Annotated in this window: 102 protein-coding genes, 4 tRNA genes and 1 pseudogene (1 of these 107 running past the window's edge); 27 read left to right on the top strand and 80 right to left on the bottom strand. The window is 60.6% G+C overall.

Annotated features, from left to right (window positions below; translation table 11 throughout):
- Positions 1-96, bottom strand: partial view of a GntR family transcriptional regulator gene (locus ACVW0Y_RS07980; protein ID WP_457437368.1) — the start only. The gene continues 564 nt to the left of window position 1, outside the view; only the first 96 of its 660 coding nucleotides appear in the window; the start codon lies at positions 94-96; the stop codon falls past the left edge of the window.
- 202 nt (positions 97-298) lie between these two features.
- Between ACVW0Y_RS07980 and ACVW0Y_RS07975 the strand changes: the two genes are divergently transcribed.
- On the top strand, positions 299-1,432 hold the full coding sequence (locus ACVW0Y_RS07975; protein WP_457437366.1) for an alkane 1-monooxygenase: 1,134 nt from the start codon (positions 299-301) through the stop codon (positions 1,430-1,432).
- 131 nt (positions 1,433-1,563) lie between these two features.
- On the opposite strand, the gene ACVW0Y_RS07970 is transcribed toward ACVW0Y_RS07975, so the two are convergent.
- Positions 1,564-3,171: a phosphoethanolamine transferase gene (locus ACVW0Y_RS07970; RefSeq protein WP_457437584.1), complete on the bottom strand. Its 1,608-nt coding sequence runs from the start codon at positions 3,169-3,171 to the stop codon at positions 1,564-1,566.
- A gap of 292 nt (positions 3,172-3,463) precedes the next feature.
- Here ACVW0Y_RS07970 and xdhA point away from each other — a divergent pair, with 292 nt between their 5' ends.
- From xdhA to guaD, 4 genes are all read left to right on the top strand, one after another.
- Entirely contained in the window at positions 3,464-4,915 is a 1,452-nt protein-coding gene (gene xdhA, locus ACVW0Y_RS07965) for a xanthine dehydrogenase small subunit (protein ID WP_457437364.1), read from the top strand.
- On the top strand, positions 4,908-7,301 hold the full coding sequence (xdhB, locus tag ACVW0Y_RS07960; protein WP_457437362.1) for a xanthine dehydrogenase molybdopterin binding subunit: 2,394 nt from the start codon (positions 4,908-4,910) through the stop codon (positions 7,299-7,301). The genes xdhA and xdhB overlap by 8 nt, the downstream gene beginning before the upstream one ends.
- Positions 7,302-7,581: 280 nt before the next feature.
- Positions 7,582-8,415, top strand: a complete 834-nt coding sequence (xdhC, locus tag ACVW0Y_RS07955) for a xanthine dehydrogenase accessory protein XdhC (protein WP_457437360.1) — start codon at positions 7,582-7,584, stop codon at positions 8,413-8,415.
- A gap of 77 nt (positions 8,416-8,492) precedes the next feature.
- Positions 8,493-9,794 carry a guanine deaminase gene (gene guaD, locus ACVW0Y_RS07950; protein ID WP_457437358.1) on the top strand — a complete coding sequence of 434 codons (1,302 nt, stop codon included), beginning with the start codon at positions 8,493-8,495 and terminating at the stop codon, positions 9,792-9,794.
- Between the two features lie 127 nt (positions 9,795-9,921).
- Here the strand turns inward: guaD and ACVW0Y_RS07945 are convergent, their stop codons facing one another.
- Positions 9,922-10,689, bottom strand: a complete 768-nt coding sequence (locus ACVW0Y_RS07945) for a GntR family transcriptional regulator (RefSeq protein WP_457437356.1) — start codon at positions 10,687-10,689, stop codon at positions 9,922-9,924.
- A 608-nt stretch (positions 10,690-11,297) separates the two neighbouring features.
- On the opposite strand from ACVW0Y_RS07945, the gene ACVW0Y_RS07940 reads away from it, so the two are divergent.
- Together ACVW0Y_RS07940 and ACVW0Y_RS07935 are read left to right on the top strand one after the other, a co-directional pair.
- The gene (locus ACVW0Y_RS07940; protein WP_457437354.1) at positions 11,298-12,641 is read left to right on the top strand and encodes an NCS2 family permease; all 1,344 of its coding nucleotides are present in this window, start codon (positions 11,298-11,300) and stop codon (positions 12,639-12,641) included.
- A 79-nt stretch (positions 12,642-12,720) separates the two neighbouring features.
- Positions 12,721-13,350, top strand: a complete 630-nt coding sequence (locus ACVW0Y_RS07935; protein ID WP_457437352.1) for a LysE family translocator — start codon at positions 12,721-12,723, stop codon at positions 13,348-13,350.
- A gap of 99 nt (positions 13,351-13,449) precedes the next feature.
- On the opposite strand, the gene uraH is transcribed toward ACVW0Y_RS07935, so the two are convergent.
- On the bottom strand, positions 13,450-13,803 hold the full coding sequence (gene uraH / locus ACVW0Y_RS07930; RefSeq protein WP_457437350.1) for a hydroxyisourate hydrolase: 354 nt from the start codon (positions 13,801-13,803) through the stop codon (positions 13,450-13,452).
- A 407-nt stretch (positions 13,804-14,210) separates the two neighbouring features.
- Here uraH and puuE point away from each other — a divergent pair, with 407 nt between their 5' ends.
- The 5 genes from puuE to ACVW0Y_RS07905 all read left to right on the top strand — a co-directional run bounded on the left by puuE (position 14,211) and on the right by ACVW0Y_RS07905 (position 18,717).
- A complete protein-coding gene (puuE, locus tag ACVW0Y_RS07925; RefSeq protein WP_457437348.1) occupies positions 14,211-15,140 on the top strand; it encodes an allantoinase PuuE in 930 nt (309 codons plus the stop codon).
- Positions 15,137-15,652, top strand: coding sequence for a 2-oxo-4-hydroxy-4-carboxy-5-ureidoimidazoline decarboxylase (gene uraD, locus ACVW0Y_RS07920; protein ID WP_457437346.1), 516 nt, complete (start codon positions 15,137-15,139; stop codon positions 15,650-15,652). Before puuE ends, uraD begins: the two co-directional genes overlap by 4 nt.
- Before the next feature lie 65 nt (positions 15,653-15,717).
- On the top strand, positions 15,718-16,713 hold the full coding sequence (gene alc / locus ACVW0Y_RS07915) for an allantoicase (protein WP_457437344.1): 996 nt from the start codon (positions 15,718-15,720) through the stop codon (positions 16,711-16,713).
- A 123-nt stretch (positions 16,714-16,836) separates the two neighbouring features.
- The gene (locus tag ACVW0Y_RS07910; RefSeq protein ID WP_457437342.1) at positions 16,837-17,340 is read left to right on the top strand and encodes an ureidoglycolate lyase; all 504 of its coding nucleotides are present in this window, start codon (positions 16,837-16,839) and stop codon (positions 17,338-17,340) included.
- A gap of 48 nt (positions 17,341-17,388) precedes the next feature.
- Entirely contained in the window at positions 17,389-18,717 is a 1,329-nt protein-coding gene (locus ACVW0Y_RS07905; RefSeq protein WP_457437340.1) for a urate hydroxylase PuuD, read from the top strand.
- A 150-nt stretch (positions 18,718-18,867) separates the two neighbouring features.
- Here ACVW0Y_RS07905 and murB read toward each other — a convergent pair whose 3' ends face one another.
- The 8 genes from murB to ACVW0Y_RS07865 all read right to left on the bottom strand — a co-directional run bounded on the left by murB (position 18,868) and on the right by ACVW0Y_RS07865 (position 25,763).
- A complete protein-coding gene (gene murB, locus ACVW0Y_RS07900) occupies positions 18,868-19,878 on the bottom strand; it encodes a UDP-N-acetylmuramate dehydrogenase (RefSeq protein WP_457437338.1) in 1,011 nt (336 codons plus the stop codon).
- Positions 19,875-20,339 (bottom strand): low molecular weight protein-tyrosine-phosphatase, encoded by a 465-nt coding sequence (locus tag ACVW0Y_RS07895; protein WP_457437336.1) that lies wholly within the window; start codon positions 20,337-20,339, stop codon positions 19,875-19,877. Before ACVW0Y_RS07895 ends, murB begins: the two co-directional genes overlap by 4 nt.
- Complete coding sequence (gene kdsB, locus ACVW0Y_RS07890) at positions 20,339-21,103, bottom strand: 3-deoxy-manno-octulosonate cytidylyltransferase (RefSeq protein ID WP_457437334.1); 765 nt, start codon at positions 21,101-21,103, stop codon at positions 20,339-20,341. The genes ACVW0Y_RS07895 and kdsB overlap by 1 nt, the downstream gene beginning before the upstream one ends.
- The gene (locus ACVW0Y_RS07885; RefSeq protein WP_108097092.1) at positions 21,104-21,289 is read right to left on the bottom strand and encodes a Trm112 family protein; all 186 of its coding nucleotides are present in this window, start codon (positions 21,287-21,289) and stop codon (positions 21,104-21,106) included.
- Between the two features lie 37 nt (positions 21,290-21,326).
- The gene (gene lpxK / locus ACVW0Y_RS07880; RefSeq protein ID WP_457437332.1) at positions 21,327-22,328 is read right to left on the bottom strand and encodes a tetraacyldisaccharide 4'-kinase; all 1,002 of its coding nucleotides are present in this window, start codon (positions 22,326-22,328) and stop codon (positions 21,327-21,329) included.
- A gap of 13 nt (positions 22,329-22,341) precedes the next feature.
- Positions 22,342-22,782, bottom strand: a complete 441-nt coding sequence (locus tag ACVW0Y_RS07875; protein WP_457437330.1) for an ExbD/TolR family protein — start codon at positions 22,780-22,782, stop codon at positions 22,342-22,344.
- Complete coding sequence (locus tag ACVW0Y_RS07870; RefSeq protein ID WP_457437328.1) at positions 22,779-23,414, bottom strand: MotA/TolQ/ExbB proton channel family protein; 636 nt, start codon at positions 23,412-23,414, stop codon at positions 22,779-22,781. Before ACVW0Y_RS07870 ends, ACVW0Y_RS07875 begins: the two co-directional genes overlap by 4 nt.
- A 99-nt stretch (positions 23,415-23,513) precedes the next feature.
- Complete coding sequence (locus ACVW0Y_RS07865) at positions 23,514-25,763, bottom strand: DNA internalization-related competence protein ComEC/Rec2 (protein ID WP_457437326.1); 2,250 nt, start codon at positions 25,761-25,763, stop codon at positions 23,514-23,516.
- A 126-nt stretch (positions 25,764-25,889) separates the two neighbouring features.
- On the opposite strand from ACVW0Y_RS07865, the gene ACVW0Y_RS07860 reads away from it, so the two are divergent.
- Entirely contained in the window at positions 25,890-26,453 is a 564-nt protein-coding gene (locus ACVW0Y_RS07860) for a DUF2062 domain-containing protein (RefSeq protein ID WP_457437324.1), read from the top strand.
- A gap of 140 nt (positions 26,454-26,593) precedes the next feature.
- Here the strand turns inward: ACVW0Y_RS07860 and ACVW0Y_RS07855 are convergent, their stop codons facing one another.
- From ACVW0Y_RS07855 to ACVW0Y_RS07845, 3 genes are read right to left on the bottom strand one after another with little or no spacing between them, the layout of a single operon-like run.
- The gene (locus tag ACVW0Y_RS07855; RefSeq protein WP_457437322.1) at positions 26,594-27,838 is read right to left on the bottom strand and encodes a lipoprotein-releasing ABC transporter permease subunit; all 1,245 of its coding nucleotides are present in this window, start codon (positions 27,836-27,838) and stop codon (positions 26,594-26,596) included.
- Positions 27,838-28,530, bottom strand: a complete 693-nt coding sequence (lolD, locus tag ACVW0Y_RS07850; protein ID WP_457437320.1) for a lipoprotein-releasing ABC transporter ATP-binding protein LolD — start codon at positions 28,528-28,530, stop codon at positions 27,838-27,840. Before lolD ends, ACVW0Y_RS07855 begins: the two co-directional genes overlap by 1 nt.
- 7 nt (positions 28,531-28,537) lie before the next feature.
- A complete protein-coding gene (locus ACVW0Y_RS07845; protein WP_457437318.1) occupies positions 28,538-29,788 on the bottom strand; it encodes a lipoprotein-releasing ABC transporter permease subunit in 1,251 nt (416 codons plus the stop codon).
- 141 nt (positions 29,789-29,929) lie between these two features.
- Between ACVW0Y_RS07845 and ACVW0Y_RS07840 the strand changes: the two genes are divergently transcribed.
- From ACVW0Y_RS07840 to ACVW0Y_RS07830, 3 genes are read left to right on the top strand one after another with little or no spacing between them, the layout of a single operon-like run.
- The gene (locus ACVW0Y_RS07840) at positions 29,930-30,508 is read left to right on the top strand and encodes a PilZ domain-containing protein (protein WP_457437316.1); all 579 of its coding nucleotides are present in this window, start codon (positions 29,930-29,932) and stop codon (positions 30,506-30,508) included.
- A 46-nt stretch (positions 30,509-30,554) separates the two neighbouring features.
- Positions 30,555-30,872: a phosphodiesterase gene (locus ACVW0Y_RS07835; protein WP_457437314.1), complete on the top strand. Its 318-nt coding sequence runs from the start codon at positions 30,555-30,557 to the stop codon at positions 30,870-30,872.
- 24 nt (positions 30,873-30,896) lie between these two features.
- Positions 30,897-31,619, top strand: a complete 723-nt coding sequence (locus ACVW0Y_RS07830; protein WP_457437312.1) for a glycerophosphodiester phosphodiesterase — start codon at positions 30,897-30,899, stop codon at positions 31,617-31,619.
- A gap of 51 nt (positions 31,620-31,670) precedes the next feature.
- Here the strand turns inward: ACVW0Y_RS07830 and sthA are convergent, their stop codons facing one another.
- The gene (gene sthA, locus ACVW0Y_RS07825; protein WP_457437310.1) at positions 31,671-33,065 is read right to left on the bottom strand and encodes a Si-specific NAD(P)(+) transhydrogenase; all 1,395 of its coding nucleotides are present in this window, start codon (positions 33,063-33,065) and stop codon (positions 31,671-31,673) included.
- Between the two features lie 64 nt (positions 33,066-33,129).
- Positions 33,130-34,110, bottom strand: coding sequence for an FAD:protein FMN transferase (locus ACVW0Y_RS07820; protein WP_457437583.1), 981 nt, complete (start codon positions 34,108-34,110; stop codon positions 33,130-33,132).
- A 255-nt stretch (positions 34,111-34,365) separates the two neighbouring features.
- Here ACVW0Y_RS07820 and ACVW0Y_RS07815 point away from each other — a divergent pair, with 255 nt between their 5' ends.
- Positions 34,366-34,908, top strand: a complete 543-nt coding sequence (locus tag ACVW0Y_RS07815; RefSeq protein WP_457437308.1) for a chalcone isomerase family protein — start codon at positions 34,366-34,368, stop codon at positions 34,906-34,908.
- A gap of 156 nt (positions 34,909-35,064) precedes the next feature.
- Here ACVW0Y_RS07815 and ACVW0Y_RS07810 read toward each other — a convergent pair whose 3' ends face one another.
- Positions 35,065-36,513: a glyceraldehyde-3-phosphate dehydrogenase gene (locus ACVW0Y_RS07810; protein WP_457437306.1), complete on the bottom strand. Its 1,449-nt coding sequence runs from the start codon at positions 36,511-36,513 to the stop codon at positions 35,065-35,067.
- 159 nt (positions 36,514-36,672) lie between these two features.
- Between ACVW0Y_RS07810 and mfd the strand changes: the two genes are divergently transcribed.
- The gene (mfd, locus tag ACVW0Y_RS07805; protein ID WP_457437304.1) at positions 36,673-40,122 is read left to right on the top strand and encodes a transcription-repair coupling factor; all 3,450 of its coding nucleotides are present in this window, start codon (positions 36,673-36,675) and stop codon (positions 40,120-40,122) included.
- An 18-nt stretch (positions 40,123-40,140) separates the two neighbouring features.
- Positions 40,141-40,665, top strand: a complete 525-nt coding sequence (locus tag ACVW0Y_RS07800) for a peptidoglycan binding protein CsiV (RefSeq protein WP_457437302.1) — start codon at positions 40,141-40,143, stop codon at positions 40,663-40,665.
- Positions 40,666-40,799: 134 nt separating this feature from the next.
- On the opposite strand, the gene ACVW0Y_RS07795 is transcribed toward ACVW0Y_RS07800, so the two are convergent.
- From ACVW0Y_RS07795 to flgB, 32 genes are all read right to left on the bottom strand, one after another.
- Positions 40,800-42,209 (bottom strand): sigma-54-dependent transcriptional regulator, encoded by a 1,410-nt coding sequence (locus ACVW0Y_RS07795; protein WP_457437301.1) that lies wholly within the window; start codon positions 42,207-42,209, stop codon positions 40,800-40,802.
- Positions 42,210-42,215: 6 nt separating this feature from the next.
- Entirely contained in the window at positions 42,216-43,421 is a 1,206-nt protein-coding gene (locus ACVW0Y_RS07790; RefSeq protein ID WP_457437299.1) for a sensor histidine kinase, read from the bottom strand.
- A gap of 121 nt (positions 43,422-43,542) precedes the next feature.
- On the bottom strand, positions 43,543-45,015 hold the full coding sequence (locus ACVW0Y_RS07785; protein WP_457437297.1) for a sigma-54-dependent transcriptional regulator: 1,473 nt from the start codon (positions 45,013-45,015) through the stop codon (positions 43,543-43,545).
- A gap of 221 nt (positions 45,016-45,236) precedes the next feature.
- Positions 45,237-45,551, bottom strand: coding sequence for a flagellar protein FliT (locus ACVW0Y_RS07780; protein ID WP_457437295.1), 315 nt, complete (start codon positions 45,549-45,551; stop codon positions 45,237-45,239).
- 36 nt (positions 45,552-45,587) lie between these two features.
- Positions 45,588-45,968 carry a flagellar export chaperone FliS gene (gene fliS / locus ACVW0Y_RS07775; protein WP_457437293.1) on the bottom strand — a complete coding sequence of 127 codons (381 nt, stop codon included), beginning with the start codon at positions 45,966-45,968 and terminating at the stop codon, positions 45,588-45,590.
- A gap of 206 nt (positions 45,969-46,174) precedes the next feature.
- Complete coding sequence (gene fliD / locus ACVW0Y_RS07770) at positions 46,175-47,629, bottom strand: flagellar filament capping protein FliD (protein WP_457437291.1); 1,455 nt, start codon at positions 47,627-47,629, stop codon at positions 46,175-46,177.
- Between the two features lie 79 nt (positions 47,630-47,708).
- On the bottom strand, positions 47,709-48,071 hold the full coding sequence (locus tag ACVW0Y_RS07765) for a flagellar protein FlaG (protein ID WP_457437289.1): 363 nt from the start codon (positions 48,069-48,071) through the stop codon (positions 47,709-47,711).
- Positions 48,072-48,148: 77 nt separating this feature from the next.
- The gene (locus ACVW0Y_RS07760; protein ID WP_457437287.1) at positions 48,149-49,630 is read right to left on the bottom strand and encodes a flagellin; all 1,482 of its coding nucleotides are present in this window, start codon (positions 49,628-49,630) and stop codon (positions 48,149-48,151) included.
- A gap of 435 nt (positions 49,631-50,065) precedes the next feature.
- On the bottom strand, positions 50,066-54,019 hold the full coding sequence (locus ACVW0Y_RS07755) for a glycosyltransferase (protein ID WP_457437285.1): 3,954 nt from the start codon (positions 54,017-54,019) through the stop codon (positions 50,066-50,068).
- Positions 54,016-55,089, bottom strand: coding sequence for a hypothetical protein (locus tag ACVW0Y_RS07750; protein WP_457437283.1), 1,074 nt, complete (start codon positions 55,087-55,089; stop codon positions 54,016-54,018). The genes ACVW0Y_RS07755 and ACVW0Y_RS07750 overlap by 4 nt, the downstream gene beginning before the upstream one ends.
- Positions 55,090-55,129: 40 nt before the next feature.
- Complete coding sequence (locus ACVW0Y_RS07745; protein WP_457437281.1) at positions 55,130-55,813, bottom strand: PIG-L deacetylase family protein; 684 nt, start codon at positions 55,811-55,813, stop codon at positions 55,130-55,132.
- A complete protein-coding gene (locus tag ACVW0Y_RS07740; RefSeq protein ID WP_457437279.1) occupies positions 55,810-57,159 on the bottom strand; it encodes a protoporphyrinogen/coproporphyrinogen oxidase in 1,350 nt (449 codons plus the stop codon). Before ACVW0Y_RS07740 ends, ACVW0Y_RS07745 begins: the two co-directional genes overlap by 4 nt.
- Positions 57,160-57,162: 3 nt before the next feature.
- Positions 57,163-57,834: a class I SAM-dependent methyltransferase gene (locus tag ACVW0Y_RS07735; RefSeq protein WP_457437277.1), complete on the bottom strand. Its 672-nt coding sequence runs from the start codon at positions 57,832-57,834 to the stop codon at positions 57,163-57,165.
- Entirely contained in the window at positions 57,831-58,526 is a 696-nt protein-coding gene (locus ACVW0Y_RS07730; RefSeq protein WP_457437275.1) for a WbqC family protein, read from the bottom strand. The genes ACVW0Y_RS07735 and ACVW0Y_RS07730 overlap by 4 nt, the downstream gene beginning before the upstream one ends.
- Positions 58,519-59,070 (bottom strand): UDP-4-amino-4,6-dideoxy-N-acetyl-beta-L-altrosamine N-acetyltransferase, encoded by a 552-nt coding sequence (gene pseH, locus ACVW0Y_RS07725; RefSeq protein WP_457437273.1) that lies wholly within the window; start codon positions 59,068-59,070, stop codon positions 58,519-58,521. The genes ACVW0Y_RS07730 and pseH overlap by 8 nt, the downstream gene beginning before the upstream one ends.
- Complete coding sequence (locus ACVW0Y_RS07720) at positions 59,067-60,140, bottom strand: N-acetylneuraminate synthase family protein (protein ID WP_457437271.1); 1,074 nt, start codon at positions 60,138-60,140, stop codon at positions 59,067-59,069. The genes pseH and ACVW0Y_RS07720 overlap by 4 nt, the downstream gene beginning before the upstream one ends.
- A complete protein-coding gene (pseG, locus tag ACVW0Y_RS07715; RefSeq protein WP_457437269.1) occupies positions 60,140-61,228 on the bottom strand; it encodes a UDP-2,4-diacetamido-2,4,6-trideoxy-beta-L-altropyranose hydrolase in 1,089 nt (362 codons plus the stop codon). Before pseG ends, ACVW0Y_RS07720 begins: the two co-directional genes overlap by 1 nt.
- Position 61,229: 1 nt before the next feature.
- A complete protein-coding gene (gene pseF, locus ACVW0Y_RS07710; RefSeq protein WP_457437267.1) occupies positions 61,230-61,934 on the bottom strand; it encodes a pseudaminic acid cytidylyltransferase in 705 nt (234 codons plus the stop codon).
- Positions 61,931-62,551: a pseudaminic acid biosynthesis-associated methylase gene (locus ACVW0Y_RS07705; protein ID WP_457437265.1), complete on the bottom strand. Its 621-nt coding sequence runs from the start codon at positions 62,549-62,551 to the stop codon at positions 61,931-61,933. Before ACVW0Y_RS07705 ends, pseF begins: the two co-directional genes overlap by 4 nt.
- 19 nt (positions 62,552-62,570) lie before the next feature.
- Positions 62,571-63,728, bottom strand: a complete 1,158-nt coding sequence (gene pseC, locus ACVW0Y_RS07700) for a UDP-4-amino-4,6-dideoxy-N-acetyl-beta-L-altrosamine transaminase (protein WP_457437263.1) — start codon at positions 63,726-63,728, stop codon at positions 62,571-62,573.
- Positions 63,729-63,732: 4 nt separating this feature from the next.
- Positions 63,733-64,728: a UDP-N-acetylglucosamine 4,6-dehydratase (inverting) gene (gene pseB / locus ACVW0Y_RS07695; protein WP_457437261.1), complete on the bottom strand. Its 996-nt coding sequence runs from the start codon at positions 64,726-64,728 to the stop codon at positions 63,733-63,735.
- A gap of 179 nt (positions 64,729-64,907) precedes the next feature.
- On the bottom strand, positions 64,908-66,227 hold the full coding sequence (flgL, locus tag ACVW0Y_RS07690) for a flagellar hook-associated protein FlgL (protein WP_457437259.1): 1,320 nt from the start codon (positions 66,225-66,227) through the stop codon (positions 64,908-64,910).
- Between the two features lie 12 nt (positions 66,228-66,239).
- Entirely contained in the window at positions 66,240-68,270 is a 2,031-nt protein-coding gene (flgK, locus tag ACVW0Y_RS07685) for a flagellar hook-associated protein FlgK (protein WP_457437257.1), read from the bottom strand.
- Between the two features lie 35 nt (positions 68,271-68,305).
- The gene (gene flgJ, locus ACVW0Y_RS07680) at positions 68,306-69,568 is read right to left on the bottom strand and encodes a flagellar assembly peptidoglycan hydrolase FlgJ (protein WP_457437255.1); all 1,263 of its coding nucleotides are present in this window, start codon (positions 69,566-69,568) and stop codon (positions 68,306-68,308) included.
- A gap of 10 nt (positions 69,569-69,578) precedes the next feature.
- A complete protein-coding gene (locus ACVW0Y_RS07675) occupies positions 69,579-70,679 on the bottom strand; it encodes a flagellar basal body P-ring protein FlgI (protein WP_457437253.1) in 1,101 nt (366 codons plus the stop codon).
- 9 nt (positions 70,680-70,688) lie between these two features.
- Entirely contained in the window at positions 70,689-71,399 is a 711-nt protein-coding gene (flgH, locus tag ACVW0Y_RS07670) for a flagellar basal body L-ring protein FlgH (protein ID WP_457437251.1), read from the bottom strand.
- Between the two features lie 115 nt (positions 71,400-71,514).
- Positions 71,515-72,300 carry a flagellar basal-body rod protein FlgG gene (gene flgG, locus ACVW0Y_RS07665; RefSeq protein ID WP_457437249.1) on the bottom strand — a complete coding sequence of 262 codons (786 nt, stop codon included), beginning with the start codon at positions 72,298-72,300 and terminating at the stop codon, positions 71,515-71,517.
- A gap of 46 nt (positions 72,301-72,346) precedes the next feature.
- Positions 72,347-73,087, bottom strand: coding sequence for a flagellar basal body rod protein FlgF (locus tag ACVW0Y_RS07660; protein ID WP_457437247.1), 741 nt, complete (start codon positions 73,085-73,087; stop codon positions 72,347-72,349).
- 207 nt (positions 73,088-73,294) lie between these two features.
- Positions 73,295-74,626 carry a flagellar hook protein FlgE gene (gene flgE / locus ACVW0Y_RS07655; RefSeq protein WP_457437245.1) on the bottom strand — a complete coding sequence of 444 codons (1,332 nt, stop codon included), beginning with the start codon at positions 74,624-74,626 and terminating at the stop codon, positions 73,295-73,297.
- A 31-nt stretch (positions 74,627-74,657) separates the two neighbouring features.
- Positions 74,658-75,335: a flagellar hook assembly protein FlgD gene (locus tag ACVW0Y_RS07650; protein ID WP_457437243.1), complete on the bottom strand. Its 678-nt coding sequence runs from the start codon at positions 75,333-75,335 to the stop codon at positions 74,658-74,660.
- A gap of 20 nt (positions 75,336-75,355) precedes the next feature.
- Positions 75,356-75,808: a flagellar basal body rod protein FlgC gene (flgC, locus tag ACVW0Y_RS07645; protein ID WP_457437241.1), complete on the bottom strand. Its 453-nt coding sequence runs from the start codon at positions 75,806-75,808 to the stop codon at positions 75,356-75,358.
- A 14-nt stretch (positions 75,809-75,822) separates the two neighbouring features.
- Entirely contained in the window at positions 75,823-76,230 is a 408-nt protein-coding gene (gene flgB / locus ACVW0Y_RS07640) for a flagellar basal body rod protein FlgB (RefSeq protein ID WP_457437239.1), read from the bottom strand.
- Between the two features lie 368 nt (positions 76,231-76,598).
- On the opposite strand from flgB, the gene ACVW0Y_RS07635 reads away from it, so the two are divergent.
- A complete protein-coding gene (locus ACVW0Y_RS07635) occupies positions 76,599-77,951 on the top strand; it encodes a trypsin-like serine protease (protein ID WP_457437237.1) in 1,353 nt (450 codons plus the stop codon).
- A 59-nt stretch (positions 77,952-78,010) separates the two neighbouring features.
- Here ACVW0Y_RS07635 and cheR read toward each other — a convergent pair whose 3' ends face one another.
- Both cheR and ACVW0Y_RS07625 read right to left on the bottom strand, forming a co-directional pair.
- Positions 78,011-78,838 carry a protein-glutamate O-methyltransferase CheR gene (cheR, locus tag ACVW0Y_RS07630; RefSeq protein ID WP_457437235.1) on the bottom strand — a complete coding sequence of 276 codons (828 nt, stop codon included), beginning with the start codon at positions 78,836-78,838 and terminating at the stop codon, positions 78,011-78,013.
- A 55-nt stretch (positions 78,839-78,893) separates the two neighbouring features.
- Positions 78,894-79,820: a chemotaxis protein CheV gene (locus ACVW0Y_RS07625; RefSeq protein ID WP_457437233.1), complete on the bottom strand. Its 927-nt coding sequence runs from the start codon at positions 79,818-79,820 to the stop codon at positions 78,894-78,896.
- Between the two features lie 80 nt (positions 79,821-79,900).
- Between ACVW0Y_RS07625 and flgA the strand changes: the two genes are divergently transcribed.
- From flgA to ACVW0Y_RS07605, 4 genes are all read left to right on the top strand, one after another.
- A complete protein-coding gene (gene flgA, locus ACVW0Y_RS07620; RefSeq protein WP_457437231.1) occupies positions 79,901-80,659 on the top strand; it encodes a flagellar basal body P-ring formation chaperone FlgA in 759 nt (252 codons plus the stop codon).
- Positions 80,660-80,809: 150 nt separating this feature from the next.
- Positions 80,810-81,148, top strand: a complete 339-nt coding sequence (gene flgM, locus ACVW0Y_RS07615) for a flagellar biosynthesis anti-sigma factor FlgM (protein ID WP_457437229.1) — start codon at positions 80,810-80,812, stop codon at positions 81,146-81,148.
- 55 nt (positions 81,149-81,203) lie between these two features.
- Positions 81,204-81,674: a flagella synthesis protein FlgN gene (locus ACVW0Y_RS07610; protein ID WP_457437227.1), complete on the top strand. Its 471-nt coding sequence runs from the start codon at positions 81,204-81,206 to the stop codon at positions 81,672-81,674.
- 103 nt (positions 81,675-81,777) lie between these two features.
- On the top strand, positions 81,778-82,521 hold the full coding sequence (locus tag ACVW0Y_RS07605) for a flagellar brake protein (protein WP_457437225.1): 744 nt from the start codon (positions 81,778-81,780) through the stop codon (positions 82,519-82,521).
- A 67-nt stretch (positions 82,522-82,588) separates the two neighbouring features.
- Here the strand turns inward: ACVW0Y_RS07605 and ACVW0Y_RS07600 are convergent, their stop codons facing one another.
- The 4 genes from ACVW0Y_RS07600 to ACVW0Y_RS07585 all read right to left on the bottom strand — a co-directional run bounded on the left by ACVW0Y_RS07600 (position 82,589) and on the right by ACVW0Y_RS07585 (position 89,143).
- Complete coding sequence (locus ACVW0Y_RS07600) at positions 82,589-83,896, bottom strand: MFS transporter (RefSeq protein ID WP_457437223.1); 1,308 nt, start codon at positions 83,894-83,896, stop codon at positions 82,589-82,591.
- A 58-nt stretch (positions 83,897-83,954) separates the two neighbouring features.
- Positions 83,955-85,196: a glutamine synthetase family protein gene (locus ACVW0Y_RS07595; protein WP_457437582.1), complete on the bottom strand. Its 1,242-nt coding sequence runs from the start codon at positions 85,194-85,196 to the stop codon at positions 83,955-83,957.
- A gap of 253 nt (positions 85,197-85,449) precedes the next feature.
- Positions 85,450-85,524, bottom strand: a tRNA-Arg gene (locus ACVW0Y_RS07590).
- A gap of 133 nt (positions 85,525-85,657) precedes the next feature.
- Positions 85,658-89,143, bottom strand: coding sequence for an indolepyruvate ferredoxin oxidoreductase family protein (locus ACVW0Y_RS07585; protein ID WP_457437221.1), 3,486 nt, complete (start codon positions 89,141-89,143; stop codon positions 85,658-85,660).
- A gap of 200 nt (positions 89,144-89,343) precedes the next feature.
- On the opposite strand from ACVW0Y_RS07585, the gene ACVW0Y_RS07580 reads away from it, so the two are divergent.
- Positions 89,344-89,817: an Lrp/AsnC family transcriptional regulator gene (locus tag ACVW0Y_RS07580; RefSeq protein ID WP_457437219.1), complete on the top strand. Its 474-nt coding sequence runs from the start codon at positions 89,344-89,346 to the stop codon at positions 89,815-89,817.
- Between the two features lie 11 nt (positions 89,818-89,828).
- Here the strand turns inward: ACVW0Y_RS07580 and phnN are convergent, their stop codons facing one another.
- Positions 89,829-90,389, bottom strand: coding sequence for a phosphonate metabolism protein/1,5-bisphosphokinase (PRPP-forming) PhnN (phnN, locus tag ACVW0Y_RS07575; protein ID WP_457437217.1), 561 nt, complete (start codon positions 90,387-90,389; stop codon positions 89,829-89,831).
- 410 nt (positions 90,390-90,799) lie between these two features.
- Between phnN and ACVW0Y_RS07570 the strand changes: the two genes are divergently transcribed.
- Positions 90,800-91,126 carry an Arc family DNA-binding protein gene (locus ACVW0Y_RS07570; protein ID WP_108097150.1) on the top strand — a complete coding sequence of 109 codons (327 nt, stop codon included), beginning with the start codon at positions 90,800-90,802 and terminating at the stop codon, positions 91,124-91,126.
- Between the two features lie 99 nt (positions 91,127-91,225).
- On the opposite strand, the gene mgtE is transcribed toward ACVW0Y_RS07570, so the two are convergent.
- Positions 91,226-92,668, bottom strand: a complete 1,443-nt coding sequence (gene mgtE / locus ACVW0Y_RS07565) for a magnesium transporter (protein WP_457437214.1) — start codon at positions 92,666-92,668, stop codon at positions 91,226-91,228.
- Between the two features lie 317 nt (positions 92,669-92,985).
- Here mgtE and ACVW0Y_RS07560 point away from each other — a divergent pair, with 317 nt between their 5' ends.
- Positions 92,986-93,486 carry a DUF4124 domain-containing protein gene (locus tag ACVW0Y_RS07560; RefSeq protein ID WP_457437212.1) on the top strand — a complete coding sequence of 167 codons (501 nt, stop codon included), beginning with the start codon at positions 92,986-92,988 and terminating at the stop codon, positions 93,484-93,486.
- Between the two features lie 41 nt (positions 93,487-93,527).
- On the opposite strand, the gene ACVW0Y_RS07555 is transcribed toward ACVW0Y_RS07560, so the two are convergent.
- The 22 genes and pseudogenes from ACVW0Y_RS07555 to ACVW0Y_RS07450 all read right to left on the bottom strand — a co-directional run.
- Positions 93,528-93,604: transfer RNA gene (locus ACVW0Y_RS07555), tRNA-Arg, on the bottom strand.
- Positions 93,605-93,699: 95 nt separating this feature from the next.
- Positions 93,700-93,776: transfer RNA gene (locus ACVW0Y_RS07550), tRNA-Arg, on the bottom strand.
- Positions 93,777-93,882: 106 nt separating this feature from the next.
- Positions 93,883-93,973, bottom strand: a tRNA-Ser gene (locus ACVW0Y_RS07545).
- A 61-nt stretch (positions 93,974-94,034) separates the two neighbouring features.
- A complete protein-coding gene (gene csrA, locus ACVW0Y_RS07540; RefSeq protein WP_003283978.1) occupies positions 94,035-94,220 on the bottom strand; it encodes a carbon storage regulator CsrA in 186 nt (61 codons plus the stop codon).
- 196 nt (positions 94,221-94,416) lie between these two features.
- Positions 94,417-95,652: an aspartate kinase gene (locus tag ACVW0Y_RS07535; RefSeq protein ID WP_108097153.1), complete on the bottom strand. Its 1,236-nt coding sequence runs from the start codon at positions 95,650-95,652 to the stop codon at positions 94,417-94,419.
- Positions 95,653-95,739: 87 nt separating this feature from the next.
- Positions 95,740-98,364 (bottom strand): alanine--tRNA ligase, encoded by a 2,625-nt coding sequence (gene alaS, locus ACVW0Y_RS07530; protein WP_457437207.1) that lies wholly within the window; start codon positions 98,362-98,364, stop codon positions 95,740-95,742.
- A 146-nt stretch (positions 98,365-98,510) separates the two neighbouring features.
- A complete protein-coding gene (gene ltaE / locus ACVW0Y_RS07525) occupies positions 98,511-99,533 on the bottom strand; it encodes a low-specificity L-threonine aldolase (RefSeq protein ID WP_457437204.1) in 1,023 nt (340 codons plus the stop codon).
- A gap of 81 nt (positions 99,534-99,614) precedes the next feature.
- Positions 99,615-100,634 (bottom strand): succinylglutamate desuccinylase, encoded by a 1,020-nt coding sequence (gene astE / locus ACVW0Y_RS07520; protein WP_457437202.1) that lies wholly within the window; start codon positions 100,632-100,634, stop codon positions 99,615-99,617.
- A 27-nt stretch (positions 100,635-100,661) separates the two neighbouring features.
- Positions 100,662-100,952, bottom strand: coding sequence for a topoisomerase II (locus tag ACVW0Y_RS07515; protein WP_457437199.1), 291 nt, complete (start codon positions 100,950-100,952; stop codon positions 100,662-100,664).
- 13 nt (positions 100,953-100,965) lie between these two features.
- Entirely contained in the window at positions 100,966-102,327 is a 1,362-nt protein-coding gene (gene astB / locus ACVW0Y_RS07510; RefSeq protein WP_457437197.1) for an N-succinylarginine dihydrolase, read from the bottom strand.
- Positions 102,324-103,787, bottom strand: a complete 1,464-nt coding sequence (gene astD / locus ACVW0Y_RS07505; RefSeq protein ID WP_457437195.1) for a succinylglutamate-semialdehyde dehydrogenase — start codon at positions 103,785-103,787, stop codon at positions 102,324-102,326. The genes astB and astD overlap by 4 nt, the downstream gene beginning before the upstream one ends.
- Positions 103,784-104,815: an arginine N-succinyltransferase gene (astA, locus tag ACVW0Y_RS07500; RefSeq protein ID WP_457437193.1), complete on the bottom strand. Its 1,032-nt coding sequence runs from the start codon at positions 104,813-104,815 to the stop codon at positions 103,784-103,786. Before astA ends, astD begins: the two co-directional genes overlap by 4 nt.
- Positions 104,816-104,826: 11 nt before the next feature.
- Positions 104,827-105,840 carry an arginine/ornithine succinyltransferase subunit alpha gene (gene aruF / locus ACVW0Y_RS07495; protein ID WP_108097160.1) on the bottom strand — a complete coding sequence of 338 codons (1,014 nt, stop codon included), beginning with the start codon at positions 105,838-105,840 and terminating at the stop codon, positions 104,827-104,829.
- Positions 105,841-105,999: 159 nt separating this feature from the next.
- The gene (locus ACVW0Y_RS07490) at positions 106,000-107,220 is read right to left on the bottom strand and encodes an aspartate aminotransferase family protein (protein ID WP_457437191.1); all 1,221 of its coding nucleotides are present in this window, start codon (positions 107,218-107,220) and stop codon (positions 106,000-106,002) included.
- 429 nt (positions 107,221-107,649) lie between these two features.
- Positions 107,650-108,630, bottom strand: coding sequence for a transcriptional regulator ArgR (gene argR, locus ACVW0Y_RS07485; RefSeq protein WP_457437189.1), 981 nt, complete (start codon positions 108,628-108,630; stop codon positions 107,650-107,652).
- 85 nt (positions 108,631-108,715) lie between these two features.
- Entirely contained in the window at positions 108,716-109,480 is a 765-nt protein-coding gene (aotP, locus tag ACVW0Y_RS07480) for an arginine/ornithine transport ATP-binding protein AotP (RefSeq protein ID WP_457437187.1), read from the bottom strand.
- 61 nt (positions 109,481-109,541) lie between these two features.
- Entirely contained in the window at positions 109,542-110,240 is a 699-nt protein-coding gene (locus ACVW0Y_RS07475) for an ABC transporter permease (protein WP_457437185.1), read from the bottom strand.
- A complete protein-coding gene (locus tag ACVW0Y_RS07470) occupies positions 110,237-110,926 on the bottom strand; it encodes an ABC transporter permease (protein WP_457437183.1) in 690 nt (229 codons plus the stop codon). The genes ACVW0Y_RS07475 and ACVW0Y_RS07470 overlap by 4 nt, the downstream gene beginning before the upstream one ends.
- 177 nt (positions 110,927-111,103) lie before the next feature.
- Positions 111,104-111,883, bottom strand: a complete 780-nt coding sequence (locus tag ACVW0Y_RS07465) for an ABC transporter substrate-binding protein (protein WP_457437181.1) — start codon at positions 111,881-111,883, stop codon at positions 111,104-111,106.
- Between the two features lie 634 nt (positions 111,884-112,517).
- Complete coding sequence (acs, locus tag ACVW0Y_RS07460) at positions 112,518-114,479, bottom strand: acetate--CoA ligase (protein WP_457437179.1); 1,962 nt, start codon at positions 114,477-114,479, stop codon at positions 112,518-112,520.
- A 438-nt stretch (positions 114,480-114,917) separates the two neighbouring features.
- Positions 114,918-115,058: pseudogene (locus ACVW0Y_RS07455) on the bottom strand (TyrR/PhhR family helix-turn-helix DNA-binding protein); the annotation flags it as partial.
- Positions 115,059-115,169: 111 nt separating this feature from the next.
- Positions 115,170-115,343: TyrR/PhhR family helix-turn-helix DNA-binding protein (locus ACVW0Y_RS07450; RefSeq protein WP_457437581.1), on the bottom strand; the 174-nt coding region annotated here is incomplete at its 5' end.

Below are 115,343 nucleotides of genomic sequence, written 5' to 3'. Positions count from 1 at the left end.
AATCCGCTCACGCTCTTTCAATTCCCCACGAATGATGCGCTCGGCCAGATGATGGGCGATCTGCTCAGCGAGACTGTCGGGTGCCTTGAACGTCATGGTTTTCCTTCGAAAATGGGTCTATCGAGCAGGCTCAATCGGGGTGCGAGTGTAACACAGCGTGTTACCTCTTTTAGCAGGGGCAACGGTTACAGCCAAGCGGCTTGCCGTCCAAAAGGTTGGTCGGGCAACGGCCTTTCGGCAAGGAGATTGTCCTACAATTTCAACGGTCGACTCCCCTTCAAAAACAATGGAGCTCACCATGTTTGCCTACCTGCCCTCCTCCTGGATGATCGCCCTGAAAAAAGCTGGTTACTGGATCTGGTTGATTCCGGTGCTGGGCGTGCCGATGAGTTTTTACTGGTCGGTCGGCAGCGCCCACGCCGATGCCTGGGCCTATCTGGTGGTCACCATTGTGTTCGGGGTGATCCCGATTCTGGATGCCATTGTCGGCCGCGACCCGGCCAACCCCGATGAGGCGACCGATGTGACGAAAATGGATCGCCAGGGTTACTACCGCCTGCTCAGCCTGGCCACGGTGCCGTTTTTGCTGGGTATGCTGGTCTGGGCCGGCTGGGCCTTTGTTCACTACGAGGCGTGGAGCTGGGTCGGACGCCTGGGCTGGATTCTTTCAGTCGGCACGGTGACTGGTGCCATCGGCATTACCGTGGCCCATGAGTTCATCCATAAAGACCCCCAGCTGGAACAGAATGCCGGCGGTCTGCTGCTGGCGGCCGTGTGCTATGCCGGCTTCAAGGTCGAGCATGTGCGCGGTCACCATGTGCATGTGTCCACCCCGGAAGATGCTTCCTCGTCGCGCTATGGGCAAAGCCTGTATGCCTTTCTGCCCCATGCCTATAAACACAACTTCCTGAATGCCTGGGCGCTGGAAAAAGAGCGCTTGCAACGCCGTGGTTTGCCGGCCCTGCATTGGCGCAATGAGTTGGTCTGGTGGTATGCAATCAGCGCTGGCTTCCTGCTCGGTTTCAGCCTGGCGTTCGGCTGGCTGGGCGCGCTGTTTTTCCTGGGCCAGTCGTTCGTGGCGCTGACCCTGCTGGAGATCGTCAATTACGTCGAACACTACGGCCTGCATCGGCGCAAGCAGGACAACGGCCGCTACGAACGCACCAACCCCAGCCATTCATGGAACAGCAATTTCCTGCTGACCAACCTGTTCCTGTTCCACCTGCAACGCCACTCCGACCACCACGCCTACGCGAAGCGCCGCTACCAGGTGCTGCGCCATTTCGACGACAGCCCGCAGTTGCCCAACGGCTATGCCGGGATGATTGTATTGGCGCTGTTTCCGCCACTATGGCGCAAGGTGATGGACCCGCGGGTGCGGGCGTATTACGCCGGGGAAGAGCATCAGTTGAGTGAATCGCAACTCGCCTGAGACCTTGGAATCACCACCGTCGTCCCAGCGCAGGCTGGGACCCAGACTCTTGGAACGCAAACCGTCACCTGCATAATTCTGGATTCCCAGCCTGCGTTGGGATGACGGTGCCTGCTGACGCCCCAGGGGCTTTACTTCCGGCACCCGGCAAACATATCCAGCCCCTTGTCGTACACCTTGGTGTTCACCTGCAACAACCCCAGCATCGAGCTGAACAGGTTGTCCTGGCTGACCGGCTGTTCACGCTGGGCGCGCAGGCAGTCGGCATCCACCTGGAATTCCTGCTGATAGCTGTCGGAGAACCAGGCCACCATGCCTACATGCTTCTGCTGTTCGGGTGCCATCATATAAGGCGTGCCGTGCAGGAAGACGTTGTATTCCCCCAGCGACTCACCATGGTCGGACATATACAGCATGGCGCTGTCGACCTTGCCCTGATTGGCGCGCAGCACGTCGATCAGGCTGGATAGCACAGCGTCGGTATACAGGATGGTGTTGTCGTAGCCGTTGATGATGCTTTGCCGCGAGCATTCGTTGAGGGCGTTGCTGGTGCACACCGGGGTGAACTGCTCGTAGGCTTTCGGGTAGCGCTTGTAGTAGTCCGGACCATGGCTGCCCATCTGATGCAGCACCAGTACGGTGTCTTCCTTGAGGTTGTCGATATAGCTCTGCAGACCTTGCAGCAGAATTTCGTCATGGCATTCGCTATCGGCGCACAGGGCCGGGTCTTTCAGGTCGCTGACGTCTTCGAAATTCACCCGGTCGCAGGTGCCTTTGCAGCCGGACTGGTTGTCCCGCCAGTGCACTTTCAAACCCGCTCGCTGCAGTACATCCAGCAAGCCTTCCTGGGAATAGGCTTGGCTCGCGCTGTAGTTGCTACGCCCGAGGTTGGAGAACATGCAGGGCACCGACACCGCGGTTTCGGTGCCGCAGGAATGGGCATCGGGGTAGGCGATCACGCCGTCCTGGGCTTTGAGTTTCGGCGTGGTGTCACGCTCGTAGCCGAGAATGCCGAAGTTGTCGGCCCGCGCGCTCTCGCCCACCACCAGCACGGTCAGCGACTTGTGCCGATGGCTTAGCCAGGCCGGCGCCTTTACGGCGTCTTCGCCAAGGGTGCGAAACGGCTCCTTACCGGTGTTGATCTGCTCGCGCAGCAAGCTGAACGAAGCCCCCACGTAGTTGCTTGGCACCACCATCAAACGCAGCTCGTGGTGATTGCGAAACAACGAGGCCAGTCCCTGATAGTTGGCCATCGCCACGCCGCCGAGGACCACCACGCAGCCCAGGATCACCAACAGTTTGTTGAGCAGCGCACGGCGCCAGCGTCGGTAGGTGATGGGCGTAGACCACAGCAGCAGCGCCGGCAAAATGCCCAAAAACAGCACATAAAGCGCCAGCTTGAGCGACAACAGGTCACGCACTTCGGTGGGATTGGTCTGCGCGGCATTGCGCAGCATGCCCAGATCGATCACCACGCCGTACTGACTCATAAAGTAGGTGACGCCCGCGCTGATCAGCAGCAACAGGGTGAGTACCGGCTTCAGCACCCAGCGAAATGCCAGCAGGGTCAGCACCAGATTGAACAACGCGAAGACGATAAGACCGAAGGCCACACGGATACCAACACTCGGGGTGATGCTGAACAGATGCCCCCAAAGCACCGGGTTGCAGGCCAGAAGAAGGAAGCCGCTGCCGATCAGAGTCAGCAGTTCAGGCGGGATGGCCTTTACTTTCACTATTGAGTTCACGTCACGCTACCGCACACGGGTTGATGGGTGCGGATGCTAGAAACGTTGGGATCAAAAATTCGTTAAAAAAACCTGAACAATTGGTTAGCCGCCAAATATAGGAAACACGGGGCCTACAGCGGCTCTAACGATTAAGGAAGGAGGCACGAAGCTGGGCACGCGGATTGCTTGACTAAAGAGTCAAATATTTTATTGACCCAAAAGTCAGAATTCTCTAAATTCAGCGCCATTGCGTGCCATACAAACAAGCCAGAAAAAATAAGAATGTGCCTGGAGGTCGTCCTTGATCCAGTTTTTGCTTAACCGTGAGCTGCGTACCGAGCAGCGTCTCGACCCGAATGTCACCGTGCTCAATTACCTGCGTGAGCACCTGGCCAAGCCCGGCACCAAGGAAGGCTGCGCCTCCGGTGACTGCGGTGCCTGCACAGTAGTGGTCGGCGAACTGGACAACTCGTCCGGTACCCCGCGCATCCGCTACCGCACCCTCAACTCCTGCCTGACCTTTGTCTCGTCGTTGCACGGCAAACAGCTGATCAGCGTCGAAGACTTGAAGCACCAAGGCCAACTGCACAGCGTTCAGCAAGCCATGGTCGACTGCCACGGCTCGCAGTGCGGCTTCTGCACTCCTGGTTTTGTCATGTCGTTATTTGCCCTGCAGAAGAACAGCAACGGCTTCGACAAGGGCCAGACCATGGAAGCCCTGGCCGGCAACCTGTGCCGCTGCACCGGCTACCGCCCGATCATCGATGCCGCCGAACAGGCCTGCTGCCAGAAGCAGCCGGACCAGTTCGACGCCGCCGAAGCCGAAACCATCGCCAAGCTGCAAGCCATCGCCCCGCAGGAAACCGCCGAGCTCAATAGCGGCGACAAGCGCTGCCTGCTGCCGCTGACCATCAGCGACCTGGCCGACCTCTACACCGCCAACCCGCAGGCGCGCCTGCTGGCCGGTGGTACCGACCTGGCCCTGGAAGTGACCCAGTTCCATCGCGAACTGCCGGTGATGATCTATGTCGGCCACGTTGAAGCGATGAAACGCGTCGAGCTCACCGATGAGACCATCGAGATCGGCGCTGCTACCCCACTGTCCGACTGCTATGGCGCGCTGGCCAAGGAATACCCGGATTTCGGCGAGCTGCTGCACCGCTTCGCCTCGTTGCAGATCCGCAACCAGGGCACCCTGGGCGGCAATATCGGCAACGCCTCGCCGATTGGCGACGCCCCGCCCCTGCTGATCGCCCTCGGTGCCCAGGTAGTGCTGCGCAAAGGCAACCAGACCCGCAGCCTGCCCATCGAAGAGTACTTCCTCGATTACAAGGTCACCGCCCGTCAGGAAGCCGAGTTTATTGAAAAGGTCGTGGTGCCGCGCCGGCAGAGCAATCAGGCGTTCCGCGCCTATAAAGTGTCCAAGCGTCTGGACGACGATATCTCCGCCGTCTGCGCCGCGTTCAACCTTGTGGTCGCCGATGGTGTAGTGCAAAGCGCCCGCGTGGCCTTTGGTGGCATGGCCGCCATCCCGAAACGCGCCGCCGCCTGTGAAGCAGTGTTGCAAGGCGCTAGCTGGAACATGGACCTGATCGAACTCGCCTGCGAGGCCCTGGCCAAGGATTTCAGCCCCCTCAGCGACTTCCGCGCCAGCAAGGAATACCGCCTGCTCACCGCACAGAACCTGCTGCGTAAATTCTTCCTCGAGTTGCAAACTCCAGACGTCGAAACACGGGTGACCGCTTATGTCTAACCACCACGCCCCGAAAAGCCAGGACGAGCTGGCCGAACTGTTCCGTGCCGGCATCACCACTGGCGTAGGCAAGAGTGTTAAACACGATAGCGCCGACAAGCATGTGTCCGGCGAAGCGGTGTATGTCGACGACCGCCTGGAATTCCCCAATCAGTTGCACGTGTATGCCCGTCTGAGCGACCGCGCCCATGCCCGCGTGACCAGAATCGACGTCTCGCCCTGCTACAGCATTCCGGGCGTGGCGATTGCCATCACCCATAACGATGTGCCCGGCCTGCTGGATATCGGTGCCGTCGCCCCCGGTGACCCGCTGCTGGCCGATGGCCTGGTGCAGTACGTTGGCCAGGTGGTGATTGCGGTAGCGGCCGACAGCCATGAAAACGCCCGCAAAGGTGCCATGGCGGCGATCATCGAATATGAAGAGCTGGAGCCGGTGCTCGACGTGGTCGAAGCGTTGCGCAAAAAACACTTCGTGCTCGACAGCCACCAACACAAGATCGGCGACTCGGTGAGCAAGCTCGCCACGGCCCCGCGCCGTCTGCAAGGCTCGCTGCATATCGGTGGCCAGGAACACTTCTACCTGGAAACCCAGATTTCCTCGGTGATGCCCACCGAAGACGGCGGCATGATCGTCTACACCTCCACACAAAACGCCACCGAAGTGCAAAAGCTGGTGGCCGAAGTGCTGGGCGTACCGATGCACAAGATCGTTATCGATATGCGCCGCATGGGCGGTGGCTTTGGCGGCAAGGAAACCCAGGCGGCCAGCCCGGCCTGCCTGTGTGCGGTGATTGCCCACCTGACCAAACGCCCGACCAAGATGCGCCTGCCGCGCGTTGAAGACATGCAGATGACCGGCAAGCGTCACCCCTTCTATGTCGAGTACGACGTAGGCTTTGACGACGACGGTTTGCTGCACGGCATCGAAATCGAGTTGGCCGGCAACTGCGGCTACTCGCCGGACCTGTCGAACTCCATCGTCGACCGCGCCATGTTCCACTCCGACAACGCCTACTTCCTCGGCAACGCCACGGTGAATGGCCATCGCTGCAAGACCAACACCGCATCGAACACCGCCTACCGCGGCTTCGGTGGCCCGCAGGGCATGGTGGCCATCGAAGAAGTCATGGACCACATCGCCCGCCACCTCGGCAAAGACCCGCTGGAGGTGCGCAAGCTCAACTACTACGGCAAAACCGAGCGCAACGTTACCCACTACCACCAGACCGTCGAGCACAACGTTATCCACGAGATGACCGCCGAGCTGGAAGCCAGCAGTGACTACGCCAAACGCCGTGAAGAGATTGCCGCGTTCAACAAGAAAAGCCCGGTGCTGAAAAAGGGCCTGGCGCTGACCCCGGTCAAGTTCGGTATCAGCTTTACCGCCAGCTTCCTCAACCAGGCCGGCGCGCTGATTCATATCTACACCGACGGCAGCATCCACTTGAACCACGGCGGCACCGAGATGGGTCAGGGCCTGAACACCAAGGTGGCGCAAATTGTCGCCCAGGTGCTGCAGGTGGATATCAGCCGTATCCAGATCACCGCAACCAACACCGACAAGGTACCGAACACCTCGCCGACCGCGGCTTCCAGCGGTGCCGACCTGAACGGCATGGCAGCCAAGAACGCTGCCGAAACCATCAAGGCGCGGCTGGTGGACTTCCTCACCCGCGAATACAAAGTGACGCCGGAAGACGTGGAGTTCAGCAACGGCCAAGTGCGTGTACGCGACCACTTCCTGTCGTTTGAAGAGATGATCCAGAAGGCCTACTTCGGCCAGGTGTCGCTCTCCTCCACCGGTTTCTACCGCACGCCAAAAATCTTCTACGACCGCAGCAAAGCCGCCGGCCGGCCGTTCTACTACTTCGCCTATGGCGCAGCCTGCATCGAGGTGATCGTCGATACCCTGACCGGCGAATACAAATTCCTGCGTGGCGACATCCTGCATGACGTGGGCGACTCGCTGAACCCGGCCATCGACATTGGCCAGGTGGAAGGCGCGTTCGTGCAAGGCATGGGCTGGCTGACCATGGAAGAGCTGGTGTGGAACGCCAAGGGCAAGCTGATGACCAATGGCCCGGCCAGCTACAAGATTCCCGCCATCGCCGATATGCCGCTGGACTTGCGCGTGAAGCTGGTGGAAAACCGCAAGAACCCGGAAGACACGGTGTTCCACTCCAAAGCCGTCGGCGAGCCACCCTTCATGCTCGGCATCGCCGCCTGGTGCGCGATCAAGGACGCCGTCGCCAGCCTGGCTGACTACCGCGTGCAACCCTCGATCGACGCCCCGGCTACTCCGGAGCGTGTGCTTTGGGGTGTGGAGCAGATGAGAAAAGTGCTGAAGGCGCAGAAGGCCGAAGTCACCACCACAGAGCCTGCCTAACACAGATCCCGTAGGAGCGGCTTCAGCCGCGATGCTTGTGATCTTAAAAGAGCATCGCGGCTGAAGCCGCTCCTACGAGAGCAACGATTGACCCAAGAAAACGGTGAACAACAATGACAACACACACCGCACAGACAACCACTCCAGCCGCGCCACAGAGCAGTGACGCTCTGCCGCGCCTGGTCCTACTGGAACAGCCCGCTGACGTGCCATCGAAAGCCGATGACGACTGGCGTCTGTCCCGTTCCGCCAAACCGCTTCGCACCTGGAGGCTGAGCAAATGAGTTGGATCAGCGCCCTCGCCGAATTGCAGCAACAGGGTCAGCCATGCGTGCTGGTGACCATCATCGAAGAGCTTGGCTCTACGCCGCGTAACGCCGGTTCGAAAATGGTCGTGACCGCTGACCGTATCTACGAAACCGTAGGTGGCGGCCATCTGGAATTCAAAGCGATGGAGCTGGCCCGCGAGATGCTCGCCACTCGCACCCAGGACACCCGCCTGGAGCGCTTCAGCCTCGGTGCCAGCCTGGGCCAGTGCTGCGGCGGTGCCACGGTGCTGCTCTTCGAACCGATGGGCCAGCCGCAGGCGCATATCGCCGTGTTCGGTGCCGGCCATGTCGGCCGCGCCCTGGTGCCATTGCTGGCCAGCCTGCCGTGCAAAGTGCGCTGGATCGATTCGCGGGAAAACGAATTCCCCGCGCAGATTCCCCACGGGGCCACCAAGGTGGTGAACGAAGAGGTGGTCGACGAAGTGGAGAATATGCCGCCGGGCAGTTACTACATCGTCATGACCCACAACCACCAGCTCGACCTGGAGCTGACCGCCGCCATCCTCAAGCGCAACGATTTCGCCTACTACGGCCTGATCGGCTCGCAGACCAAGCGGGTCAAGTTCGAACACCGTCTGCGGGATCGCGGCTTCAGTGCCGAGGTGATGCAGAAAATGCGCTGCCCGATGGGCATCGCCGAAGTCAAAGGCAAGCTGCCGGTGGAGATCGCCATTTCCATTGCCGGTGAAGTGATCGCCACCTACAACGCCAATTTTGGCCAGGGCGAAAAGAGCGGCGAAAGCGTCGCCAAGCTCATACCCGCCTCGCGCCGCGCCAAGGCATAAATCGCCATGTTGGGCTTCGCCTGCGGCTCAACCCAACACAGCTCGAACACCAATAAATACGCACCACGAGACTGCCCATGACTAGCCACGTTAAAGCCTACCGCGCCGCCATCCTGCACAGCATTGCCGACCCCGCCCTGGTGGGCGATGCGCAGTCCTATGAGTATTTCGAAGATGGCGTGCTGGTGGTCGACAGTGGCCAGGTGGCCAACATCGGCCACGCCAAGGATCTGCTGCCGACCCTCAAGGGCGTGGACGTTATCGAATACCGCGATGCGCTGATCACTCCGGGCTTTATCGACACCCATATCCACTACCCGCAAACCGGCATGATCGCCGCCTATGGCGAGCAGTTGCTGGACTGGCTGAACACCTACACCTTCCCCACCGAAAAGCAGTTCGCCGACCCGGCCCATGCTGCCGATGTGGCGCAGATTTTCCTCAAGGAACTGCTGCGTAACGGCACCACCACCGCGCTGGTATTTGCCAGCGTGCACAAGCAGTCGGTGGACGCCTTCTTCGAGGCCAGCCAGGCCCTGAACCTGCGGATGATCGCTGGCAAGGTGATGATGGACCGCAACGCGCCGGACTACCTCACCGACACCGCCGAGTCGAGCTACGCCGACAGCAAAGAGCTGATCGAACGCTGGCACGGCAAGGCGCGCTTGCACTACGCCGTGACCCCGCGCTTCGCCCCCACCAGCACCCCGGAGCAACTCACGGCCGCCGGCAAATTGCTGCAGGAATACCAGGGCCTGTATATGCACACCCACCTCTCGGAGAACGTCGACGAGATCGCCTGGGTGAAGTCGCTGTTCCCTGAGCAGAAGGGCTATCTGGATGTGTATGACCACTTCCAGCTGCTCACCGAACGCTCGATGTTCGCCCACGGCGTGCACCTGTGCGACGAGGAGTGCCAGCGCCTGGCCGAGACCGGTTCGGCGGTCTCGCACTGCCCTACTTCCAACCTGTTCCTCGGCAGCGGGCTGTTCAACCTCAAGCAGGCGGAGCAGTTCAAGGTCAACGTCGGCCTGGGTACCGACGTCGGCGCGGGCACCAGTTTCTCCATGCTGCAAACGCTGAACGAGGCGTACAAAGTGCAGCAGCTGCAGCGCAACAAGCTGAGCCCGTTCAAGTCACTGTTCCTGGCGACCCTGGGTGGCGCGCAGGCGCTGCGCCTGGACGACAAGATCGGCAGCTTCGCCCAGGGCAACGACGCGGACTTTATCGTCCTCGACTACCACGCTACACCATTGCTGTCGTACCGCTTGCAGCAGGCCAAGAACCTGGAAGAGAAGTTGTTTGTGCTGATGACCATTGGTGACGATCGGGCGGTGCAAGAGACCTTTGCGGCGGGTCAGAGCGTGCATAAGCGCTAAAAGCCATCGCGGCTAAAGCCGCTCCTGCGGACCGCACCATTCGTAGGAGCGGCTTCAGCCGCGAAGCTTTTGATCTAGCCATAAAAAAACCGCCCTATCGAGGGCGGTTTTTTTATGGCCGAAGAAACTAGCGTGGCGCAGCGCTACGCGGCGCTTTTTTCTTGGTTTGCAGCAAGTGCGAAAACACCGCATGCAAATCATCCGAGGCGCTGTCTTCGTCGAGGTTGAGCTTGCTGTCGATGTGATCCATGTGATGCATCATCAGGCTGACTGCTTTCACCGCATCGCGCGCCTCAATGGCATCGATCAGCTGGTTGTGTTCATCGTAGGAGCAGTGCGAGCGGCTGCCGCTTTCGTACTGCGCGATGATCAGCGACGTCTGCGACACCAGGCTGCGCTGGAAGCTGATCAGTGGAGCATTTTTCGCCGCTTCAGCCAGCTTGAGGTGGAATTCGCCGGAAAGACGGATGCCGGCACCACGGTCACCGCGGGAGAAGCTGGACTGCTCGTCCGCCACCATCTGCCGCAGCTCGGCCAATTGTTCGGCGCTGGCATGTTCCACTGCCAGTTCGGTGATGGCGCGCTCGACCATGCGCCGTGCATAGAAAATCTGCCGGGCATCTTCGACGCTGGGGCTGGCCACCACTGCGCCACGGTTGGGGCGCAACAGCACCACGCTTTCGTGGGCCAGACGCGACAAGGCGCGACGAATAATGGTGCGACTGACGCCGAAGATCTCACCCAGCGCTTCCTCGCTCAGCTTGGTGCCGGGCGCCAGGCGTTGTTCGAGGATGGCATCGAAGATATGCGCATAAACCACGTCATCCTGGGTGCCACTGTGGCTGGCTTTTCCAGCTCGGGGTTGCTTCTTGAGGGGCTGCAATTGTTCGTTCATTCGGGCTCGCGTCAGAAGTTCTGCGGTCATGCGCGACTCTACTGCGTTCCCCCCCAGTGCTGGCAAGCCTTTGGCGGGAAAATAGAGGGTAAAAATACCGGCGCATTGTACACAATCGAAACGGCAGCTCCTAACCCGCAGCATTTGCCCACGGCACCTCGGCGATTCGCCAAGCCCCACCTCCTTACTGATTTTTTAGTTTTTTCCGGCGTAACAGGACAAAAACACCGACGTTTTTGCATCCATGGCGTCCTTTTAACCGACAAAAACCAGCCGATGCGATGCCTCTGCGCTGCTGGAGCAAATTTCATCTATCGCCTATCTATCTGTTTTATAACGATTTACTAAAAATATCGAAATAAAACTGTCGCATACAATCGGCTTATCAAGCACCGGACAATCGATAAGAGCAATTCGCGCAACAGTGAAAACATTAATTGCTTTTTTTGTATACAAACGCATAATCGCGCTCGTGTGACTTCCTGACCATAGAGTCAACAAAACACCAGCAAGCGCACCACGTAAGCCACCTACCTCAGAGCACCACCACCTTCTTATCGGCGCGTGGTACTCGGTGACCAAAATAAGAGAATGAGGAGTACCCCGCTGTGGAAAGCACTAAACAAGAACAACTCTATGCTGCGACGCCTGCGCGCACCGGCCTGCTGGAAAGGCTGTTCAAGCTCTCCCTGCACGGCACCACCGTCAAGACCGAACTCGCCGCCGGCCTGACCACCTTTATCACCATGGCGTACATCATCTTCGTTAACCCCAACATCATGGCCGACGCCGGCATCGATCACGGTGCAGCCTTTGTCGCCACCTGTATCGCCGCGGCATTCGGCTGCTTTCTGATGGGTCTGTATGCCAACTGGCCGGTTGGCCTGGCACCGGGTATGGGGCTGAATGCGTTCTTCACCTACACCGTGGTCGGCACCATGGGCTACAGCTGGCAGATCGCGTTGGGGGCGGTATTCCTCTCCGGCATTCTGTTTATGATTCTGACCTTCTCGCGCATCCGCGAATGGCTGCTCAACAGCATCCCGGCCAGCCTGCGCTTCGCCATGGGTGCCGGGGTCGGCTTGTTCCTCGGTCTGATCGGCCTGAAAACCGCCGGTATCGTGGTTGCCAGCCCGGCCACCCTGATCAAGATGGGTGACCTCACCAGCGCCGGCCCGCTGCTGGCCGCCGTGTGCTTTCTGATGATTGCGGTACTGGAATATCACCGTGTGTTCGGCGGCATTCTGATCAGCATCCTTACCGTCACCCTGATTGGCTGGGGCATTGGCGAAGTGCAGTTCGGCGGCATCTTCTCCATGCCGCCAAGCCTGGCCCCGACCTGGCTGGCGATGGATATTTCCGGGGCCATGAATGTCGGCATGATCAGCGTGGTTCTGGCCTTCCTCTTCGTGCATATGTTCGACACCGCCGGCACGCTGATGGGCGTTGCCCAGCGCGCAGGCCTGGTGGATGACAACGGCCATATCGAAAACCTCAGCAAGGCGATGAAAGCCGACAGCACCTCCAGCGCCTTCGGTGCCCTGGTCGGCTGCCCGCCGGTAACCAGCTATGTGGAAAGCGCCGCTGGCGTGGCCTCCGGTGGCCGTACCGGGCTGACCGCAGTTACCGTTGGCGTGCTGTTTATTGCCGCGATGTTCTTCGCCCCGCTGGCCGGCATGATCCCCGCCTACGCCACCGCCGGTGCGCTGATCTACGTGGCGATGCTGATGATGAGCGGCATGGCCCATATCGATTGGGAAGACCACACCAACACCATCCCGGCGATCATTACCGTGGTGATGATGCCGCTGACCTTCTCGGTCACCGATGGTCTGGCCATGGGCTTTATTACCTTTGTGGTGCTGAAACTGGCGACCGGCAAACACAAGGAAATCACCCCGAGCCTGTATGTGCTGTCGATTATCTGCGCGGCGAAATTTGCCTTCTTGTAATCTTTACGCCGAGCGAAACCGTTGAACCAGGCCCCGACGCCATTGCGCCGGGGCTTTTCTGCATTTGAACGAGGACCGTATGAGTTTTGAAACCTGGCTGCTGTTTAGCAGCGCCGCGCTGATCGTGATCATTATTCCCGGCCCTCTGTCCCTGCTGATGGTCAGCAACAGCTTGAACTACGGCCTGCGCCGCTCGGCACCGGCCTTTCTGGGCGGCGTCAGCGCATCGATCTGTTTGTTAAGCGCATCGGCCCTGGGCTTGGGCGCGCTGCTCCTGGCCTCGACCACCCTGTTCAGCGTGTTGAAAATTGTCGGCGCGCTGTACCTGTTTTACCTCGCCTACCAGAGCTGGCAGGAATCCCGTCAGGCAGCCAAACCGATGCGCACCGAAGAGCAAGCGCCGACGCCGCCGAGCTGGCGCAGCATGTTTCTCAAGGCTTTTGGCCTAGGTGCCAGCAATCCCAAGGACATCCTGTTTTTCGCCGCGTTTCTGCCGCAATTCATCAGCGCCGAGCAGCCGATTCTCAAGCAGTTGATGGTGATGATTGCCACCTGGGCGATTCTGGACTTGGGTTGCAAACTGTTTTACGGCCTGGGCGCGCGTGGCGCGGCGCGGTTTCTGCGCTCGGGCAAGGGCCAGGTATGGTTCAACCGCATCAGCGCTGCGCTGTTTGCCGGTGCCGGCACGGCGTCGCTGTTGAGTCGGTAAGAGAAGGGACGTCGCAAGACCCGTAGGAGCGGCTTCAGCCGCGATGCCTTGAATCCAGAGCATCGCGGCTAAAGCCGCTCCTACGGAGAGGTACGCGGCCTAGCTACCTCGGTAGGTCGAGTAGCTGTAAGGCGAGATCAGCAACGGCACATGGTAGTGATCCTGGCCGGCATCGATGCCAAAGCGCAGTACCACCACGTCCAGAAAGGCCGGTTCCGGCAGCTGTACACCACGGGCGCGGTAGTAGTCGCCGGCGTGGAAGTGCAGTTGGTACACGCCTGAGGCGTAGTCTTCACCTTGCAGCACCGGCGCGTCGCAACGGCCGTCATCATTGGTGTGCAGGGTGTTGAGCAAGACCACCGAAGAGCCTTCTACGCGGTACAACTCAACCTTGATATTGCTACCTGGGCAGCCATGCGCGGCGTCCAGTACGTGGGTGGTTAAACGTCCCATCGGTTTCGGGCAACTGCGCTGAACGCAGACGCCACGCCTCCTCTATGCAGTTGAATTCGGAGCGCCAGGCCGGCAGCTTCGCCGGGGCGCGGTCGGAGCATAGCATGCGAGCTTTTGTTTTCGAGACATTCCACAGAAAAATTGTACACAATCACCCACAACAATTTCCCTGGCACTTTCCTGCCCAGTCACGGCGCGACTTTCCCCGCCGTGCACCAGAATAGCCCGCCACACGGCCAAGGGCGGGCGTTGAGCTAAGCTGAATAACGGCGCCGAAACGGAAAAAACAGTGAAATTTTCCATTTACAAAACACCTATCACTTTGTATACAATCACCCATCACGGTCGCCCACCGCCCTACCCTGGCAAAGACAGCGACCGCACCATTCATAAGAAGGAAAACTGCAGTGAGCGCTGACTACCCTCGCGACCTGATCGGTTACGGCAACGACATCCCCCATCCGCACTGGCCGGGCAATGCCCGCATCGCTATCTCCTTTGTGCTCAATTACGAGGAAGGTGGCGAGCGCAATGTGCTGCACGGCGACAAAGAGTCGGAGGCCTTCCTTTCGGAAATGGTCGCCGCTCAACCGCTGCAGGGCGCGCGCAATATGAGCATGGAGTCGCTGTACGAATACGGTAGCCGCGCCGGGGTCTGGCGCATTCTCAAGCTGTTCGAGAAAACCGGCATTCCGCTCACCGTATTCGCCGTAGCCATGGCCGCGCAGCGCCACCCGGAATTGATTCGCGCCATGGCCGCCGCCGGCCATGAAATCTGCAGTCACGGCTACCGCTGGATCGACTACCAGTACATGGACGAAGCGCAAGAGCGCGAGCATATGCTCGAAGCCATCCGCATCCTCACCGAAATCACCGGCGAGCGCCCGGTTGGCTGGTACACCGGCCGCACCGGCCCGAACACCCGGCGGCTGGTGATGGAGGAAGGAGGCTTCCTCTACGACTCCGACACTTACGACGACGACCTGCCCTACTGGGAAGCGAACAACCCCACCGGCAAGCCGCATCTGGTGATCCCCTATACCCTGGACACCAACGATATGCGCTTCACCCAGGTACAGGGTTTCAACAGCGGCGATGACTTCTTCAACTACCTGAAAGACGCCTTCGACGTGCTCTATGCCGAAGGTGGCGAGGCACCGAAGATGTTGTCCATCGGTCTGCACTGCCGCCTGATCGGCCGCCCGGCGCGCCTGGCTTCGTTGCAACGCTTTATTGAATACGTGCAGGGCTTCGAGCAGGTGTGGTTCGCCCGCCGCGTCGACATCGCCAAGCACTGGCACGCGACCCACCCCTTCAAAGTAGAGAGCGCGAAATGAGCCGCTTCCAGACCCTGACCCCGTCCACCCTGAGCCGCGACGCGTTCGTTGCCGTCTTCGCCGATATCTACGAGCACTCCCCCTGGGTCGCCGAAAAGGCCTTTGACCTGGGCCTGGACAGTAGCGTCGACGATATCCAAGGCCTGCACAGTCGCATGGCTGACATCCTTTTGAGCGCTGATCACGCCGCCCAACTGGCGCTGATCAATGCTCACCCGGACCTCGCCGGCAAGGCCGCGGTCCGTGGCGAACTGACTGAAGCCAGCACCTCGGAGCAATCCGGTGCTGGCATCCACGAATGCACGGCTGAAGAGTTCCAACGCTTCACCGAGCTGAACGACGCCTACAAAGCGAAGTTCGCGTTTCCCTTCATCATGGCGGTCAAGGGCAGCAATCGGCACCAGATTCTCGCGGCTTTCGAGGAGCGCATTCATAACTCCAAGGACGCCGAGTTCGCTCGCGCTCTGGCCGAAATCAACAAGATCGCGCTGTTCCGTTTGCAGACCTTATAAGGCCTGCAATTCCTGACACCGCCACCTCTCCCCGCCCTCTAAAGGCACTGAAAAGGCAGATTTTCATGAAAGCTTACGCCGTACCCTTCGAGAAATACGTCAACCTCGCCGACGCCCGCCTGGGCACCAAAGCCATCTCGGTTACCGATGACTGGTTCGCCGACGTCAACCGCCTGTTCCAGCCCACCCCAGCGGTGTGGAAAGAAGGCGTGTTCGATGACAACGGCAAGTGGATGGATGGTTGGGAGTCGCGCCGCAAGCGCTTCGAAGGTTACGACAGTGCAGTGATCAAACTGGGCGTACCCGGTTCGATCAAAGGCGTGGATATCGACACCAGCTTCTTCACCGGTAACTTCCCGCCGTCGGCGTCCCTGGAAGGCTGTTTTGTAGCCGAAGGTGAGCCGAGCGACAGCACCGAGTGGACCGAAGTACTGGCCGCCGTGGAACTGCAAGGCAATAGCCACCACTACCACGAAATCGCCAACAGCCAGGCCTTCACCCACCTGCGCTTCAATATCTACCCGGACGGCGGCGTGGCCCGTCTGCGCGTGTATGGCGTGCCGTTCCGCGACTGGTCCAACACCGGCGACAACGAAGAAGTCGACCTGGCCAGCGCCCTGAATGGCGGCCGCGCTCTGGCCTGCTCCGATGAGCACTTCGGCCGTATGAGCAACATCCTCAACCCCGGCCGTGGCGTGAACATGGGCGATGGCTGGGAAACTGCCCGCCGCCGCACCCCAGGCAACGACTGGGTGATCGTCGCCCTCGGCCATCCGGGCGAGATCGAACGCATCGTGGTCGACACCCTGCACTTCAAAGGCAACTACCCGGACAGCTGCTCGATCCAGGGTGCCTTTGTTAAAGGCGGCACCGACAGCCAGATCGAAACCCAGAGCCTGTTCTGGCGCGAACTGCTGCCCAGCCAGAAACTGCAGATGCACGCCGAGCACGAGTTCGCCGAGCAGATCAAAGCCCTCGGCCCGATCACCCACATCCGCCTGAACGTGTTCCCGGATGGTGGTGTCAGCCGTCTGCGGTTGTTTGGCAAAGTGGCGAAATAAAGAGCAACGCACGACCTGTGGGAGGGGCTTCAGCCGCGAGCTTTTCAAAATAAAAGCATCGCGGCTAAAGCCCCTCCCACAAAAAGCAAAAAACCAAAAGCAATCAAAGAACAGAAGACCAACATGCGCACACTGATCATCGAACCGCTGAGCAAAGAAGCCTTCGCCCCTTTCGGCGATGTGATTGAAACCGAAGGCAGCGAGTACTTCATGATCAACAACGGTTCCACCCGCCGCTATCACAAGCTGGCCACGGTGGAGACCGCGCAGCCGGATGACAAGGCGATCATCAGTATTTTCAGCGCTGAAAGCCTGGAAATGCCGCTGACCATCCGCATGTTGGAGCGCCATCCGCAGGGCAGCCAGGCGTTTATACCGCTGCTCGGCAACCCTTTTCTGATCGTGGTCGCGCCCGTTGGCGATGCACCTGTATCAGGTTTGGTCCGTGCCTTTGTCAGCAATGGCAGGCAGGGAATTAATTACCATCGCGGCGTCTGGCACCACCCGGTGCTGACGATCGAAAAGCGGGATGACTTCCTGGTGGTTGATCGCAGTGGTTCAGGCAACAACTGCGATGAGCATTTTTTTACCGAGGATGAACAGGTTCTCCTCAACCCCCACCAATAAGAGAAGCTCGGCAACCGGCCAGCCGGTTGCGGGAAAGAGGTAAAGACTGTGGAAGCACATTTGATTGAATGGGCGAACCTGGCGGTGCGCTGGGTTCATATGATCGTCGGCATCGCCTGGATTGGTGCCTCGTTCTACTTCGTCTGGTTGGAAAACAACCTCAACCGGGTCAACCCCAAAGAAGGCTTGGCCGGCGACCTCTGGGCCATCCACGGTGGCGGTATCTACCACCTGGAAAAATACAAACTGGCTCCGCCAAAAATGCCGGACAACCTGCACTGGTTCAAATGGGAAGCCTATTGGACCTGGATGTCGGGCGTCACCCTGCTGCTGATCGTCTACTACCTCAACCCTTCGCTGTACCTGATCATGCCCGGCAGTGACCTGAGCCCGGCAGCGGCCATCGCCATCGGCGTCGGCTCGCTGGTCAGCGGCTGGTTTATCTACAACTTCCTCTGCGACTCGGCCCTGGGCAAACAACCGGCCCTGCTCGGTCTGGTGCTGTTCGCCTTGCTGGTTGGCGCAGCGTTCGGCCTGAGCCAGGTGTTCAGCGGGCGCGGTGCGTATATCCATGTCGGTGCCATTATCGGCACCATCATGGTTGGTAACGTGTTCAACACCATCATGCCCGCCCAGCGCGCGCTGGTGAAAGCCATCGAAGAAAACCGCACGCCAGACCCGGCCCTGCCGGCCAAAGGCCTGCTGCGTTCGCGCCACAACAACTACTTCACCTTGCCGGTGCTGTTCATCATGATCAGCAACCACTTCCCGAGCACCTACGGCAGCCACTACAACTGGCTGATCCTCTCGGGTATCGCGGTGCTGGCGGTGATCGTGCGTCACTACTTCAACACCCGCCACCACAGCAACAGCTTTACCTGGGCGCTGCCGGCTGGCGCACTGGGCATGATCTGCCTGGCGTTTGTCACTGGGCCGAGCCTGTCCACCGTTACCGGCGGCAACGACGTGCAAGCGGCGAAAACCGTTGAGTACCAGCCGCTGCCAGCCACCGCCATTGGAGGCAAGACCGCCAAGGAAGCAGCTGAAGAAGCGGCCAGGCAGCCGGCACCGGCTGAGCAGCCAGTTGCCCAGGCCACTGCGCCGGCTGCGGGTGCTCCGGGGTTCGACAAGGTGCATGAAGTGATTCAAGTGCGTTGCGCGGTGTGCCATTCGGCCAAGCCCACCAACAGCATGTTCAGCGCCGCGCCGGCCGGGGTGATGTTTGATACCCCGGCACAGATCCAGCAAATGGCCCCACGCATTCAAGCGCAGGCGGTCGCCACCCAGGCCATGCCGCTGGGTAACCTGACCCAGATGACCCCGCAGGAGCGTGAGCTGATCGGTGCCTGGATTGCCAAGGGTGCGCAGGTGAATTAAGCGAGCCCATCCGCTTCTCGTAGGAGCGGCTTCAGCCGCGATGCTCTTGAAGGTAAAACGCATCGCGGCTAAAGCTGCTCCTACGGGGGACGAGTCAGCCCAACAAAAAACCGCGCCTCGGCGCGGTTTTTTGTTGGGCTCAACCAGGCGTTAAAGCACGTTCGGTTCAATCTCCAACTCGACCCCAAACCGCGCCAACACATCCGTTTGAATCCGCTTGGCCAACGCGAGCAGTTCGCTACCCGTGGCCCCGCCGTAATTCACCAACACCAACGCCTGCAGCTTATGCACGCCGGCGTCGCCAGCGCGAAAGCCCTTCCACCCTGCCCGTTCGATCAGCCAGCCAGCGGCCAATTTCACCTGGCCATCGGCCTGGGGATAGGCAACCAGATCCCCATGGCCCGCACGTACCTGGGCGGCCAATTCGGCACTCACCAGGGGGTTCTTGAAGAAGCTGCCGGCATTACCGAGCACCGCCGGGTCGGGCAGTTTCTCGGCGCGAATCGAGCAAATGGCGCGACTGACATCGCTGGCCGTCGGTGCCTCGATGCCCTGCTCGCTAAGGCGCTGACGTACCGGGCCATATTCCAGGTGCAAGGTCTGCTGGCGGCTCAATACAAAGCGTACGCGCAGGATCAACCAACGCCCGGCCTGCTGTTTGAACAGGCTGTCGCGGTAAGCGAAGTTGCAATCGGCCAGGCTGAAGTCGCGCAGCTCGCCGCTGTGGCGGTCCAGCGCGGTCAGGCTGTGGAACACATCTTTAATCTCGACGCCATAGGCACCGATATTCTGCATTGGCGCAGCGCCCACCGTGCCAGGAATCAGGCTGAGGTTTTCCAGGCCGGTAAGCCCCTGGGCCAAGGTCCATTGCACAAAGGGATGCCAGGGTTCGCCGGCCTCCGCTTCGATCAGCACCTGCTCGCCATCTTCCACAATACGAATGCCACGACTGGCCATACGCAGCACCAGCGCCTGAACATCACCGGTGAGCAGCAGGTTGCTGCCACCACCGATCACCAACAGCGGCAGTTGCCGTTCTTCGGCCAGTTGCAGGGCGGCGCGCACGTCGGCGTCGTTGTGGGCTTCGGCAAACAGCGCCGCATTCACATCAACGCCAAAGCTGTTGAAGGGCTTGAGCGAAACCTGTTCGGTCACGTTCATAGCCGGCCTCGCACTTCGTTGAGCAACTGCGCGCCGGCGTTTTCCAAGAGGTCGAGCACATGCTCGAAACCATCGGCACCGCCGTAGTACGGGTCGGGCACTTCGTCTTCATCCAGCTGATAGCGGCGCAGGTACAGGTCCAGCTCGGCGCGGCTGTTGGCCGGCTGCGAGGCCTTGAGGTCGGCGAAGTTGCTGTGGTCCATGGCCAGGATCAGATCGAAGCGCTCGAAGTCGGCCTTGCTGACCTGACGGCCACGCAGGGCCGAGAGGTCATAACCGCGTTGCAGCGCCGCAGCGCTGGCGCGGCTGTCTGCCGGTTTGCCCACATGCCAAGGACCGGTGCCGGCGGAATCGACCTCCACCAGGCCATCCAGCCCGGCGTGCAGCAATTGCTGACGGAACACGCCCTCGGCCGAGGGCGAGCGACAGATATTGCCCAGGCACACGAACAACACGCGCATCAGGCCCCCAGCAGGCGCCGAACGCGCTCCAGGTCTTCCTGGGTATCCACACCGGCTTGCGGCGCTTCCAGGGCGTCGGCGACATGAATGCGCTCACCGTGGAACAGCGCACGCAGCTGCTCCAGGCATTCGGTGTCTTCCAGCCAGCACGGGCCCCAGCTGACGAAGTTGTGCAGGAACGCCGCGCGGTAGGCGTAGATACCGATATGCCGGCGATACGGTACGCCGGCCGGCAGTTGCTCGCGGCTGGCGGCAAAGGCGTCGCGGGCCCAGGGCAGCGGCGCACGGCTGAAGGTCAGAGCCAGGCCGTTCTGGTCGGTAACCACCTTGACCACATTGGGGTTGAACAGCGCGGCAACCTCTTCGATCGGCTCGGCCAAGGTGGACATCGCCGCCTCGGGGTGCGCAGCCAGGTTGGCGGCCACTTGATCGATAACAGCCGGCGGAATCAGCGGTTCGTCGCCCTGCACGTTCACCACGATGGCATCGCCGGCCAGGCCCAATGCGGCGGCCACTTCGGCCAGGCGGTCGGTGCCGGAGTTGTGGTCCACGCGGGTCAGTACCACCTCGGCACCAAAGCCTTTGCAGGCCTCGACGATACGGGCGTCATCGGTCGCCACCACTACGCGCTGAGCGCTGCTTTTGCAGGCTTGTTCCCAGACGTGCTGGATCATCGGCTTGCCGCAGATATCTTGCAGCGGCTTGCCCGGCAGGCGAGTAGAGGCGTAGCGGGCGGGAATTACGACGGTAAAGGCTGTGCTCATTTACTTGTCCAGACGCTCATCGACATTCAGGCTGCGGGCTTCGGTTTCCAGCATCACCGGAATCCCTTCACGCACGGGAAAGGCCAGGGCATCGGCCTTGCACACCAGCTCGGACTTGTCGTCCGCCAGCTTCAACGGGCCTTTGCACAGGGGGCAGGCGAGGATATCGAGTAGTTTCGGGTCCATTTCATGTTCCTTGGAAAACGGTTGAATGGAGAGTGGTTCAGGCGGTGGCCAACAAGGCGGCCAAACGGGCGTCGAACCAGGTAAAAAATGCCGGTGAAGGTGCGGCATCAACGGCCAGGTACCACCAATCATCGGCGGCAAAGGCGCGGCACTTCACGGCGTCCTTCTCGGTCATCACCAGCGGTAATGCGGAGCTGAAGGTCAGCTGCGCGGCATCGAACTGGGCATGGTCGGCGAAGGCATGGGGAATCGGGCGCCAGTGTAGCGCCTCGAGGGTGTTGAAGAAACGCTGCGGGTTACCGATGCCGGCGACGGCGTGCAGGGCTTGCCCTGCGGGAAAATGGTCGAGCGCGACACGTTCACCGCTGCGCAGATTGACCAACGCCGAGGGCTGCAAGGTAAAGCCGAAACCTTCCGCGCTATCGCTGGCAGCGCCATTGAGCAGCACCGCATCGACGCTTTGCAGGCGCTCCACCGGCTCACGCAACGGCCCGGCCGGCAGGCAGCGGCGATTGCCCAGGCCACGGGCAGCGTCGATCAGCAGCAGCTCAAGATCCCGCGCCAGGCGGTAATGCTGCATGCCGTCGTCACAGAGGATCAGGTCCAGCGGCTCCTGCTCCAGCAAAGTGCGGACAGCGCGGGAGCGGTCGGGGTCGATCATCAGCGGCACGCCGCTGCGCTGCACGATAAGTAGAGGCTCATCACCGGCTTCACTGGCCGACTGCTCGGGCCGCACGCGCCATGGCAGTTGCGGCGGCGTGGCGCCATAACCACGGCTGACCACCCCGACCTTCAGGCCACGAGCCTGGCAGTGGGCGATCAGGCTGAGGATTATCGGCGTTTTGCCGGTGCCACCCACGGTGATATTGCCCACCACCACGACCGGTACGGGCGCGCGGTAGATCTCGCCACGGCCGGCCAGAAAGCGCTGGCGTTTGCCTTGCACCACGGCGCGATACAGGCACTCCAGCGGCCAGAGCAGGCGCAGGGCCGGATGGCCCTGGTACCAGGCGTTAAGGAGTTTTTCCGAAGCAGCCATCAGCGGCAGGCTATCAAGGCGCCGACGGCGCCTCGATGGTGGTGATGCGCAGGTGGCTGAAACCCAGCTTGCCGGCGGCATCCATGGCGGTAACCACCGCCTGGTGGGTGGCTTTGCCATCGGCGTTGATGGTCAGCGGCAAGCTGTTATCACCCTCCGATTCACGCTGCAAGGCGGCCATCAAGGTGGCCAGATCACTCTTGGCCAACACCTGATCGTTCAGCGAGTAGGTGCCGTCAGCGGCAATCGACACTTCCATCTGCTTCAGCTGGCTGGCCTCCGGCGGCGTACCGCTGGCGGCTTCCGGCAGGTCGATTTTCAGCTGGGTCGGGCGACTGAAGGTGGTGGTGACGACAAAGAACAGCAGCAGCACGAAAATCACGTCGATCAGCGACGTCAGATTGAGGAACACCTCTTCACGGGCAACGCTGTTGGCTCTGCGGCGGAATTTCACGGCTTGCTGTCCTCGACGAAATCGACTTCGCGATCACCCTGTACCACTTCCACCAGCTTGATGGCTTCCTGCTCCATGGTGACGACGATTTCATCGACCCGGCGCAGCAGATAACGGTGGAAGAACACCGCCGGAATGGCGACGATCAGACCGGCTGCGGTGGTCACCAGCGCCTTGCCGATACCACCGGCCAACTGCCCGGCATTGGCCTGACCGTTGTCCATAAAGCCGCTGAAGATTTCGATCATGCCGAACACGGTGCCGAGCAGACCCAGCAGCGGCGCCATGGCCGCGATGGTGCCGAGGGCATTGAGGTAGCGTTCGAGTTCATGGATAACGCGGCTGGCCGACTCTTCGATGCACTCTTTCATGATCTCGCGACCATGCTTGGAGTTGGTCAGGCCGGCGGCGAGGATCTGCCCCAACGGCGAGCTGTTGCGCAGGTCCTTGAGTTTGTCCTTGTTCAGCTGTTTGTCTTTGATCATGCGCCACACCTGCCCGAGCAGATGGGGTGGTGCAACACGGGTGACCCGCAGAGTCCACAGGCGTTCGGCAACGATGGCCACGGTGGCGATGGAACAGAGGATGATCGGTAGCATCATCCAGCCACCTGCTTTGACTAGTTCCCACACAGCGTCATCTCTCCCAATTAAAGCGGCCCGGTACGGTGGCCCTGACAAAAGTGGCGCCACTCTAGCATAGGGCCGACGGTGCGCCGACCGTCGCGGTTCTCATTTTTCCCGCCAGAATCGAGGTTCTTTGCGCAGGCCATCGGCGGTTGTCCGCGCGCCCAGGCGAATCCGCACCGCGCCCTGCTCGACACTGTCGTACACCTTGAGCCCCAGCGCCCGGTAGCGGGCCATGACCTGTGGATGGGGATGGCCGAAAGCGTTGTGTGCGCCACGGGAAACCAGCACGGCCTGCGGTGCCAGCGCCTGCAGCAAGGTCATCGACGACGCGCTGCGGCTGCCATGGTGTGGTGCCTGCAACCATTCGGCCTGACGCGTCGGATTGGCTTTCACCCAGGCGGCTTCGGCGGCGGCGTCGATATCGCCGGTCAGCAGCAGGCGTTCACCGCCGGCCTCAACCCAGAGTACGCACGAGGCCTGGTTACCATCGGCGGCCTTGGCCCAGCGCCAGGTTTCGAACCGCACCCCGTCCCATTGCCACTGCGCGCCATTGCGACAAGGCTGGGCAGCCAGCGCCGCCGGCAACTCGCCCGGCTCACCGCTAAGCACCTGCGCCACTGCCAGGCCACGTTGAACCGCCAGGGCACCACCAGCATGGTCATTGTCGGCGTGGCTGATCAGCAGCAGATCCAACTGGCGCAAGCCGAGGCCGCGCAGGGACGGCACCACCACCCGCTCGCCACTATCGAAATCGGCAGAGCGCGGCCCGGTGTCGTAGAGCATGGCGTGATGCCGGGTGCGCACCAGTACGGACAGCCCCTGGCCGATATCCAGTTGCCAGACTTGCGCCTGCCCGTCAGGCACCTCGGCCAGGGGCGGAAACAACAACGGCAGCAGCATCGCCAGGCCCAGCATCCGCCCCGGCACACCCGCCGGGGCCAATAACAGAGCGGCACCCAAGGCACCCAGCAGCCAGGCCCAGACCGGTACCTGACTGGCCAGCCAGGCCGGTTGCCAGGCCGCCAGCATACTGAGCAGACGAAACAGCAGCTCCAGCGAGCCGCCGGCCAGCTGCAACAGGCCCGCCCCCAGCCAGGGAACGGCTATGGTCAGGGTTCCCAGCAAGGCCGGCGGCACCACCGCCAGACTGACCCAGGGCTCGGCCAGCAGATTGGCCAAGGGCCCGCTGAGGCTAAGGGGCAAGCCCAGGCCGAGCATCAATGGCAGCAGGCCGATGGTCATCAGCCATTGCATCCGCCCCAGGGTGTGCCACCAGGGCCAGGCACCGAGGCGGCCGGCAAAGCCCCAGATCAGCACCAGCACGGCACCAAACGACAGCCAGAAACCGGCCTGCAAACTGGCCAGCGGCTCGGCCAGCAGCACCAGATCCAGCGCTACAAGCAGCGGCAGCCACACCCCCAGGTGGCGAAAGCGCAGGCGCCAGATCAGCACCAGCGCCACCATCAGACAGGCGCGCTGCACTGGCACCTGAAAGCCCGCCAACAGGCCATAACCGAGGGCACCGACTGCCGCCAGCGCGCAGGCCGACGGCAGCCAGGGCAGGCGCTGCGGCCATAGCCCCAAGCGCGCCAGGCCGGCCACCAGGCCATAGAGCAAGCCGGCGAGCAGGCCGATATGCTGCCCGGAGATCACCATCAGGTGCACCGTGCCGGTGTCCTGCAACACGCGCCAATCGGCGCTCGACAGCCCGGAGTCATCCCCCAGCACCAAGGCCGCCAGCCCGCCCTGGCGACCGAAGGCGTCCACCGCCAGCAGACGCTGGCGCAGTTGGTCACGCCAGGCCACCAGGCCGCTGCTAGCCTGCAACCGAGTGCCCTGTTTGACCGAGCCCTGGGCGCCGATCCGTTGCGCCAGCAGCCAGGCCTCATAGTCGAAGCCCTGAGGGTTGACCAAGCCCCGCGGACGCTTCAGCTTCACTGCCAGGCGCCAGGTTTCCCCGGCCTGCAGCGCCGGCCCCTGGCGCCAGCTCAAGCGCAGCAGCGTGGGCAGTTGGCCGCGCCGGGAGGTAGCGTCCTGCAGTTGAAAGCGCACGCCTTCCCGGCCCTGGGCCGGCAAGCCGACCACCCTGCCCTGCAGCCATACGATCTGGCCATCCAGCGCAGGTGCCAGGCGATCCTCCAGAGCCGCGCCGGCCGATACGCACGCCCAGGTAAACCCGAGCAACGCTACACCCAATGCGCGCCCCGGCCTGCTATACCGATAGGGTGCTGGCCAGAACAGCAACAGCCCGCCCAGCAGCGCTATCGCCAGCAACTCTCGGCCCGCCGGCAAGGCCGGGATAAAGCGTAACGCCAACAATCCAAGGGCCAGCGCCAACATCCTTGTGCGCATTGCAGGTGCTCCTGCCGGTGCAATTCAAAGCAAACCGACCACGCTTATTTGTTGTCACAAAGTCAACGCATAACGCCCGCACAATCTGGGCATAATCCGCCGTTTTCCGCCTGCCAGAGATGCCTTATGCCGCGCCGCCTGTTCAAGCGCTACATGCCCAATCCCGACCTGATCCGGGAGCACAAGTCGCTGCGCTTTTTCGGCACGCTGATGCATGACCCCAACCTCTGGCACCTCAATCGTCACTCAGTTGCGCGCGCCATGGCCGTCGGCTTGTTCGCTGCCTTTATCCCCCTGCCTCTGCAAATGCTGATCGCCGCTTCCCTGGCCATTCCCCTGCGCGGCAACCTGCCGATCTCGGTGGGCCTGGTCTGGCTGACCAATCCCATCACCATGCCGCCGGTGTTTTATTGCACTTACCAGCTCGGTTCCTGGGTCATGCAGATTCCGCCCGGGGAGATCACCACGGTGGTGTGGCCACGCATCAGCCACTTCTTCGAAGAGCCGTCGTGGGAGCTGATTCAGCTGCTATGGAAACCGATCCTCGCCCCGTTCCTGCTCGGCTCGCTACTGGCCGGGCTGATTGCCGGCGTGCTCGGCTATGGACTGACCATGCTGTATTGGCGCTGGTGGGTGCGCAGCAGTTGGCGCAAACGCCAGGCGAAGAGACGGGAAAAGCTCGCGGGTTAAAGCGCGCCTTGCGGGGCCACCCAAGTCCCGTAGGAGCGGCTTCGGCCGCGATGCTTTTAAGGTCGAGCATCGCGGCTGAAGCCACTCCTACGAATGGTGTGACAGCGCATAAAAAACGCCGCATTTAGCGGCGTTTTTTATTACTCGTAGCGCAGCGCTTCGGCTGGCTGTATCTGCGCCGCTCGCCAGGAGGGATAGAGCGTGGCCAGGAAGCTGAGGATAAACGCCGCGCTGCAGATCAGCACCACGTCGAACGCCTGCAGTTCAGAGGGCAGATTGCTGACGAAGTAAACGTCGGAACTGAAGATCTGCTGGCCACTGATGCGCTCGAGCCAGCCCACCAACGCGCTGACGTTCAACGCCGCCAACACCCCGAGCACGCCGCCAACCACGGTACCGATCAGGCCGATCACGGTGCCCTGCACCATAAACACCGCCATGATCTGCCCGGGCGTGGCACCCAGGGTACGCAGAATAGCGATGTCGCCGCCCTTGTCGGCGACCACCATGATCAGCGTGGCGATGATATTGAACGCGGCCACGGCGACGATCAGTAACAGCAGCAGACCGATCATGGTCTTTTCCATTTTCATCGCACTGAACAGGCTGCCCTGGGTGAGGGTCCAGTCGCTGGGGCGATAGCCGTCACCCAGTTGCTTGGCCACAGCCGCCGACACTTGCGGTGCCTGGTACAGGTCCTTCAGCGCCAGGCGCACGCTTTGCACCTGGCCGGGTTGCAGGCGTTGCAACTGGCCGGCGTCGGCAATGCTGATCAGGGCCAGGGAGCCATCCAGCTCGGCACCCACCTTGAACACGCCGACCACATTCAGGCGCTGCATCCGCGGGGTGATGCCGCCGGGGGCATTGCTCAGTTCGGGAATGATCAGGGTCAGCTTGTCACCGACATTCAGACGGAAACGGCGCGCAGTGATTTCGCCGATGACCACGCCGAACTCGCCAGGCTGCAAGGCATCCAGGCTGCCCTGGACAATATGCTGGCCAATGATCGAGACCTTGGTTTCTTCCTTGGGATCGACACCGTTGATCTGTACCGGCTGCATCAGGCCCTTGTAGGAGAGCATGCCCTCCAGCTCGGCAAACGGCACCGCAGCGGTCACCTCAGGGTTTTTCCGCGCTGCGCTGGCGACTTCCTGCCAGTTGTCGATCGGTTGCACCCCGGCAATGGTGGCGTGGGGCACCATCCCGAGAATCCGTGAGCTCATTTCCCGCTGGAAACCGTTCATCACCGACAGCACCACGATCATGGCCAGCACACCCAGGGCCAGGCCGATCATGGAGGTCAGGGAAATAAACGAGATGAACTGGTTACGGCGCTTGGCACCGGTGTAACGCAAGCCGATAAAGACGCTGAGCGGGCGGAACATCAGGCAGCCACCAGCTTGCCGTCTTCCAGACGCCAGATCCGATCCATTTGTTGGGCCAGCTCCTGGGAGTGGGTCACCACCAGAAAGGCGGTTTTCGAGTCGCGGCTCAGCTCCAGCATCAGGTCTTGAATGCCCTGGGCGGTGTGGTGATCGAGGTTGCCGGTGGGCTCATCGAGCAGTACCAGGCCTGGGTTGTTGATCAGCGCCCGGGCAATCGCCACACGCTGGCGCTCGCCGCCGGACAGCTCGGCCGGCTTGTGCGTCAGGCGATGGCCAAGACCGACGCGCTCCAGCAGCTTGGTGGCGCGCTGACGCGCTTCGGGAATCGCCACCTTGCCGATCAACAGCGGCATGCAGACGTTTTCCAGGGCGGTGAATTCCGGCAACAGATGGTGGAACTGGTAGACGAAGCCCAGGGCGCGGTTACGCAGCAGGCCGCGTTTCTTTTCGCTCAAGGCCGACAGCTCCTCGCCGGCCAGCCAGACACTGCCGGTGCTCGGCGTATCCAGGCCGCCGAGCATATTGAGCAAGGTGCTCTTGCCCGAACCGGAGCTGCCGACAATGGCTACACGCTCACCGGGGTGCAGTTCCAACTCCAGGCCGGACAGTACCACCACCGATTGCGGGCCCTCGTCGTAGCTTTTGCCGAGGTTGCGGCAGCTCAGAACGGCTTTGTCTTGATTAGCTTGCATAGCGACATTACTCATAACGAAGCGCCTCCGCGGGCTGGGTGCGCGCCGCGCGCCAGGCTGGGTAAAGAGTGGCGAGGAAACTCAACAGCAGCGCCGCGCCGCATACCTGCAGCACGTCCTGGGTCATCAATTGCGACGGCAGGTAGTCGATGAAGTACACATCGGCATTGAGGAACTTGATCCCCAGCAGCGACTCGAGGCTGGCAATCCAGCTACTGACGTTGAGCGCGGCAATGATGCCCAGCACCGCGCCGATCAAGGTACCGAACACGCCGATCACGGTGCCCTGCACCATAAATATGCGCATGACCTGCCCGGGCGTGGCCCCGAGAGTGCGCAGAATGGCGATATCGCCCTTCTTGTCGTTCACCACCATTACCAGGGTGGAAATGATGTTGAACGCCGCCACGGCCACAATCAGCAGCAGCAACAGACCGATCATGGCTTTTTCCATGCGGATGGCCTGGTACAGGTTGCCGTGGGTGCGGGTCCAGTCGCGGGCGTAGTAATCGCGGTCACCCAACTGCCCGGCAATTTCCCAGGAGATGCGTGGGGCCTGGAACAGGTCGGCAAACTTAAGGCGCAGGCCTTGCACCTGGTCGGGCTTCCAGCGGTGCAGACGGGCGATATCGTGGATATTGGCCAGGGCCAGAAAGCCGTCGATTTCGCCGGCGCCGACATGGAAGATGCCGGCTACGGTGAAGCGCTTCAGGCGCGGGAACATCCCGGCTGGGGTCACCGTTACTTCCGGGGCGACGAAGGTCAGTTTGTCGCCGATCTTTACGCCCAGCTTGGCGGCCGCCTTGTCGCCGATGATCAGGGCAAACTCGCCGGTCTTCAGCGCGTCGAGACTGCCTTCTTTGAAGAATTTGTTGATGATCGAGACTTTCGCTTCTTCAGCCGGGTCGATGGCATTGATCAACACCTTCTGCGATTTGCCGTTATGGGTCAGCAGGCCCTGCATCTGGGTGAAGGGTGCCACGGCCACCACCTGGCGATGCTGCAGCACCTTGTCGGCCATGGCGTGCCAGTCGCTGATCGGCTCGGCCGACTCCACCGTGGCGTGGGGCACCATACCCAGCACCCGGGTGCGCATTTCATAATCGAAGCCATTCATCACCGAGAGCACTACGATCATTACCACCACGCCCAGGGCGAGGCCGATCATCGAGGTCAGCGAGATGAACGAAACAAAATGATTTCGGCGTTTGGCACGGGTGTAGCGTGCGCCGATAAAAATGGACAGCGGTCTGAACATAGAAGGAGAGTATTCGCTGCGAAGGAAGGGGCATCCTGCTGTACAAAATCCAACAGTGGCGAGGCTCGGCCTGCGGCCTTACACTTTGGGCACACTGCTTAGAGCTAAGGCTCTGACCACCACCGCTGCCATGGGTTCGCCATGACGTCAAACGATGCAAGTGATCGCCGCGAATACTATCGCATCAACGATACGATCGCACTGGAATTCAGCCTGCTGTCCGGCGCCGAAGCGGTGGCCAGCGAAGCCCTGCATGACCATTCGCCACTGTTCAATCTGCTCAGCGACCTGCACCTCTCCGACTTCGAATCACAACACCTGTTGCGCCATATCGGCGAACGCGACCGCACCCTGGCCAGCTACCTGAAGGTGGTCAACAAACGCATCGACCTGCTCGGCCAGGTCCTGGCGCAGAACCTGGTGCGCGAAATCGGCGCGCCAAAACGGGTAAGCCTGTCCGAGGGCGGCGTGAGCTTTGAGCACCCGCAACCCGTGCCCACCGGCAGCCACCTGGCGGTGAAAATGGTGCTGATGCCTCAGGCCCTGGGCCTGTTATTGCGCGCCGAGGTGATCCACTGTCGCCAGCAGCAAAATGGCCAATACGAGATCGGCACCGAGTTCGAAGCGTTGACCGACGCACAGCGGCAATTGCTCGCTCGGCATATTCTGCAAAAGCAGGCGATGGAACGTCGCCAGGCCCGCGAAACGCCCAGCGACTAATCTAGTGAAACGGTTGCTGCTGACAGACTTGCAGAAAGAGAAACCCATGTCCCGCCCGACTTTGCTTTTGAGCCTGCTCCTCAGCCTGCTGCCCTTGGCGGCACAAGCCGACACCCTGGAAATACCCCTCGGTGAGCAAGGTGCCAGTGCCATTCCCCTGCCCGTGCGCGGCCAGTTACAGCGCAGCGTGCTCGACCAGTTCGGCCTGCCGGACGAAGAACACAAGCCGGTCGGCAACCCACCGATCACGCGCTGGGACTACCGCGATTTCAGCGTGTACTTCGAAAATACCCATGTGGTCGACGCCGTTCGCCACTTCCAGCCGCGTGCCGCTCAGCCGGCTGCGCCCGCCCCGTCCAACTGATTACCACCCCAGCAAGGAGCAACCGTGACCCTGATCTACGGCCACCGCGGCGCCAAGGGCGAAGCACCGGAAAACACCCTGGCCAGCTTCCAGCAATGCCTCAAGCATGGCGTGCGGCGCTGCGAGCTGGATCTGCATCTGTCTCGCGATGGCGAGCTGATGGTGATCCACGACCCAACCCTGAAACGCACCACCGGCCATCGCGGCAAAGTAGTCGAACACGATGCCGCCGAGTTGGTGACCTACGACGCCCGCAAAGGTGGACCCGGTGCCGTGCAGCCGACGCCGATTCCGCGCTTGGCGGAGCTGTTCGAGAAATGCGATTTCGAGCACTGGCAGCTTGAAGTGAAAAGCGCCTCACGGGTGCGTGCGGCGAGCACGGTGCTGGCCATTCGTGAACTGGCGCAGGAATTCAACCTGCTGGACAAGGTGACGATCACCTCAAGTTCGCGGGAAGTGTTGCGCGCAGCGGCCAACCTGACCCCGGACCTGGCCCGCGGCCTGGTGGCCGAATACGCCTGGCTCGACCCATTGAAGGTGGCGCAGAACTACGGCTGTACGCTGTTGGCGCTGAACTGGACGCTGTGCACCCCCGAGCGGCTGCTGAAAGCGCAGAAACAGGGGCTGCATGTGTCGGTATGGACGGTCAACGAGCCGGCACTGATGCGCCGACTCGCTGACTTCGGTGTGGACAGCCTGATTACAGACTTTCCCGGTTTGGCCAGCGCCACTCTCGCGAATCGCTGAACCCGAAACAGTCCGCCTCCCCGACCGGCTCAGGCAGCCGGTCGGTGCCGCTCAAAAAAGCCGGTTGAGACCGTCGAACGCCGCCACCCGATAGGCCTCGGCCATGGTTGGGTAGTTGAAGGTGGTATTGACGAAATACTTGATGGTATTGGCTTCACCCGGCTGGTTCATGATCGCCTGGCCGATATGGACGATCTCCGAGGCCTGATAGCCGAAGCAGTGCACGCCGAGAATCTCCAGGGTTTCGCGGTGGAACAAGAGCTTGAGCATGCCCACCGGTTCGATGGCGATCTGCGCCCGCGCCATGCCCTTGAAGAAGGCCTTGCCCACTTCGTAAGGGATTTTCGCCGCGGTCAGCTCCTGCTCGGTTTTACCGATGGAGCTGATTTCCGGAATCGTATAAATGCCGGTCGGCACATCGTTTACAAAACGCCAGCTACCGTTCTCGATAATGCTGCCAGCGGCCGAACGACCCTGGTCGAATGCCGCGCTGGCCAGGCTTGGCCAGCCGATCACATCGCCGGCGGCGAAGATATTCGACACGCTGGTGCGGTAATGCTCATTGACCTCGACCTGGCCACGGCTGTTGACCTTGATGCCGATGTTTTCCAGGCCCAGCTTGTCGGTGTTGCCGGTGCGGCCGTTACACCAGAGCAAGGCGTCGGCCTTGATCTTCTTGCCGGACTTGAGGTGCAGCACCACGCCGTTGTCCATGCCTTCGATGCGCTCGTATTCCTCGTTGTGACGCACCAGCACATTGTTATTGCGCAGGTGATAGCTCAAGGCATCGGAGATTTCGCCGTCGAGGAAACTCAGCAGTTGGTCGCGGTTGTCGATCAGATCGACCAGCACACCCAGGCCGCTGAAGATCGAGGCGTACTCGCAACCGATCACGCCGGCACCGTAGATGATCAGGCGACGCGGGGTGTGGCTGAGGGTAAGGATAGTGTCGCTGTCGTAGACGCGCTCGTGGTGGAAGTCGATATCCGCCGGACGATAGGGGCGCGAGCCGGTGGCGATGATGATCTGCGCAGCCACCAGCTTTTCCACCACACCATTGGGGCAGACCACTTCGATGGTTTGCTCATCGGCGAAACTGCCGGTGCCGTAGAACAGGTCGACACGGTTGCGGGCGTAATAGCTGGTGCGCGAGGTGACTTGCTTGGAGATCACCCGCTCGGCGCTTTTCAGCACATCGGGGAAAGAGAACCAACGCGGCTCGCCAATCTGGCGAAACATCGGGTTGGTGTTGAATTGCATGATCTGCCGAACCGAGTGACGCAGGGCCTTGGACGGGATGGTACCCAGGTGCAGGCAGTTGCCGCCTACCTCGCGACGGTTGTCGACCACCGCCACTTTCTTCCCGGCCTTGGCAGCGTTCATTGCCGCCCCCTCGCCCGCCGGACCCGAACCCAATACCACCACGTCGTAGTTGTAGACCGCCATGTTCACTCCTCTGAAACAGCTCAAAACTGCTGCGCAGCTTAGCTGCGGCTTTGTGTTGCGCACATTAGCGATTGGTAGCCAGGTAGGCGAGTGTTGTCTGCACTACATCGCGAGTTCCTGCTAACGGCGTGTGCGTCTTGGCAACCTGCCGGGTAAAGGCGGCGGTGGCCTGACTGCTGAAGCCGGTTGCCGTGCGACTGACAAACAGCGCGGCAATGCCCTGCTGCTCGGCAAAGGCAAAACCGCGCTGCGGGCCCAGCACCATCAGTAAAGTCGATAGTCCGTCGGCGCGCAGGGTCGAGGGATCGAGCACCGTCACTTGCGCCAGGCTGTGGGTGATGGGCGCGCCGCTGCGCGGGTCCAGGGTGTGGGAATATCGCTGGCCGTTGCGCTCGAAATAGTTGTGGTAATCGCCGGAGGTCGACACGCCCCAGCCATCCAGCGTCAGCACCTGCTGCGCCATTTGCACATCCTCGCGCGGTGCCTCGATGGCGACTTTCCACGGCCTACCATCGGGCTTGAGACCCGCGGCCTTGAGCTCGCCGGTCACATTCAGCAGATAGCTATCGATGCCCAGGGTGCCGAGCAGCCTGGCAATACGGTCGACGGTATAGCCGGCGGCGATGCTGTTAAGGTCCAGCTGCAGGGCGATGTCCTTGCACAGCTGCTGGCCGTCGATGCGCAGATGGGCCTGGCCGACCAATGCCTTGGCAGCGGCAATCTGCTCGGCCGTGGGCACCTGTTGGCCACGGGATTGCGGGCCGAAGCCCCAGAGGTTCATCAACGGTTCGACGGTGATATCGAAGGCACCCTCGCTGTCCCGCCACAGGCTGTTGGCGAACACCACCAGCTCGCGCAGTGGTTCGGGGACCTGGGCGCAACTGCTGGCAGGCAAGGCATTGAAGCGGGAAATATCAGAATCGGCACGCCAGGTGGACAGCTGTTTATCCACCTCGCCCAGCAGGCTTTCAACCTCGGCTTGCACCTTGTCTGGAGCGGGGGTGTGGTTGCCGGCCACATACTTGAGCGAGTAATGGCTACCCATGGTCGGGCCGCCGAATTCCTCGACCTGCGGGCCGCAACCGACCAGTAACAGACAAACAAGCAAGCAAAGATAACGGCGAGGCAAGGCAGCGCTCTCAGGGGGAAAGCCGGGGAGCGCAAGGATAGCGCCCCAGCGCAGCGCCCGACAGCCGCGAATGCGACCAACACTAGGTCGCACCTGGCAACAGTCGCTAGTAAACAACTGTCATCAGCAAAGCCGTATGCTGGCAATGCCCTCGTCGCCAAGAGCACCGCCATGCGTCTGACCTTTACCCTGCTGTTACTGCTATTTAGCAATGCCCTGTGGGCCAGCGACCCGTTGCAACAAGCGGCCTTCCCCGCCGAGCGCGACCAATTGCAACGCAAAACCCAGACAGTGCTCACCTACCTGTGGGTGGACCTGTATGCCGTGGCGTTCTACAGCGATGCCGGCGTCAGCCCGCGCGATGCCGTGAGCCAGATGCGCGACCAACGCCTGGAGCTCTACTACCTGCGCGCCATCGACCGCAATGACGTGATCAAGGCCGCCTGGACCACCCTCGAACGGCAACAACCGGCGGAAAAGCTGCAAGCGTTGCGCGCCGAGATCGAACCGATGCAAGCCAACTTCAAGGATATCCAGCCGGGCGACCGCTATGCCCTCACCTACAGTGCCGCGGGCGGCCTGGTACTGGAGCTCAACGGCAAGCAGGTGTACCGCAACCACAATGCCGAGTTTGCCCGGGCGTATCTGGGGCTGTGGTTGGCGCACGATGGTCTCTCAGAAGAACTGCGCGAGCGCTTGCTCACCACCCCGTAGGAGCGGCTTTAGCCGCGATGAACCGGACCTGCAAAGCGTAATCCCAGATCAAACGCATCGCGGCTGAAGCCGCTCCCGCAGGGTTGGCGACTCACCCAGAAAATCGAGATAAAAAAACGGGAGCCGAAGCTCCCGTTTTTTATGCCTGAACCGCGGTTACTGAGGGAAAGCCGGTGGATTCACATCCGCCATATCTTCCATCACACGCACTACCTGGCAGCTGTAACCGAATTCGTTGTCGTACCAAACGTACAGCACAACGCGGTTGTCGTTGCAGATGGTGGCTTCAGCGTCAACCACACCGGCAAAACGCGAACCGACGAAGTCGGTGGAAACCACTTCCAGCGAGTTGACGAAGTCGATCTGGCGATGCAGATCCGAGTGCAGCGCGACGTAGCGCAGGTACTCGTTCATTTCTTCGCGGGTGGAAGCTTTTTCCAGGTTCAGGTTGAGGATGGCCATCGACACGTTTGGTGTCGGTACGCGAATGGCGTTGCCAGTCAACTTGCCAGCCAGTTCCGGCAGGGCTTTGGCCGCGGCAGTGGCAGCACCGGTTTCGGTGATTACCATGTTCAGCGGCGCGCTGCGACCACGACGGTCGCCCTTGTGGAAGTTGTCGATCAGGTTCTGGTCGTTGGTGTACGAGTGAACGGTTTCGACGTGGCCGTTAACGATGCCGAACTTGTCATTCACAGCCTTGAGCACCGGCACGATGGCGTTGGTGGTGCAGGAAGCGGCGGAGATGATCTTGTCGTCCGGGGTGATTTCACCGTGGTTGATGCCGTGCACGATGTTCTTCAGCTTGCCTTTGCCCGGTGCGGTCAGCACCACGCGGTCAACGCCTGGGCAGGCCAGGTGCTGGCCGAGGCCCTCGGCGTCACGCCATACACCAGTGTTGTCGACCAGCAGCGCGTTGCTGATGCCGTACTGGGTGTAATCGACTTCTTTCGGGTCTTTGGCGTAGATGATCTGGATCAGGTTGCCGTTGGCGGTGAGGGTGTTGTTCTCTTCGTCAACGGTGATGGTGCCGTTGAACGGACCGTGGACCGAGTCGCGACGCAGCAGGCTGGCGCGTTTCACCAGGTCGTTGCTGGCACCTTTACGGACCACGATAGCGCGCAGACGCAGGCCGTCGCCGCCACCGGTTTTTTCGATCAGGATGCGCGCCAGCAGACGGCCGATACGACCGAAGCCGTACAGCACAACATCGGTGCCTTTACGCGGAGTGCCGTTCTGCTTGCCAACGACGGCAGCCAGTTCGTCACGCACGAACTGCTCAATGGCGCGGCCATTGCCTTCGGCTTTGAATTTGACTACGAGCTTGCCCAGGTCGACCGAGGCGGCGCCCAGTTTCAGGCCGCTCATTTCTTTCAGAACGGCGAAGGTCTCGTGAACCGAGAGTTCGCTTTCGTCGGACTGGCGGTGACGGGCAAAACGGTGGGCTTTGAGAATCTGGATAACCGAGCGATTGATCATGCTGCGGCCGTAAATCGAGGTCACCACGTTGTTATTGCGGTAGAGCTGACCAATCAGCGGAATCATCGCCTCCGCGAGTGCTTCACGATCAATCCATTCACCAAGACACTGATCAGGCTTCTGAGTCACGGGCAATACCTTCAACAATATGTAGGGGCTGAAAAAACGGGCTACATTATGACGGCCTGTGCAACCGGCGGCAATCTGCAGCGGACGAAACACTGACAGCTTATCCCTGGGATAGTTACAATCGCCCGGGTTAATCCTCAGCCGGAGCCACGACCTCTCGTGTCCGTATTGCGCTTACCCAGCCTTCCCGCCGCCTCCGGCAAACAAACGTGGGGCAACCTTCCTGGCGCAGCACTAAGCCTGGCGATTGCCGAAGCGGCCAATGCTGCCAAACGTTTCACCCTGTTGCTGACCGCCGACAGCCAGAGCGCCGAGCGCCTGGAGCAGGAGTTGCGTTTTTTCGCCCCGGAGTTGCCGGTGCTGCATTTTCCCGACTGGGAAACCCTGCCGTACGACCTGTTCTCGCCCCATCAGGACATCATTTCCCAGCGCATCGCCAGCCTCTACCGGCTGCCGGAGCTGAGCCACGGCATTCTTGTAGTGCCGATCACTACCGCCCTGCACCGCCTGGCACCCAAGCGTTTTCTGCTGGGCAGCAGCCTGGTGCTGGATGTGGGCCAGAAGCTGGATGTCGAGCAGATGCGCACGCGTCTGGAGGCCACCGGTTACCGCTACGTGGAAACCGTATACGAGCACGGCGAGTTCACCGTGCGCGGCGCGATCATCGACCTGTTTCCCATGGGTACGCCGCAGCCCTACCGCATCGACCTGTTCGATGACGAAATCGAAACCCTGCGCACCTTCGATCCGGAAACCCAGCGCTCCATCGACAAGGTCGAGTCGATCCGCTTGTTGCCGGCGCGTGAATTTCCGCTGAATAAAGAAGCCGTCACCGGTTTCCGCGCGCGCTTTCGCGAGCGCTTTGACGTGGACTTCCGCCGCTGCACCATCTATCAAGACCTGAGCAGCGGTATTACCCCGGCCGGTATCGAGTACTACCTGCCGCTGTTTTTCGATGAAACCGACACCCTGTTTGACTACCTGCCCAGCGACACCCAGGTGTTCTCCCTGCCGGGCATCGAGCAGGCCAGCGAGAACTTCTGGAACGACGTGCGCAACCGCTACGAAGAGCGCCGCGTCGATCCCGAGCGCCCACTGGTGCCACCAGCGGAACTGTTTCTACCTGTGGAAGACTGCTTCGCCCGCCTGAAAAACTGGCCACGGGTGGTGGTCAGTCAGCAGGACGTGGACGTTGGCGTCGGCCGCGAACGCTTCCCGGCCCAAGCGCTGCCCGACCTGGCGATTCAGGCCAAGGCCCAGCAGCCGATGGCAGCGCTGGAAAACTTCCTCAACGACTTCCCTGGCCGCGTGCTGTTTACCGCCGAGTCGGCTGGGCGCCGCGAGGTGCTGCTGGAGTTACTGGCGCGCCTGCGCCTGAAACCGGTCGAGGTCGAAGGCTGGAACGACTTCACCACCGGCAAAGAGCGCCTGGCGATCACCATCGCGCCGCTGGACGACGGCTTGCAGCTGGACGACCCGGCCCTGGCGCTGATCGCCGAAAGCCCGTTGTTCGGCCAACGTGTCATGCAGCGCCGCCGCCGGGAAAAGAACCGCGGCGATCACGGCGACGCGGTGATCAAAAACCTCACCGAGCTGCGCGAAGGCGCGCCGGTGGTGCATATCGACCATGGCGTGGGGCGCTACCTGGGCCTGGCGACGCTGGAAGTGGATAACCAGACCGCCGAATTCCTCATGCTGGCCTATGCCGACGAGGCCAAGCTGTATGTGCCGGTGGCCAACCTGCACCTGATCGCCCGTTACACCGGCAGCGACGATGCCCTGGCACCGTTGCACCGCCTGGGTTCGGAAACCTGGCAGAAAGCCAAGCGCAAGGCCGCCGAGCAGGTGCGCGATGTGGCGGCCGAGCTGCTGGATATTTACGCCCGGCGCGCCGCGCGCGAAGGCTATGCGTTTGCCGATCCGAAACTGGACTACGAGACCTTCAGCGCCGGCTTCCCGTTTGAGGAAACCCCGGACCAGCAGACCACCATCGAAGCGGTGATGGCCGATATGCTTGCGCCGAAACCGATGGACCGCCTGGTGTGCGGCGACGTGGGCTTCGGCAAAACCGAAGTGGCCATGCGTGCGGCCTTTATTGCCGTGCACAGCGGCAAGCAAGTGGCGATTCTGGTGCCCACTACTCTGCTCGCCCAACAGCACTACAACAGCTTCCGCGACCGTTTTGCCGACTGGCCGGTGACCGTGGAAGTGATGAGCCGCTTCAAGTCCGACAAGGAAGTGAAGGCTGCTGTGGCGCAGCTGGCCGAGGGCAAGATCGATATCGTGATCGGCACCCATAAGCTGTTGCAGGACGATGTAAAAATCAAAAACCTCGGCCTGGTGATCATCGACGAAGAGCACCGTTTTGGCGTGCGCCAGAAGGAACAGCTCAAGGCGCTGCGCAGCGAGGTGGACATTCTCACCCTCACCGCGACGCCGATTCCGCGCACCTTGAACATGGCCGTTTCCGGCATGCGCGATCTATCGATCATCGCCACGCCGCCAGCGCGGCGTTTGTCGGTGCGCACCTTTGTGATGGAGCAGCAGAAGCCCGTCATCAAGGAAGCCCTGCTGCGCGAACTGCTGCGTGGCGGCCAGGTGTATTACCTGCACAACGACGTAAAAACCATCGAGAAATGCGCCGCCGATTTGGCTGAGCTCGTACCGGAAGCGCGTATCGGCATAGGCCATGGGCAGATGCACGAGCGCGATCTGGAACAGGTGATGAGCGACTTTTACCACAAGCGCTTCAACGTGCTGATCGCCTCGACCATTATCGAAACCGGTATCGATGTGCCGAGCGCCAACACCATCATCATCGAGCGCGCCGACAAGTTCGGTCTGGCCCAGCTGCACCAACTGCGTGGCCGAGTTGGCCGCAGTCACCACCAGGCGTATGCCTACCTGCTGACACCGCCGCGTAAGCAGATGACCCCAGACGCGGAAAAACGCCTGGAAGCCATCGCCAATACCCAGGACCTAGGCGCCGGCTTTGTGCTGGCCACCAACGACCTGGAGATCCGTGGTGCCGGCGAGTTGCTGGGCGACGGCCAGAGCGGGCAGATTCAGGCGGTGGGTTTTACCCTGTATATGGAAATGCTCGAGCGCGCAGTGAAAGCCATCCGCAAGGGTGAGCAACCGAACCTCGAGCAACCGCTGGGCGGTGGTCCGGAAATCAACCTGCGGGTACCGGCGCTGATTCCCGATGCCTATCTGCCGGATGTGCATACGCGGCTGATCCTGTACAAACGCATTGCCTCGGCCGCAGATGAAGACGCACTGAAAGAACTGCAGGTGGAAATGATCGACCGCTTCGGCCTGTTGCCCGAGCCGACCAAGAACCTGATACGCCTGACCCTGCTCAAGCTGCAAGCCGAGCAGCTGGGAATCAAAAAATTGGACGCCGGCCCGCAAGGCGGCAAGATTGAATTTGCTGCCGACACTCAGGTCGACCCGTTGGTGCTGATCAAGCTGATTCAAGGTCAGCCCAACCGCTACAAATTCGAAGGCGCCACCCAGTTCAAATTCCAGGTGCCGATGGAGCGTCCGGAAGAAAGATTCAACGTGCTGGAAGCGTTGTTCGAGCGCCTCACGCCCAAACAAGTTTGATTACTAAAGGACTACTGAATGCGTGCCCTCCGTTGTTTCGCCCTGCTTCTCAGCCTGGTTGCACCCATGGCCTTTGCCGATGGCTTGTACCAGGTTGAACTGATCATCTTTCGCCAAGCCGGCGAACCGATTCCGGCCAGCCAGACCGCCCCGGATGACTGGGCCGCTGGCGTGCAAGGCAGCGCGGCCGACAATGCCCGCGGCATCGCGCTGAATGGCGAAGCCGCCAAGCTGAATCCGGACAATGGCTACACCGTGCTGCTGCACCAGGCCTGGCAGCAAAGCATGGGCGAAGCGCCAACCAAGATCGCCGTTAACACCGGCAACCAACAGTTCGGCCATTACCCAGTGGAAGGCACCTTGAGCCTGAAGCAGGTGCGCTTTGTCGATCTGGATGCCAATTTCTGGATCAACCAGTTCGACGCCACTGGCCTGTTGATTGGCAGCGAGCGCCTGAAGCAGAGTGCGCGCCTGAAAACGGGCGAGCTGACGTATCTGGATCACTCGAACCTGGGAATGCTCATTCGTATCAACCCGCTGTAGGCCATCAAGACGCTCCCGGAGGAGCGGCTTCAGCCGCGATGCTCTTGAACTCAAAAAGCATCGCGGCTAAAGCCGCTCCGACAGGTGCAACGAAAAAGCCCGGCATTTGTGCCGGGCTTTTGCCTTTCAGGGATTCAGCTGGCGAACAGATACCCCTCAACGTCCATTCCCGCATCACGCATCTGCGCCAGCTTGTAGCGCAAGGTTCGCGGGCTGATGCCCAGGCGTTCGGCGGCTTCCTTGCGACGACCGCGTTCGGCGCGCAAGGTGTCGATGATCATCTGGAATTCGTGCCGGCGCAGGTCGTCGCCCAGGGCACCGCTATCGCTGCTGTCGTCACTCGCCGGCAACGCCGCAGTGCCGCTGGGCACGGCCACCAGCGTGGCCACTGGAGCCGGCGCAGGTGCCAGGCCGATGGTGCCGTTCAGGCACAGGTCCTGCGGCTGGATGGTGCCGCCCTGCTGCAGGATAAGGGCGCGCTGAATGGCGTTGTCCAATTCGCGCACATTGCCCGGCCAGGGGTAAACCACCAGGGCACGCTGCGCCTCAGGGGAAAGACGCGCCGGGGCGTGATTCATTTTCTTCGCATGCTTGGCCAGCAGGCGCTCGGCCAGTGGCAGGATATCGGCGGTGCGCTCGCGCAGCGGACGCCAGCCCAGAGGGAATACCGACAGGCGATAGAACAGGTCCTCACGGAAGCGCCCGGCCGCCACTTCACCGGCCAGATCACGGTTACTGGTGGCCAGCACACGGATATCCAGGTCGATCGGTTTACGCGCGCCGACGCGTTCCACTTCGCGTTCCTGCAGCACTCGCAACAGCTTGGCCTGCAAGCCCAGGGGCATTTCGGAAATCTCGTCGAGCAGAATGGTGCCGCCCTCCGCCAGCTCGAACTTGCCCGGCTGCGAGGAAACGGCACCGGTGAAAGCGCCCTTTTCATGACCGAACAGGGTGGCTTCGAGCATATTGTCCGGAATGGCCGCACAGTTGATGGCGATAAAGGGTTTGTTCGCCCGTGGCGATTGCTGGTGGATATAACGCGCCAGCACTTCCTTGCCGGTACCGGACTCGCCGGAGATCAGCACGGTGGAATCGCTTTGCGCCACCCGCGTGGCCAGATCCAGCAGTTGCCGACTGGCCGGCTCCAGCGCCACCGGGCCGTCACCGTCGTCTTTGCTCATACGTCCCAGGGCGTGCCGCTCGACCAGCTCCAGCAAGGCTTTGGGTTCAAAGGGTTTGACCAGGTAATCGGCAGCGCCACGGCGCATGGCATCCACCGCGCGCTCCACGGCACCAAAGGCGGTCATGAGCAGCACGGGCAGTTGCGGATAACGACTGCGGATCAGGGCGAGCAACTGATGGCCGTCCATGCCAGGCATATTGACGTCGCTGACCACCATGCAGAACGACTCGCGCGCCAACGCGCCGAGGGCCGCTTCGGCACTCTCCACGGCACAGAACTCATAGCCGCCAATCGCCAGGGTATCGGCCAGGGCCTCGCGCAGGGCGCGGTCGTCTTCTACTAATAAAACTTTGCTAGCCATGGGCCGTTACTCCTGGGAAACCCGTGGAGCCACCGAGATCAGCGGCAAAACCAGAATGGCGCAGGTGCCACGTCCGGGACGCGAGCGCAGCAGCAGTTCGCCCTGATGGGCACGGGCCACCGCTTTGACCACCGCCAGCCCGAGGCCGGTACCGGTGGTTTTGGTGGTAAAAAAGGGCTCGCCCAGACGCGCCAGGGTATTGGCGTCGATGCCGGGGCCGTTGTCGCTGATACACAGGCGCAGATTCTGGCCACGAATATAAAAATGGATTTTCAGGCTGGCATCGCGGCCGGCCGCCTGGATGGCGTTTTCCACCAGGTTGAGCACGGTGCCCACCAAGGTGTCGCGGTTGCACAGCAGTTCGCCAGCATGGGCGTCGCATTGCCAGCGCACGTTCATACCTTGCACATGGGGCTCGGCGGCGGCGCGCAGGGCGTCGTAGAGCTTTTTCGGGGCCAGGCGATCCGGCAGCGGCAGTTCGCCACGGGCAAACACCAGCATGTCGCGCACCTGGTGCTCCAGCTCATGCAGGCGCTCTTTCAGGCGGCTGGCGAAACGTTGCTGCTGATCCACCGGCAACACTTGCTCCGTCAAATGGCTGGCGTAGAGCAAGGCAGCAGATAGCGGCGTGCGAATTTGATGAGCCAGGGAAGCGACCATCCGTCCCAGTGCCGACAAGCGCTCGTGGCGGGCCAGTTGATCTTGTAGCTGACGGGTTTCCGTCAGGTCGTTCAACAGCACCAGCTGACCGGGTTCGGCCGACAGTGAACGAGTGGCGATAGAGAGGCGGCGGCCGTTTTTCAGCGAGACTTCGTGGCCATCGTCTTTGCGCGGGGCAAAGTTGCGGGCGATCACTTCGCGCCAGAGCATGCCCACCAGCGGCTTGCCCAACAGCGCACAGGCCACCGGATTGGCTTCGCGCACCACGCCCTGGCCATCGATCACGATCACCCCACCGGGCAATACATCCAGCAGGCTTTGCAGGCGGTGCGCCAGGCGCTCTTTCTCCGCCAGCTCCTGCATGCGCTGAGCGCTGACCAAAGCCAACTCGCCCTTGAGTTCGGTGACCCGCGCTTCCAACAGGTTGTAGGAGTCACTGAGCTGCGTCGACATCTGGCTGAACATGGCGAACGCCTGCTCCAGCCCTTCACGGCTGGTGGCCTCGATGTCGGCTTTGTCAGTGCTGGACGTTGGGAGTGCGGTTGGCTTCATGGTTCTCTCTCACGCGGTGAGCCGTCATAAGACGGTCAGTCGAGAGAGAACTAGCAATAGCCGTGCCTAAAAAAATATCCTTATTTTTCAAGGCACTATAAGTAGCTTAGGAAATTTCGCGTCAATCATCCGACTGTTCGTCGTCATCCCGACGACTCATGCCGTACTTACGCATCTTTTCCACCAAGGTGGTGCGGCGGATGCGCAGACGTTCGGCAGCACGGGCGACGACGCCGCCGGCATCGTCCAGGGCCTGTTGAATAAGGCCTTGTTCGAGGTTGCCGAGATAGTCCTTCAGGTCCAGGCCTTCAGGCGGCAACATGGCGGTGTTGTCGGCACTCTGTACATTGCTGTTGAAGGAGAAACGCTCTTCCAGGTCGTCACGAACGCTGGCGGCCTGTTGATCATGCTCGTCATCGACCTGACGGAATTTCTTCGGTAATTCCAGAACACCGATCACCCCATAGGGATGCATGATCGCCATGCGCTCCACCAGGTTGGCCAGCTCGCGGACGTTACCGGCCCAGTCGTGCCGGCACAGCGACATGATAGCCGCGGAGTTGAAACGGATCGAACCGCGTTTCTCCACCTCCATCCGCGAAATCAGCTCGTTCATCAGCAGCGGGATATCTTCCACGCGCTCACGCAGCGGTGCCATCTCGATGGGGAACACATTGAGGCGGTAGTAAAGGTCTTCGCGGAAGGTGCCCGCTTCGATCATCTGCTCAAGGTTCTTGTGGGTCGCGGCGATGATGCGCACGTCCGCACTCTGGGTCTTGTTGCTGCCGACGCGCTCGAAGGTGCGCTCTTGCAGCACGCGCAACAGCTTGACCTGCATCGGCAGCGGCATATCACCGATTTCGTCGAGAAACAGGGTGCCACCGTTGGCCAACTCGAAGCGCCCCGCCCGGGTGGTGATAGCCCCAGTGAACGCACCTTTTTCGTGGCCGAACAGTTCGCTTTCCAGCAGCTCGGCTGGAATCGCGCCGCAGTTGACCGGCACAAAGGGCGCGTCTCGACGTTTGGAGTGGTAGTGCAGGTTGCGCGCAACCACTTCCTTGCCGGTGCCGGACTCGCCGAGGATCAGCACGCTGGCCTCGGTGTCGGCTACCTGCGACATCATCTGCCGTACTTGCTGAATGGCGCGGCTGGTGCCGACCAGACTGCGGAACAGGTTCGGCTCACGCGCACGGGCACCGCGCGCCTGGTCGAACATTTCCCGGTAGACCTGGGCACGGTGCAGCGAATCGAGGAGTTTGTTGTAGCTCGGGGGCATTTCCAGGGTGCTCAGCACCCGGCGGCGGACATCTTCCGGCCAGTCCGGCGAGGCGGCTTCGCCCACTAGGAGGATGGGCAACTGCTCATCCCAAGCGGCCAGTTGCTTGAGCAACTCTATCGAGCCACCTTTGCTGGTGACCTCGCCGAGCAACACGCTCAACACATCGCGCGGACTCTCGAGCGGGTCGACGGTCTCACGCCAGGTCTGGCTAGTGCAGACTAGATGTTCTTCCCCAAGAAAATTAAGAATCACCGCCAAATCGCGGCGGCGTTCGCTGTTGTCGTCGACCAGTAAGATTTTGGTTTCACGCCACATAGTGTCTGGTTCTGATCCTGGGAGTGAAGAATGTGCCAAGCGCAAAAACAATCAAAAAACGCGAGCAACTGGCCACTAGTAGAGTCAATTTTTTGGACGCAGTCAATTTTATGACGTGATTTTTTCTACCCAGTTCAACGAGGTACGAAATGGTATCGAGGAGTTAACCCAGCGCTTAGTAGCCAACCCCTCTAGGCGAAAGGTTAGCCACAAAGAATTGACTAGCCAAACATCTGATAGATTTTGGCACTTTGATTGGATTTGACCAGCAGGGTCAGTTCTTCGCCCACAGCCTCGCGCTTGCGCACGCACGCAGCGGTGAGTTGGCGATACACCTCCACCAGCGCTTCCATTTGCTCGCGCAGGGCTTCTTCGATGTCAGCGCTTGCTGCCATGGCTGCACTAACCTGTTCGCGGCACGTGCTGTCCAGCGCGCCTATGCGCTCCCAGTCTTCTTGGGCAAACGCTTCGACCAGGGCGATTCGGGTGCTTTCGATCTGCTGCAACATGGGGTTAACCACCGTGGATTTAGTCATCGTAACGCTCCAACAAAAACTCGGGCCCGTCCGCACTTACGGCGCGATGGCATCCCAACCGGACTTAACCTCACGCAGCAAACCGGATACTTCCGCCAGAGGCGCTGGGTCGTTGGTTTTGTTGGCGTCCAACATACGAACAATCATGTACTCATACACACGGTCGAGGTTCTGCGCAATTTCGCCGCCCTTTTCCATATCCAGGCCGTCACGCAGGCCGCCAACAATGCCAATGGCCTTGCTGATCAATTCGCCTTTCATCGAGGCCTGACCACGTGCCATTGCGCCTTGGGCTTGAGCCAACCGCTCCAGACCGCCTTCCATCAGCATCTGGATCAAACGATGAGGACTTGCTTCAAACACTTGAGCCGAGACACTCACTTGTTTGTACTGATTCATCGCCGACATCGCTCTCATTTTGCAAACCCTCGTGAACCGCTGTTTCGATATTCAAGATATCGGCCGGATCTACGAGAGCTTTATGCCTGACTTCAATTTTTTAATCACGGAAGAATCCGGACTAAGCCAGCGCAAAGGGCGTCGAATTCGATCTAGCCAGCGAAGCGGTTCGCATCTGCTGAACCGCTTGAGGAACGCGCGTGCCCGCGTAGGGCACGGGGTTATCAGTTTTTACTGGAGTTGTTGGCGAAAGGCAGACTGGCCAACGAGGAGGTGAGGCTGTCGCTGGTGGTCTTCAACTGCGACACCAAGGCGTCCATGGCGTTGTACTGTTTGTACAACCGAGTTTGCAGCGCGGTCATGCGCAGGTCGAGGGTTTCTTGCTGCTTGTCGAGGCCGGCAATTGTGTTGGTCAGCTGCGTAGAACGCTGCTCGATAATGCCGCCGCCGCCCGTGTATGGCTTGAGCTTTTCGGTCAGGCGGTTAGCCAGACCATCGTCACCGGTGAAGTACGCCGCTACGCCTTCGTAGTTTTCAGTAACGGCCTTGTCGAGCTTGGTGGCGTCGACCTCCAGGGTACCGTCCTGCTTGGTGGTGATGCCCAGACTTGCCAATGCGTTGATGGAACCGGTACCTGACTGCGCAGAAACCAGCTCACTACGTACCGAACTGATCAACGAGCGCGCAGTGGAGTCCCCGGCCAAGGCCGCTACCACAGGCGCACTGTTTGCCACCGTGGTCACTTTGGTCAACGCACTGACTGCGGACATCATCTTGTTATAAGCCGTGACGAAGTTCTGCACGTTGCTTTTCACCGCCGAGGTGTTGTCCGCCACGGTCAGCGTCAGCGGTTCATCTTTATCGGTAGTGCCGGTAAGTTTGATGCTGACACCGTCGATCGCTTTGTCGATGGTGTTGGAGTCGCTCACTACATCCAGGCCGTCAATGCTCAGCTTGGCGCTTTGCGCGGTGGTGATGGTCTTGCCCGCTTTGGCGACCGCCTTGTCGTAATCGGCCGGCGTCACGTAATCATTGGGATCAAGGGTAGCGCCGGGAAAAGTCAGGTCTTCCAGCGAGCCACTGCCCGTACCGGTGCTGGTGCCGGTCATGGTGATGTCGTTGCCGTCACCCATCTTGGTACTGCTCAACACCAGGCGCGAGCCTTGGCTGTCAGTGACGATGGTGGCGCTGACACCGGCGGTTTTGCCTTGGGCGTTGATCGCGTCACGCACACCGGCCAAGGTGTTGTTGGTGCTGTCGACGTTGATGCTAAAGGCTTCGGAACTGCCGACCTTGATGGCCAACGTACCGGTATTGAATGCTGTAGTGCTGCCACCGCTGAAGGCTGCCGACGCAATCTTGCTGCTGCCGGCCAGCTGTGACACTTCAATTTTGTAGGTGCCTGCTACGGCACTGGGTGTACCGCTGGCACTAAGGACCGAGGTATTCGAGGAAGTCGTCGATTTCGAGAGGAAGCTGGTTGGACTGTTTAGCAGCGCCAACGCGGACTGAAATTCGCTTACAGCGCTTTTCAGCGAACCCAGGGCGGTCAGCTTGGTGGTGGATTTCGATTCGAGTTTATCGATCTGATTCTGCTTCGGGGCTTTTTCAGCAGCCACCGACGACGCCACGATATCGTCAATATTGACGCCCGAACCAATGCCGCTTATGCCAGCCATCTCACACCTCCGTCAAAATAACGTCCCGAATTCCCTATAGGAACCGATGTGGTGAGTTGCACTCAAGAAACGTACCAACTCACGCTTTAGCCTCAAACATGAGACTGCGGATATCTTCAAGTTGCTCAGCCAGTTTTAGCAGTTCCTCGGAAGGAATCTGGCGAATCACTTTACCGGAATCAGTGTCGATGACTTTGACCACTACGTCGCCACTCTTGTCATCAACGTTAAAACTCAGGCCACGTTGCACGGTCTGTGCGTAGGAGTTGATATCGGAAACCACCGAATTCAAATCGCCGCTGCTCAGCGCCTTCTCTGTTGCTTTGGCCGTATCATTTGCTTTGCCGGACTTGTCAGCTGGTTTAGTAGCTGAAACGACAGGAGCAACTGCCTCGCTTGTCTTGGGTAGGCCGGCAACAGACGTAATGTTAGAAACATCCATTTTTGATACCTCACAATGGCCAAATGGGAGAAAGGGTTAGCCCCTTTCCCCCACCGTTTTTGGCGCCTCTTCCTGCCTTATTGCAGCAGGCTGAGAACCGATTGTGGCAACTTGTTAGCTTGGGCCAGAATCGCGGTACCGGCTTGTTGCAGCACTTGGTTCTTCGACAGTGTTGCAGTTTCAGCAGCGAAGTCGGTGTCTTTGATCCGGCTACGAGCAGCGTCAGCGTTCTCAGAGATGTTCTGCAGGTTGCTGATGGTGTTGTCGAAGCGGTTCTGTACAGCACCGAGGTCGGCACGTTGGCTGTCGATGTTCGCCAGGGCGTTGTCGATTACAGCGATGGCACGTTGAGCGCCGTCAGCGGTGGAAATATCCACATCCGAAACGGTGTTCAGTGTAGGCGCTGCAGAGTTGAAGAACGAACCAACATCCGCACCAACCAAAGCGTAGGACGATGGCGAGTTGAGTTCCACGTAACCAACCGCAGCACCGCCGTTTGCCAGCGCATCGGTAGCCGCCGAGAACGTACCGTCAGAACCCTGCGATGCCACGTTCAAAAAACCACCAGCGGCCGAAGCAGTACCGGTATCCTTGCCGAAGACGATGTTTTCACCAGTTGCCGAAGTGATGGTCACTTTATCGGTTTTGGCATCGTAGTTAGCAGTAACGTTCAACTTACCAGCGTTGGAGTTGATCTGGTCTGCGAGGCTCTTGGTGTCAGTAACACCGACGATGGACACAGACTGGCTGCCTACGGTCAACGAGAAACTGGCGGAACCGCTACTCGCAGTTACTTGTGCTTGAACCACGTTGCGAGCACTAGCGGAAAGACCCGAGATCGAACCGTCAAGTGCCGCAGCCACGCTCTTGGCGCTGTAGCCCGAAGCAATCGATACGTCTTTGGTCTGGCCACCACCAACAACAGTCACCGAACCGGAAGCCAAGGAAGCAACAGCACCGCTACCCTGGGTGAAGCTTGCAGTTTTGGTGGTACCAGAAGTCACGGCACCTGTGCTGTCCGTGGACGAACCGCCACCAACTTGGTACGAACCCAGGGAAGTTGCCGAAGCATCTTTCAGGGTTACGTCGATAGTTTCGTAAGCGTTGGAGCCCACTTGGAAGCTGGTAGTACCAAAGGTACCGTCGAGCAGCTTGCGACCACCGAAGGTGGTGGTATCAGCGATACGGCTCAGCTCGGCCTGTTGGGCTGCCACTTCTTTTTGCAGAGCGGCACGGTCAGTGTCGCTGTTCGAACCGTTGGCCGACTGAATGGACAGGTCACGGATACGTTGCAGAATGTTGGTCGACTGTTGCAGCGCGCCTTCAGCGGTTTGCGACAGCGAGATACCGTCGTTGGCGTTGCGGGTCGCTACGTTCAGGCCGCTGATCTGGTTGGTCAGACGGTTAGAGATCTGCAGACCGGCGGCATCGTCCTTGGCGCTGTTGATGCGGTAGCCAGTAGACAGACGTTGCAGGGAAGTATTCAGGGCACCGGAAGAAGCGTTCAGGTTGCGCTGAGTGTTGAGCGAAGCGATGTTCGTGTTAACTGTAAGTGCCATTTGGGCGTCTCCCGAGTACCTAGTATTTGCCTGAGCTTGCGACGTTCAGGGCCTGCAGCTCAGGCGCCCCTAGAATTCGCATTCGAAGTGTTTATCGGCGCTTGTTCTTGGAGCTTTAGCAAAATTTTCAAATATTTTGCTGGCTGCTTGCTGAACCGGCGCAAACCGTATCCACGTCTTCTGTATCGGCAGAACCCGCAGAACTAAAGGGCTCTTCTAAAATTTTTGTCACCCAGTACCAAAAAAAGACCCGCAAATCGCGGTCAAAACTCGAGGCAACACAGTTCCGTGACGCCAAAATTCAAGCGAACCCAGCACTTAGCGACAGAGCCAAAACTGTCCACTATTTTTTGACACCCCATAAAAAAGGCCAGTTATGTTGATAACTGGCCTCCTCATCGGGCTTCAATCTAGTTCATCTGCGACATTCATGCGTCAGTCAGGCAGCCAGGCCTTGGCCCAATTGTGCAGATTTACCCCCTCCAGCATCCAGTCGCGACGAATAATCTGCTGCAATTCGTCCCCCGCTTTAGCCGTAGCGTCCATATCGGCAAGGTGCATACGGATAGCGTCGACCCAGTTTTTGTAGCGATTCTTGACCCGCGTAACTGGCAAGCCGTCGCGATAGCACAACACATCGCTGCAAATAACCGGGAAACCCAGCACGCCGTACTCCAGTAAGCGCAAGTTGCTCTTGCAATCGTTGAACTGATTTTGCTCGAGCGGTGCCAACGCGAGGTCCAGATTCAACGACGCCAGCATGGCGGGATAGTGCTCGATCACCACGCCCGTATGAAACTCATGAACGAAGGGCTTGAGCGACTCCGGGCACATACCGAGAAACACCCACTCCACTTCATCGGCCAGGTCTCGCACCACATCGACAATCAGCTCCAGGTCACCCGCATGGCCAGCGCCACCCGCCCAACCCACGCGGGGTTTGCGGCCGACGCCACGCTGACTGCGCAGGGCACTCCACCAACTGACAGGCAAACGGTTAGGTACCACGAGAATATTTGAATGCATGTCGGCGAACGCTTCGGCAAGCGGTGCGGTAGACACCACAAAGCGATCAGTCAGTGCCACAGCCCGGCGCAGCGACTTACGTACATCCTTGGGCATTGCATCACGGTGATAGCTTTTCAACGGCAGGTTGGGCAAATAGTCGTCGAGCTCATAGACCTTGAAGGCATTGGATAGCTCCTTGACCTCGGCCATCTCAGCAATCTGGTAATCGGTGATCTGCCGCTGAAACACCACGGTCTGCGCACTGAAACGCTCCAACTCCACCGGTGACATATGAATACCGCTGACCAGGCCATCGACAATACCGGCGTCGCGCATGGCGGCAAACGGCTGGCGAATCCGGTAATGCCCGCATCCGCTACTGTCAGCGGCGTAGCAAAGCACCTGCGGCAGTATGGGTTGGGCCCGACGGGTGGCGTAATCGAACTGAAAGCCAGTTTGCGCCAGCGATAGATTTGGATTGTAGGCCGGGTCACGCGCCAATATCGGCAGCCAGCGGCGATACATTTCCTCGCGCTCGCTCTTCAATGCGGCCTGATGGGGTGCCGCCCCGGCAATAGCCACTATCGGTAAGTCGATACCAGTGCGCACCACCACGCTGTGGGGTGTCCAGACATTCAGAAAACCGGCAGCCCGAATGCGCAGACACAGATCCACATCGCCATAGAACGCCGACAAATGCTGCTCGTCCATACCGCCCAGTTCGACCAGCAGCTCGCGGCGCACCATCAGGCACGCGGCACCCACTGCGCTGTAGTTCTGCGCCACCTGCAAACGGTTCATATAGCCGGGGGAATCCCCCGCTTCGCCGGCAAAGCCGCGCCCGGCCACATCGTGCAGGCCGAGAATAATGCCGGCCTGCTCGATCTTGCCTTGCGGGTCCAGGACCTTGGCCCCCACCACGCCTACCTCGGGGCGCTGCGCATGGTTGAGCAGTTGCTCCAGCCAATCCTCTTGAACAACCTGCACATCGTGGCTCAACAGCAGCAGGTACTCCGCCTCCACGGTGGCTGCCACGGCATTCACCATGGCGGCGAAATTGAACTCGCCGTCAAAGCGCCAGACCCGCACCTGCTCGTTATTCAGCGCTTCGACACTGGCCAGCCAACTGCAGGCCTGGGCGTCCTGACTGCCACAGTCGACCAGCAACAGCTCGTAATTGGCGTAACGGGTTTTCTCCAACAGGGTGTCGACGCAGCGCTGCACCAACGGCAGGTGGTCACGTACGGCCACGACAATGGACACCTTGGGGTGCTGGGGATGGCCGTAATCAATGTAGTAGCGCCCCGGCAGGAAGGCCTGCACCGTGGCCTGATAGCCGCGCGCCGCCAGGTGCTGCTCCAACGCCACTTGCTCGGCCGGGTTGAACGCCAGGCTGGGCAGGTCGGCAATCAGCAGCACTTCCGGTACGCGGTGCAAACCAAGGCCAGCGCAGCCGTGCACCAGGCGCAACTGCAGGTCCAGCTGGAAGGCCTCGGCGAACATCGGGTTAAAGCCGTCCAGCTCGACCACACTGCGTTGGCGCAGCGCCCAATGCCGCCCGACCATAGCCGGAAAACTCAGCAACAGGTCCAGGTTGAAATCGGGTTTGAACAGCCCACCGATGGCACCCAGCGGAGTGCGTTGCAATTCATCGCAGAAAAACGCGTGGGCGACCTCCCCGGTGTGCGGCTCGGCGGCTTGCGCTTCGGCCAATCGCAGGCACAACAGCAGCAAGCCGGCCTGGGTAAATTCAACGCCGGCTTCGACGATGATCAGCCAGTCAAACGGCGCGACGCCCTGCTCGCCTACGGTGTACGCGTTCACCGCCTCGACCAGGGTCTCGCCGCTGACCTGGAACTGCTCCACCTCGGCGTCCCCGGCGACGGCCGCGGCCGTGCTGAATACCGCGGTTTTGATCGGTGCCGGCAACGCCCGCTGCAGGCTGTGCAGCGTTGAGCGCAAGGCGGTGGCATTGCCCTGGCTGTCGAGCACCAGCACACCCAACACCGGCCGTTGCAACTGGCAACGCTGCAAGCGCTCGGCAATCAAGGCGCGCTCACTGGCAATCGGCAGACGCGCCTCCAACCAGGTCAGCAGCTTCGGTACCAGACCGACCGCCATCTCGCTCATCAACTCGGCAACCCGCGCACTGGCCAGGCCATCGATGCCCAGGTTGAAATACGGCAAGCCCGCGGTGGCGAGCGCCACCTGCGCAGCGCGAAACTCGGAATCCACCAGCAAGCGCCCGATCGCCGCGGCCAAGCCCGAGGCCTCGACATCGCTGACACCTGCCCGCGCGTCATAGCAGGGCCCGAACACGCTGTTGGCCGGGTGCTGCAAGTTGATCGCCGGCGTGCCGCAGAGCATCGCCTCGACGCAGTAATTGGAGTCGATGGCGATCAGCACATCGGCGGCGGCCGCCCACAGCGGCGCGTCGTCTACCAGATAGAAGTAATAAGCCGGATCGGCACCCCGTTCGGCCAATAGTTCTTTGAAGCGCCGCTCGCCGAAGTGGTAGTTGGGCGGCCGATCCTTGACGATCGGGTTGCACAGCACGCCATCGCGGCGCAGCGCCTCGCAGGCATCAATAAAGTTGCCCACGGTCTGACCAAAAATGCCCTCATCGCCCTGGGCGGTCAGGCTGCTGGTCCAGGTGGTGCCGAACACCACAATGGGCTGGCCTTCGCGCAGTGCGTATTTTTCCCGCAGCGCGCTGTCGTGCAGTCCACGCTCGCCACGCAGTTTGACGAACTTGTCCCAGGCCGGATTACCAGTCACGCACATACGCTCGGCCGGCACGCCGTAATCCAGATAGCCCTCCAGCCCACGCTGGCCGTACACCGCGTGTTTATCCGCGGTGAGTTGGGCGTGCACGGTGTGGGGATCATTCAAGGCCAGTGCATGGGACAGATGCAGCGAGGGGATGCCCTGCTCGCGGGCCCACAGCATGCCGACCTTGGCCACGCTCATGACATCTTCGCTGGCGATCATCAGGCACAGTCGGTAACTCTCCTGAGCCAGCTCCAGGCCCTGCAACAGGGTCAGCAGCAGCGGCAATTCGACATGCAGACGCGCGCCGATGACCGGCACGATGGCCTGGCTGTCTTCACCTTCAAGGGTGCTCAGCGGAGTTTCCAGGTAACTGCCAATCCGCTGCTGCAACGGCGCGAGCTCGGCATTGATGCGTGCGGCACCGGCGTCTCCCAGTTCATGATCGATCACGAACAGCTTGGCCCCGACCTCATTGACCACATCCAGCAACGCCTGGGTCGCGTAGGGCGACAGGGTGACCACCGTCAGCGGCCCATGGCGGCGGAAGAATTCGCGCAACACACCCAGTTGGGAGTCCCAGAGAAAACAAACGATCGCAGACGACTTCACGAGCTGACTCCGCTGTGGGTCTTGAAGTATTCACGCAACAGGCTGGTGGCCAGTTGGTAGTCCAGGCCGGCCGCCAGATTGACCTGCTGGCGCAGCAATTGATCAGCGGCCCAGTCATGCACGATGGCCATATTGCGCTGGTCGATTGCATGGGCCGCGAGCCAGCGCTGCAATTGCTGCTGGGTCTGCTCATCCAGATACGCCTGGGGCTCGAACCCCGGGCGGTAGGCGGCCAACGCGCGCTTTAGCAGGTACAGCACATGGCGCGTGCGCAAGGATACTGAGTGCGCCGCGCACTGTTCGACGAACTGCTCCGCTGGCAAGCCGAGCTGAGCCTCGATACCGGCGAGCGTCGGGCTGCCGATCACCGCTTCCAGCGCGGCCAGGCGCGTCAGCCACTGCAGATTGACGGCAGGATCAAGGCGTTTTTCCAGGCTCACCAGGTAGCGACCACTGGCCAGAGGCGACAGCCTGCCCAGCACCTGTTGCTCCATCAGCAGGGCCAGGGCAAACAGGTCCTCATCGCTCTCCAGCCAGGACAGCAGACGCAGCCATTTGAACCGGTGCGGCAAGGCGCGATACAGCAAGGCGTTGTCCCACAGCCCGGCGTAAGGTTCCAGAGCAACCAGGCTCAGGCCCCGCGCCGATGCCAGGGCAAGCAGATCGCTGGGCGCACAGAACGCCGTGGCCTGATCCTCTCGGGCATTTTCCGGCCACTGTTGCATATCGTCGGCAAATGCCGCCTGCCAATGGGCCGGCGAGCGCAGGTCGAGGACCAGCCGGCCACCTGGGCGCAGCGCTTCGGCGCAGCTATCCAACAGCTGCGGCAACTGGCGGTTCGCCGACAGCGCGGCAAAGGCGACGATGGCCTCCTGGCTGCCGGGTTGCAGAGTCAGCGCGTCGCTGGCGCTTAGCGTCAGCACCTCGCTGGCGCTCAACTGGCGAGTGGCAAAGGACTGCTCGACGGTCTGGCGCAACCGGCTGATGCCGGCGTTGGCGAACAGCTGCGGCCCAGTGGAGAGCTGCAGATGGGTTTCCAGCCAGTCAGGCGTGTTGGAAGTTTGCGTCATGGTGATCTGGCTCGTTGCGGTGACGACTGGCAGTCGTCACTCAGTGAAAATTCAGGCGGCGCCCGAGAACAAAGGCTTCTGCCGCGTCTACGCCCACCGTTGCCCCACGCCAGCGCGCCAGGTGCTCCACGGCACGCACCGAACGGGGGTGCGGCCAGGCACGCATTTCCATGGCATAGGCCTCCAGGGCGCGCAGCTTGGCGTCCAGGGTCAGGGAAATATCGTTGAACCAGTTCGGCAGAAAAGCCGGCGCGCTATGGGGTATCTGCCACTCGGTAGAAGAAGCCACTTCAAAGAACAGCAGTGTGTGCACCGGATGCCCCGGCTGCGGACGGCAGGCGGTTACAACGGCCTCGTGCAGCAAGCGGTGGTCGATATTCACGTCACCACTCCAGTGCCCATACACCACGCCGGGCTGGTGACGCTGCACCAGAGCCTCGACCTTTTGCACGATATCCAGCAGGTCCAGGCTATCGAGTCGGTTGTCCGGCAGGTCGAAGCACTCCAGGCTGGTCACACCGAGGATGGCATTGGCGTTTTCGCAGGCAGTGCGCAGCGCAGCCTGCTCCGCTTCAGCGGGCGTGCCACGGCTGAACAGGCCCTGAGCCATGATTGCCACATGCACTTGATCACCGCGGGCGGCATGCCAGGCGATGGTTCCGCCGCAGCCCAACACTTCATCGTCGGGATGGGCGGCAATCACCAATACGGTTTGCTGGGTCATTGCGCCTCCTGTGAACCGGGGGTACCAAAGCGCTGCTGCAACTGCCGGGCGGTTTCCAGCAGCACATCGGTCATAAAAAAAGCCTCCGAAGCGTTACGCCCGCACAGCAGCAGCCGCTCGGACAAGCCTGAAAGCTGCTCGCGCAAGGCTTGCTGAGCAGCCTCCTGGGCCAGGGTTACTTCGGGAAAACCATTGTTGATCGCTTGCTCCGCCACCACCCGCACCGCGCCGTCGGCGCTTAGCAAGCCGGCCTCACGCAGCTCCTCGATCACCGCCAAGCCCTGCTCGGCCGGGGTTTCATCGCTGCGATCGAGGGCTTCCACCGTCACCCGCCAGGGCTCGCCGGGGCGCGGCACAAAGTTGTCGTAGAAGGTGACGCGAAAGGCACGCGCGCCGACCTGATTGAGATAAACGTAGTGACAATCGCAGGCCGGTGCCTGCTCGAGTAGCAGATGAAACAGCCGTATCGGCAAAAACCGCGGCGGCCCACCCACGCTCGGCAAGCCCAGCGCACGGGCCAGAAAGGCCACCGGTGCGGTCCATACCAACTGCTCGAATGCATGCTGACTGCCATCGGCCAGCAGCAGCTGCCCGGCCGCCAGGTCCACGCTACGGATGTCGGCACCGGTCAGCAGCTGACCGCCCTGGGCGACCAGCTGCTCGCATAACGCCGTGGTCCACGCGCCCATACCGCCTTCACTCGGGTAACCATGGCGAATGGCGCTGCGCCCTTCACTGTAATCGGCAAAGCCAATCTTGCTGTCGTACAGCGGCGAACGCTTGAGTTCGCGGCAGGCATCCGGCGAACCGGCGATCACTCGCCCATAGCCGAGAAACAGGTGGGCCTTGGCGCTGAGCTGATCCAGGCTGGCCTGGTAGAAACGCCCGAGCAGCGGCTTGAATACCCGCTGCACCAGCGCCGCGCCAAAATGTTGCTGCAAGGCCTGATCGAGATTGGCCGCGGCATGCGGTGGTGCCGCCGAATTGATCAGGTCCGCCAGACAGGCCTGGTAGTCCACTGGCGGCAAACGGGTGAGGTCAAGAAACTGGCTGCGCGTATTCAGCACGCCCTGGAACACATTGCCGACCTTGAGCACCGGCACGTCCTGCCAGGTCAGCCCGAGGTTGTCGAACATCAGCCCGTCCACCACCGGGTGGCCGGTGAACGCCGGGATATGGGTGCCCAGGTCAAACACATTGCCGTCGCCATCCTGTTGCGAGCGCAACAAGCCACCGCAAGCCTCGGCGCGCTCCAGCACCAGCACCGGTTTGCCACAGGCCTGCAGCCAGCGTGCCGCCAACAGCCCGGCAACGCCACCGCCCACCACCACAATTGGCTTGCCCATGGCTCAGCCCAACGGCTTACGGGCAACCAGCAGCCACGATGCAAAGCGGTGGTGGTCGGCCGGCTCATGACGCTGTGACTGTTTCTCTTCCAGCGCCAGCAGCTGGAACTCGCCAAACAGCTCGCGCAGGTGCGCCTGGTCAGAGAAATGCACATTGCCGGTGTTGGCGAACGAGCCCGTGGTAAAGGCCTTGCGGGTGTAGCGGTCCTCGCCCTCCTCGCCCAGGGCATAGTCCGAATGCAGGGTCGAGTACCAATCCACACCGATGAAAAAACCGCCGGGCTGCAAGGCCTCATAGACCTGGCGCAGGCAGCGGCGAATCGCCTGTCCGCCGTTACAGGTCAGCGAGGCGCGGTCGATCACCAGGTCGAAGCCGGGGGCGAAATCCCAGGGTTGGGTGAAGTCGCCGGTGACGATGTTCTGAGCCAGCGCAGGCAGGCGCTCACGCAGCTTGGCGGCAATGGTCGGGCTGCCTTCGATGGCGTAGTAGTCCACCCCCAGCGCCTGGAAAAACGGGATATTCGCCCCGGCCCCGCAACCCAGTTCCAGCACCCGGCTGTGCGTGCCCAGATCGCGGCAATGGCGCCGGGTCAGGCTGACCACATCGGACCAGGGCCACACCGACAGATGGGTGTTCTCGGCGTACCGCTGTTCCCACTCGTTGGAAAAACTCATAGCCACTCCCTGCATTCGGTTCGGCTGTCGCCGCTGTTCATCCACCAGTCCAGCACACTCAAGCCAGGCACAAATTCGCCCCACAGCTGTGGATAGCTGGGCGGGGAAAACGCCTGATAACTCACCTCGATGCCCGCCGCCGCAAACGCCGCTTCATCAAGATAATCGCGGCCCAGGGCACCGGACAGGTAATGGTCCGCTGCCAGGCTGCGGCAGATATCCAGCACCAGCTCCGACTTGCGGCTGCTCAGTGCCAGGTCGCTGGCCCGTACCAGACGGGTAGCAATGCCCAGCTCGGCTAGCCAGAACTGCAACTGCTGCCAGCACAGCTCGGCCAGGTTGTCTTCGCCCTGGGCATACAAGGCCTCGAGTTTGCCAAAGCGCTCGGCAAACTGCGGTGCCTTGCGGTAGTTCAGGCTGATGGCCTTGAGATGGTCAGCACGCCAGTTCTTGCTGTTGTCGATCTGCGTATCGCGCAGGGTGCCATCCAGATGGCCACGGGTGCGCACCGGGATGGTCAGCCACTGCGCGCCCTGGGGCGTCTTGATCCGGTTGCGGTTGATAAAGCTGTTTTTCTCGAACTGCACGGTGTCGAGGAAGACAAACACCTGCACCCTGGCAATCCGCTGGAAATAGCCCAGCCAGGGCAAGTAGGCCGGTTGATGGGCGGCCAGCCAGTGTGCCTCAGCCATGCAGCAACTCGCTCAGCAGCGCCTGGCGCTGCGTCTGCCAGGCGTCGGCGAACAAGGCGAACAGCTCGATATCGAACACCCCATCGTCGCGATAAATATGCCGCCGACGCCGCCCTTCCGACTGAAAGCCCAGGCGATGGTGCACCCGCAGGCTGGCGCTGTTGAAGCTGAGGACTTCCGCGCAGATTTTTTCCAGACCCAGCTCGTTGAACGCGTAGTCGGCGACGCAAAACAGCATGCGCGCGCCGCTGCCTTTGGGCTGCGGGGTATCGGCCAGGTTGAAGCCCCACGAACACCGCCGATGCTGCAGATTGATGTCGGTGAGGCTGGCGTAACCGATGGCCGCGTCGCCTTGTTGAAAAATCAGGTGGCGCGACTGCGGGTTGGCCAACTCAGCGGCCAGCCAGCGCATATGGGTGGCCAGCTCGATGGGCGCGGTGTTGTACATAAACGGGCGATTGCTCTCGGCATTGCGCCAGCGCAGCAGCATCTCGGCATCGGCCGCTTCGACGCTGCGCAGACGGTAGGTGCCAGCCTCGCTCATCGGCCCGCTCCGGCCACGAAGTCGCCCAGCTGCAACAGCTCGCCTTCGCCAATGGCACGGGTAGCGACGCTACCGATGGCCTGGTCGAACAGCGCCGGTGACAGACCGTTGCCGGGACGACGCAAACCGATATTGCTCGCCGTCAGGGTTTCCCCGGCGGCAACAGCGCGGATCGCCATCAGGCTGCGGCGCGCCAGAATACGCATATCCACTTCGGCGGCTGTCGGCCGCACAAACGGCGAACCGAGAATGCGGCTGGCACGGTGGATATGCTCGATCCACTCGGTAAGCCCCTGCACATTCTCCGAGAACCAGTGGTCCGGACCCGGCAGGTCATGGTCGAGGGTGAAGTGCTTTTCAAACAGGCGTGCGCCGCGCGCCACCGCCAAGGCCGCCGCCAACGGCCCTTGGGTATGGTCGGAAAAGCCCACCAGCAAACCGGGGAAGGCCTGCTGCAGGGTGGTCAGTTTGCTCAGGTTCACGTCGGCGTCCGGCGTCGGGTACTGCGAGGTGCACAACAGCAGCGCCACCGGCTTGCCGGCGAACCAGCCCACCCCTTCCAGGGCCTGATGCACCTCGGCCAGATCGCTCATGCCGCAGGACAGAATCAGCGGCAAACCGGCTTCGGCATAGGAGCGTAGCAGCGGCAGGTTGGTGAAATCGTCCGAGCCCACCTTGATCGCCGGCACGCCAATCTGCAGCAACAGGTCGAGGTCGCTGCGGTTCTGTGGTGACGAGAAAAAAGTGATGCCTACTTCGCCGCAATGGGCCTTTACCCGCTGCCATTGCTCGGGGCTGAACTGGTAGCGCTGGAACATCGCCAGCATCGATTCGGTAACGCTCTGCCCCTGGGACTTGTAGGTGAACATCTGCTGCGGATCGCCGCAGAATTCCTCGGCCTTGAAGGTCTGGAATTTCACCGCATCGGCACCGGCCGCCTTCGCCGCATCGATCATGCGCAGCGCCAGGTCGAGGTCACCGTTGTGGTTGATACCCACCTCGGCAATGCAGTACGGCGGCTGGTCGGCGCCGATGACGCGGCCAGCGATGGCAAAGCTGTTGTTCGACATCAGTGTCTACCTTCTGCTGCCAGGGCCTGCGGCCTGGCCAAAATATCCAGCATCGCCAGGCTCACCCGCCCGGCGCCTAAACCGTCCACCAGCGCCCAGCTGCGCGCCGACAAGGCGGCCAACTGGGCGGCACGCAATGCGTCGAGTGCCCGACGATAATCGCCAGGCGTCAGGGCTGCGCCATCGCCCAGATTGATCGCCGCACCCAGGCCATGCAAACCGGCCGCCAGGCTGCGTTGGTTGTCCGCCAGAATCGTCACCAGCGCCGGCACGCCCAGGGCGCAGCGCTCCCAGGATGACGAGCCCGCCGCACCAATGGCCAGGTCCGCCTCGGCCAGCAACCGAGCCATGTAATCAATCTGCGTATGCAATTGCCAGCCTTGTACCTGACACCAGGCTGCAAGCTGGCTGGCCTGGGGATGGGCGGCACCTATCACCACATCCACCTGCACACTCGCACGCCAGCCCGCCAGCGCCTGCAGGGCCTTGAACAGTTCGCCGCCATCATCGCCGCCGGTGAAAAATACCAACACCCGCTGCACGACGCCGGAGCGCGGTGCAGTGCGGGCACGGGCCAGCAGAAACTCTTCACGCAGCAGCGCAAACTCAGGGCCGAACAGGGTTTGTGCGGGCTGTTGCAACCAGGGCGCGTAACGCGCGCTGGACTGCTCGTCGAAGCCTTGGTCGAGCAACAGGTCGCAATCCAGCGGGCGGTTGGCCAGGTCGTCGATCACCATCAGGTGCCGGGCAAAACCACGGGCGTTGCGGTGCCACAGGGCATCCAGACCGTAATGATCGACCACACACCAATCGAACTGACGCCCGCCCAACTGCTGGGCCAGGGCGCTACTGTCGGCAGCCCCATCGATGGCCGCCTCGGCCGTCGCGGCCTCGGCGTCCGCCATGGCAGGCAAGCGCAGTAGCTCATAGGCCGCGGGGATCAGTTGCAAGGGCGCGCCGGGCAAGTCACGGCAGGCAAAGGTCAGGTGCGCGCCCTGCTCCTGCAACTGCCGGGCAAGGGTCAGGCAACGCATCAGATGGCCGCTGCCGACCGCCAGGGAGGCGTCTACCCGGAACAGGACGCGCACTTCAGATATCCCCATGCTGCTGCAAGCTGGCGTACATCAGCTCGGCGCGGTGCCAGTCTTGCGGGGTGTCGATGTCCTGCACCAGGTAACGGGGCAACAGCACCGGCAACGAGTGCGGGGCAAACAGGGCCTCGCCGCGGGCCCAGGCGGCCGTGCGGCCCCAATAGAACTGGCCGGCATCGTGATAGACCGGCTCCAGATCCTGGGAGCGGGTTTCGTAATACTCGGGGTACAGCGACTCGATGCACTGCTGCTGATTCAAACGAATGGCGCGCTGCACCGGAAAACCGTAACCGGTGATGCTGAAGGCAAATTCCTTGTCCGGCCGCGCCTGCAGAATCGTCAGGCCCTCGCGCAAGCTGGCCGGCTGCACAAATGGCGCAGTGGCATACAGGCAGCAGGCGTAGTCCGGCTGGTAGCCGAGCTGCGCCAGCTCGGCCAGGGCATGCTGGATCACCTCGACGGTGCCGGCATGGTCATCGGCCAGCGCCGGCGGCCGTACAAACGGCACCTCGGCACCCAGGCTGCGGGCCACTTCGGCGATTTCCGGGTCATCGGTGCTGACCACCACACGGTCGAACACCCCGGCCGCCAGGGCAGCGCGGATGGAATAGGCAATGATCGGCTGGCCATGGAACAGCTTGATGTTCTTGCGCGGTATGCGCTTGCTGCCACCACGGGCCGGAATGATCGCCACGTTACTCATGGGCGCTTTTCCAGCAGAAACCAGTTGAGGTCATCGGCGGGGAAATTGCTGTCACGGCGATAGACGAAGCCGTAATCCACCAGGCGCAGATCGGCATACAGGTCGAGCATCTCGCCGGCAAAGTCACGCTTGAACAACTTGCCGGTATGCCCGCGATAACTGACCTCGACCGGCGCCGGGCTGTAGTACTCGGCAATCAGCACATAGCGCTGGCTGGCGTCATAGAGCTTGGCGTACGCCTGGGGCAACAACTCCGGTGGCAGATGGATCAGCACGCCTTTGGTAAAACTCAGGTCGACGGTCTCGCGCACCGGGTAGTCGAACAGTGAGCCCTGCCATACCGTCGCCACGTTAAGGCGGTTGGCGATCTCACAGGCCTTGGCGTTCAGTTCCACACCGTGCAACTGCGTAAGGGGAAACAGGCGCGACAGGGCTTGCAGGTTGAGCCCCCGGTTGGTGCCCAGCTCCAGCACGCTAGCCAGACGCCCGGCATTACGCAGGGCCTGGGCAAAGAACGCCGTGGCCCAGGCTACAGGTAGCTCGCCATCGTTGCGGTCGACGTACTGATCGCCAAACTCGCCTTGCCAGAAACGCTCTTGTTCAGTCAGCTCACGCATGGGCGCGCTCTCCGCTCGGTTAATGCAAGACGCTGATCAGCGCCTGCACCACCTGCTCTTGTTGTTCGTCGGTCATATCAGGGAACAGCGGCAAACTGATGGCCTGACGGTAATAGCGCTCGGCCTCGGGGAAGTCACCGGTTGCGAAACCCAGCTGGCGGTAGAACGGCTGCAGATGCACCGGGATGTAATGCAAATTGACGCCTATTCCAGCAGCGCGCAGGGCGGTGAAGATCTGCCCTTGATCGCTGTGCAGCCCGTCCAGTTGCAAACGTACCGGGTACAGATGCCAGGCCGATTCCGCGCCCTGTTGCGCGCTGGGCAAGGTCAATGGCAAGTCCGCCAGCAGCTCGGCATAACGCGCCGCGAGTGCCCGGCGGCGCGTGACAAAGGCATGCAATCGAGTGAGCTGGGACAGCCCCAACGCCGCCTGGATATCGGTGATCCGATAGTTGTAGCCAAGCTCCAGCTGCTGGTAATACCAGGGGCCGTCGCTGGGCTGGGTCATCAACGCGGGGTCGCGGGTGATGCCGTGGCTGCGCAAGCGGCGCAGGCGCTCGGCCAAGTGATCGTCCTGGGTTGTGAGCAAGCCGCCTTCGCCAGTGGTGATGATTTTTACCGGGTGAAAGCTGAATACGGTGATATCGGCGTAGTCGCCGCAACCGACCGGGCGGCCCCGGTAGCTGGCACCGACCGCGTGAGAGGCGTCTTCGATGATCTTGAAGCCGTACTGCTCGGCCAACGCACGAATACCGGCCATATCGCAGCTCTGCCCGGCGAACGCCACCGGCACCACGATTTTCGGCAGACGCCCCTGCCCTTGTGCCTGCGCCAGCTTGGCGGCCAGGGCCGGAACACTGAGGTTAAGGGTCAGCGGATCGATATCGACGAAGTCCACCTGCGCACCGCAGTACAAACCGCAGTTGGCGCTGGCCACGAAGGTGTTGGGGCTGGTCCACAGCCAGTCGCCGGGCCCCAGGTCCAGGGCCAGACAGGCAATATGCAGCGCCGCGGTGGCGTTGCTCACCGCAACCGCGTGCCGGGCCTCGCAGGTGGTCGCCATGGCCTGTTCGAAGCGTTCGATGGTCGGCCCCTGGGTCAACCAGTCGGAACGCAGCACCTCGACCACCGCGTCGATATCCTGCGCGGAAATGCTTTGCCGGCCGTAAGGGATCATCGATTCAGGACCAGGCTTCGCCAAGCTGACGCAGCTCGTCAATGCTCAGGTAATGGGTATTGGTGTCCGACACATACTCAAAGCTTTCGCTCACCGGCACGCCCTTCTCCCCCAGGCCATCGAGCGCATAGTCGCTCTGCTCGGTGAAGACAATCGACGGGGCAATCACAAAGTGCCGGGCAAACTCGAAGGTGTGGTTGCTGTCGTCACGGGAAATCATCATCTCGTGCAGCTTTTCACCCGGCCGGATACCGACCAGACGGTGCGGCAGATCCGGGGCCAGAGCCGAGGCCAGGTCGACGATGCGCGCGGAGGGAATCTTCGGCACGAACAGTTCGCCGCCGTGCATGCGCTGGAAGCTCTTCATCACGAACTCGACGCCTTCGTCGAGGGTGATCCAGAAGCGCGTCATACGCTCGTCGGTGATCGGCAGATCGACCGCGCCTTCATTGATCAGCTTGCGAAAGAACGGCAGCACCGACCCCCGCGACCCCACCACGTTGCCGTAGCGCACCACGGCAAAACGGGTTTGCTGGCCACCGGTAATGTTGTTGGCGGCAATAAACAGCTTGTCGCTGAGCAGCTTGGTGGCACCGTACAGGTTGATCGGGCTGGAAGCCTTGTCGGTGGACAGGGCAACGACCTTCTCGACGCCATTGGCCAAAGCCGCATTAATGATGTTTTCGGCACCGTTGACGTTGGTGCGGATGCATTCGGAAGGGTTGTACTCGGCGGCCGGCACCTGCTTCAGGGCGGCGGCGTGGACGACCAAGTCGATTCCACGCATGGCTTGCTGGACGCGCTCGGCGTCGCGTACATCGCCGAGGAAATAACGCATGCAGGGCGCGTTGAACTCCTGCTGCATTTCGTATTGCTTGAGCTCGTCACGGGAGAACACCACCACCCGCTTGGGCTGGTAGCGATTGAGCAGGGTGCGGATAAAGGCCCGACCAAAGGAGCCGGTACCGCCAGAAATGAATACGGACTTGCCATCGAACATACCGCTCTCCCCTGCCTGATCAGACGCTGTCGTGCTCTATAGCACGGCATCTGGCTCCATTGACAATTTTATGGCGCACGTTTCTGTAGTGAGGTCACCATAGCAAGCATGGTGCCAACCCTCCGAAACGCAAGGGAAAGCGTAAATCACCGCCGCGCGTTGGGCGCGCGGCGGGTTCGTCAGGTGATGTAGTTGAACAGACTGAGGTTGGCGATCTTCACGTAGCTCTGCTGCGCCGCTGACAGAATGGTGCTCTGCAACGAAAGCCGGGAGATGGCATCGGCGTAGTCCAGGTCTTCAAGATCAGATTGAACCGACTTGTTGACCAGGGTGACGTCGCCAATGAATTCGCCAGTGGAGTCCAGGGTGTTTAGCCGCGCACCCACCGAGCCGCGCACAGCATCGACCTTGGAATACACCGAGTCGAGGTTGGAAAGCGCCACTGCCGCGGTGTCACGGATCACGCGGTTGTCTTCGACGCTATTGCCAGAACCTTGCAGGGCTTTGCGCAGATCGGAAACGGTGTTGAGCAGGCTGCGCTTTTCTTCGCTCGGTTTGCGGTTGATGGTGAAGTCGTCGCCGGTTTGCGGCACCCCGTCGATCTGCACCTTTACCCCACCGTAATTGATGAAATCGGAGGTGGCCGAGTTGGTGTCGAGGGCACCGGTCGTCAACTGGCCGGCAGGGGGTGCCAGTGGATCGTAGGTGGTCCAGTCGTAACCGGCCGGCAAGGTGGCCTGGTCGTACACCACATAATCGGTGCTGTTGAGAAAGTGAATGCCCACGCCGTCGGTGGCCACTGGCGGGTTGCTGGCCGGGAAGGTGTTTTCGTAAGCGCTTTTGTCGGTGACCAGGCCCAGGGAAATACGCCCGGTGCTGACCGTGCCGTCGACGTTGACACCGACCGTGCCGTGGTTGGTAGTTACGCGGTTGGCGTTGACGACGTTCTCGAACAGGTCTTTGCCGTCGTCGCCCAGGTTGACGAAGGTGCTACTGGCGATCTGCACGCTGCGCTCGGTTTCGTCGCCCTGGTAGCTATAGGTGCCATCGGCATTACGCACAAAGGGTTGCTGATCCGATTGCGAGCCGCCAAACAGGTAATGCCCGCTGGCGTCTTTGCTGTTCATCAGGCTGAGCAGTTCGTCTTCGCGCTGTTGTACCTCAGTGCCCAAGGACGAGCGATCAGTGGCGTCGAGGGTACCGTTACCCACCTGTACGCTGATTTCACGAATACGCTGCAGTACGGTCTCGATGGAGCTGAGGATGGCCTCTTCGGAGTTCAGACTGTTCTGCGCGGCGGTGTTGTTGGAGGTGTACTGGGCGTTGAGCGCCTGTTCCTGGCTCAACTGCAGCAGCCGCACGGAGGCGACAGGATCGTCCGCCGGGGTGAGGAGGCGTTTGCCGGTACTGATCTGTTCCTGGGTGCGCGAAACGTTGGCGTAGTTCTTCTGCATTCCGCTGACGGAACTATTGAAGGCCTGGATAGTGGAAATTCGCATAACTAACTAGCCTCAGTTGAAGGCGCCTATGAGCGTATCGAACAACGACTGCGCAACTTTAATCACCTGTGCAGAAGCATTGTAGTACTGCTGGAACTGCACCAGATTCGCCGCCTCTTCATCCAGGCTGACGCCGGAGAGCGAGTCGCGGCTGTTCTGCGCCTGGGTCAACACGGTTTCGGCGGCATCGGCATTGACCCGCACTTGCGCGGTCAACGAACCCACCCGCTCCACCAGCCCACTGTAGGCGTCGTTGTAGGTCGCGCCTACGCCAGTGGTACCCACGGTTTTCTGGGTTTGCAGATCGATCAGTTTCAGGGCATTGCGGTTGTCCGCATTGCCTGCCTTGTTCTGTCCCAGGGTAAAGGTATCGCCCGATTGCGGCGTACCTGTAATGGTGAATTCGTAGGAGTAGCTGTTGTTGGTGCCCGGATCGGTGTAATCCAGCCGCAGGGTGTTGGTCTGACCCGGGGTCAAGGCGGTGGTCGACGGCGACACATAGCTCAGCGTCGCGCCCGCCGGCAGCGTGCCGGTCAGGGTATTGGTGGCGGAATCGAATGTCAGCGGCAAGCCGGTACCGAACAGGTCCTGCAGGTCGGTGACATCGATTGGCGAAGGCCCGCTGATCAGGTTCGGCTGACTGATCACCCCGGTGCCACGGTTATTGGTGGTCGCCTCGGCACGTGCGGAGCCGGCGAACGCCAACTGGTCGGCCGACTGCAAGTCAGTACCAAAGTCGAAAGCGCCGCGGCGGGTCGGTTGCAGGGTGAAGCGATCACCCGCATTGGGGGTGCCATTGATGGTGACTTCAAAGCCCTGATCGGCGGCCGGCGTGGTGCTCGGATCGGTCATCGAAATGGTATAGGGCGGCCCGGCGCTGGCGGTGACAGTCATGCTCGCGCCATCGCTCAGGCGGCGGGCGGTGAAGTTGGTGCCATCGAAATCCAGGCGGTAGTCGCTGGTGGTCAGCAGACCGGCATCGGTGATGTCCATCGAGCCGGTGGCGTTACCGGTGTTGGTAGATTGCGCCAGCACCCGCAGCGCTGCGGCGGTCGGGTCGTTGATATCGCTGAACAGCGGACTACCCGCGCGACCATTGAGATCCAGGCCCTGGCCTAACTGATCGTTGATGGTGTCGGTCAGGACAATCGCCATCTGCCCGAGGCTGTTGTAGGTCTTGTCCAGGGTGGTGTCGCGGTAGGCCAAAAGGCCGCCCATTTCGCCGCCGGAAATCTGTGTGGAGATGGTCTGCGAGACGCCCTTGGTGCTCAGATCGATCTGGAACTTCGACGGATCATCAACACCGGGTTTGGCGGTCAGGGTCGAGGCGGTATTGCCCACCACCAACGGCTGCCCGGTGCCGACGAACAGACTGACGCTGCCGTCGTTCTGCTCCACGCTCTGCACACCGATGATCTTGGAGATCTGCCGGATGGTTTCTTCCCGGGCGTCGACCAGGTCATTGGGCTCGGCACCGGCACCCCGGGCGCGGGCAATGGCATCGTTATAAGAGGCCACGCTGGCGGCCATGGAGTTGACCTGGGTGGTCAGCGCGTCGAGCTGCTGGTTGATCAGGCCGTTCTGTTTGTCCAGTTGGTCGTACAGGGTGTTGAACGAATTCGACAGGCCCGACGCCTGGGACAGCACCGCTTCGCGGGCGGCCGTCGAGGATGGGTCCTGGGACGCGGTCTGCAGCGAGGCGAAGAATTTTTGCAGCGCCGGGCTGATCCCCGTGGTGCTGTTGGACAGCAGCGAGTCGAGTTGCTCAATCTGGCTTTTGAACGACTGCAGCTCGCTATTGGAGCTGGTTGCCGTACGTACCTGATTGGTGAGGAACTCGCTGGCCAGCCGGCGCACGTCCACCACCTGACTGCCGGAGCCGATATAACCGGCACCGGTGTACTGCGAGATACCGGTCTGCTGCACCGACTCCTGGCGTGAGTAGCCCGGGGTGTTGACGTTGGTGATGTTATGCCCGGTCACCGTCAGGGCGGTCTGCGCGCTGCGCAGGCCTGACAGCCCTACTGATAACAAGTCAGCCATGTCGATTCCTCACTAGAAACATCATCACTGCATCCTTACAAACGCGTGGCAGTCGATTCGCCCGCGGCGATGGCTTGGTACGTCTGCATATGTTTGGCGATCTGCGCCACTTTGTTGGCGTACTGTGGGTCGGTGGCGTAACCGGCCTGCTGCAGTTCGCGCACGAACTGTTTGGGGTTGGCGGTAGCGTCCAGCGCGTCGCCGTAACGGTCGTTGTTCTGCAGGAAGCTCACGTAATCGTTGAAGCTGTCCTGGAAGCTGTCGTAGGAGCGGAATTTCGCCGTTTCCTTCACTGCCTGGCCGCCTTTGTATTCGGTGGTCAGGGCCCGCGCCGACTCGCCAGTCCAGCCGCCGGCGGCCTTGATGCCGAACAGGTTGTGGCTGCTGGAGCCGTCGGAGCCACGAATGATCGACTTGCCCCAACCGGTTTCCAACGCGGCCTGCGCCACCAGATAAGCCGGGTCTACGCCAATCTTTTCTGCTGCTTCTTTGGCCATCGGCATCATGGTGGCGACGAACTCGTCGGCCGACTTGAATGCCGACTTGCCCGGTGCCAAAGGCGGCTGCGCCAGACGGCGGCCCGAGCCGGCATCGATGGCATCGAGCAGGGCGTTCTTGCTGCTCGAGGCCGCACCGATGGAGGCCGAATTGCTGGTGGAATTGGCCGCCAGCCAGTCGTTCTGCGCCAGCGGCTTGCCGTCGGCGGTCGCACCCGCTGTTGTATTTGGGACAATCCCGGCCAGCAATCGGTCAGTCAAAGTTCCCGGCAGTGACAGGCGGCGCTTGTTGATCAGCTTCGAATCGTCGCGGGTCTTGTCCACCGCCGGCAGTTCCTTGACGGCATGGCTGGTGAGGGTCTTGTTTGCCGTTTCGCCGGTGCTGCTGGCGGCGCTGGCACCGGTGGTCGCGTTGATGGCGCTGGCGTCAGCGGTCTGGGCAAACGGATTGGCCTTGTGCGTGCCCTTCTGCATCTTCGACATTTGCCGCGCCAGCACATCGGCCAGGCCGATGCCGCCCTCTTTGGACATCTTGACCGCCAGCTCCTGGTCATACATCTGCTGGTAGGTCTTGGCCTCGTTGCTGTTCATGAAGTTGCCTTCGGAGAACGCTTCGTTAGCCGAACGCTGAGCCTTGAGCATCTGGTTGAGGAACAGCGACTCGAATTCCTGCGCCACCTTCTTGATGTTGGCTTCGCTGTCGCGGTCTTTGCCAACCTTCAGATTGGCCAGGCGATTGATATCGCTATAGGCCCCGCTGTCCAGCTTGGAACCAACCCCGGATGTCAATTTCGCGTCCATGGCTGCCTCCTTAAATCACGATCAGATCGGCCTGGAGCGCGCCGGCTTGCTTCAGCGCCTCCAGGATTGCCATCAGGTCAGACGGCGATGCGCCGACCTGGTTAACCGCCCGTACGATTTCATCCAGCGTGGTGCCGGGGCCGAACTTGAACATCGGCTTGGTTTCCTGCGCCGCGTCCACCTTGGAGCGCGGCACCACGGCGGTCTGGCCGTTGGAGAAGGCACCGGGCTGGCTGACGATGGGGTCTTCGGTGATGGTCACGGTCAGGCTGCCGTGGGTCACGGCGGCTGGCTGCACTTTGACGTTCTGGCCAATGACGATGGTGCCGGTGCGCGAGTTGATGATGACTTTCGCCACCGCCTGGCCGGCGTCCACTTCGAGATTTTCCAGAATCGACAGGTAGTCCACCCGCTGATTGGGATCCAGCGGCGCGCTGACGCGGATCGAGCCGCCGTCGATGGCCTGGGCCACGGCTGGGCCGAGCAGTTCGTTGATCTGGTCGACCATATGCTTGGCGGTGGTGAAGTCCGGGCGATTGAGATTCAGCGTCAGGGTGTTGCCCTGATCGAAACCGCTCGGCACCGGCCGCTCAACGGTGGCACCGCTGGGTATCCGGCCGGCGGACGGCACATTGACGGTAATTTTCGAACCGTCACCGCCCTCGGCATCAAAGCCGCCCACCACCAGGTTGCCCTGGGCGATGGCGTAGACGTTGCCGTCGATACCTTTCAATGGGGTCATCAGCAGACTGCCGCCGCGCAGGCTTTTGGCGTTACCAATCGAGGAGATGGTGACGTCAATGGTCTGCCCGGGCTTGGCGAACGCCGGCAGGTCGGCATGGATCGACACCGCTGCAACGTTTTTCAGCTGCACGTTGCCGCCGGTAGGCACCTTGATGCCGAACTGGGCCAGCATGTTGTTGAAGGTCTGCACAGTAAACGGCGTTTGCGTGGTCTGGTCGCCGCTGCCACTCAGGCCTACGACCAGGCCGTAGCCAATCAGCTGGTTGGAGCGCACGCCCTGAATGCTCACCAGGTCTTTGATCCGCTCAGCCTGCACCGCCGAAGCGGCGAGCAGGAGACAACAGGCGGTAAGCAGTCGTTTGATCATGACCGGCACTCAGAAAGGGAACAGCGGGCTGATAAAGAAGCGGTCGAACCAACCCGGCTGGTTGGCATCGGCAAAGGCGCCGGTTCCCGAATAAGTAATGCGTGCATCGGCGACGCGGGCGGACGACACGGTGTTGTCGGTGGCGATGTCATCGGCCCGCACCAGGCCGGCGATGCGCACCAGTTCGTCACCGGTGTTAAGGGTCATCCACTTCTCGCCACGGACCGCCAGAATGCCGTTGGGCAGCACCTCGGCAATGGTCACGGTGACCGAACCGGTCAGGCTGTTGCTCTGCGCTGCCGTGCTTTTGCCGGAGGCGTCACGGGAGCCGCCATAGGCGGCCTCCAGGCTGAGCTTGCCGGCATTGATGGGGTTGGCACCGATGTCGGGGTTGTCCACCGATACACTGCCGCCAAACAGCGAGGTGAGGCCCAGAGAGGTTTTGCTGTCCTTGGCAATATCCGAGTTGGCGTTTTTGCTCGCCGAGGTGCGCTCGTTAAGGGTGATGGTGATGATGTCACCGACACGGTAGGCCTTGCGGTCGCCATACAGGTTGTTTTCGAAACCGGTCTGGTAGATCGAGCCGTTGTTCTGCGCCGCCGGCAGCGGGGTGCGCGGCAGCACTGGCGCGTAGTAAGGGTCGTTCGGCTTGGGCGGAGGCGCAACGCAGCCGCTCAGAGCAGCGAGGCCAAGCAGGGGAAGTAGAACAAGCCGTTTCATAACGAGTACCTCACGTAATTCTTTGCTAAAGCAGTGCCAAACCGGATCGTGCCACCCTCTGCCTACCAGCTCCTTATGGCGGGCTAAACGGGCTGTGGCCAAATCCCGTCAGCGATTAAAGATTCTGGGTGATAAACGACAGCATCTGGTCCGCGGTGGAGATCACCTTGGAGTTCATCTCGTAGGCGCGCTGGGTGGTGATCATGTTGACCATCTCTTCCACCACGCTGACGTTGGAGTTTTCCAGGGTGTTCTGCTCGATGGTGCCGAGGCCGGTCAGGCCAGGAGTACCCACTTGCGGCGCACCACTGGAAGCGGTCTCCAGGAACAGGTTGTTGCCGATTGCTTCCAGGCCGCCCGGGTTGATGAAGTCCGCGGTCTGGATATTGCCGACGATCTGCGGCGTGGGATTGCCGGAGGTGGTCACCGAAGCGGTACCGTCTTCACCAACAGTGAAGGTGCGCACTTCGTTGGGCAGCACGATGGCTGGCTCCAGGGGGAAACCGTTGGAGGTCACCACTTGGCCGTCGGAGTTCAGGTGGAAGCTACCGTCACGGGTATAGGCAATGGTGCCGTCGGGCTGCAGGATCTGGAAGAAACCGCGGCCGTTGACCGCCATGTCCAGCGGCTGCTCGGTGGTTTGCAGGCTACCGGCGGTAAACATCTTCTGCGTGCCGACAATGCGCACACCGGTACCCAATTGCAGGCCGGACGGCAGTTGGCTGTCCTGGGTGCTCTGGGCACCCGGCTGACGGCGGATTTGGTAGAGCAAGTCCTGGAATTCCGCCCGGTCGCGTTTGAAACCGGTGGTGGACACGTTGGCCAGGTTGTTGGAAATGGTCGTCAGGTTCATGTCCTGGGCGGACAAACCGGTTTTACTGACCCACAGAGCCGGAAGCATGAATGTTCTCCTCGGGTGCCGGTTTCACGGCACCACGTACTGATAATTAGCTAAGTTGCAAAACACGAGCCAGGGACGTGGCGTCGTCTTCGGCCGTTCGCATCATCTTCACTTGCAGTTCGAACTGGCGGGACAGTGAGAGGATCGAGGTCATCTCCTCCACCGCGTTGACGTTGCTGGTCTCGACGAAACCGGAGGTCAGCTTGACGTTGTTATCCGCCAGCGGCGGCGTGTTGCCCTTGAAATGGATCATGCCGTCGAGGCCCTTCTCCATTTGCTTGAGGTCGGGGTTGACCAGCTTGATGCGGTCAACCTCGGCCAGCACGTTCGGCGCTTCGCCGAGGGCACGAATGGTGATGGTGCCGTCTTCGCCGATCTCCACCTTCTGCTCCGGCGGCACGGCAATCGGCCCGCCATTGCCCAATACCGGCAAACCGCTGCCGGTGCGCAACTGGCCAAGAGCATCGATCTTCAGGCTGGCGGTCCGCACATAGGCTTCGCTGCCATCGGCGGCTTGCACGGCCATCCAGCCCTGGCCACTGATGGCCACATCCATGGGGTTGCCGGTGTCCTGCAGGGTGCCGGGAGTGAAGTCGGTACCCGGGCGCTCGCTCATGGCGTAAACGCGCGAGGGAAAGCTGTCGCCGAACACCTGCATGGAACGCGCTTGTTCGAAGTCACGGCGAAAACCGTTGGTAGAGATGTTCGCCAAATTGTTGGCATGGGCGCGTTGGGCCAGAGTGTTCTGGCTAGCCCCTGTCATGGCGACGTACAGCATTTTATCCATGGTATTTCTCCGAGATTGGGCCCTGCCAAACGCTGGCGGCCTGCGGCTCTATGCAAGCTACAAAGCAGGCATCGTGCCAATCCCGAATATTTTCTGTACACCATTGATAAGAAAGGAATTTTATAAACAACAAAGGGCTTCCAAAGAAGCCCCTTGCAGGTCTGCGGCGACGGTTTGCCGCCAGCGGCAAGCGCCGGCGCCAAAGAGTTAACGCAGGTTGATGATGGTTTGCGTCACCGCGTTTTCGGTCTCGATGGTTTTGGCGTTGGCCTGATAGTTACGCTGCGCCACGATCAGGTCGACCAGCTCGGTGGAGATATCCACGTTGGAAGATTCCAACGCACCCGCCGTCAACGAACCGAGGGTGCCGGCACGCGGAGTACCGATTACCGGCTCACCGGAATCAGCGGATTGCACCCAGGAGGTTTTACCCACTGGGGTCAGACCCTGCACGTTGGCGAAGTTGGCCAGAATCACCTGCCCCTGAATCTTCGACTGACCGTTGGTGTAGCGGGCGAACATCTGCCCGGTGTCGTCGATTTCCAGGCCCGCCAGCTGGCCGGTGGTGTAACCGTCCTGGGTCACGGCGTTGACCGCGAAGGTGCTGGAGAACTGCGTGGAGCCGCGGATATCGAAGGAGATATTCGCCGCCGCGGTAGCGCCATTGGACGACCAGGTGGCCGGTGTCGCGCCATCCGACTGAGCCGGTACCCAGCCATCGATACTCAGCTGGTTGTTGGCGTAGGAAAGGCCCGGGGTGTTGGCGGTGATATTGGCCAGATCCAGCTGCCCGGAACCGTCGAACGGAATGGTCGCGCTCAGCGGCGTGGTGGCGGTCGGGTCGAGCGGGTTACGCCCGTCGATCAGCACATTCATGGTCCAGTTGTTCGCCACCGGCGGTGTTGCAGCCGGGTCGGCATTGTTCACGAAGTACTGAGTCATCACATGGGCGTTGCCCTGGGCGTCGTAAATATTCACCGACGTCGACGAGGTGTAGCTGGTGGGATCGCTCGGGTCGAATGGCGTGGTGGTCGGCGCCTTGCTGCTGGAGTTCAGGTTGAAGCTCTGGGAAATGGCGGTGGTGGCCTTCGGCGCCTGGTTGGAGGTCTGAATGCTCAGATCACCTACCACGCCATTTTGCAGCTGACCGTTGCCGTCTACCGAATAACCCTGCAGGCGATAACCGTTGTTGTCGACGACATAGCCGGACTTGTCGGTACCGAAGTAACCGGCACGGGTGTAGCTGATCGAACCGTTGTTGCTGGTGACGAAAAAGCCGTTGCCGTTGATCCCCATGTCCAGGGCGTTTTCGGTGTAATCGATGGTGCCCTGGTTGAACAGTTGGGCCACGTTGCCCAGCAACACGCCACTACCGATGGCGTTGCTGCTGGCGCCCATCATGGACGAGGAATACAGGTCCTGGAATTCGGCACGGGACTGTTTGAAGCCCACGGTGCCGGCGTTGGCGATGTTGTTACCAGTGATATTCAGGTCACTGGAGGCGGCCTTGATACCGCTAAGTCCGATATTGAACGACATGGGATGCTCCTGAACGCCGGGCTGCCGGCAGTTATTGACCTATCACTTGAACTTTGGAAATGCCGATGCTGCCGAGGCCCGCAAGGTTGAGCAGCATCTCGCCGCCATTCACACCCAGGGTCACGCTATCGACGTTGGCCGGCAGGCTGGTGCCCATCGCCACTTCTTTACCGCCTACCGACGCCAAGGCATCGAAGCTGTATTTGCCTGGCGGCAAGGTATTGCCGCTGGAGTCTTTGCCGTCCCACATAAAGGTGATCTGGCCGGTGGCTTGTTGCCCCAGATTGACCCGCGCCACCTGCGCACCCGTGCTGTCGAGCACGTTGACGTACAGGTTGTCGGTGCCACTGGTGAGGGCAATGCTGCCTTTGAAGGTTTCGCTGGTATCCACCACCGCGGTGTCGGACGACAGAATCACCTTGCGACCCACCAGCGACGAGGCCTGCAGCGCCTGCGAAGACTGGGTGCTGGAGAGAATGCTCTCCACGCTGGTGTTGAGATTGTCGAGACTTTCCACTTGGGTGAACTGGGCCAGTTGCGCCACGAATTCACTGTTGGTTTGTGGGTCCAGTGGGTTCTGGTTGTTCATTTGTGCAACCAACAATTGCAGGAACTGATCCTTGCCCAGGGACTTGTCCGTGCTGGTTGTGTCCTTGACGGCATACTGGTCCAGTATCGAACTCTGGGTGCTTACGCTATCGACGGCCATTTCTTTCCCCTACGTTCGGCTTACTGACCCAGGGTCAGAACCTTGGTCATCATTTGTTTGGCGGTATTCATCATTTCGGTGTTGGTCTGGAACGCGCGGCTGGCGGAAATCATGTCAGCCATCTCTTCCACCACATTGACGTTCGGGTAGTAGACGTAACCGTCCTTGTCCGCCGCCGGGTGATTGGGTTCGTAGCGCGGGGTCAGACTGCTCTGGTCTTCCACCACACCCATCACCTGTACGCCACGACCGGAGTTGTCCTGATCGGCAAACAGCGAACCACGGTCGCCGTTCTGCTGGGCTTGCTGGTCGGTGAACATGGTGGCGAACACCGGGTGACGGGCGCGGTAGGTCTTGTCGACGCTGGACGACACGGTCTCGGCGTTGGCGATGTTGCTGGAGATGGTGTTCAGGCGGGTGGTCTGAGCACTCATACCGGTACCGGCGATATTGAAGACACTGGAAAGGGACATGACGTTGGTCTCCGTTATTCGCCGCGAATCGCAGCAACAAGGCCTTTGAATTTGGCGTTCAGCAGAGTGAAGCTGGCTTGGAAATTCACCGCGTTCTCTGCGTAATTGGATTGCTCGATCTGCTCATCGACGGTGTTCTGGTCAATCGATGGCTGCGTCGGCACGCGGTAGTTCATGCCTGCGGTGCCGGCATCCAGCCCTTCAGCAGCAATATGGCTGGTGTTGGTGGTGGCCAGCGAGAAGGAACCGTTCTTGCTCTTGTCCGCCTGGGCGGCGAGCACCGAGGCGAAGTCCATATCACGGGCCTTGAAATTGGGGGTGTCGGCGTTGGCGAGGTTGTTGGCCAACACTTCGGCACGCTGGGAGCGAAAGCCCAATGCCTTTTCGTGAATGCCGAGTGCTGAATCGAAGCTGATGCTCATGTCTGCGAACCTTGCCAACTGGCGAACTGGTTTTCCGTGCAGAACAATTAGCAAAGCTTATGCCAACTAATTTAGCTCTTATAAATCAACTAGTTGAAAAATTATCCAGCTGATTTCAGCGCCGGACCGGCAAGGCTTTTCCGCTGCCCGGCAATGGCGACGGGGTTGCCGGTTGAGGGTTTGCCGCTTGCGGCAAATAACCAGCACTAGCGCAATGCGCCCGGCCATTGGGAGTTCCCGTCTACAAACTCAAGCGAAAAATGCCATAGGTGCGAGTGATTTCCCCTACTGAGTGAGCAAGGTCCACGCCGAACAATCGACACCCCTCAATACCGGCCAAAAACCTGTACTCAGTTAGGAAACATCCCATGCACCACCCAACAACACCGCGACTATCACTACTCACCCTCGCCACCCTGGCGACCCTTGCCATGGCATCCAACGCTCACGCGATGCGTAACGGTACGCAACTGATTGGCGGCCTGGTTCCGCACTGGGCCGTTGGCAATTTCAGTTGCTCCGGTACCCTGATTACACCTCGGGTGGTTTTAACCGCCGGACACTGCACGGAGGCCAATCCAACACTCGGCTTCTACCACCGCTTAACAGGACAAGTGTATTACGGCAACACAGCGAGCTATCCACAGCATCATGGCCCGTTCGGCGACGTGGGCATCGTAATGATGGATACCCGGTTCGGTGGCTCAGGCGACGTTTCGACGGCTCCTATTGCCACTTATCAGGAAGAAAAACAGGTCACCCAGGGCAGTGATAACCCGGCGACCAGTAAGACACCCTTGGTGATCTACGCAAAAGACACCCCCACCGGCAACTTCAGCACGAACGCCCGAATTGCAGACGCATATTGGGACCCGCGCCATAACGACCTCTCTGTAATTCCAGATGGCCCGCCAATGATTTATCGCTCTGCGCACACCTTCCGCGCACTGGAGCCCGAACGCATGGTGGGTACAGCTGACAACGGAAATTTCTTCAAGCCCGGGTTAGTTCAGCAACTGAGCCTCAACCTTTTAAGTGATCAAAATATCGACAAAGCGGTGATCATTGCCGCAGCAACAGACGCACTAGGTGAAAACGGCGGATCGCCTATCTTTGCCGGAGACAGTGGCGGTGGCATATTTTTTCGCATGCCCAATCAAACGCTACGGTTTTTCGGCGTTGTATCTAGCGTGTACGTCCACACTCGCGCTAGCCGTCACTGGCCGTGGGTGGTGCAAACTCTTATCGATAAGGGGCTGCGAGACGATGCAATTTCACTGAGTAAAAAAGTGCTGGGCATTGGCGACTGGGGTAGCAATGATCGCAGAGGCCAAGTGGGTCAGATTTACGTCTATGACAACCCATACACCCACAAGATTGAGTACTTCCGACTGGCGAGCGTCGATAGCTCTGGCCGTTACGGGTACTTCCCCATCAACAAAAAAGACAATGAATATTGGGAGTACCTGGGCACAACGCTGCCCGATTTCGAGCAAGCCACCACACCACTGGGGGTTTGGGGAGCGAATGATAAGCATGGCACGCTGGGCGATATCTACATCTACAACAACCCTTACTCGCGCCAAGTCGAATATTTCCGTCTTACCAACCTAGGCAGTGATGGTCGGTACTGGTACTTCCCGATTAATCAGAAGGACAACGAATACTGGAAATACCTTGGCACCGACCTCCCAACCCAGCCGGCAGACCCGCGTTTTTAAGGTATCCCGCTGAAATGCAAAACGCCCGAAGCATGGCTTCGGGCGTTTTTTTGAAAGGCTTACTTAACTTTGTAGATGATGCCAGGGCTGCATTGCACCATCTGATAGTGGTCCGGCAAGCCGTTAAGCGCTTCGGATGCGCCGAGGAACAGATAGCCCCCGGGCTTCAACGTGGCGTGAATGCGCAGCAGGATGTCCTTCTTCACCTCGGCGGAGAAGTAGATCAACACGTTGCGGCAAAACACAATGTCGAACTTCCCCAGACTGGCGTAGCTGTCCAGCAGGTTGAGCGCACGGAACTCCACGCGGGTGCGAATCGCCGGTTTAATCGCAAAACGCCCGGCACCTTTGGGGTCGAAGTAACGCTGCAAACGCTCCTGAGACAGACCGCGGCCAATGGCCAGGCTGTCGTACTCACCGGATTTACAGGCTTGCAGCATGGCGCTGGAGAGATCCGTCGCCACAATCTGCACGCCGCCCTTGAGCTGGCCCAGGTTGCTGCGCTCGAACTCATCGGTCGCCATCGACAGCGAGTAAGGCTCCTGCCCCGACGACGAGGCCGCCGACCAGATGCGCAATCGCGCGCTGGGATTGGCCTTGAGCAGCTCAGGGTAAACCCGGGTTTTCAATACTTCGAAGGGATAGGTGTCGCGAAACCACAGGGTTTCGTTGGTGGTCATGGCATCGACCACCTGCTCGCGCAAACCGCCGCGCGGCATGCCTTGCATGCGTTGCACCAGTTCGCCGAGGGTTTTGATGCTGTTCTGTTCCATCAGCTTGTTCAGCCGGCTGGAGACCAGATACTGCTTGTTGGCCCCCAACACAATGCCACAGGCCTTTTCCAGGAAAATCCGGAACTGCTCAAAATCCACGTTACCTGAAGACACTAGCGCTGCCTCACCATACATATAGGTTGCTCAAGGGCCGCAAGGCCCTCAGCCCTCATTCCGAAACATTGATGCGCTCAACCACGCGGGAAGCCAGATCGTCGGGACGGAACTTCGCGAGGAAATCGTCGGCCCCTACTTTCTTCACCATAGCCTGATTGAATACGCCCGACAGGGAAGTATGCAGGAGGATATGCAATTTCTGCATGCGCGAGTCCGCGCGAATCTCAGCCGTCAGGGTATAGCCATCCATTTCCGGCATCTCGATGTCGGAAATCAGCATGATGAATTCTTCTTCCGGACGCTTGCCCTCGTCTGCCAGCTTACGCAGGAAATCCAGGGCCTGTCGGCCATCGTTGAGGGCGGTAACTTCCACGCCCACCGACTGCAGACAGCGGGTGACCTGCTTGCGTGCCACTGACGAGTCATCAACGATCAGCACATGCTTGGTCACGGCCTTGCCTTGGGTTTCCACGTCGATCACACCCACACTGATCGCTTCGGAAATAGGCGCGACTTCGGCGAGGATTTTCTCCACGTCGATGATTTCCACCAGTTGCTGGTCCAGGTGGGTCACTGCCGTCAAGTAGTGATCGCGGCCAGTACCCTTGGGTGGCGGATGAATTTCTTCCCAGTTCATGTTGACGATGCGCTCGACCGAGCGCACCAGAAAGCCCTGAACCTTGGTGTTGTATTCGGTGATGATTACGAAGCTGCTGTCCAGATCAGTGAGCCCGGCCCGGCCGGTGGCCATCGACAGATCCAGAATAGGGATGGTGCCGCCACGAATATTGGCCACCCCGCGAACCACCGGGCTGGACTTGGGCATGATGGTGAGCTTGGGGCACTGCAGCACCTCTTTCACCTTGAACACGTTGATGCCATACAACTGCTTGCTATCAAGGCGGAATAACAACAGCTCCAGTCGGTTCTGCCCCACCAACTGCGTACGCTGGTTAACCGAGTCCATCACTCCGGCCATACCCTGCCCCTCTTTAAAGTTTTGACCACCGAACCCTGCTTAGCCTAGCAGCCGGCACGGGCTTTGCTTTGAAGCAAAACATGAAACTGAAAACGCCACTTTTCCGACACACGCCACGCCGACTACCTACTGTAATCGGATCATGGCTAGCTTTGCTGGCATTTAGCCACATGAATTACGCGACTGCTGAGCTGACATTACCTGAACAACTTATCGGCGCAAGCCAAGGCTTTCTTGAGGTCACGGTTCAAGACTATTTAGAGCGTAGCGAAATCCAGGCGCGGCAAGAGATTCAAATCAACCGACTCGACCCACGGTTGCAATTGCAGTTGTGCGACGAAGACCTGACTACTGCCCTGGAGAGTCCGGCGCAACCGGTTGGTCGGGTCACCGTCAGGGTCAGCTGCGAAGGGTCGACGCCCTGGACCGTATTCGTTCCAGCCCAGGTAAAGCTTTACCGCAAGGTGGTGATCGCCATTCGCCCACTCAAGCGCGCGACCGAACTCAGCGAGGCGGACGTCGCCCTGGTGGAGCGCGATGTGGGTTTACTGACCCAAGGCTACCTGACCGATATGAGCCAAGTGCTGGGCACCAAGCTGACCCGCGGGGTAATGACTGATCAGGTGCTGGCACCGGTCTCCATCGAACAGGCCGAAGCCATTCGCAAGAGCGACCAGGTGGTGATCAGTGCGAAAAAAGGCGGGATAAATGTACGCATGCCGGGCGAAGCGCTGTCGGATGGCGTGGTGGGTGAACAGATCCGCGTGCGGAATTTGAGCTCGCAGCGGGTGATCAGAGCCCGCGTGCTGGGGCCGGGACAGGTGGAAGTACAGATGTAGATGGTTTTTTGCGCGCATTTTGCCGTGGCTTTTCATACACTGACGGCCTGTAGGACGCGGCAAATGGCCTTGGGAAAAAAATTCTAAAGTTTTCTAAACCAGCGCCGACAAGCTAGGCAAGCGTCCAAACACCGTCTGAGGTTTTGCATCATGGTCATCGATATCAACCGGCTAAATAATGCCGCCGCGTCCACCAGCACTGGGCGTACCGCTACGACCCAAACTGGTAGCCGCAACGATACCGCGAGCGCCACTCAACCTGCCGCACCGGCTACAGCCGCCGAACAAAGCACCGCGAAAACCGGTGAATCGGTGCAGCTCAGCCAGCAGGCACAGCAGTTGCAGAAAGTTACCGACAAACTTAGTGAGCAACCGATTGTCGACAAAGAACGCGTCGCCCGCCTGAAACAGGCCGTGGCAGATGGCAGCTATCAGGTCGACAGCAAACGCGTTGCCAGTAAACTGCTCGATTTCGAATCCCAGCGTTAACCCTTGCAGGGCGACTCTGGGGGTGTTGTTGGACGCCTAACTCCGAGAGCTCGCCATGCACGATCAAACCCTGCTGCACCTGTTCACTCAAGACATCGGCACCGCCTCGCAGCTACTTGAACTGATCGACGCCGAATTCCAAGCCCTCACCGACCGCGACCTACCCCGCCTGGAAAGCATTCTGGCGGACAAGCAACCGCTGCTCGCCGTACTTGGCCAGCATGGCGGCGAGCGCAACAAGCTGCTTACCACACTCAATCTCAGCCCCGACCAGAGCGGACTCAACGCTGTGGCCGAACAATCGCCCATTGGCGGTGAACTGCTCGAGCGTGGTGCCGAGCTCAGTACCCTGCTGGAACGCTGCCAGGCCGCCAATATCCGCAATGGCCGGCTGATTCGCGTCAACCAGGCGTCAGTGGGTGGCATGCTCGGTATTCTGAGGGGCAATTCCGATACGCCAGGGCTCTATGACAGTCGCGGCGGTGCCGCTAGAATCGGCCAGCAGCGCCCGCTCAGTCAGGCCTGAACACCACTTATAACAAGGCGCAGGGGACGTACCGGCACAATGCCAGTATGCTAACGCCCCAGATGGATAGTGCCACAGCATTTTGCTCGGAGAATTCTGGACCGTGTCCAACCCCTTCGCCGCGGGTGATGGCCCGCAACCACCGAAAGTCCTCAAAGCTCCGTTGGAAGTTTTTGCTGCGCTGCGCCAGCTGGAAGAACATCGCGACCCGCTGATCATCACTTTCCATGAACGCTCCCAGCGCTTTCAGACCTTTATCATTCAGATCAACCGCGAGCGCGGCTTGGTGGCCCTGGATGAAATGGTGCCCAACGACGGCGAGCGCTTTTTGAAAGCGGGCGAGAGTTTTCGCATCGAAGGTTTCCATGAAGGCGTGCGCATCGCCTGGGAATACAAGCAGCAAGTACAGGTCGGGCAGCTGGAAGGTTCCAACTGCTACTGGTGCCCGATGCCCACGGAGGTGCTCTACCACCAGCGTCGCAATGCCTACCGCGCCCCACTGAAACAAGCCCAGGCGGTAAATATCGAACTAGGCGGCGATCGTTTGAAAGTGCCCGTCAAAGGCCAATTGCTGGATATCTCCGCCACGGGCTGCAAGCTGCGTTTTCCTGGCGATGCCGGCAAAGGTCTGCAACCGGGTCAGGTCTATGAGCGCCTGACCGCCAAGTTGCCTTTTGGCGTGATCACTACCGCCGTGGAGCTGCGCCATATGGTCTACGACGACAAGCTGGACCTCACCTTCGTCGGCATGCGCTTTCACCGTATGAACGGCCTCGAACAACGGCAGATCGACCGTTTCGTCTACCAGCTGCAACGCGAAGCGCGGCGTGACGATATCGACGACTAGCGCCGTAAGCGGCAAAAAAACGCCACCCATTGAGGTGGCGTTTTTGTTTCCGCGAAGCAACAACCAATCAGGTTGATTTGGAGTCGGCCGGATTTTCCACCGTCGCAGCCGGCTGGGTTTGCATCTGGTCATGCACGATCTGCTCATCGACCCGCGGATCCAAGGCTGCCACCAGCGGCGAGCTGGTCATGTTGTCCGGCATCGACATATGGTGCAGCGGTGCATCGTCCACCTGGTGCAGATTGGTCACCGCATCCGGGCGAATGCGCAGCACCAGCACCGCGGCGCAGAAGCTGACAAAGGCAAATAGCATATTGGCACCGAACTGACGCATCAGCCCACCCGCTACCAACGGCCCGATACAGGCACCAATGCCAAAGGTCACCAGCAAGATTGCCGTCAACGACACCCGCCGCTCGCCTTCCACATGGTCATTGGAAAACGCCACGGCCAAGGGATACAGGCTGAACTGCAACAGGCAGAGCACAAAGCCGACCGGTATCAGCACCTCCAGCGGCACCGTCGGCATCACTGCCAGTGGCAACGCCGCCACCACCAGCAGACCGGCGCAACCGCGGATCAGCACGGCACGATCATGACGGTCAGACAACCAACCCAACGGCCACTGCACCACCAAAGCCGCCAATACGCAGCAGCCCATAAACAGACCGACCTGTTCATTGCTCAGGCCCTGGCGCGCCGCGTACAACGGCGCTAACCCGTAGAACGAGCCGATGACCAAACCGGACACCAGTGTGGTGGTCAGCGACTGCGGCACCCGTTTGATAAAAAACCGTGGCTCCAACGGTGCCGGCCGCATGGGTGCCGGGTGGATCTTGCGTGTAACCGCTACCGGCACCAGGCACAGCGAGAAACACATCGCCACCAGAATCAACAACTCAAGGCCCAACGCCGGATGCAGCACCAGTACCAACTGGCCCAACACCAGGCCCAGATAGGAGGCAATCATATAGCCGGAGAACACCATGCCGCGCTGGCTGGCCTCGGCCTGCTCGTTCAGCCAACTCTCGATGACCATGTATTGGCACATCATGCCGACGCCGACGATGGCCCGCAGTACGACCCAGGCTGGCAGCCAATCGATCAGGCCATGGCCCAGCACCGCCGCGGTGACGATACCCGCGCAGGTGACATAGGCGCGAATATGCCCAACCCGGGCGATCAATCTATGGCCAACCTTGCCGCCGAGCACCAGGCCCAGGTAATACGCCGCCATCAATGCACCGACCCACAACGAGTCGGTTTTATCGGCGGCCAGACGCAGCCCGAGGTAGGTGCTCAACAGACCCGAACCGATCAGCATCAGCAGGCTGGCGAAGTAAAGCGCTCGAAAAGACTTCCAGATTCGATGCATCAGCTTTCCGAACGGCTCCTTGAATGGGGCCAGGCCAACAGGGCCTGGCGGGTGACACTTAGGCTTGGGCAGCCAACACGCGACGCTCCCAAGGGGTGATTTCATCGAAGAAGCTGGTGAGCTCCATCGTCTTAGTAGCAATGTAGCCGTCAATGAACTCGTTGCCGAACATCCCGCGGGCCAGTTCGCTGCGCTGCAGGCGGTCTATCGCAGCCTGCATCGTAGACGGCAGCCGCAAGGCATCCGGCACGTCGAACTCACCCTGGATGGCCGCTGTCGGTTGCAGTTCCTGCTCAATGCCATACAGGCCCGCAGCCAGACTGGCAGCCAGGGCCAGATAAGGGTTGGCGTCGGCGCCCGGCAGACGGTTCTCCACCCGCCGCGCCACCGGCGAACTGGCCGGAATGCGCAACCCGGCCGCGCGATTGTCGTGGGACCAGCACGCGTTGTTCGGCGACGCATAGGGATGGAACAGACGCTGATAGGAGTTCACGTTCGGTGCGAACAACAGGGTGAAATCGGCCAGCGCCGCTTGCTGCCCGGCAATGAACTGATAGAACGCCGGCGTCGCCTCGCCATCCGCCGCGGTGAAAATATTCCGCCCACTGCCCTCTTCCACCACGCTCTGGTGAATATGCATCGAGCTACCCGGTGTCTGCGCCAGCGGTTTGGCCATGCACACCACGGTCAGACCATGCTTGAGCGCCACTTCCTTGAGCAGGTGCTTGAACAGAAAAGTCTGATCCGCCAACAGCAGCGCGTCGCCGTGCAGCAGATTGATCTCGAACTGACTTACGCCCATCTCGTGCATAAAGGTGTCGCGCGGCAGACCCAGGGCCGCCATGCAGCGATAAACCTCGTTGAAGAACGGACGCAAACCGGCGTTCGACGACACACCAAACGCCGAACAGCCATCTTCACGACGACCGTTCAGACCCACTGGCGGCTGGAACGGCCGCTGCGGATCGGCATTGGGCGCGAAGACAAAAAACTCCAGCTCTGTTGCCACCACCGGTGCCAGACCACGGGCACGGTACTTGGCCAGCACACGCTTGAGCAGACCGCGGGTCGACAGCCCCGAGCTGCTGCCATCCAGCTCGTCCGCATCACAGATGGCCAGCGCACGAGGCACCTCGCTCCAGGGCAGACGGTGAATCTGCGTGGGCTCGGCATTCAGCGCCAGGTCACCATCGTCACCGCCATAGAACGGCGCTGGCGGGTAGCCACCCATGATGCATTGCAGCAACACACCTCGCGCCAGCTGCAGCCGGCGACCCTCCAGAAAGCCGGCGGCGGTCATCACTTTGCCGCGCGGCACACCGTTGAGGTCAGGGGTTACGCATTCGATTTCGTCGATGCCGGCCAAACGCTCGGCAAGGGAACTGGGGCCATCTGTACTCATAACTTCTTATCCTTGTTGAAGCCATTCCGCACGCTAGCGGAGGCGCGTACAAAATACGCATCGGCTGTTCAGGATTTCAAGCAGCGAGCACAGATAAAGCGCCATAGCGCTTGGCAAGCGGAATAAAGAGAGGGGTGAAACGGCACAGCGATGGTGTCCCCTGCTGGAGTCGAACCAGCATCTAGCCCTTAGGAGGGGCTTATTCTATCCATTGAACTAAGGAGACAAACGCGACAAGACGGCAATGCTGCCGACCGGCCGGCATGTTAACGGCGAGCAGCCGTTTTGTCATGTATTTGCCAGGCAGGAAAACGCTGCCGCCATCGGGGTGCATGGCGGCAGCGAACCCGGCGTTGCGATCAGGCAGCAGCCACGTAAAGCCTGGACTGCGCAGTGCTTTCATCACGCAGCGTGCGGCGCAACTCTTCTGCCTGATGGGTCACGGCGGCCAACGCCTGATCCTTGACGTGGCCGTAGCCACGGATGCGCTCCGGCACCCGCGCCAGGGCCAACGCGCTATGGCGTTTGGCGTCACTCAGGCGTTGCTCGATCAACTGCACATCAGCTTCGTAGGCGGCAATCAATTCGCGCTCCAGATGACGCTCATGGCTGTAGCCGAACGGATCCAACCCGGTACCACGCAGGAACTTGAACTTCGCCAACAGGGCAAACGCCCGCACCATCCAGGGACCGAAACTGCGTTTACGCAGCTCGCCGGTACGCGGATCGCGCTTGCTCAGCCACGACGGTGCCAGATGAAACTGCAGCCGGTAATCGCCTTCGAACTGCGCAGCCAGTTGCCTTGTGAACTCGCCATTGCTGTAAAGACGCGCCACTTCGTATTCGTCCTTGTAGGCCAGCAGCTTGAAGTAGTTGAAGGCCACGGCCTCAGTGAGCGCCAGCGGTTGGCCGGGAAATACGCGGGTTTCTACCTCGCGAACCCGGCTGAGCAGCTGCAGGTAGCGCTCGGCATAGGCGTCGTTCTGGTACTCGCGCAGAGTCGCCGCGTTGCGCTCGATACGCTGCTCGAGGGTTTGCTCCTGTTCCGCTAGTTGTGCAGCGGCATCAGGTTTGGCCAACTTCGCCACAGCTTCAGGTGCATGAGCCGCGCGCCTGCCCCAGAGGAACGCCTGTTGATTCAAAGGCACGGCCACGGCATTCAGCTCGATCGCCTGATTGATCGCCTCGGCGCTCACCGGCACCAGCCCAAGCTGGTAGGCGTAACCGAGCATAAACAGGTTGGTGGCGATGCTGTCGCCCATCAGGCCCGTGGCCAGCTCGGTAGCTTCGACAAAATGGGTTTTGCTCGCCCCGACGGCCTCGACAATCGCCTGCTGCATGGCTGCCCCCGGGAACTCGGCATTGGGGTTGCGGGTGAACTCAGCAGTCGCCGCCTCGTGGCTATTCACCACCGCATGGGCGATTTGCTCGTTGAGTTTGGCCAGCGCCTCTTCACTGGCTGCCACCACCAGATCGCAGCCCAGCAGCAGATCGGTTTCCCCGGCAGCAATCCGCACCGCGTAGATATCGTCCTGCACCGCAGCGATGCGGATATGGGTAATCACCGGGCCGAACTTCTGCGCCAGCCCGGCCTGATCCAGCACGCTGCAGCCTTTGCCTTCGAGATGGGCCGCCATCCCCAGCAAGGCACCGACAGTGGTTACCCCGCTGCCGCCAACGCCCGGTAGCAGTATGTTGTAAGGCCGCTCCAGGGTTGGCTGCGACGGCTCCGGTAGCGTGGGGAAATCCGCGCCATGGCCCAATGCCTCGGGCTGACGAAGACGCCCACCGTGAACGGTGACAAAGCTCGGACAAAAACCATCGACGCAGGTGAAATCCTTATTGCAGGAGTTCTGGTCGATTTCGCGCTTTCTGCCCTGGGCGGTTTCCAGCGGCAGCACCGACAGGCAATTGGACTTCACGCTGCAATCGCCGCAGCCCTCGCACACCGCCGGATTGATAAAGGCGCGTTTGGCCGGGTCGAGCAATTTGCCGCGTTTGCGCCGCCGACGTTTTTCCGTGGCACAGGTCTGGTCGTAGATGATCACCGAGGTGCCTTTGAACTCGCGCAGCTCTCGCTGCACGGCATCCAGCTCGCGGCGATGGTGAAAGGTGACAATAGGGGCAAAGCCGGCGCGGCTGGGGTACTTGTCCGGCTCATCGGATACCAGGGCGATGCGCTTTACCCCCTCGGCAAATACCTGCTGGCTCAACTGATCGACGCGCAGTTCGCCATCGATGGGCTGGCCGCCGGTCATGGCCACTGCATCGTTGTAGAGAATCTTGTAGGTGATATTCACCCCGGCCGCGACCGCCGCACGCAGGGCCAACTGGCCGGAGTGGAAGTAAGTGCCGTCGCCCAGGTTCTGGAAAATATGCGGGGTATCGGTGAAGGGCGCTTGGCCGATCCAGGTCGCGCCCTCGCCGCCCATTTGCGTAAAAGTATCGGTGTTGCGATCCATCCATTGGGTCATGTAATGACAACCGATGCCGCCTTGGGCGCGGCTACCGTCAGGGACCTTGGTGGAGGTGTTGTGCGGGCAACCCGAACAGAAATGCGGGGTGCGTACGGTCTGGTGTTTAGGCGCGGCCAGGGCTTTTTCCTTGGCGGCGAGAAAGGCCAGGCGCGACTCGATCTGTTCGCTGGAGTAGATCGGTGCCAGGCGCTTGGCGATAGCACGGGCGATCATCGCTGGGGTCAGCTCGCTGAGGTTGGGCAGTAGCGACACGCCTTCTTCATCGAACTCGCCAACCACCCGCGGGCGTTTATCCACCGGCCAGTTGTAGAGCTGACCGGTAAGTTGGTCTTCGATGATGCTGCGTTTTTCCTCCACCACCAGAATCTCGTCCAGCCCCTGGGCGAACTCATGCACCGACACCGGCTCCAGCGGCCAGCTCATTCCCACTTTAAGCACCCGCAGCCCTACCTGGGCGCAGAGCTCATCATCGAGGCCGAGATCTACCAGCGCTTGGCGCACATCCAGGTATGACTTGCCGGTAGTAATGATGCCCAGGCGAGGATTGGGCGAGTCGAGCTTCACCTGGTTCAGATTGTTGGCCAGCGCAAAGGCGCGGGCAGCGTAGATCTTGAAGGTGTTCAGGCGTTTTTCCTGCACCAGCGGCGGGTCGGGCCAGCGGATATGCACGCCATCTTCCGGCAACTGGAAATCAGTGGGCAATCGCACCTCGACGCGCAGTGGATCGACGTCCACCACCGCCGAGGAATCGACGTTCTCGGCAATGGTCTTCAACGCCACCCAGCAGCCGCTGTAACGCGACAGCTCCCAGCCGAGAATGCCGTAGTCGAGAATTTCCTGGACATTGGCCGGATTGAGCACCGGGATCGAAGCAACGATAAACGCATGCTCGCTCTGATTGGCGATGCTGGAAGATTTGCAGCCGTGGTCATCGCCGGCCAGCAGCAAAACACCGCCATGGGCCGATACACCGGCGGAGTTGCCGTGTTTGAACACATCACCGCAGCGGTCCACGCCAGGGCCCTTGCCATACCACATGGCAAACACACCGTCGTAACGTGCGCCGGGAAACAGGCTGGTCTGCTGACTGCCCCACACGGCGGTGGCGGCCAGCTCTTCGTTGACGCCGGGCTGGAAGTGAATGTGGTTGTCTTGCAAAAAGGTTTTGGCTTCCCACAGGCTCTTGTCGAGATTGCCCAAAGGCGAGCCGCGATAGCCGGAAATGAAACAGGCGGTGTTCAGGCCATGGGCACTGTCGCGCTGTTTCTGCAGCATGGGCAGGCGGGTAAGCGCCTGGGTGCCGGTGAGATAAAGGTGACCGGTTGCGAGCCGGTACTTGTCATCCAGGCGGATCTCGGCCAGAGACATAGCGGGCGCTCCTGTTATTTTTATGGCGACCTGGGCGGCTACGGTGAAAGCCACCCCTTGCTTCGCCCCGACAGGATCACTGCCTGGGCGCATGGCTAAGAATATGACTGGGCGGTACGGCTTTTTTCTTTCTATTTTTCGGCTCCCGCGCCACTCTTGCGCATGATCTATCCAAGAACAAAAACAATCGGGAATGAGTCATGCAGAATCCATTGAGCCCTATCGATCGCAAGATTCTTCGCTTGCTGCAACACAACGCCGACCTGTCGGCGGCGGAGATTGCGGAAAAGGTCGAGTTGTCGCAATCACCCTGCTGGCGGCGCATTCATCGTATGCAGGAGGAAGGGCTGATCGAACGCAAAGTGGCCCTGCTCAATCCAACGTTGCTGGGCTTCTCGATCACCGTGTTCGTCAACATCAAACTGTCGGCGCATGGGCGCAACAACCTCACCGAGTTTGAACAGGAAATCGTCGGGTACCCGCAGGTGCTGGAGTGCTACACCATGGCCGGCGGCTCCGACTATCTGCTCAAGGTGGTGGCCAAGGACATCGCCAGCTATGAGCGTTTTCTGCGCGACCAGTTGCTACAGCGCCCCCACGTGCTGGAGGCGCACTCCAATATCGCCATGAGTGAGGTCAAGCGCACCACGGAGCTGCCGCTGGACCTGGTTTAGCGGCGTTATTTTTACCGGCGGTAGCTGGCAATCAGCTTCAACAGCGCAGCGACGGTGCGCTCGAAGTGGGCTGAGTTATCCAGTACATGCACCGAACCATCCTGCGTCGAGCTGTCCAGCTGGAACTGGGCATTGCGCGCCAGACGGGCGTCTATCTCTGCTACCGACTCACGACCACGGGCCAACAGGCGCTCGCGCAACACCTGGATGTCGACTGTCAACAGGATGGCCAGTAACCCCGGATAACGGCGGCGAGCCTCTGCCAGGTAGGCGCGCGAACCATTGACCAATACATCATCACCCGCCTCCAGCCATGTATTGATCTGCGCAGGAATTCCATAGGCCAGACCATTGGCACGCCAGCTCATGGCAAAGGCACCGTCGGCCTCCATACGATCGAACTGCTGCGGGGTTACGGCTTCGGCCTCTTCCCCCACGGCCTCGGCCGAGCGGGTGATCACGCGCCGCACCAGATGGCAGCCCTGCATCTCAAGCTGCGGACGAGCAGCCTTCAAAAGGCTGTCCTTGCCGGAACCGGAAGGTCCGATCAGATAAATCAGTGTACCCATCAAGCCAAACCTCTCGGCTATTGCACAGCGTCTTCGCGGCGTTGGGCAAAATTCAGCGGCAATCTTGCCTGATCGAAACGATGACGTGGCAAGCAAAAGGTGAAACCGCTCTAAATCAAGCCTGACGCCTATGACGTGAAGGTAAACATCAGCTTAAATAAGCCGTACTGCAGTACCAACGATGCAACTTTGACAAGTGGCACTCATTTTCGACAGTTGGTGCTGGCACAAAGCCTGTAGCCGGTTCAAAATCTGACACAGATTTGGCGTCAAATAACTGATGCAGTGACTGCTAAGTCAATTGGGGTTTGTGGAACTCCCCGTTGAACGGCTAGTGCTATTGATGGTCAAACCGGTGACAATCATGCAGCCAAGTGCCAGCATCGCTTCCTTGAACTAACCGGTTTAAATGTATGCGCCCTATGAAACAGGCTATTTATTCCAGCCGTACGGCTGACAAGTTCGTCGTTCGTTTACCCGATGGCATGCGCGAGCGCATCGCGGATGTAGCGCGTAATCATCACCGCAGCATGAACTCCGAGATCATCGCTCGCCTGGAGCAGAGCATGCTCCAGGAAGGCTCGCTGGACGAAGACCTGAGCATGCGCCTCGATAGACCGGAACTGTCCCTGCATGAGCGTGAGCTGCTGCAACGGTTTCGCCAACTGTCCCGTCGCCAGCAAAACGCTCTGGTTGCTTTGATCGCCCACGATGCCGAGATGAACGCGGAAGAGGCCTAAGCCGGCCCCACTGCTTCACTTACCAAGCCTCCATAAAAAAACCGCCAATTGGCGGTTTTTTTATGGTTGGGCTTTTTACATTTAAACGAAGCCAGGTGCCTAGAGCAGGAACAGGGTCGCCAGGCCCAAAAAGATAAAGAAGCCCCCGCTATCAGTTACCGCGGTGATCATAACGCTGGACCCCAGCGCCGGGTCGCGCCCGAAGCGGGTCAGGGTCATGGGAATCAGCACGCCCATAAAGGCTGCCAACAGCAGGTTGAGCGTCATAGCTGCAGTCATCACGATGCCCAGCGACCAACTGCCATAAAGCATATAGGCGACTGCACCGATTACTCCGCCCCAGACCACGCCATTAAAAGCCGACACCGCCAGCTCTTTGCGCATCAGGCGCGAGGTGTTACCAGTGCTCACCTGGTCCAGCGCCATGGCTCGCACGATCATGGTGATGGTCTGATTGCCCGAGTTGCCTCCGATACCAGCCACGATCGGCATCAAGGCCGCCAGTGCCACCAGCTTCTCGATGGAGCCCTCGAACAAGCCGATCACCCGCGACGCAATAAACGCAGTGACCAGATTCACCGCCAGCCAGGACCAACGGTTACGCAGCGATTTCCACACTGAGGCGAAGATATCCTCCTCCTCGCGCAGACCCGCCATGTTCAGCACTTCGGTTTCACTTTCTTCACGAATCAGATCGACCATTTCATCGATGGTCAGACGGCCGATCAGCTTGCCGTTCTTATCAACGACAGGCGCGGAAATCAGGTCGTAACGCTCGAAAGCCTGCGCTGCATCGTAGGCATCTTCATCCGGATGAAAGCTCACCGGATCGTCTGCCATTACCTCGGCAACCTGCTTGTCAGGATCATTGACCAACAGGCGCTTGATCGGCAGCACGCCCTTAAGCACGCCGTCGTAATCCACCACAAACAATTTGTCGGTATGACCAGGCAATTCTTTCAGGCGGCGCAGGTAGCGCAGAACCACCTCGAGGCTGACATCTTCGCGGATGGTGACCATCTCGAAGTCCATCAACGCACCGACCTGGTCCTCCTCGTAAGACAACGCCGAGCGCACGCGCTCGCGCTGTTGCGCATCGAGGGTTTCCATCAACTCATGGACAACATCACGTGGCAGTTCTGGTGCCAGGTCGGCCAGTTCGTCGGCGTCCATATCCTTGGCGGCAGCGAGAATCTCGTGATCGTCCATGTCGGCGATCAGGGTTTCACGTACCGAGTCGGATACTTCGAGAAGGATGTCGCCGTCGCGCTCGGCCTTGACCAGCTGCCATACGGTCAGACGGTCATCCAGCGGCAGCGCTTCGAGAATATGGGCTACGTCCGCGGAGTGCAGGTCATCGAGCTTGCGTTGCAACTCGGCGAGATTCTGTCGGTGGACCAGGTTTTCCACCCGCTCCTGGTGCTGGCCTTCCTGACGGTGCGTCAGGTCTTCGACCAGCTTGTGCCGGTGCAGTAATTCAACGACTTGTGCGAGTCGGTCCTGCAGGCTTTCTTGCGGTTTTTTTGCTTCTACTTCGGTCATAGCACACTCCACCCCCAGCGGCAGAGCGCGCCAAAGGGATCAATCAGTCAATTCTTGATTGGTAAAGCGAGGTCTTGAGCTACTACTGGGTAAGTCCATGATTGCGATCCATAAGCCTCGGCGAGGCTGACTGGCAAATGATACCACTGCTCCTAGGCTTTGCATGCGACAAAATCTAGGCAAGAACAAGCGCTTGCGCCACAAAGCTAGGTTTTCTCTGAATCCTGTGTACGACGCATTAGAAAGGCTGGGAGGCACTGCAAAGCGAATAAAAAATAGGCGTAGGGTGAGCAGACAACGTCACGGAGGACACCCCTATGCACCCATCCCTGTGCGCAACTGCGCTGGTCATATCGCTCGCCCCTGCCACCCTGTTTGCCACCACCGTATACCGCTGCGAGGACCACGACGGCAGGGTCACCTTCACCCATCTTGGCTGCCCGAGCGACCAACAGCTGCAACTACAGAACGCCGACAATCCACCGCCTGGCGGCACGGCGCAAGAAACCGGAAAAGCCGCCGGCAAATCCAGATCCACCCGCCCACCCAAGCCCGATGAAGAACACCAGGCCGTAGTCGGCATCGGCCTGCGCCAGGATGGCTGCGGCAATCTGCTCACAGCCAGCGCACGACGCAAGGCAATGATTGACAAGGAAGTGCAAGCGGGCATGAGCCGGGCAGACGTCGAGAGCATGCTCGGCAAGCCGGATAGCATCAGTAGCCAGAACGGCAAGATGCGTTACAACTACGTGGACAAACAGGACAAGGGCCGCAAGCGCAGCGTCAGCTTTGATGCCAGCGGCTGCGTAAAACCCTAGGCAATAAAAAAGGGTCTGCATTTCTGCAGACCCTTTAAATATGGTGCACTCAGGAGGATTCGAACCTCCGACCGCTCGGTTCGTAGCCGAGTACTCTATCCAGCTGAGCTATGAGTGCAATTTACAACTTTCAACTACTTTGCAGAGACTCTCTTGATACATCTCTGGCTTTAAATGACCGACTTGTTTTAGCAACAAATCAGGCTATCTAAATGGTGCACTCAGGAGGATTCGAACCTCCGACCGCTCGGTTCGTAGCCGAGTACTCTATCCAGCTGAGCTATGAGTGCAATGTGACGCAAATTATAAAGCTTCGAAACTGATGGTCAATCAATTTTTCCAGTAATTTCAACGACTTAGCGTAAAACCCCAGAACATCAATTTCGTTGAAATTAATGGCGGAGAAGGGGGGATTCGAACCCCCGACACCCTTTTGAGGTGTACTCCCTTAGCAGGGGAGCGCCTTCGGCCACTCGGCCACCTCTCCGCAACACGGGGCGCATGATATCCATGTTTTCCCCGTTTGCAAAGCCAAAAATTGATAAAAATTAGTGGCTTGGTTCTTGGTCCTTCTCTTTCTGGATGCGCTGGTAGATTTCTTCCCGGTGCACAGCAACTTCTTTCGGCGCATTGACGCCAATTCGCACCTGATTACCTTTAACGCCCAACACGGTGACAGTGACATCGTCACCTACCATCAGGGTCTCTCCGACCCGGCGAGTCAGAATCAGCATTCCCTTTCTCCTTACGGATTTACAGTTCAGGACAACTAGACAGTCTGCAAAAATTAAAATGGTGACGGCAGCGGTGCATATCAACCACCCCGCCGCCGTCACCCAAGTATTGACTAGTGTAGGCAGAAAGAAAGTTCCACCTACCCTGCCAAAAAGACAAAAGGCGCGGAATCAACCGCGCCTTTCGAATAATCGCTTATTCGCCCTGCCGGGCTGGGGCATCCAGCTCGAAGGCGGTGTGCAGGGCACGTACCGCCAGTTCCAGGTATTTCTCCTCAATTACCACGGAAACTTTGATTTCCGAGGTGGAGATCATCTGGATATTGATGCTTTCCTTGGCCAGGGCTTCGAACATGCGGCTGGCAACGCCTGCGTGGGAGCGCATGCCCACACCAACGATGGAAACCTTGGCGATCTTCAGGTCGCCGCTGACTTCACGGGCGTTGATCTCACGCGCAGTCTGCTCCAGCACTTGCTGGGCGTTCTGGTAGTCGTTGCGGTGCACGGTGAAGGTGAAATCGGTGGTGTTATCGTGCGCGACATTCTGCACGATCATGTCCACTTCAATGTTCGCGGCACTGATCGGGCCGAGGATCTTGAAGGCTACACCGGGGGTATCCGGCACGCCACGGATGGTCAGCTTGGCTTCGTCGCGGTTAAAGGCGATGCCGGAGATGATCGGCTGTTCCATGGATTCCTCTTCATCAATAGTAATAAGGGTGCCCGGACCCTCTTGGAAGCTGTGCAACACGCGCAGCGGGACGTTGTATTTGCCGGCGAATTCCACCGAGCGGATCTGCAGCACCTTGGAACCCAGGCTGGCCATTTCCAGCATTTCTTCGAAGGTGATCTTGTCCAGACGACGGGCCTGGGGCACTACACGCGGGTCGGTGGTGTAAACGCCATCGACGTCGGTGTAAATCTGGCACTCATCCGCCTTCAGCGCCGCAGCCAGGGCTACGCCGGTAGTGTCGGAGCCGCCACGGCCCAGGGTAGTGATATTGCCCTGCTCGTCCACACCCTGGAAGCCTGCGACCACAACCACACGCCCAGCCTTGAGGTCTGCACGAATCTTCTGATCATCGATCTGCAGGATGCGTGCTTTGTTGTGGGCGCTGTCGGTGAGGATGCGCACCTGGTTGCCGGTGTAGGACACCGCCGGCACGCCACGTTTGATCAGGGCCATGGCCAGCAGAGCAATAGTCACCTGCTCACCGGTGGACACCATCACGTCCAGTTCGCGCGGAACCGGTTGCTCGCTAATCTGCTTGGCCAGGTCGATCAGGCGGTTGGTTTCACCGCTCATGGCCGACAACACGATGACCAGCTCATTGCCGGCTTCGTGGAATTTCTTGACCTTCTCGGCCACCTGCTCGATACGCTCGACGGTGCCGACGGAGGTGCCCCCAAACTTCTGTACGATCAAAGCCATTTGCAGCTGCCTCAGCCCCTCATTAATCAGTCGCCTCGACCCGTTGCCAAGGCCTGCCGGGCAGCAGGCGGCAACTTGGGTCGAGCGTTATAGACCCTGTTCGACGAATGGCACAGTCAGTGCCAGCGCGGCGTCCAGCGCGCCGGCGTCAACGCCGCCGCCCTGCGCCATATCCGGGCGACCACCGCCCTTGCCGCCAACCGCTTGAGCGGCCTGTTTCATCAAATCACCAGCCTTGAGCTGCGCGGTCAGGTCTTGGGTAACGCCTGCAACCAGCACAACTTTGTCGTCGCTCACCCCACCAAGCAGGATCACTGCGCGGCCGAGCTTGTTCTTCAGTTGGTCGACCAGCGCCAGCAGCGCCTTGCCGTCCAAGCCATCCAGACGATGGGCGAGTACCTTCACGCCTTTCACATCCACAGCCGAACCGGAGAGGTCATCGCCCGCCGCACTGGCGGCCTTGGCCTTGAGCTGCTCCAGCTCTTTTTCCAGCTGACGGTTGCGTTCAACCAGACCGCCGAGCTTGTCCAACAGGTTGTCGCGGTTGCCTTTGACCAGCATCGCGGCTTCTTTCAATTGTTCTTCGGCGCCGTTCAGGTACGCCAGCGCCGCAGCGCCGGTGACTGCCTCGATACGACGTACGCCAGCGGCCACGCCGCCTTCACTGATGATCTTGAACAGCGCGATATCGCCGGTGCGCTCAGCGTGGATACCGCCGCACAGTTCCACCGAGAAGCTGCCGCCCATGCTCAGTACCCGCACGTTGTCGCCGTACTTCTCGCCAAACAAGGCCATAGCGCCTTTGTTCTTGGCGGTTTCGATATCGGTTTCTTCGGTTTCAACGGCAGTGTTCTTACGGATCTCGGCGTTGACGATGTCTTCCAGCGCCTTGATCTGCTCAGGCTTGATCGCCTCGAAGTGGCTGAAGTCGAAACGCAGGCGCTGGCTATCGACCAACGAACCTTTCTGTTGTACGTGCTCACCCAGCACCTGGCGCAAAGCCGCGTGCAGCAAGTGGGTGGCCGAGTGATTCAGCGACGTGGCTTTGCGCACATCAGCTTCGACATTGGCTTCTACCGCCGCGCCTACTTTCAGGCTGCCGCTGGTGACCACACCGTGGTGCAGGAACGCGCCGCCGGCTTTGGTGGTATCACGCACATCAAAACGCACGCCCGCCGCCTGCAGGAAACCGCAGTCACCAATCTGGCCGCCGGACTCAGCGTAGAACGGGGTCTGGTCAAGCACCACCACGCCCTCCTCGCCCGCTGCCAGCTCTTCAACGGCCTGGCCAGCTTTGAACAGGGCCAGCACCTTGGCGTTGCCACTGGTGGCCTTGTAGCCGAGGAATACGGTTTCGCTGTCGACTTTCACCAGGCTGTTGTAGTCCATGGCGAACGAGCTGGCGGAGCGCGCACGCACGCGCTGGGCTTCCATCTCGCGTTCGAAGCCGGCTTCGTCGAGGGTCAGCTCACGCTCACGGGCGATGTCACCAGTCAGGTCCATCGGGAAGCCGAAGGTGTCGTACAGCTTGAAGATCACTTCGCCAGGAATCACGGTGCCTTTCAGCTCGGCCAGGTCCTGCTCGAGGATTTTCAGGCCCTGCTCCAGGGTTTTGGCGAACTGCTCTTCTTCGGTTTTCAGCACGCGCTCGATGTGCGCTTGCTGCTGTTTCAGCTCAGGGAAGGCTTCGCCCATCTCAGCCACCAGCGCGGCAACGATCTGGTAGAAGAAGCTGCCCTTGGCACCCAGCTTGTTACCGTGACGGCAAGCGCGACGGATGATGCGGCGCAGCACATAACCACGGCCTTCGTTGGACGGCGTCACGCCATCGGCAATCAGGAAGCCGCAGGAACGGATATGGTCCGCCACTACTTTCAGCGAAGGCTGATCGTCGTTGCTGCAACCGATGGCCTTGGCGCAAGCGGCCAGCAGGCTTTGGAACAGGTCGATCTCGTAGTTCGAGTGCACATGCTGGAGCACGGCGCTGATCCGCTCCAGGCCCATACCGGTGTCCACCGACGGCGCTGGCAGCGGGTGCAGTACGCCATCGGCAGTGCGGTTGAACTGCATGAAAACGTTGTTCCAGATCTCGATGTAACGGTCACCGTCTTCTTCCGGCGAGCCGGGTGGGCCGCCCCAGATATCGGCGCCGTGGTCGAAGAAGATCTCGGTGCAAGGGCCGCACGGGCCGGTATCGCCCATGGTCCAGAAGTTGTCGGAGGCGTACGGCGCGCCTTTGTTGTCGCCGATACGGACCATGCGCTCGGCCGGTACGCCGACTTCCTTGGTCCAGATGTCGTAAGCCTCGTCATCGCTGGCGTACACCGTCACCCAGAGTTTTTCCTTGGGCAGGTTCAGCCATTTTTCCGAGGTGAGGAATTGCCAGGCGTAATTGATCGCGTCGCGCTTGAAGTAGTCGCCGAAGCTGAAGTTGCCGAGCATTTCGAAGAAGGTGTGGTGGCGTGCGGTGTAACCGACGTTTTCCAGGTCGTTGTGCTTGCCGCCGGCGCGCACGCACTTCTGGCTGCTGACCGCGCGGGTGTAGGCGCGTTTTTCCTGGCCGAGGAAGCAGTCTTTGAACTGGTTCATCCCGGCGTTGGTGAACAGCAGCGTCGGGTCATTGCCCGGAATCAACGAGCTGGAAGCAACACGGGTATGACCCTGTTCTTCGAAGAAGCGGAGGAAGGCTTCACGGATTTCTGCGCTTTTCATAAATTTTTCCACGGGAAAGGCGGCGATCTAATTAGATACAGCGTGCGATAGGGCTAATGGCTACCGCTTTTAGGCCGGCAAAGGGCCGCATTATATCGGCCCGGGCACCGGGGTACAGTGCCTTTGTTCGATAGTTAGCGGCGATTTCAAGCAGTTTTTTGCCCCGACTCCCGAGCAAAGGCGGCGAACGCCTCGATCACCTGATCGATATCCGCCCGGCTGACATCCAGATGGGTGACCAGACGCAGGCGCGCCGAGGCCGAAATGGTGATGCCCCGCGCAGCCAGAAACACCTTCAACGCCGGTGCCCGATCGGCCATTTGAACGTAGACCATATTGGTCTGCACCGGCTCCACCTCGTAGCCCAGCTCCACCAGCCCGGCAGCCAGAGCGGCGGCATTGGCATGGTCATCGGCCAGACGCTCGACCTGATGCTCCAGCGCATACAAGCCCGCTGCTGCCAGAATGCCAGCCTGGCGCATGCCACCGCCGACCATCTTGCGCAGACGCCGAGCTTTGTCGATCAGCGCGTCCGAGCCCAGCAACACCGAGCCAATGGGCGCGCCCAGGCCTTTGGAAAGACATACCGAAACGGAATCGAAATATTGGGTAATTTCCCGCGCCTCAACGCCCAGTTTCACCGCCGCGTTATACAGCCGGGCACCGTCCAGGTGCAGTTGCAGGCGATGCTGCTGAGTGAACGTGCGTGCCGCGGCCAGATAACTGAGCGGCAGCACCTTGCTCTGCATGGTGTTTTCCAGGGCCAGCAGACGGGTGCGGGCAAAGTGGAAATCATCCGGCTTGATAGCGGCGGCCACCCGCGCCAGGTCCAGAGAGCCATCGGCTTCAACCTGCAGGGGCTGCGGCTGGATGGAGCCCAACACGGCCGCGCCGCCGCCTTCGTATTTATAGGTGTGGGCTTCCTGGCCGACGATATATTCGTCGCCACGTTCGCAGTGCGCCATCAGGCCGAGCAGATTGCTCATGGTGCCAGTGGGTACGAACAGGCCCTGGGCGAAGCCGAGCTTATCGGCCAGGTAATGCTGCAGACGGATCACGGTGGGGTCTTCGCCGTAGACATCGTCGCCTACCGGCGCATGCAACATGGCCTCGCGCATGCCGGGGGTGGGCTGGGTGACAGTGTCGCTACGCAAGTCGATAACGGGCATTACAGGTCTCCTTCACGGCGGACCCTCGACCCTAAAGCAGCCGCCCGGGAGCGACAAGAGGCTCTACGACTAATAGCTCGACTAAAGTGCGTCGGCGCTGGTGGGCACTACAAGAATGCCGGCGCGCAGGCCGTTTTTCACCTTGGGATTGGGGAAGATGATCCGCGCGCCCTGCTCTTCCACCACCCAGCGCGTGCCGGCGATATCTTCGGCCAGCAGGTAACCCACCGGCAGCTCGCTGAAATTCTCGATATCGGCCGGCAGATTGAGGTGGAAGGAGTCGCTGTGTTTGATGATCTCCCGCGCCACGGCAAACAGCTGCAGGCCGTCAAGGTTGTTGGCGTCCAGGGCTGGCTCCTTGTTCTCGATCAGGCAACGCAGGCGCGCTTCCAGCGCCGCGAGATTGATCCCGTCGTTCTGACCAAAGGCGCGCGCCTTGCCCAGCTCCAGGGTAAAAGCCTCAGCGTTCAGCTGCGCATAGGTGTAGGCACTGAAGGTGATCGACGCCTTGCTTTGCAGCAGCACTGCCGCTACCCCGGCCGCCTTCAGCCGCGCCAGTTCGGTAACCGAGTGCTTGCAGCCCTCGCGCCAGGGGTAGAGGGCGAACTGCTCGATTTTCGAGCCACGGATGGCGGTATGCAGGTCGTAATGCAGGCGCTGACGCGGCGTATCGGTCGGCACCTGGTTGAAAAAGGTCGCGCTCAGGCGCTCCAGCTCGCAGGCACGCAGAGCCTCGAAGCCGCTGCTCTGCTCGTGGCGGCCGTTGAACAGGCGGTTGATGTCCTGTTCGAGATAACGCTCGCCCTTGCGCATGGCTTCCGGGTTACCGAGCAGAAACAGAATCCGTGCGCGGGGTTTCAGCTCGCCGCGGGCGATGCCATGCAACAGCCGGTCGAGCAGCTCGATGGGCGCGGTTTCATTACCATGAATACCGGCCGACAGCAGCAGGTCCAGGCCGCTGTCCAGCCCCGCCGGCGGGGTGATTTCCAAGGCACCCTCGGCCAACCAGCGCAGGCGGGCACCCTCGGGGGTCAGTTGAATCTTGGCGGAGGGCTCATGGCCCACCAAGGTCAGTTCAAGCAACTTGCCGAGGGCTAGCATGGGCGATTCCTTTCGAGCACGGCGTGCTTAGTGGTTGCAGTCAGGACCGTGGACGTGACCGTCTTCGTCGTCATCCAACTGGCCAGCCGGCTCCATTTCCAGCTCCAGGCTCACCAGGTTGGTGGCCAGCGGGCGCAGCAGCAGGTTGGCGTATTCCTCGTCGCCCTCCTCCACGTCCACGCCGATGATCAGTTGGCCGCGGCCGTCTTGCTGAATCCACACTTCCTTGCCCTGCCAGATCACGGCAAAACGGGTGCAGGAAGTTTCCAGCTGGGTGCCGTCGGTATCTTCGAGGATCAGTTGCAGGCTATCGGACATGGTCAAAACACTCTTAATTAAGCTGGAAGGGGTACACAGAGCCTAGTTTAAGGATCTGGGTCAGCTCATCCAATGCCGAACGGCATTCGACGAGCAGCTGCGGATCGGCCAGATCACTCTCGGCCATGCGGTCGCGGTAGTGCTTGTCGACCCACACAGTAAGGGTGTCATACAGCGTCGGAGTCATGATCACGCCGCTGTTCACGGCGTCCAGCTCGTTTTCCTTCAAGGCCACTCGCAGGCGCAAACACGCTGGCCCACCGCCGTTTTGCATGCTCTGCTTAAGATCGAACACCTGCACTTCACGGATCGGTCCGTCTTCAGCGGTGAGCCGCGACAAGTACTGCCAGACGCGCTGATTGTTACGGCACTCTTCCGGCACGATCAGCAGCATGCCGCCATCGGCACGGGACAGCAGCTGGCTATTGAACAGGTAGGAATGCACGGCGTCCTCGACGCTCACCGCATCACGCGGCACGCACACCGCCTGCAAGCGACCGCCACGGCGACTGAGCTTGTCGTGCAACTCGGCCAGCACCTTATCGGTTTCGAGGAAGGCGTCCTGGTGATAGAACAGCACTTCACCGTTACCCACCGCAATCACATCGTTATGGAACACGCCCTGATCGATCACTGCCGGATTCTGCTGGGCATAGACCACCCCGGCATCGTCCAGACCATGCAGACGGGCCACCGCCTGGCTGGCTTCCAGGGTCTGCCGCGCCGGATAGCGCTGCGGGCCGGGGAAGCGGGCGTCGAAGGCGCTGCGACCGAAGACGAAAAATTCCACCCCGGCGTCGCCGTAACCTTTGCAAAAACGCGTGTGGTTGGCCGCGCCTTCATCGCCGAATTGGGCAACGGCAGGCAAGGCGGCGTGGTGGGCAAAGTGCCCCTGGTCGGCGAACATCGCGCCGAGAATGCGGCTGGTGGTCGGGTGTTCCAGGCTGCGGTGGTATTTGCAGTTGAGGTTGGCGGCAGTGAAATGCACCTTGCCGTCCCGGGTGTCCGCGCTGGGGCTGACGGTGCAGGCGTTGGCGGTCCACATGCTTGACGCCGAGCAACTGGCGACCAGCAGCGGCATCGCCTCTTTGGCGGCACGCTGGATCACTTCGCTGTCGCTGCCGGTAAAGCCGATGCGACGCAGCGCGGCGACGTCCGGGCGCTCTTGCGGAGCGAGCACGCCCTGCTTGAAGCCCATTTCCATCAGGGCTTTCATTTTCGCCAGGCCCTGCTTGGCGGCCTCTTTCGGGTTCGACACCTGCTGACTATTGCCCTGCGAGGCAACGTTGCCGTACGACAGGCCACCGTAGTTGTGGGTCGGGCCGACCAGGCCGTCGAAATTCACTTCATAGGCGTTGTTATTGTTGTTCGTCACAGACTGACTCCCGGTGTCAGGGTTGCAGGCAGGCTCAGGCTGGCGCTCTCCAGCGAAGCCACGGGGTAGGCGCAATAGTCAGCCGCGTAATAAGCACTGGCGCGGTGGTTGCCCGAAGCGCCCACTCCGCCGAACGGTGCCGAGCTGGCGGCGCCCGTCAGTTGCTTGTTCCAGTTGACGATGCCGGCGCGGCTTTCCAGCCAGAACTGCTGATAGCGCTCGGCCGAGTCCGACAGCAGGCCAGCGGCGAGGCCGTACTGGGTGTTGTTGGCCTCGGCAATCGCGGCGGCGAAATCGGCGTAACGGATCACCTGCAGCAACGGGCCGAAGAATTCTTCATCCGGGCGCTCGGCCACTGCCGTTACGTCAATAATCCCTGGGGTCAGCAACGCAGCGTTTTCCAGCGGCTGAGTCATCGCCAGCAAGGCCGTGGCACCCTTGTTAAGCAAGTGCTCCTGAGCCTTGAGCAAGTGCCGCGCGGCCTCCAGGGAAATCACCGAGCCCATGAAAGGTGCAGGCTGGGCATCGAAGGCCCCCACCTGAATGCTTGCCGCCACCGCCACCAGGCGCGCCAGCAGGGCATCGCCCCACTCGCCTTTGGGCACCAGCAGACGGCGCGCGCAGGTGCAGCGCTGGCCGGCCGAAATAAACGCCGACTGAATAATTGTGTACACCGCCGCGTCGAGGTCTTTGACCTGCTCCACCACCAGCGGGTTATTGCCGCCCATTTCCAGGGCCAGGATCTTGTCCGGACGCCCGGCAAACTGTTGATGCAGCAAGTTGCCGGTGCGGCTCGAACCGGTGAAGAACAGGCCGTCTATGCCGCCATGGGCCGCCAGGGCCACACCGGTATCGCGGGCACCTTGCACCAGGTTGAGCACGCCAGCCGGCAGGCCGGCTTCGATCCAGCACTGCACCGTCAGCTTGGCGACCTTGGGGGTCAGCTCGCTGGGTTTGAACACCACGGCATTGCCGGCCAGCAGCGCCGGCACGATATGGCCATTGGGCAGATGCCCCGGAAAGTTGTACGGGCCGAATACCGCCACCACCCCATGGGGCTTGTGACGCAGTACGGCGGTGGCGTCAGCCAACGGGCCGCTTTTCTCGCCGGTACGTTCGCGGTAACTCTGAATCGAGATGGCCACCTTGTTGACCATGCTCGTCACTTCGGTAACGGATTCCCACAACGGCTTGCCGGTCTCTTCACCGATGGTGCGCGCCAGCTCGTCGCTGCGGCTTTTCAGGGTGGCGGCAAAGCGCTCCAGCACGGCGATGCGCTCATCCAGCGAGCGCTTGGCCCAGGCCGGAAATGCCTGACGCGCAGCCTTTACGGCGGCATCCACTTGGCTTTCGGTAGCGGCCTTGCCGGTCCAGACCACCGCCTGGGTCACCGGGTTCAGCGACTCCAGGGCTTCACCGGCACCCGCCAACCAGGCACCTGCAATGTAATGACTGGTCATCGGCTCTGCTCCTTGTTTTCCACGGCCAGCGGCACGGCGCGCACCTGATCACCGGCTTTCAATTGCAGGCGCTTGGCGGTGGCCTGATCGACCACCAAAGTGCCGGCTGCCAAGCGTGCCGGCGCAGCGGTGATGCGGCAGTCTTCGCGCTTGCGGTTGTGCATCAGAAACGGCGTGGCGTCGTCGCCCGGGGTGCCGATGGCCAGTACCAGCGCCTGGCTGTCACGCACCGCGCGAATCTTGTTGGTTTCCGCTTCGATGGCCGGGCCGGCGTCGAAGATATCGACGTAACCCTGGTAGCTGAAACCCTCGGCCTTGAGCATATTCAACGCCGGCTCGGTGTCCGGGTGCACACGGCCGATAATGTCCCGCGCTTCTTCCGAGAGAAAGCAGGTGTACAGCGGAAACTTGGGCATCAGCTCGGCGATAAAGGCTTTGTTGCCCACGCCTGTCAGGTAGTCGGCGCGGGAGAATTCCATTTTGAAGAAGTGCCGGCCGAGGCTTTCCCAGAACGGCGAGCGCCCTGCTTCGTCGGACATGCCGCGCATTTCGGCGATGATCTTGCTGCCGAACAGTTGCGGGAATTCAGCGATAAACAGAAAACGCGCCTTGGACAGCAAGCGGCCATTCAGGCCGGTGCGATGGTCGGCGTTGAGAAACAGCGAGCACAGCTCGGAGTTACCGGTCAGGTCGTTGGCCAGGAACAGGGTTGGGATCTCGCGGTAGATATCCAGTTCCTGCGAAGCGCTCACCGTGAGGCCGACGCGGTAGTTGTACCAAGGCTCACGCAAGCCGACGGCACCGGCAACAGCGGAAATTCCCACCACCTCGCCGTTGTCGTCTTCGAGCACAAACAGGTAGTCGGCATCGGCGCGGGTGGCTTCGCCGCGAAAGGCTTTTTCCGCCCAACCGACGCGGTGGGCCAGGCGTTCTTCATTGGCGGGCAAGGTGGTCAAGCCGGCACCGGTACTGCGGGCCAGGTTGATCAGGGCAGGCAAATCGGCACTGCGCACGGGACGAACGATCATGGCTATTCCTCTTAAACCGCAACCAGGCGCACGCTGGCGCCCTCACCGACGCCCAAGGCCTCAGCAACATCAGCACTCAGGTTCACCGGCTTGCCCGGCACCCAATCCAGCTCGACCACCACCGCACGGAAATCCTGCAGTTGACCGTTGGCCACCAGATACAAGCGGCCCTTGCCCGGCTCACCGACCCGCGCTGGCACCACCCGGCTCTGGGCGATCGAGCGAATGCCCGAGGTGCGCGCATGCAGGGTCGGGCCACCGTCGAAAATGTCGATGTAGTGGTCGGTTTCAAAACCTTCGCGCATCAGAATGTCGAAGGTGATTTGCGCCCGCGGGTGGACCTGGCCCATGGCTTCCTGGGCAGCGTCCGGCAGCAACGGCACATAGATCGGGTAATGGGGCATCAGCTCGGCGAGGAAGGTCCGACTTTTCAGCCCGCACAGGCGCTCGGCCTCGGCGTAGTTGAGGTCGAAGAAATTACGCCCCACGGCATCCCAGAACGGCGAATCGCCCTGCTCGTCGCTGTGGCCGACGATCTCCACCACTACCGCATCGGCGAAACGCTCCGGATGGCTGGCGACAAACAGCAAGCGGCCACGGGAATTCAGCTCGGCCCATGGCGAGTCCACCAGCGGTTTTTCCACATAGAAACTGGTCAGCAGGCTGTTGCCGGTAAGGTCGTGGCACAGCGACAACACATGGATCTTGTTGTGGATCGACAGCGAGCGCGAGGCATGCACGAAGGTTTCGTTACGGAAGCTATAGAACGGCTCGGAGTAACCGGCCGAGGCCACCACCCCGGAGCAACCGACCAGGCGGCCGGTGTCGGTGTCTTCCAGCACGAAGAAATAGCTCTCTTCACCGTTGAAGCTGACTTCGGCGGCAAACGAGGCTTCCGACGCGGCGATCTTGTCGCCCAGCCGGCCCGCATCGTCCGGCAGCGAAGTAACACCAACCGGGCTGTCCGCAGCCAGACGTTGCACGTCAGCCAAGTCAGCCATTTGCGCAGGGCGCATCACCAGCATGGTGTTACTCCTTAAATTCTCTTTTGAAATGAAAAGCGGCAACGCCAGAGACTCGGTCCATGTGGGAGGGGCTTTAGCCGCGAGCTTTTAAAATCAAAAGCTCGCGGCTAAAGCCCCTCCCACAACGACGGAAGAGGCTTCAGCGTCCGCGTACAGCCGTCAGGCTTGGGTCAGCTTGGCCACGGCGCGCTCGAAGCGGTCGAGGCCTTCGTCGATGTCGGCATCCGGAATCACCAGGCTTGGGGCGAAACGCACCACGTCCGGACCGGCTTGCAGCACCATTACGCATTCTTTTTCGGCGGCGTTGAGCACGTCTTTGGCTTTACCTTTCCAGGCATCGCTCAGCGCCGCACCGATCAACAGGCCGAGGCCACGCACTTCGGTGAAGATGCCGTACTTGGCAGCAATCGCCTCCAGGCGGGCTTTGAAGCGTTCGTGCTTGGCTTTTACGCCATTGAGCACTTGCGGGGTGTTGATCACATCCAGCACCGCACCGGCCACCGCACAGGCCAGCGGGTTGCCGCCGTAGGTGGTGCCGTGCACGCCAACCGACAGGTGCGAAGCGATTTTGCTGGTGGTGAGCATGGCGCCAATCGGGAAACCGCCACCCAGGCTTTTCGCGCTGGAGAGGATGTCCGGCGTCACGCCGTAATTCATATAGGCGAACAGCTCGCCGCTGCGGCCCATGCCGCTCTGCACTTCGTCGAACACCAGCAGCGCGTTGTGCGCGTCGCACAGCTCACGCACGCCCTGCAGGTAGGCTTTGTCGGCCGGCAGAATGCCGCCCTCGCCTTGAATCGGCTCGAGCACCACGGCGCAGGTCTTGTCCGAAATGGCGGCTTTCATCGCCTCCAGGTCGTTGAAGGGAACGTGGGTCACGCCCTCGATCTTCGGCCCGAAGCCATCGGAATACTTCGGCTGACCGCCGACGGTCACGGTGAACAGGGTGCGGCCGTGGAAACTGTTGGTAGCGGCGATGATTTCGAATTTTTCCGCGCCATACACATCGCTGGCATAACGACGGGCCAGCTTGAACGCGGCTTCGTTGGCTTCGGCACCGGAGTTGGCGAGGAATACGCGCTCGGCGAAGGTGGCGTCCACCAGCTTGTGCGCCAGGCGCAGGGCCGGCTCGTTGGTGAACACGTTGGAGACGTGCCAGATCTTGTTGGCTTGCTCGGTGAGTGCTTTAACCAGCGCCGGGTGGGCATGGCCCAGGGAGTTCACCGCGATGCCGCCCGCAAAGTCGATCAGCTCTCGGCCGCTCTGATCCCAGACTCGGGAACCCTCGCCGCGCACCGGAATAAAGGCTGCCGGGGCGTAGTTGGGAACCATCACCTGATCGAAATCGGCGCGCTGTACCTGCACTTGCTCAACGGACATCGAAGCTCTCCTGACAAGGACCGCCGACCCCAGAGGCCGGCGCTGGAATGAATTGTAGGGACTGATTTGGGGAGGGCATTGTCGGCATGCGACAACTTGTTATAGCGCCAACCCGGTATTTTTCGCGGCTTTCATAAAGGCGACAGAACCTGTCGCGAAGGCGCAGTTTAAACAGTGTTGGGGGTTTGACCAACGATCGGCTGCGCGTCGGCGCTACTGCGTTAAAAACGTTTTTTGAATGCTCATGGGCTACAGCCCACTGCGCTTAAAAAAACATTTTTGCCTTGTATCGCTCTAGCTCGCTCGGTCTCGCGCTATAGCGCCTGGAAAATTTGCAGATCAAAAGCATCGCGGCTAAAGCCCCTCCCACAAAAGACCTCGATCTATGTGGGAGGGGCTTTAGCCGCAAGCTTTTGATTTTTTAGCGAATCAACCGCGCTCGGAGGGAATCGAGCTCAACTCGAACGGGCTGCTACTGCGCCGCTGGTTGCGGTCTTCGCGCGGGGTGGCGCCGAAGAAGTTGCGGTAGGCGCTGGAGAAGTGCGGGCCGGAGGAGAAGCCGCAGGACAGGCCGATCTGGATGATCGATTTGCTGGTTTGCATCAGCAACTGGCGGGCTTTGTTCAGGCGCAGCTCCAGGTAGTACTGGCTGGGAACGCGGTTGAGGTATTGCTTGAAGATCCGCTCCAGCTGCCGACGCGACACACAAACGTGCTGGGCGATTTCATCGGTGGTCAGCGGCTCTTCGATATTGGCTTCCATCAGCAGCACGGCCTGGGTCAGCTTGGGGTGGCTGGAACCCAGACGGTTCTGCAATGGAATGCGCTGGCGCTCGCCGCCTTCGCGGATGCGCTCGACCACCAATTCTTCCGACACCGCACCGGCCAGCTCAGCGCCGTGGTCACGGGCCAGCACCGCCAGCAGCAGGTCCAATACCGCCAGACCACCACAGGCGGAGAGACGATCACGGTCCCAGTCGAACAGATGGCTGGTGGCGATCACTTTCGGGAAGCGTTCGGTGAAGTCGTCCTGCCAGCGCCAGTGCACGGCGGCGCGATAGCCGTCGAGCAGCCCCAGCTGCGCCAGCGGATAGACACCGGCCGACAAACCACCAATCACACAACCGGCACGCACCAGCTGCTTGAGGGCGCTGGACAGCGCCGGAGCCAGATGGCCGGGCGGCTCATCGGCGAGCAAAAACAGTTTCTGACAACCCTCGAGCTTGCCTGCCCATGGCTCGCCGGGCAGACGCCAAGCACCCTCCGCTGCCGGCTCGGCCTGGAGAAACAGCAGCTCGTACGCCACATCCGGGTGCACCCGCTGGGCGACACGCAAGGCCTCTTCGGCCAGAGCCAGAGTCATGGCCTTGGTGTTGGGCCAGAGGAGAAAACCGATTCGGTGGGCAGTCATGGCTGGCAGTCTAGGCTCTGTTGGCATGCTTTTACATGCCAGGTGGTGGTGCGATGCGGTCTTGGATAAATCGCCGCGCTAAAGCTTACTTCAAGCTGCCGGAAAGAAACTGCTTCAAACGGTCGGACTGCGGGTTGACCAGCACTTCCTTGGGGCAACCGCGCTCTTCCACCACGCCCTTGTGCAGGAACACCAACTGGTTGGACACCTCGCGGGCAAAACCCATCTCGTGGGTGACCACCACCATGGTGCGGCCTTCTTGCGCCAGATCCTGCATCACCTTCAGCACTTCACCGACCAGTTCCGGGTCCAGCGCCGAGGTGGGTTCGTCGAACAGCATCACTTCCGGCTCCATCGCCAGGGCACGGGCTATCGCCACGCGCTGCTGCTCACCGCCGGACATATGCGCCGGGTAGGCATCCTTGCGATGCGCCACGCCGACCTTGGCCAGGTAGTGCTCGGCCTTCTCGATGGCTTCTTTCTTCGGCACACCGAGCACATGCACCGGCGCTTCGATAATGTTTTCCAGGGCGGTCATATGCGCCCACAGATTGAAATGCTGGAACACCATCGACAGGCGCGAGCGCATGCGCTGCAGCTGCTTGGGGTCGGCAGCCTTCAGCGCGCCGTCCTTGTTGGCGACCAGCTTCAGCTCTTCACCGTTAAGCAGAATCTTGCCGGCGTGGGGCTGCTCGAGCAGGTTGATGCAGCGCAGAAAGGTACTTTTGCCCGAACCACTGGAGCCGATGATGCTGATCACATCGCCAGCCTTGGCCGCCAGCGACACGCCCTTGAGCACTTCATGGCTGCCGTAGCGTTTATGCAGGTCTTGGACTTCGAGTTTGTACATGGTTCAGGTTCTCGACAGGCAATGGATCAGCCGTGGCTGGCGTTGCTAAAACGGAAATTTCTCAGGCCTTGCGTGGTGCCAGATAGGCCAGCCAGCGGCGCTCGGCCAGCTTGAACAGGCGCACCAGCACAAAGGTCAGGCACAGGTAAATGGCACCGGCAGTGATATAGGCCTCGAAGGCCAGATAGAACTGCGAGTTGATGGTTTTCGCCGCACCGGTAATGTCCACCAGGGTGACGATGGAGGCCAGGCTGGTGGTGTGCAGCATCATGATCACTTCGTTGCTGTACTGCGGCAGCGCCCGACGCAGGGCCGATGGCAGCAGGATGCGGCGGTACAGCTTGGCCCGCGACATGCCCATGGCCTTGGCCGCCTCGATCTCGCCATAGGGAATCGACTTCAGGCTGCCAGCGAGGATTTCCGCGCTGTAGGCACTGGTGTTAATGGCAAACGCCAGGCAGGCACAGAAGGTGGCGTTGGACAGGTAGGGCCACAGCACGCTTTCACGCACCACTTCGAACTGGGCCAGACCGTAATAGATCAGGAACAGCTGCACCAGCATCGGCGTACCGCGGATCACATAGGTGTACAACCAGGCCGTGGCATTCACCAGGGGCTGCTTGGACACCCGCATCAAACCCAGCGGAATGGCAGCCGCCAGACCAACCGTCAGCGAAATCAGCAGCAGCTTGAGGGTGATCAGGATGCCACCCAGGTACAGGTGGATGTTTTCCCAGATGGGCGCGAAATCGAAAATCATAATTCAGCCACCTTCAAGCCCACCGAATAGCGTTTTTCCAACGCCCGCAACAGCAGCAGCGAGACGCTGGTGATCGCCAGATACAACGCCGCCACCACCAGGTAGAAGGTGAACGGCTGGTGAGTGGCATCCGCGGCGTTTTTGGCTTTGAACATCATGTCCTGCAGGCTCACCGTGGACACCAGCGCAGTGGCCTTGACCAGTACCAGCCAGTTATTGGTGAAGCCGGGGATAGCGAAGCGGATCATCTGCGGCACCAGCACGCGAAAGAACACCTGGGCACCGCTCATGCCATAGGCCGCGCCCGCCTCACTCTGCCCCTTGGGGATAGCCATAAAGGCACCGCGAAAGGTTTCCGACAGGTAGGCCCCAAAGATAAAGCCCATGGTGAATACGCCGGTAACGAACGGATCGAGGTCGATGTAATCCTCAAACCCCAACAGCGGTGCCACGCGGTTCACCACATCCTGACCGCCGTAGAAAATCAGCAGGATCAGCACCAGATCGGGAATACCGCGGATCACCGTGGCATAGGTCTCACCCAACAGTGCCAACCACTTGATCGGCGACAAGCGAAACGCAGCGCCAATCAGACCGAGCACAATCGCCAGGGCCATCGAGGTCAGCGCCAGGGAAATGGTCAGCCATGCGCCATCGAGAATGGTCGAGCCGTAGCCGTTGAGCATAAGAAAAGCCCGCTAGGTGAGAAGTGCTGTGCTGCTCCCGCAGGAGCGGCTTTAGCCGCGATGCTCTTGAGCGTCAAACGCATCGCGGCTGAAGCCGCTCCTACGGAAATCTGCGACCCAAATAAAAAGTGGCACATCCCGGGTTATCGAGCCTGTGCCACTTTCGGTGCTGCCGCGTTACTTGCCGTAAACGTCGAAGGCGAAGTATTTGTCCTGCACTTGTTTGTATTTACCGTTGGCGCGGATGGCCAGAATGGCAGCGCTGATCTTGTCAGCCAGGGCCTTGTCACCCTTGCGTACGGCGATGCCTTGGCCTTCGCCGAAGTATTTCTCTTCGGTGAAATCCGGACCTGCGAAGGCAAAGCCTTTGCCAGCGTCGGTTTTCAGGAAGCCGTCATCGATATTCACCGAGTCAGCCAGGGTAGCGTCCAGACGGCCGGAGGCCAGATCCAGGAACACTTCGTTCTGCGAGCTGTAACGCACGATCTCGGCACCGGCCGGGGCGAAGACTTCGGTGGCGTAACGGTCGTACACGGAGGAGCGCTGCACGCCGACCTTCTTGCCTTTGAGATCGGCCAGCGGATCGTTGATGGTGGTACCGGCCTTCATCGCCAGCTTGGCCGGGGTGGAGTAGTACTTGCCGGTGAAGTCGACCGACTTCTTGCGGTCGTCAGTGATCGACATGGACGACAGAATGGCGTCGAACTTGCGCACTTTCAGCGCAGGAATCAGGCCGTCGAACTCTTGTTCGATCCACTTGCACTCGACCTTCATCTCTTCGCACAGGGCCATGCCGATGTCGTAGTCGAAGCCGGTGATCTTGTCGTCGGGAGTCTTGAAGGCGAAGGGCGGGTAAGCCGCTTCAATACCGATACGCAGGGGCTTGGCATCATCGGCCATGGCCAGGGACGACAGCAGGGACACCGCCAGGGCGCCGAGAAGGGCGAGCTTCTTCATCGTGGACTCCTTCGAATAGGTCGAGCGCTGGTTGGCAGGCTGACCGTGAAATTATAGGAAGAGTCGCCATCTTTGCCGGGTGGTAACCCGAAGGGACGAAGCTCATCGGCCATCGCGCGAGTAGTGGCGTCTGGGTGGCGGCATTCTAACGACAGCCCCAAAGCCGATATTTCTTCAATGCGACAACTAATTACAAAAGGGCTTGGCAGGGGATTCAGACTATTGACAGGCACCAGCAAAACAGGCAGCGCACAGAATGGAATTAAACGGGAAACTACAGCAGGTTTCGTGCCCGTTTTTCAGCAGGCCCTGCCGTTGCTGGATTTATGCCGGGAATGGATTTTTATCCGGGCGAAAAAATGCCCACAAAGCGGGCAGGCTGTTTCCGATTGCCCCGTTGTGAATCGTGAGTGCTACCGGCTCGATCAAAGACGGATAAAAATTGGCCCATTCAACCGATCACCCCGGCTCCGGCGAATCGCGGTCTCTGTAGGAAAGGGGATTTCTGTGGGAGGGGCTTTGGCCGCGAGCTTTAAAAGATCAAAAGCTCGCGGCCAAAGCCCCTCCCACAAAAAGCAAAGGCAAAAACAACAACGCCCGCAGTTACGCGGGCGTTTTGGTTGGGACGGTGAAATCAAGCCACCGCTTGCTGCATCGCCTTATGGGTATCAATCAAATGCTGCACCACACCCGGATCGGCCAGGGTGGAGATATCGCCCAGGCTGTCGTACTCGGCCGTGGCGATTTTGCGCAGGATGCGGCGCATGATCTTGCCCGAGCGGGTTTTCGGCAGGCCCGGGGCCCACTGGATCACGTCCGGCGCGGCAATCGGGCCGATCTCTTTACGCACCCATTGCTTGAGCTCCTGACGCAGCGCTTCGCTCGGCTCTTCGCCGTTGTTCAGCGTCACGTACACATAGATGCCCTGCCCTTTGATGTCGTGGGGCATGCCGACCACAGCCGCCTCGGCCACTTTCGGGTGGGCGACCATGGCGCTTTCGATTTCCGCGGTGCCCATACGGTGGCCGGACACGTTGAGCACGTCGTCGACGCGGCCGGTGATCCAGTAGTAGCCGTCCTCATCGCGACGGGCACCGTCGCCGGTGAAGTACATGCCGCGGAAGGTCTTGAAGTAGGTGTCGACGAAGCGGTCGTGGTCGCCGTACAGGGTGCGGGCCTGGCCTGGCCAGGAATCGAGGATCACCAGATTGCCCTCGGCCGCGCCCTCGATCAGATTGCCGAGGTTATCCACCAAAGCCGGCACCACGCCGAAGAACGGACGGGTCGCCGAGCCCGGCTTCAGGGCCGTGGCACCCGGCAACGGGCTGATCAGTACGCCACCGGTTTCGGTCTGCCACCAGGTATCGACAATCGGGCAGCGCGACTGGCCAACGGTTTCGTAGTACCAGTTCCAGGCTTCCGGGTTGATCGGCTCACCCACCGAGCCGAGCAGACGCAGGCTGGAGCCGTCGGCACCTTCGATGGCAGCCTTGCCCTGAGCCATCATGGCGCGGATGGCAGTAGGTGCGGTGTAGAGGATATTGACCTTGTGCTTGTCGATGATCTTCGACACGCGGGTGATATCCGGGTAGTTCGGGATGCCTTCGAACAGCAAGGTGGTGGCACCGTTGGCCAGCGGGCCGTAGACGATATAGCTGTGGCCGGTCACCCAACCCACGTCGGCGGTGCACCAGTAAACCTCGCCGGGTTTGTAATCAAACACCCGCTCGTGGGTCAGCGCGGCATACAGCAGGTAGCCGGCGGTGGTGTGCTGAACGCCCTTGGGTTTACCGGTGGAACCGGAGGTGTAGAGGATAAACAGCGCTTCTTCGGCACCCATCTCTTTCGGCGCGCAGACACTGCCGGCGACCTTCATCAGGTCTTCGTACCAGATGTCGCGGTGCTGGTTCCATTTGATCGGCGAGCCGGTGCGCTTGCACACGATCACCTTCTGAATCGAGCTGGTTTCCGGGTTGGTCAGGGCGTCATCGACGTTGGCCTTCAGCGGGGTCTTCTTGCCACCACGCAGGCCTTCATCGGCAGTGATCACCACCTTGGAGCGGCAGTCGATAATGCGTCCGGCCAGGGCCTCTGGCGAGAAACCGCCGAACACCACCGAGTGAATGGCACCGATACGGGTACAGGCCAACATCGCCACCACCGCCTCGGGGATCATCGGCATATAGATAGTCACCACGTCGCCACGGTGAACGTCCTGGCCACGCAGGGCGTTGGCGAATTTGCAGACTTCTTCGTGCAACTGGCGATAGGTGATTTCGCGGTGATCGGCAGGATCGTCACCTTCCCAGATGATCGCGATCTGCTCGCCGCGCTCAGCCAGGTGGCGGTCCAGGCAGTTGGCCGAGACGTTGAGGGTGCCGTCGGCAAACCATTTGATATCCACATGGTGGTCATCGAACGAGGTCTGCTTCACCGCCGTGAACGGCTTGATCCAGTCCAGGCGCTTGGCCTGCTCACGCCAGAAGCCATCCGGGTTGATCACCGACTGCTGGTACATGGACTTGTAAGTGGCCTCGTCGGTCAGGGTGGTGGCCGCAACCTCGGGACGTACGGGATACAGTGACGCAGCACTCATCGGGGATACCTCGGGGGAATCGTTGTTTTTGTATGGTGTCTTTTGTAGCCCTCCCCTCCCCGGCGGACCATTCGACCATGGTCTTACCGGACCCAGACCATGGTCGCAGAAGGCTTTCAGGAGATTCTAGGCAAAAAAAAGGCGACCGTCGGGCCGCCCAGTCGAATAGCTCCGGGGAAGGAGCGTTCGCAATACCTTGCCTGTGATCACGCAGAACGCAGGACGGGGGTATTCAACCCCTTGCGCTACTCGCAAGCCATTGCACCTAAGTCGTACACCTGGAATGAGACTCCGCGTCAGCTTGGAAACTGCGTACGTCGGTAGATCCTGGATCCCAGCCTGCGCTGGGATGACGGAGGTTTTTGCCAACACCACCGTCGTCCCAGCGCAGGCTGGGACCCAGAATATTAGGCTGGACGTAGCGGGGCAGGTTTCCGCTCAATCCCTCCCCAACCCATATTGCCGAAGCTTGTTGGCAATCGTGGTATGCGAAACCCCCAGGCGCTTGCCCAGCTGTCGACTGCTGGAATGCTCGTTATATAAACGCTCCAGCACCGCCTTCTCGTACCCCGACAATATCTCGGTAGATCCTGGATCCCAGCCTGCGCTGGGATGACGGAGGTTTTTGCCAACACCACCGTCGTCCCAGCGCAGGCTGGGACCCAGAATATTGGGCTGGACGTAGCGCGCTCACCCCTTCCCCAACCCATATTGCCGAAGCTTGTTGGCAATCGTGGTATGCGAAACCCCCAGGCGCTTGCCCAGCTGCCGACTGCTGGAATGCTCGTTATATAAACGCTCCAGCACCGCCTTCTCGTACCCCGACAATATCTCGGTAGATCCTGGATCCCAGCCTGCGCTGGG

The organism is Pseudomonas sp. TE3786, assembly GCF_054057335.1.
The sequence above is the reverse complement of the archived record's forward strand: the minus strand, read 5'-3'. Positions and strand labels throughout refer to the sequence as shown.

Excerpts from the sequence above, each read along its gene's own strand:
- ACVW0Y_RS07975 (WP_457437366.1), top strand. The coding sequence starts at position 299 with ATGTTTGCCTACCTGCCCTCCTCCTGGATGATCGCCCTGAAAAAAGCT.
- xdhB (WP_457437362.1), top strand. The coding sequence starts at position 4,908 with ATGTCTAACCACCACGCCCCGAAAAGCCAGGACGAGCTGGCCGAACTG.
- xdhC (WP_457437360.1), top strand. The coding sequence starts at position 7,582 with ATGAGTTGGATCAGCGCCCTCGCCGAATTGCAGCAACAGGGTCAGCCA.
- guaD (WP_457437358.1), top strand. The coding sequence starts at position 8,493 with ATGACTAGCCACGTTAAAGCCTACCGCGCCGCCATCCTGCACAGCATT.
- ACVW0Y_RS07945 (WP_457437356.1), bottom strand. The coding sequence starts at position 10,689 with ATGAACGAACAATTGCAGCCCCTCAAGAAGCAACCCCGAGCTGGAAAA.
- ACVW0Y_RS07935 (WP_457437352.1), top strand. The coding sequence starts at position 12,721 with ATGAGTTTTGAAACCTGGCTGCTGTTTAGCAGCGCCGCGCTGATCGTG.
- uraH (WP_457437350.1), bottom strand. The coding sequence starts at position 13,803 with ATGGGACGTTTAACCACCCACGTACTGGACGCCGCGCATGGCTGCCCA.
- uraD (WP_457437346.1), top strand. The coding sequence starts at position 15,137 with ATGAGCCGCTTCCAGACCCTGACCCCGTCCACCCTGAGCCGCGACGCG.
- alc (WP_457437344.1), top strand. The coding sequence starts at position 15,718 with ATGAAAGCTTACGCCGTACCCTTCGAGAAATACGTCAACCTCGCCGAC.
- ACVW0Y_RS07910 (WP_457437342.1), top strand. The coding sequence starts at position 16,837 with ATGCGCACACTGATCATCGAACCGCTGAGCAAAGAAGCCTTCGCCCCT.
- murB (WP_457437338.1), bottom strand. The coding sequence starts at position 19,878 with ATGAACGTGACCGAACAGGTTTCGCTCAAGCCCTTCAACAGCTTTGGC.
- ACVW0Y_RS07895 (WP_457437336.1), bottom strand. The coding sequence starts at position 20,339 with ATGCGCGTGTTGTTCGTGTGCCTGGGCAATATCTGTCGCTCGCCCTCG.
- kdsB (WP_457437334.1), bottom strand. The coding sequence starts at position 21,103 with ATGAGCACAGCCTTTACCGTCGTAATTCCCGCCCGCTACGCCTCTACT.
- ACVW0Y_RS07885 (WP_108097092.1), bottom strand. The coding sequence starts at position 21,289 with ATGGACCCGAAACTACTCGATATCCTCGCCTGCCCCCTGTGCAAAGGC.
- lpxK (WP_457437332.1), bottom strand. The coding sequence starts at position 22,328 with ATGGCTGCTTCGGAAAAACTCCTTAACGCCTGGTACCAGGGCCATCCG.
- ACVW0Y_RS07865 (WP_457437326.1), bottom strand. The coding sequence starts at position 25,763 with ATGCGCACAAGGATGTTGGCGCTGGCCCTTGGATTGTTGGCGTTACGC.
- ACVW0Y_RS07860 (WP_457437324.1), top strand. The coding sequence starts at position 25,890 with ATGCCGCGCCGCCTGTTCAAGCGCTACATGCCCAATCCCGACCTGATC.
- ACVW0Y_RS07855 (WP_457437322.1), bottom strand. The coding sequence starts at position 27,838 with ATGTTCCGCCCGCTCAGCGTCTTTATCGGCTTGCGTTACACCGGTGCC.
- lolD (WP_457437320.1), bottom strand. The coding sequence starts at position 28,530 with ATGCAAGCTAATCAAGACAAAGCCGTTCTGAGCTGCCGCAACCTCGGC.
- ACVW0Y_RS07845 (WP_457437318.1), bottom strand. The coding sequence starts at position 29,788 with ATGTTCAGACCGCTGTCCATTTTTATCGGCGCACGCTACACCCGTGCC.
- ACVW0Y_RS07840 (WP_457437316.1), top strand. The coding sequence starts at position 29,930 with ATGACGTCAAACGATGCAAGTGATCGCCGCGAATACTATCGCATCAAC.
- ACVW0Y_RS07835 (WP_457437314.1), top strand. The coding sequence starts at position 30,555 with ATGTCCCGCCCGACTTTGCTTTTGAGCCTGCTCCTCAGCCTGCTGCCC.
- sthA (WP_457437310.1), bottom strand. The coding sequence starts at position 33,065 with ATGGCGGTCTACAACTACGACGTGGTGGTATTGGGTTCGGGTCCGGCG.
- ACVW0Y_RS07820 (WP_457437583.1), bottom strand. The coding sequence starts at position 34,110 with ATGGGTAGCCATTACTCGCTCAAGTATGTGGCCGGCAACCACACCCCC.
- ACVW0Y_RS07815 (WP_457437308.1), top strand. The coding sequence starts at position 34,366 with ATGCGTCTGACCTTTACCCTGCTGTTACTGCTATTTAGCAATGCCCTG.
- ACVW0Y_RS07800 (WP_457437302.1), top strand. The coding sequence starts at position 40,141 with ATGCGTGCCCTCCGTTGTTTCGCCCTGCTTCTCAGCCTGGTTGCACCC.
- ACVW0Y_RS07795 (WP_457437301.1), bottom strand. The coding sequence starts at position 42,209 with ATGGCTAGCAAAGTTTTATTAGTAGAAGACGACCGCGCCCTGCGCGAG.
- ACVW0Y_RS07790 (WP_457437299.1), bottom strand. The coding sequence starts at position 43,421 with ATGAAGCCAACCGCACTCCCAACGTCCAGCACTGACAAAGCCGACATC.
- ACVW0Y_RS07785 (WP_457437297.1), bottom strand. The coding sequence starts at position 45,015 with ATGTGGCGTGAAACCAAAATCTTACTGGTCGACGACAACAGCGAACGC.
- ACVW0Y_RS07780 (WP_457437295.1), bottom strand. The coding sequence starts at position 45,551 with ATGACTAAATCCACGGTGGTTAACCCCATGTTGCAGCAGATCGAAAGC.
- fliS (WP_457437293.1), bottom strand. The coding sequence starts at position 45,968 with ATGAGAGCGATGTCGGCGATGAATCAGTACAAACAAGTGAGTGTCTCG.
- fliD (WP_457437291.1), bottom strand. The coding sequence starts at position 47,629 with ATGGCTGGCATAAGCGGCATTGGTTCGGGCGTCAATATTGACGATATC.
- ACVW0Y_RS07765 (WP_457437289.1), bottom strand. The coding sequence starts at position 48,071 with ATGGATGTTTCTAACATTACGTCTGTTGCCGGCCTACCCAAGACAAGC.
- ACVW0Y_RS07760 (WP_457437287.1), bottom strand. The coding sequence starts at position 49,630 with ATGGCACTTACAGTTAACACGAACATCGCTTCGCTCAACACTCAGCGC.
- ACVW0Y_RS07750 (WP_457437283.1), bottom strand. The coding sequence starts at position 55,089 with ATGACGCAAACTTCCAACACGCCTGACTGGCTGGAAACCCATCTGCAG.
- ACVW0Y_RS07745 (WP_457437281.1), bottom strand. The coding sequence starts at position 55,813 with ATGACCCAGCAAACCGTATTGGTGATTGCCGCCCATCCCGACGATGAA.
- ACVW0Y_RS07740 (WP_457437279.1), bottom strand. The coding sequence starts at position 57,159 with ATGGGCAAGCCAATTGTGGTGGTGGGCGGTGGCGTTGCCGGGCTGTTG.
- ACVW0Y_RS07735 (WP_457437277.1), bottom strand. The coding sequence starts at position 57,834 with ATGAGTTTTTCCAACGAGTGGGAACAGCGGTACGCCGAGAACACCCAT.
- ACVW0Y_RS07730 (WP_457437275.1), bottom strand. The coding sequence starts at position 58,526 with ATGGCTGAGGCACACTGGCTGGCCGCCCATCAACCGGCCTACTTGCCC.
- pseH (WP_457437273.1), bottom strand. The coding sequence starts at position 59,070 with ATGAGCGAGGCTGGCACCTACCGTCTGCGCAGCGTCGAAGCGGCCGAT.
- ACVW0Y_RS07720 (WP_457437271.1), bottom strand. The coding sequence starts at position 60,140 with ATGTCGAACAACAGCTTTGCCATCGCTGGCCGCGTCATCGGCGCCGAC.
- pseF (WP_457437267.1), bottom strand. The coding sequence starts at position 61,934 with ATGAGTAACGTGGCGATCATTCCGGCCCGTGGTGGCAGCAAGCGCATA.
- ACVW0Y_RS07705 (WP_457437265.1), bottom strand. The coding sequence starts at position 62,551 with ATGCGTGAGCTGACTGAACAAGAGCGTTTCTGGCAAGGCGAGTTTGGC.
- pseC (WP_457437263.1), bottom strand. The coding sequence starts at position 63,728 with ATGATCCCTTACGGCCGGCAAAGCATTTCCGCGCAGGATATCGACGCG.
- pseB (WP_457437261.1), bottom strand. The coding sequence starts at position 64,728 with ATGTTCGATGGCAAGTCCGTATTCATTTCTGGCGGTACCGGCTCCTTT.
- flgL (WP_457437259.1), bottom strand. The coding sequence starts at position 66,227 with ATGCGAATTTCCACTATCCAGGCCTTCAATAGTTCCGTCAGCGGAATG.
- flgK (WP_457437257.1), bottom strand. The coding sequence starts at position 68,270 with ATGGCTGACTTGTTATCAGTAGGGCTGTCAGGCCTGCGCAGCGCGCAG.
- flgJ (WP_457437255.1), bottom strand. The coding sequence starts at position 69,568 with ATGGACGCGAAATTGACATCCGGGGTTGGTTCCAAGCTGGACAGCGGG.
- ACVW0Y_RS07675 (WP_457437253.1), bottom strand. The coding sequence starts at position 70,679 with ATGATCAAACGACTGCTTACCGCCTGTTGTCTCCTGCTCGCCGCTTCG.
- flgH (WP_457437251.1), bottom strand. The coding sequence starts at position 71,399 with ATGAAACGGCTTGTTCTACTTCCCCTGCTTGGCCTCGCTGCTCTGAGC.
- flgG (WP_457437249.1), bottom strand. The coding sequence starts at position 72,300 with ATGCTTCCGGCTCTGTGGGTCAGTAAAACCGGTTTGTCCGCCCAGGAC.
- ACVW0Y_RS07660 (WP_457437247.1), bottom strand. The coding sequence starts at position 73,087 with ATGGATAAAATGCTGTACGTCGCCATGACAGGGGCTAGCCAGAACACT.
- flgE (WP_457437245.1), bottom strand. The coding sequence starts at position 74,626 with ATGTCGTTCAATATCGGACTTAGCGGTATCAAGGCCGCCTCCAGTGAC.
- ACVW0Y_RS07650 (WP_457437243.1), bottom strand. The coding sequence starts at position 75,335 with ATGGCCGTCGATAGCGTAAGCACCCAGAGTTCGATACTGGACCAGTAT.
- flgC (WP_457437241.1), bottom strand. The coding sequence starts at position 75,808 with ATGTCCCTTTCCAGTGTCTTCAATATCGCCGGTACCGGTATGAGTGCT.
- flgB (WP_457437239.1), bottom strand. The coding sequence starts at position 76,230 with ATGAGCATCAGCTTCGATTCAGCACTCGGCATTCACGAAAAGGCATTG.
- ACVW0Y_RS07635 (WP_457437237.1), top strand. The coding sequence starts at position 76,599 with ATGCACCACCCAACAACACCGCGACTATCACTACTCACCCTCGCCACC.
- ACVW0Y_RS07625 (WP_457437233.1), bottom strand. The coding sequence starts at position 79,820 with ATGGCCGGAGTGATGGACTCGGTTAACCAGCGTACGCAGTTGGTGGGG.
- flgA (WP_457437231.1), top strand. The coding sequence starts at position 79,901 with ATGAAACTGAAAACGCCACTTTTCCGACACACGCCACGCCGACTACCT.
- flgM (WP_457437229.1), top strand. The coding sequence starts at position 80,810 with ATGGTCATCGATATCAACCGGCTAAATAATGCCGCCGCGTCCACCAGC.
- ACVW0Y_RS07610 (WP_457437227.1), top strand. The coding sequence starts at position 81,204 with ATGCACGATCAAACCCTGCTGCACCTGTTCACTCAAGACATCGGCACC.
- ACVW0Y_RS07600 (WP_457437223.1), bottom strand. The coding sequence starts at position 83,896 with ATGCATCGAATCTGGAAGTCTTTTCGAGCGCTTTACTTCGCCAGCCTG.
- ACVW0Y_RS07595 (WP_457437582.1), bottom strand. The coding sequence starts at position 85,196 with ATGACCGCCGCCGGCTTTCTGGAGGGTCGCCGGCTGCAGCTGGCGCGA.
- ACVW0Y_RS07585 (WP_457437221.1), bottom strand. The coding sequence starts at position 89,143 with ATGTCTCTGGCCGAGATCCGCCTGGATGACAAGTACCGGCTCGCAACC.
- ACVW0Y_RS07580 (WP_457437219.1), top strand. The coding sequence starts at position 89,344 with ATGCAGAATCCATTGAGCCCTATCGATCGCAAGATTCTTCGCTTGCTG.
- ACVW0Y_RS07570 (WP_108097150.1), top strand. The coding sequence starts at position 90,800 with ATGCGCCCTATGAAACAGGCTATTTATTCCAGCCGTACGGCTGACAAG.
- mgtE (WP_457437214.1), bottom strand. The coding sequence starts at position 92,668 with ATGACCGAAGTAGAAGCAAAAAAACCGCAAGAAAGCCTGCAGGACCGA.
- ACVW0Y_RS07560 (WP_457437212.1), top strand. The coding sequence starts at position 92,986 with ATGCACCCATCCCTGTGCGCAACTGCGCTGGTCATATCGCTCGCCCCT.
- csrA (WP_003283978.1), bottom strand. The coding sequence starts at position 94,220 with ATGCTGATTCTGACTCGCCGGGTCGGAGAGACCCTGATGGTAGGTGAC.
- ACVW0Y_RS07535 (WP_108097153.1), bottom strand. The coding sequence starts at position 95,652 with ATGGCTTTGATCGTACAGAAGTTTGGGGGCACCTCCGTCGGCACCGTC.
- alaS (WP_457437207.1), bottom strand. The coding sequence starts at position 98,364 with ATGAAAAGCGCAGAAATCCGTGAAGCCTTCCTCCGCTTCTTCGAAGAA.
- ltaE (WP_457437204.1), bottom strand. The coding sequence starts at position 99,533 with ATGCCCGTTATCGACTTGCGTAGCGACACTGTCACCCAGCCCACCCCC.
- astE (WP_457437202.1), bottom strand. The coding sequence starts at position 100,634 with ATGCTAGCCCTCGGCAAGTTGCTTGAACTGACCTTGGTGGGCCATGAG.
- ACVW0Y_RS07515 (WP_457437199.1), bottom strand. The coding sequence starts at position 100,952 with ATGTCCGATAGCCTGCAACTGATCCTCGAAGATACCGACGGCACCCAG.
- astD (WP_457437195.1), bottom strand. The coding sequence starts at position 103,787 with ATGACCAGTCATTACATTGCAGGTGCCTGGTTGGCGGGTGCCGGTGAA.
- astA (WP_457437193.1), bottom strand. The coding sequence starts at position 104,815 with ATGATCGTTCGTCCCGTGCGCAGTGCCGATTTGCCTGCCCTGATCAAC.
- aruF (WP_108097160.1), bottom strand. The coding sequence starts at position 105,840 with ATGCTGGTGATGCGCCCTGCGCAAATGGCTGACTTGGCTGACGTGCAA.
- ACVW0Y_RS07490 (WP_457437191.1), bottom strand. The coding sequence starts at position 107,220 with ATGTCCGTTGAGCAAGTGCAGGTACAGCGCGCCGATTTCGATCAGGTG.
- argR (WP_457437189.1), bottom strand. The coding sequence starts at position 108,630 with ATGACTGCCCACCGAATCGGTTTTCTCCTCTGGCCCAACACCAAGGCC.
- aotP (WP_457437187.1), bottom strand. The coding sequence starts at position 109,480 with ATGTACAAACTCGAAGTCCAAGACCTGCATAAACGCTACGGCAGCCAT.
- ACVW0Y_RS07475 (WP_457437185.1), bottom strand. The coding sequence starts at position 110,240 with ATGATTTTCGATTTCGCGCCCATCTGGGAAAACATCCACCTGTACCTG.
- ACVW0Y_RS07470 (WP_457437183.1), bottom strand. The coding sequence starts at position 110,926 with ATGCTCAACGGCTACGGCTCGACCATTCTCGATGGCGCATGGCTGACC.
- ACVW0Y_RS07465 (WP_457437181.1), bottom strand. The coding sequence starts at position 111,883 with ATGAAGAAGCTCGCCCTTCTCGGCGCCCTGGCGGTGTCCCTGCTGTCG.
- acs (WP_457437179.1), bottom strand. The coding sequence starts at position 114,479 with ATGAGTGCTGCGTCACTGTATCCCGTACGTCCCGAGGTTGCGGCCACC.